Consider the following 115,343-nt stretch of genomic DNA (forward strand, 5'->3'; position numbering starts at 1 on the left):
TCGTGGTTTAAACGTAACGATTCAAAAGTTTGATCCATACATTAACGTAGACCCAGGGACTATGAGCCCATACCAACACGGTGAGGTATTCGTAACAGATGATGGTGCAGAAACTGATTTAGACCTTGGTCACTATGAGCGTTTCATTGACATCAACTTAAACAAATACAGCAACGTAACAACAGGTAAAATTTACTCTTCAGTTCTTCAAAAAGAGCGTCGTGGTGAATACCTAGGAGGAACAGTTCAGGTTATTCCTCACATTACTAACGAAATTAAAGAGCGTGTATACCGTTCTGGTCGCGAAACAAACGCGGACGTTGTTATTACAGAAATTGGTGGAACTGTTGGTGACATCGAGTCTCTACCATTCTTAGAAGCAATCCGTCAAATTAAGAGCGACATCGGTCGTGACAATGTAATGTACATTCACTGTACGTTAATCCCGTACTTAAAAGCAGCGGGTGAAATGAAAACAAAACCAACGCAACATAGCGTTAAAGAGCTTCGCAGCTTAGGTATTCAACCAAATATTATCGTTGTTCGTACAGAATTGCCTGTTTCTCAAGATATGAAAGACAAGCTTGCATTATTCTGTGACATTGATACAAAAGCAGTTATCGAAGCACGCGATGCAGATACTTTATATGCGGTTCCATTATCTCTTCAAGAGCAAAATATGGACCAAATCGTTTGCGATCACTTAAAATTAGACAATCCAGCTGCAGATATGACAGAGTGGACTGCGCTAGTTAATAAAGTACGTAACCTTTCTAAGAAAACAAAAATTGCTCTTGTTGGTAAATACGTAGAGCTTCAAGATGCATATATTTCTGTTGTAGAAGCACTTCGTCATGCGGGTTATTCATTCGACACAGATGTAGAAGTGAAATGGGTAAACGCTGAGCACGTAACACCAGAGAACGTACAAGAATTAGTTGGTGACACAGATGGTATCCTTGTACCTGGTGGATTCGGCGATCGTGGTGTAGAAGGTAAAATCGTTGCAATTCAATATGCTCGTGAAAACAAAGTTCCATTCTTAGGAATTTGCCTAGGTATGCAACTTGCATCAATCGAATTCGCACGTAACGTATTAGGATTAGAAGGAGCTAACTCTTCTGAAATTAATCCTGACACACCTTATGCAATCATTGACTTATTACCAGAACAAAAAGATGTAGAAGACTTAGGTGGCACACTTCGTCTTGGTCTATACCCATGTAAGCTTGCTGAAGAAACAAATGCTTACAATGCTTACAACGAGCCGGTTGTATATGAGCGTCATCGTCATCGTTATGAGTTCAACAATCAATTCCGTCCGGATATGGAAAAAGCAGGATTTGTATTCTCTGGTACAAGCCCAGACGGTCGTCTAGTTGAAATCATTGAATTAAAAGACCACCCTTGGTTCGTGGCAGCACAGTTCCATCCAGAACTTGTATCTCGTCCAAATCGTCCACAACCATTGTTCCATGACTTCGTAAGTGCTTCTATTACGAATAAAGAGAGCAAGTAATAAAAAAAAGCGCCTGAAATAGGGCGCTTTTTTTAATATTCATTTAACATTTCATCGATTGTAAATTTGATCCCATGATATGCAAATAAAGCTATCATTAAACTTGGGAATCCGTAGCGATTGCCTTCATCGTCTGGAATAAGGCCTTTTAACAGCTTAGTATCAATATGTACATCTGTATATTGTTCTAGTGATTCAGTACCTTCTTGAATAGCAGAGATGCCGACAATAGAGTGTCCATCAGCTTGAAGTTTTTTTGCCATTGCTACAACTTCTTCATCTGTTGAAAAACGGCTAATAAGAAGTACACGGTCTGCAGAAGTTACTTCTACTTCTTTACCATTTTCAAATAATCGTTTTGCTTGCTTCATTGGCTCAGCACCGAATAATGCTTCAGCGACAACGCCCTCCATTTCATTTGTACCATGTAAATAAATGAAACCGTCGCCAACTAATGCTTGAGCAAGTAGACGGGCGCTATCTTCTATATTCATTTCTTCTTTTTGAGAAACTCTGGAGAAATAACCACTTAATTGAGTTGAAAAAATTTTTAACATAATGTTACTCCCTTTCGTACGTGTTTACCGGCTTTCATTATAGTTTATTTTTTTAGAAAGGTGAAATCGAAGGGTAGCATAACAAAATAGGAAACGGTAAAATAAGAAAGAATAGGAAGGAATTTGCCAAAGAATAGCGAAAATTAATCGTTAAGATATAAGAAGCTTTAAATCTTGTATTTACACAGAAAGGTTGGGAGTTATGGAAGGTAAAATTTTAATCGTTGATGATCAATATGGCATTCGTGTGCTATTACATGAAGTGTTCCAAAAAGAAGGTTATCAGACATTCCAAGCAGCGAATGGATTTCAAGCTTTAGATATCGTGAAAAAAGATAATCCAGATTTAGTAGTGTTAGATATGAAAATTCCAGGTATGGATGGTATAGAGATTTTAAAACATGTAAAGGAAATTGATGAGAGTATTAAAGTAATTTTAATGACTGCTTATGGAGAGCTTGATATGATCCAAGAAGCGAAAGATTTAGGAGCTTTAATGCACTTTGCTAAACCGTTTGATATTGATGAGATTCGTCAAGCGGTGAGAGAACAGCTTGCTGTAGAGGCGTAAAAAATGAATTTTTTATAAAAAATATGGAAAAAAGCGTTTACATGGACTATTGAGCAGGTGAATACGGTTGAGTTTTTGAGTACAAGTTGTTATCCTATTGAGTGTAGAAAAAAGTCCGGTATGTAAATATACATATTTTACCTTATTCTGGTCATACTACCAGCGATAAGAACTTATCGGATACAAAAAACGTTTTTTAGGAGGATTCACCATGCCTTTAGTTTCTATGAAAGAAATGCTAAACACAGCACTAGAAGGAAAATACGCAGTTGGTCAATTCAACATGAACAACTTAGAGTGGACTCAAGCTATCTTAGCTGCTGCGGAAGAAGAAAAGTCTCCTGTAATCCTAGGTGTATCTGAGGGTGCAGCTCGTCATATGACTGGTTTCAAAACAGTTGTAGCTATGGTTAAAGCTTTAATCGAAGAAATGAACATCACTGTTCCTGTAGCGATTCACCTTGACCATGGTTCAAGCTTCGAAAAATGTAAAGAAGCAATCGATGCAGGTTTCACATCTGTAATGATCGACGCTTCTCACCACCCATTCGAAGAAAACGTTGAAACTACTAAAAAAGTAGTAGAATACGCACACGCTCGTAACGTATCTGTTGAAGCTGAGCTTGGAACAGTTGGCGGACAAGAAGACGACATCATCGCTGAAGGCGTAATTTACGCTGATCCAGCAGAGTGTAAGCACCTTGTTGAAGCAACAGGTATCGATTGCCTAGCTCCAGCTTTAGGTTCTGTACACGGTCCTTACAAAGGTGAGCCTAACTTAGGATTCGCTGAAATGGAACAAGTTCGTGACTTCACTGGCGTACCTTTAGTATTACACGGTGGTACTGGTATCCCAACTGCTGATATCGTAAAAGCTATTTCTTTAGGTACTTCAAAAATTAACGTAAACACTGAGAACCAAATTGAGTTTACAAAAGCTGTTCGTGAAGCATTAAGCAAAGACCAAGAAGTTTACGATCCTCGTAAATATATTGGACCTGGCCGCGACGCTATTAAAGCAACTGTTGCTGGTAAAATGCGTGAATTCGGTTCTAACGGTAAAGCGTAAGAATAAAATTCCGTTTTGGAAACCGTCTAGTCTTTTAGACGGTTTCCTTTCGTTGTATAATGAAAGCGTGAACAAGTCTAAAGATTTTTATCATTTTTTTTTTTGAAATAGAAAATAATGTGCATAGTCCTATTAATAAATGTGATAATGTATCTAAATTGATAAAGTAAATTCGATGAATAGTTAATCTTTATCTATTTGTAATACGGGAGAAATGAAGATAATGGTTTCCTATTTATTGAGTGTTAGGGTGGAAAGAGTGATTGAGATTCTTAAGGGGAGCTTTCTATAAGGATATAGAAAGTAAATACATTCACAAGAAGGGAGCTCAATATGGAAAAATTGCTAATTGAAGGCGGAAGAGCTTTAAATGGAACAATTCGAGTGAGTGGTGCAAAGAACAGCGCCGTTGCACTAATTCCAGCGACAATTTTAGCAGATACTCCAGTAACTATTGGTGGTGTCCCTAATATTTCGGACGTGAAAATGTTAGGAGACTTGCTAGAGGAGATTGGAGGAAGAGTAGCTTATGGACAGGAGGAAGAGATGATAGTTGATCCTTCTAACATGGTTGCAATGCCTTTACCGAATGGAAAAGTGAAAAAATTGCGTGCTTCTTATTATTTAATGGGTGCGATGCTTGGCCGTTTTAAAAAAGCTGTTATTGGGCTTCCAGGTGGATGTCACTTAGGACCGAGGCCTATTGATCAGCATATTAAAGGATTTGAAGCGTTAGGTGCACATGTTACGAATGAACAGGGTGCGATTTATTTAAGAGCAGATGAATTGCGCGGGGCACGCATTTATTTAGATGTTGTTAGTGTAGGAGCTACAATTAATATTATGCTAGCAGCTGTGCGAGCGAAAGGTAGAACTGTTATTGAAAACGCAGCGAAAGAACCAGAGATTATTGATGTAGCTACATTGTTAACAAGCATGGGTGCACGCATTAAAGGTGCGGGCACAGATGTAATCCGAATTGATGGTGTGGATTCGCTGCACGGTTGTCACCATACGATCATTCCGGATCGTATTGAAGCGGGTACGTATATGATTTTAGGAGCTGCATCAGGAGGAGAAATAACGGTTGATAATGTGATTCCTCAGCATTTAGAGTCAGTTACAGCGAAGTTAAGAGAAGCTGGTGTCCAAGTTGAAACGAACGATGACCAAATTACAGTGAACGGTAATAGAAGGTTAAAAGTAGTTGATATAAAAACGCTTGTATATCCAGGATTCCCAACAGATTTACAACAACCATTTACAACGCTTTTAACAAAGGCGCACGGAACGGGTGTTGTAACGGATACGATTTACGGCGCACGCTTTAAACACATTGATGAATTACGTCGTATGAATGCACAAATTAAAGTGGAAGGTCGTTCGGCAATTGTAACTGGTCCTGTTTTATTGCAAGGTGCAAAAGTGAAAGCAAGTGATTTGCGAGCTGGAGCGGCTCTTGTTATTGCAGGGTTAATGGCGGATGGAATTACAGAAGTAACCGGACTTGAGCATATTGATCGAGGTTATGAAAATATAGTAGACAAGCTTAAAGGTCTTGGCGCAAATATTTGGCGAGAACAAATGACAAGCCAAGAAATTGAAGAGATGAAGAACGCATAAGTGATACTTCCGCAAGGGGGAAGCGAAGCATCACTACTTGCGGAAGTATACTTTGTAGAGAAACACGGTTCACAAAATACGGCAGAAATATAAAGACTTAAAGGAGAGGGATTATCGTGGAAAGAAGTTTATCTATGGAGTTAGTACGTGTAACAGAGGCTGCAGCATTATCATCAGCGCGTTGGATGGGGCGCGGGAAAAAGGATGAGGCAGACGGTGCAGCAACATCAGCTATGCGTGATGTATTTGATACAATCCCGATGAAAGGTACAGTTGTAATTGGTGAAGGCGAGATGGACGAAGCACCAATGCTGTATATCGGAGAGAAATTAGGTACAGGATATGGACCACGTGTAGACGTTGCGGTTGATCCTTTAGAAGGGACAAACATCGTAGCAGCTGGTGGATGGAATGCTCTTGCTGTTATTGCAATTGCAGATCATGGTAATTTGTTACATGCTCCTGACATGTACATGGATAAAATCGCGGTTGGCCCAGAAGCGGTTGGGGCGGTCGATATTGATGCGCCTATTATCGATAACTTACGTGCGGTTGCGAAAGCGAAAAATAAAGATATTGAAGATGTTGTAGCGACAGTTTTAAACCGTCCACGTCATCAAGCGATTATCGAAGAAATTCGTAAAGCTGGTGCTCGTATTAAATTAATTAACGATGGCGATGTGGCTGGAGCAATTAACACTGCATTTGATCGCACAGGTGTAGATATTTTATTCGGCTCTGGTGGAGCACCTGAGGGTGTATTAGCAGCAGTTGCATTAAAATGTTTAGGTGGAGAAATCCACGGAAAGCTTCTGCCTCAAAATGAAGCTGAATTAGCTCGTTGTAAAAAAATGGGTATTGAAGATATAAATCGTATCCTTCGCATGGAAGACTTAGTAAAAGGTGACGATGCAATCTTTGCGGCAACAGGCGTAACAGACGGAGAACTATTACGCGGCGTTCAATTTAAAGGTAGCGTAGGAACAACACAATCCCTTGTTATGCGTGCAAAATCAGGCACAGTACGCTTCGTAGACGGACGTCATAGCTTGAATAAAAAACCAAACTTGGTTATTAAATAAAAAGTGGAAGCGGCTCGTTCAGAATCGCAGGGCATTGGAACTCTCGACCTTGAAGCGTTTTTGGCTTCGAGTGAGAGAGTGAAATGACCGGAGATTCTAGCCGCTGGAACTGGATTAAGTAAAAAGTGGAAGCGGCTCGTTCAGAATCGCAGGGCATTGTAGCTCCTGACCATACTAGCTACTGGAACTAGGTTAAATAAAAGCGAAGACAAATTTTCTTGTCTTCGCTTCTTGTATTTGTGTTTCAACGTATTGATTAAAACTAGATAAAAGGGTTACAATAGTGAATATTACCCTACTTGAACTTATTGCCTTTCATTATTAATTATTTGCCTTCCGTATTTTTTCCCTTTACCCATGTGAAAAGAGAATAACGTTAAAGTGTGGTGTCTGAATGAATTTGTCAATTGCAGCATTAGAAAACATGAAATTAAAAGAGTTATACGAGCTTGCGAAAGAATTTAAGATTTCGTATTATAGCAAATTAACGAAAAAAGAGTTAATCTTCGCTATCCTAAAAGCTCGAGCAGAAAAAGAAGGTTTCTTCTTCATGGAAGGCGTATTAGAAATTATTCAATCAGAAGGATTTGGATTCCTACGTCCTATCAACTATTCTCCAAGCTCAGAAGATATTTATATCTCAGCTTCGCAAATTCGTCGTTTCGATTTACGTAATGGAGACAAGGTTTCTGGTAAAGTACGACCTCCGAAAGAAAATGAACGCTATTTTGGATTATTACAAGTTGAAGCTGTAAACGGAGATGATCCAGAGTCAGCAAAAGAGCGTGTGCATTTCCCTGCATTAACACCATTATACCCAGATCGCCAAATGAAATTGGAAACGGAACCGAAAAAGTTACCGACACGCATCATGGATTTAATCGCACCAGTTGGATTTGGACAACGTGGTTTAATTGTCGCGCCTCCAAAGGCTGGTAAAACAAGTCTATTAAAAGAAATCGCACACAGTGTTACAACAAATCACCCGGAAGCTGAATTAATTGTACTTTTAATTGATGAGCGTCCAGAGGAAGTAACAGACATCGAACGTTCTGTTAAAGGAGATGTTGTAAGCTCTACTTTTGATGAAGTGCCAGAAAATCATATTAAAGTAGCAGAACTTGTGTTAGAACGTGCAATGCGTCTTGTAGAGCACAAAAAAGATGTTATCATTTTAATGGATAGTATTACCCGTTTAGCGCGAGCTTACAACCTTGTTATTCCGCCAAGTGGTAGAACATTATCGGGTGGTATCGACCCAGCTGCCTTCCATAGACCGAAGCGTTTCTTTGGAGCTGCACGTAATATTGAAGAAGGCGGTAGCTTAACGATTTTAGCAACAGCGCTTGTTGATACAGGATCTCGTATGGACGATGTAATTTACGAAGAATTTAAAGGAACTGGAAATATGGAACTTCACTTAGATCGTTCATTAGCTGAGCGTCGTATCTTCCCGGCAATTGATATTCGCCGTTCTGGTACACGTAAAGAAGATCTATTAATTCCGAAAGAACATTTAGACAAGCTATGGGGTATTCGTAAAACAATGCGTGATACACCAGACTTTGTCGAAGGTTTCTTACGTAAACTTCGTCAAACAAAGACAAATGAAGAATTTTTACAAAACATTGTTGCAGACTCAAAAAGATATGTAACAACTAAGTAAAGGGAAAAGATTGGGACTCGCTTATTTTGTGGTAAGCGAGTTTTTTTATGTTTTTTAAGGGAATATTAGAGAGAGTAATATATGGGAAAAATTTGGTTTTTTGAGATAAAAATCATATTTGGGTCGAGAGTTTGAAGTGTCCCGGATTTTGAACGAGCCGCTTACGCTTTTAAATATATCCAGCTTCAGCAGCTAGAATGGTCGGTGGCTTCACTTCTTCCTATGAGGCAAAAAGCGCCTCTACGTCAGAAGCTCCATCCCTCTCCCATTCTGAACGAGCCGCTTGCGCTTTTAAATATATCCAGCTCCAGCGGCTAGAATCTCCGGCCATTTCGCTCTCTCGGTCGAAGCAAAAAGCGCTTCTTGGTCGAGAGCTCCAATGTCCTGCGATTCTGAACGAGCCGCTTGCGCTTTTAAATTTTAAAAAGACAAAAACAGGTAGTTGCAAAATGGAGTTAGCCTTGTTATAATTTCATCATATGTGTTTCATCAATATAGTTGTGTAAGCAGCTGAAGATGAAAAACTCTGTTTCGAAAATGATTCAGGGCGGAAGGAGATGAAAAGAATGAAAGCAGGAATCCATCCAAATTACAATAAAGTTGTATTTATGGACACGAACACAGGCTTCAAATTCTTAAGCGGGTCTACTAAAGGCTCTAGCGAAACTGTTGAGTGGGAAGATGGTAACACTTATCCATTACTAAAAATTGAGATCAGTTCTGATTCTCACCCATTCTACACTGGACGTCAGAAGTTTGCTACTGCAGACGGACGTGTTGACCGCTTCAATAAGAAATACGGTATCAAGTAATAAAGAACATAAAACAGGCAAGTGTATGTATTCGCTTGTCTGTTTTTTTTGCAAAAATATTAAACCTTTACCCTACTTTGGATTAGGAAAGTAGATGAAAGGAGAGCTCAATGTACTTAATGAATCAAAATGGTTGGATTGAAGTGATTTGCGGGAGTATGTTTTCTGGAAAATCAGAAGAGCTCATCCGCCGTATACGCCGTACGCAATTTGCGAAACAACATGCGATTGTATTTAAACCATGTATTGATAATCGTTATAGTGAAGAAGATGTTGTATCACATAATGGATTAAAGGTTAAAGCAGTTCCTGTTTCAGCTTCAAAAGATATATTTAACCATGTAGCAGAAGAAATGGATGTTATTGCAATCGATGAGGTACAATTTTTTGATGGGGACATTGTGGAAGTGGTGCAAGTATTGGCAAACCGTGGCTATCGTGTCATTGTAGCTGGATTAGACCAAGATTTCCGTGGTCTACCATTTGGACAAGTTCCTCAGCTGATGGCGATTGCTGAACATGTAACTAAGTTGCAGGCAGTGTGTTCTGCATGCGGATCTCCTGCAAGTCGTACACAACGTTTAATCGATGGAGAACCAGCGGCATTTGATGATCCAATTATTTTAGTTGGGGCTTCAGAATCGTATGAACCACGTTGTCGTCATTGTCATGCAGTACCTACAAAACAAAGATAAATGAAACTCGCTATGTAGAGCGGGTTTTTTTCGAAAATAGATGAAGATTGGTGGCCGGCTCTTCGTACAGCTAAGAACTTTAGGCAGTCAGAGCTGAGCAAGCCGCTTACGCTTTTAAATATTATCTAGCTCCAGCGGCTAGAATCTCCGGCCATTTCACTCTCTCGCTCGAAGCAAAGAGCGCTTCAAGGTCGAGAGTTCCAATGTCCTGCGATTCTGAGCAAGCCGCTTGCGCTTTTAAATATAATTTGCGTTTTTTTGATTAAGTACCATATACTATTTGTATTAGATACTAGGATGTAGAGGTGAATGGTGTGTTAGATCGTTTGCAGGCTGTAGAAGATCGTTATGAGAAGTTAAATGAATTGTTAAGTGATCCAGAGGTTATTAGCGATACGAATAAGCTTCGTGAGTATTCAAAGGAACAATCTGATATGCAGGAAACGGTAGAGGTGTACCGTGAGTATAAAGATGTTCGTGAGCAATTAAGAGATGCAAAAGCAATGTTAGAAGATAAGTTAGACGCTGATATGCGTGACATGGTAAAAGAAGAGGTTTCTGAATTAGAAGGGCAAGATAAAGAATTGTCAGAGCGTCTGAAAATTTTACTTGTTCCAAAAGACCCTAATGATGATAAAAACGTTATCGTTGAGGTTCGTGGTGCTGCTGGTGGTGACGAGGCCGCTTTATTTGCTGGTGATTTATATCGTATGTATAGTCGTTATGCTGAGGTACAAGGTTGGAAAACTGAAATTATCGAAGCGAGCTATACAGAGTTAGGTGGATATAAAGAGATTATCTTTATGATTAACGGTAAAGGTGCGTTCGCGAAGCTGAAATTCGAGAATGGTGCTCACCGTGTACAACGTGTTCCTGAAACGGAATCTGGTGGACGTATTCATACATCTACAGCAACTGTAGCTGTATTACCAGAGGCAGAAGAAGTAGAAATTAGTATTCATGAAAAAGATGTTCGTGTTGATACGTTTGCTTCTAGTGGTCCTGGTGGACAAAGTGTTAATACAACGATGTCAGCGGTACGTTTAACGCATTTACCGACTGGTGTAGTTGTATCGTGTCAGGATGAGAAATCACAAATCAAGAATAAAGAAAAAGCGATGAAAGTATTACGCGCACGTGTTTATGATAAGTTTAGACAAGAAGCGCAAGCTGAGTATGATCAAAACCGTAAACAAGCTGTTGGTACGGGTGATCGTTCAGAGCGTATTCGTACGTATAATTTCCCGCAAAACCGCGTTACAGACCATCGAATCGGTTTAACGATTCAAAAGCTAGATCAAATCTTACAAGGTAAGTTAGATGATTTCATCAATGCCTTAGTGATGGAAGATCAGGCTCAAAAGATGGAGGCAGCTGAGTAATGCGTGTCTATGAAGCCCTGAAATGGGCTTCTTCTTTTTTACAGGAAAATGGACGAGATGAAAATGCGGGAGAACTTGTCCTTTGTCATGTATTAAAGACGAACAGAACCGGAATGCTCATGAATATGCGTGAAGAAATAACTGTGGAACAAGAAACAAGTTTTACGGAGTTTATTCACAAGCATGTAGAAGGTATTCCTATTCAATATATGATTGGTTATGAAATGTTTTATGGACGGTCGTTCTTTGTGAATGAAGAAGTATTAATACCCAGACCGGAAACAGAAGAGCTTATAGTGGGAGTGTTAGAAAGAATCGAGCGTCATTTTGGCGATGAGAAACTACATGTGGCGGACATTGGTACAGGTAGTGGAGCGATTTCTATTACGCTTGCTTTAGAAAATAAAAATCTTCATGTGTATACGGTAGATATTGCACAAGAGTCGATTGAAGTTGCAAAAGAAAATGCAAAAACTTTGGGCGCAGAAGTAACGTTCTATCATGGTGATTTATTGTCACCATTTTATAAAACAGGTCAAAAGTTAGATGTTGTTGTTTCAAACCCTCCATATATACCGGAAGAGGATTGGCGTGGCCTTTCTCCTGTGGTGAAAGAGCATGAGCCAAGGAGAGCACTTGTTGGCGGTGAAGACGGATTAGATTTCTATCGCCGTTTTATGGAAGAGTTGCCGAATGTGTTGCAGAAGAAAGCAATTGTGGCATTTGAAATTGGAGTAGGGCAAGGTGAGGATGTAAAAGGGTTGTTACAACAAGCTTTTCCACATGCTCATGTTGAGGTTGTTTTTGATATTAATGGAAAAGATCGTATGGTATTTGCAGAGATGGAGTAAGGTTCACACCTTACTCTATTTTTTTGTGGAAAAATTTATATAGATTTTGAATTTAATAGTTTAGAAAGATGAAAGTCTGTCCACACTGTTTGTAGAAGGGACGGTGGAGGAAATGAAAAAACAAGTTATTGCTTATCTTCTTCTATTATTAATTGGTGCACAGCTGCTTGTGCAGTTTGGATATATGAAAGCTGATGCGAAAGGGCCTTCAGTTATTCCGAAAGAGGCCGTTCGATTACGGATTTTAGCAAATAGTGATTCAGATAAAGACCAGGCGTTAAAGCGCAAAGTGCGTGATGAAGTAAAAGCACAAATTGATGGATGGGTGGCGGATTTAGCTTCTTTTGAAGAGGCGCGTAAAGTCATTCAAAGTCATATTCCAGAAATCGAAAAAACAGTGGCAAATACGTTGAAAAAAGAAGGAAGTAAAGATTCATTTCAAGTGAAATTTAGTAAGAATGTAAAGTTTCCTACAAAGGTATATGGTAATTTTATTTATCCAGCAGGGGAATATGAGGCGGTATTGATTACAATTGGGGAAGGTGAAGGCGCAAACTGGTGGTGTGTATTATTTCCACCGATGTGTTTCTTAGATTTTTCAAGTGGTACAGCTGTAAGGAAGGAAGAACATGTTGTGAAGGCTGAATCTCCTGAAGAGGGGGAAGTTAAGGAGCAAGATGAGGAAGTAGTGGATGTACCAGAGAAGAAAGAGGATAAGGTGAATGAAAAGAAGGTTGTAAAGCAGGAAGTCGCAAAAAAAGTAACAGCTTCTGAAAAGAAAATAGTAAAAAATGAAACGAAAGTAGAAGAACAACCTGTAAGTAAAGAAGAAACAAAAACTGTGGAAAAAGTGGAGAAACCTGTGGAACAAAAGCAAGAAAAACAAAATGAGTATGTAAAAGTAGAGGAGGAAGAAGAAAAGCCAGAAGTTAAGTTATTTATTGTAGAAGCTTTTACATCTTTATTCTCTAAATAGTACTATTAGTAGGTCCCTTCTCATATATAACAAAGAGGAGGGATTTACTATGAAGAAAGTATATTTTGCTACGAAAGCAGATGTGGAAAGATTGCATTCTTTTTTCGGACAAGCTAATAAAAAAGATGATAAAATAAATGAGTTGTACGCGCAATTTATGATTTTGGAAGAGGCGGAAGAAATACGGGCTGTCATCGGATATGAACAAAGTGAAGAACACGCACTGATTCGTTCTTGTTTATTTACACCTAATGTGGATAAACAGACTTTCTTATATTTTTTTGAAATGTTTTTGCAGTATATGGACGAAAAAAATATTCGACAATTGTACTTACTAACAAATCATCCACAATCTATAACAATCTTTCAGTTTTTTGACTTTGTTACTATAGAGAAAGAAAACGTACCAGAGGGAATTCGACAGTTAGAACACTTTTGTAAAAATATAAAAGAGCCAAATGCAATAATACTAAATTGTCAGCTATTCACAAAGTTATCCACGGATTAATTAGGTTTATCCACATTTTGTGGATAAACCTTGTTTGTCTTTTGGATAAATCTCATAGTAAACTAAAAATAGACAAGTATTTCAGGGTAGAAAAGGACGTGGGAAAAAATGCATACAAATATGTGGGTTGTGGATAATGTTGTGGAAAGAAAAAAATATTATCCACAGTTACAAGAAGCAGCAAAATTATTAAGGGAAAACGAGGCGATTGCCTTCCCTACAGAAACGGTATATGGACTAGGTGCAAACGCGATGAATGATGAAGCAATCGCGAAAATTTTTGAAGCGAAAGGAAGACCGAGTGATAATCCACTTATTGTCCACATCGGTACAAAATCACAGTTAGATGGGATTGTGAAAGAAATCCCGCCAGTTGCAGAGAAGTTAATGGAGCATTTTTGGCCAGGCCCGTTAACAATTATTTTACCTAGAAAAGAAGGGATTTCAGAGAAGGTGACGGCAGGACTTAATACGGTTGGAGTAAGAATGCCTGATCATCCAGTAGCGCTTGCTCTTATTGAAGAGGCGAATGTACCTGTTGCAGCACCGAGTGCGAATCGTTCTGGGCGTCCGAGTCCGACGCTAGCTTCTCATGTATATGAAGATTTAAATGAGAAAATTGCAGGTATTGTAGATGGTGGTGCGACGGGAGTAGGTGTTGAATCGACTGTAATTGATTGTACGAGCGAGGTTCCAACGATATTACGCCCAGGTGGGATTACGAAAGAACAATTGGAAGCGGTGATCGGTACTGTTTCTTTAGATCCGGCTTTAAAGGACGAGAAGGAAAAACCGAAATCACCTGGAATGAAATATACACATTATGCACCGAAAGCGCCGCTTAGTATTGTTGAGGGCTCACGTGAATTTATTCAGCTTATTGTGGATAAGAAAAAGGAAGAAGGATTTAAAGTAGGTGTATTAACGACGGAAGAATATCAGCATGTATATAGCGCGGATGTTGTATTATCTTGTGGTGTTCGAAGTGATTTAGCTAGCGTTGCGACTAAATTATATGATGTACTTAGAACGTTTGATGCAAGTGAAGTGGATGTTATTTTTAGTGAATCATTCCCGAATGAAGGAATAGGGAATGCCATTATGAATCGCTTAACGAAAGCGGCAGGCCATCAGGTTATTACTGAATCGTAAGGTACGATTAGCAAACCGAATATTTCTCCTCGGATAAGCATATTTTGAAGTAGCACGTCCGAGGAGGGACATGAATGACGTTTGAACAGCTAATACCTTTAATAATTATGGCATTCGCTTTAGGGATGGATGCGTTCTCGGTGAGTCTTGGTATGGGGATGATGACCTTAAAGTTAAGACAAATCCTGTATATCGGTATGACTATAGGGATATTTCATATTATCATGCCATTTATAGGGATGGTATTAGGTCGTTTTTTATCAGAACAGTATGGAGACATTGCACATTTTGCAGGTGCTATTTTATTAATTGGACTAGGATTCTATATTGTGTATTCATCTATTTTGGAGAATGAAGAGACTAGAACGGCCCCTATTGGAATTAGTTTATTCGTATTTGCATTTGGCGTTAGTATAGATAGTTTTTCAGTAGGCCTTAGTCTTGGTATTTACGGGGCGCAGACAATTATTACGATATTACTTTTTGGATTTGTTAGTATGTTATTAGCGTGGATTGGTTTATTAATTGGTAGACATGCAAAAGATATGCTCGGCACATATGGCGAGATAGTAGGTGGTATCATTCTCGTTGGATTTGGATTATATCTCCTTTTTCCTATATAATTTTAAATAGGAGGGAGTTATGAATAAATTATTGGAATGGTATATTCGATTTTTAACTTTTTTCCCTAGGTGGTTAAGACGGCTTGTTATTTGGGGTATTATTTTGCAAATTTCAATTTTAGGTTGGATGAAGTTAATTCGCGAATGGTAAGATAGCTCCTTTCTGTGCATAGTTTTATTTATACTATACTGATTGCGCTAAAAAATTATAGATATAGAAAGGATGAGATGAATGACGAGATTGAAGCAAGTTTTTGGTATTATTATTAGTTTTTTTGTTTTTTGGTTTAGTATGCTCGGTGTACAAATGTTTGCTGAGTTTTTAGATATTGAGTCATTGAAGTTTGTTGCGGGAAAAACGGAGGCAGCGCGTGCCTTTTATTCTCCGTATCCGTTTATAATCGTTTTTCTTATTACATTGCTTTCCCTATATTTCTTAGTAATTAAGCTTGGGAAACCGAAAAAAGAGAAAGTATCTACTTTAGAGGAAAAAAAGGAAGAATTACAATGATAAAATCCCTTGCTAAATAGCAGGGGATTTTATGTTTGAGTGATGGAAGTAATTGAGTTACATTCGCTCTCTCGCTCGAAGCAAAAAGCGCTTCAAGGTCGAGAGCTCCAATGCCCTGCGATTCTGAACGAGCCGCCTCCGCTTTTAGATATATCCAGTTCCAACGGCCAGCTCTTCGCATCTAAGAACCTCCCGCACGAAAGGTAAAAAGCACCTTTTGTGCGAGAGAACCTTAGCTGGTCAGAGCTAAGTGGGCCACTTCCACTTTTAGATAGGCCTTACCAATTCAAATTGTTCTCCTAGTTTTGCGTAGTTGTGTCCTGCTAGGCGGCTTATTGGTTTTAGTCCTTCTGCATGAATGCGGCCATTTTCGTATAGGTGTTCTGCGACGTGGAAACGAACGACGCGTCCGATTAGTAGATCGCAAGCTGGTGAGTCTTCTGTTCCGCCAAGAGGGATTGCGCGTTCTAGTACGCACTCCATTCGAATATTTGCTTCTTTTACACCTGGAACGGAGATAACATCACTTTCAATTGGTGTTAGTTTTGCTAGTTCAATTTCGCTTTCATTTGGCGGGAGGTTAGCCGCTGTTTCGTTAATTGCTTCTACGTAAGATTCATCAGAAATATGTACGACAAACTCACCCTTTTCGATTGCGTTTCGAGAAGTATCTTTCGGTGTTCCTGCTTTTCGTTGTACAGAAACTGAGATAAGTGGTGGATTAGCAGCGACAATATTGAAATAGCTATACGGTGCTCCGTTTAATACGCCGTCTTTTGTTACAGAAGTAACGAATGCGACAGGGCGTGGAATGATACTTCCCGTTAATAATTTGTAATTCTCTTTTTCCGTTTGTTCATTTGGATTAATGGATAACATGCGTAAAATCCCCTTTCTAAATATGACGACTTATTGTTTGTTTACAAGATGTTAGTGGAAAACTCCTGCTGAAAATAATATTTTTATTACATAAAAAGAACTTACTTCATTGTGATTGAAGTAAGTTCCGTCTAAATAATCTCGAATTCAAGATAAAAATTATAATAAAACGTATGCCCCAGGTCCGATTAAAGCTACTCCGACAGCAACAGCGATTAACATTAAATTGTATTCATATCCGTTTTGGGTTACCCAGTAACCATTTTTTCCGTGAACAGTGAAGATTGCCATTAACATTGTTCCAACGATAAATAATGAACCAATTGCAGTGAAAATACCTGATGCGAATAAGAAGCCACCTAATAATTCAGTTGCGCCAGCCATAAATGCCATGAATACACCAGGACGTAAACCGATTGACTCCATCCAGCCGCCTGTTCCTTTTAAACCGTAACCGCCGAACCAACCAAATAGTTTTTGAGCACCATGACCCATGAATGTAATACCTATAATAAGACGAATAATAAGAAGACCGATATCCATCATTTCAAAAAACCTCCTAAAAGTTATTAACTTACCTTATGTAAGTAATAATAAAATAGTTACTTACTTTAGTCAAGTGGATTTCGAAAAAGGTTTGAAAATAATTTTACAAATTAGCGACAAAAAGCAAAATGTAGTAAAGACCTCTAGACAAGTTGGGTAAAAAAAGAGAAAATATAAGTAGAAGTTAACTTCTTATTGTTATTCAGACAATCAGAATTGACTGGAATTTTGCAAAGAGCTACAATAAGAGTCTATTAGTAATGACGTAATTTATTTCGAAAGCGTTTTTACAGTATAATATTCGAAGTATGAAGTCTTACATGTATCCCGAGTTTTACTAGGGATTGCCCTATAAACTTTTAGGTAAATTATGAGGAGGACTATCCTATGTTTAAAAAATTATTCGGTTTTGGTTCAAAAACAAATGAAGAAACAATCGTAGCTCCATTAACTGGAGCAGTGAAAAATATTGAAGAAGTACCAGATCCAGTATTCGCTGGTCGTATGATGGGTGAAGGTGTTGCAATCGATCCTACTGAAGGTCTAGTTGTATCTCCAGTTGATGGTGAAATCGTACAATTATTCCACACAAAACATGCTGTAGGAATTAAAGCGAAAAACGGTACAGAAATTTTAATCCACGTTGGATTAGAAACTGTAAAAATGGAAGGCGAAGGTTTCGAAGCTCACGTTTCTGAAGGCCAAGCTGTAAAAGCTGGAGATAAATTAATCTCATTCGACTTAGAATTAATCCGTGAAAAAGCGAAAAGTACAATTACTCCAATCGTTATTACAAACACAGATGCAGCTGAGTCTATTAAAACAACTGTAGGCGTAACAGCTACAAAAGGTTCAACAGAAGTAATGAAAGTTACAATGAAATAATTATTGTATAAGAGGAATCCGTTTCATATGAAATGGATTCCTTCTTTTGTTTTGTAGTACGCTTGCTATGTATGTTAAAATACTCTAGGCACTTGGAAATAGGGTTTCACATATATGTGGATAAGGCGCATTTTTCTTAGAAAAAATATAAGAGAAATGCGCCTTTCGTATATTCACATTTCTTTTGTTCTATTCTTATGTACGTTATGATGAAAGATAGGAAAAAGAAGAAAAGGGGTGGGTTTGGATGGAACGAGTGTTATTTATTTGCACTGGAAATACATGCCGTAGCCCGATGGCTGAGGCGTTACTTCGTCATCATGGAGAAGGGAAGTTTGAAGTGCAATCTGCTGGTGTTTTCGCCTATCCTGGAAGTGATGCGTCGATATATGCAAAGGAAGCTTTAGCTGAAAAGGGAATTACAATCGATCATGCTTCGCAACAGATAAATGAAGCTTTGATTGATTGGGCAGATATTGTAGTAACAATGACGGAAAACCATAAGCAAATTGTACTTGGGCATTATCCGAGTGTTGAAAAGAAAGTGGATACATTATATGGAGTAACTGAGGGGATAAGTAAGGATATTTCAGATCCATTTGGCGGTTCACTTTCTATTTATAAAGAAACGTTAGAAGAGATGGAAAAACTTGTACAAACTTTACTGAAAAAACATTCAGAAGGTTGATGTTTCGTGTATAATACGATATTGGAGATTACTTCGTTCCGTTAAGGTAACGAGTGAGAAATGAAGATAATTGATTGAAACTTTGGAGGGGTAAAAATGAAAGTAGTAGTAGCATCTGATCACGGCGGTATGAATATCCGTAAAGAACTTGTAAGTTTATTAGAAGAGTTAAATATTGAATATATTGATTTAGGTTGTGAATGTGAAGCTGGTTCTGTTGATTACCCTGATTTTGCGTTTCCAGCAGCGGAAATGGTAGCGAATGGCGAGGTAGATCGTGGTATTTTAGTTTGTGGGACAGGCATCGGTATGTCAATTGCAGCAAACAAAGTAAATGGTATTCGTTGTGCATTAGTTCATGATACTTTCAGTGCGAAAGCAACGAGAGAGCATAATGATACGAACATGTTAGCAATGGGCGAGCGTGTAATTGGTGCAGGTCTAGCACGTGACATCGCAAAAATTTGGTTAACAACTGACTATGAAGGTGGTCGTCACGAAAACCGCGTAGGAAAAATTAAAACATACGAAACAAAGTAATAGATTCTAACTAGAAGTAGTATGAAATATAATTTGGTGAACCAACCTGTGAAAGGAAGAGGCGTAATGACAGAAATCGTAAAGGTAAGAGAACAGTTACAAATTTCGCTTGCTGATTTCCAAGAACAAGCTTCATTACAAAGTGGACAAATTTTTGTAGTGGGGTGTAGCACGAGCGAAGTGCTAGGAGAAAGAATTGGGACATCAGGAACGATGGAAGTAGCAGAGGCGATTTTTTCTGAGTTAAAACAATTTCAAGAACAAACAGGTATGGAGTTGGCGTTTCAATGTTGTGAGCATTTAAACCGTGCTTTAGTAGTTGAGAGAGAGTTGGCGATGAAATATCAATTTGAAATTGTAACAGTTACGCCTGTTAGATCAGCAGGTGGTGCATTAGCAACATATGCGTATCACAATTTGAAAGATCCGGTAGTAATTGAGTTTATTAAAGCAGATGCAGGAATGGATATTGGTGATACATTTATCGGTATGCATTTAAAGCATGTAGCTGTTCCGGTTCGTACAGGTGTGAAGGAAATTGGAAGTGCGCATGTAACGATGGCAACGACACGTGGAAAACTAATTGGTGGAGCACGTGCTGTTTATGCGGCGAAGGAAGAGACTATAACTTGCCGTTAGACATGAAAAATTATAAAGTCGCATAATAGCTTTATATCGAAAGATAAAAGGTATGTAGTCTGACTTTATAATAGAAGAAAGAAAAGACCGATTTTCGGTCTTTTTTTTCTTTTATGATATAGAAAGTCATGTTAGAATGTAGTTGAAAACATGAAGGTTCGAAAGAATTACAACCTGAATTTTCGTTTTTTCTGAATAAATGAGAAAAAACTATTGGGAATCGATGTAATTCGTTCAGAAAAGGGGGATTTTGGTGGATCATTTAAAACGTCAAGATGAAAAGGTATTTGCTGCAATTGAGGCAGAACTAGGAAGACAGCGTTCAAAGATTGAGTTAATTGCTTCGGAAAACTTCGTAAGTGAAGCAGTAATGGAGGCGCAAGGTTCTGTTTTAACGAATAAGTATGCTGAGGGATATCCTGGAAAACGTTACTATGGTGGCTGTGAGCACGTAGACGTAGTGGAAGATATCGCACGTGATCGCGCGAAAGAAATTTTTGGCGCAGAGCATGTAAATGTTCAACCGCATTCTGGTGCACAAGCGAACATGGCAGTATACTTCACGATTTTAGAGCAAGGCGATACAGTACTTGGTATGAATTTATCTCATGGTGGTCACTTAACACACGGAAGCCCTGTTAACTTCAGTGGAGTACAATATAATTTCGTAGAATATGGCGTGGATGCTGAATCTCACCGTATTAATTACGATGATGTATTAGCAAAAGCGAAAGAACATAAACCAAAATTAATCGTTGCAGGTGCAAGTGCATATCCTCGTGTTATCGATTTCAAACGATTCCGTGAGATTGCAGATGAAGTGGGTGCATACTTTATGGTTGATATGGCACATATCGCTGGTTTAGTAGCTGCTGGTTTACATCCAAACCCAGTACCACACGCACATTTCGTTACAACGACAACACATAAAACATTACGTGGTCCACGTGGTGGTATGATTTTATGTGAAGAGCAATTTGCAAAACAAATTGATAAATCAATCTTCCCTGGTATTCAAGGTGGTCCACTTATGCACGTAATCGCTGCAAAAGCTGTTGCATTTGGTGAGACACTACAAGATGATTTTAAAACATATGCACAAAATATCATTAATAATGCGAATCGCTTAGCTGAAGGTCTTCAAAAAGAAGGACTTACACTTGTTTCTGGTGGAACAGACAATCATTTAATCCTGATTGATGTTCGTAACTTAGAAATCACAGGTAAAGTAGCAGAGCACGTGTTAGATGAAGTTGGTATTACAGTGAACAAAAATACAATTCCATTTGAAACAGCAAGCCCATTTGTAACAAGCGGTGTACGTATCGGTACGGCAGCTGTAACATCTCGTGGTTTCGGTTTAGAAGAAATGGATGAAATTGCGTCACTTATTGCTTACACATTAAAAAATCATGAAAATGAAGCTGCATTAGAAGAAGCAAGTAAGCGTGTAGAAGCGTTAACGAGCAAATTCCCAATGTACACAGACCTATAATAGATTAAAGAAGACTGCTGAGACGTAATTGTTTTGGCAGTTTTTTTTGGACATATATTGTTCTTTAAGTATGTATACAAATGATGAATAAATTTTGGCGATATAATGAAGGATACAGCTCCCATAATTGGTAAAGATACTAGATAGATTCATCGTAAAATCATGATTTTGCCAAATTTGCCCTTGAATATTAGTAGCGTTTTCTTTACAATCGTAAATAGTGTAAAAAAGCGTGCAAACGCATGAATATCATCTAAAGGAGAGATTCACATGGGAAAACTGTATGTATTTGATCACCCGTTAATTCAACATAAGATTACATATATTCGCGATAAGAATACAGGTACGAAAGATTTTCGTGAATTAGTGGACGAAGTAGCAAGCTTAATGGCTTTCGAAATTACTCGCGACCTTCCACTTGAAGATATTGAAATTGAAACACCTGTAAGCAAAGCGACAACAAAAGTGATCGCTGGTAAAAAGCTTGGTTTAATTCCGATTTTACGTGCAGGTTTAGGAATGGTTGATGGAATTCTGAAATTAATTCCAGCAGCAAAAGTAGGACACGTTGGTTTATACCGTGACCCTAAAACATTACAACCGGTAGAATACTATGTGAAACTTCCAACGGATGTAGAAGAACGTGACTTTATCGTACTAGATCCGATGCTAGCAACAGGTGGTTCTGCAGCTGAAGCAATTAACTCTCTGAAAAAGCGCGGTGCAAAACAAATTAAATTAATGTGTATCGTTGCAGCTCCAGAAGGAGTAAAAGTAGTACAAGAAGAACATCCTGATGTTGATATTTATGTAGCAGCATTAGATGAGAAATTAAATGATCACGGATATGTAGTACCAGGTCTTGGTGATGCTGGTGACCGTTTATTCGGAACGAAGTAAGACAACTGACGAGAGGGGATTCCCCTCTCGTTTTTTTGTACTCTGATGAGGTAGGGGAGGGGGGATAAATATACATAGTATATACAACATAAGTTGAATACACACCACATATAATATAGAAGTCTTACGTCTAAAGAGCACTATATTATGGAAGGAAAGCGTTATATCGTAAAAATATAATAGTGACAAACTTGTGAACATTTCCTTCTATTATAATGAGAAAACTGCTAGAAATTGCATATCTCTAACCAGTATTTAGAAGGGGAACGTTTTCATTTTTGGGAGGAAATGACTAATACTCAAATTTTTTGATTTTTTACGATTTCTCGTTGACACTGTTAATACCCTATTGTATGCTAACAACGGGGATAGATGGTAGGGCTTTCAGTGACAAAAATACATCTATTCCGTGACGAAAATGTAAACTTTTTAATTTGTATAGGATTTATGCAAAAAAATGAGTTATTATTAACACATCGTGAATGAGGGTTACATATTGGAGGGATGAATCCTTGCAAAAAAACGATCGCAGCCATATAAAAGCTTATGCTTTAATGTCAGGTATTCTTGCTCAGTTAGTCGGTTCTATTCTTATTGGAATCTTTGGTGGGCAGTGGATTGATAGTAAGGTTGGAACGTTTCCATTGTTTCTTATTATAGGGTTATTACTCGGATTAGGAACAGGGATATACGCAATGATTCGACTCATTCGACATTACTATTCGGGAGAGCAATGATGATAGACGTACATGGACTTGTCCAAAGACAAAAGAAATATATGTACTACTTGCTTGCGCTTCTAGTGCTAGGATGGGGATTCACCTCTTACAAGGATGTATTTCTTGGGCTGATTATCGGAACGATTTTCAGTTTTCTTAGTTTGCGCATCATTGCACGTAGAACAGACAAGCTGTTGGATCGCGTAACAAATGGAGAAAACGTGAAGTTTAAGGCGACAGCGGTAAGTACATATTCGAGATTCGCCACGATTGGATTATTAATTTTATTTGCAGCCAAATATCAAGAGTTAATCGCGATGTGGGGCCTAGGTGTAGGATTGCTGACAGGATACCTTGTCATGATCATAGATTTTCTTTATTTAGAGTATAAGAGCAGGGAAGAGAGGTGAATTACTAGTGGAACACGGTAAATTAGTTAAATTTCTAGGTTTAACGTTCGATTTGTCATCAGTTATGATGGTTACTGTAGCAGCAGTTATAGTTTTCTTAATCGCTGTTATCGGAACTCGCAGTTTAGCCCTTCGCCCAACCGGGATGCAAAACTTCATGGAATGGGTGTTTGACTTCGTGAAAGGGATTATCAATAGTACGATGGACTGGAAAACAGGTGGACGTTTCTTAACGCTTGGCGTTACGCTTATCATGTTTATCATCGTATCGAACTTCCTTGGTTTACCATTCATGTATTCAACAGTTGAGGCTGGCGAACATATTGCATGGTGGAGATCACCAACGTCTGATCCAGCAGTTACATTAACATTAGCCGTGATGGTAGTTACCCTCACCCATTATTATGGAATTAAGATGAAGGGTACGAAAGAATACGTAAAAGGTTATTTCCAACCTATGAAATTCTTATTCCCATTAAAGGTTATTGAGGAGTTTGCTAACACATTAACGTTAGGTCTTCGTTTATTCGGTAACATTTATGCAGGTGAGATCTTATTAGGATTACTTGCTAAGTTAGGTGGGGCATCATTCCTTGGAGCATTAGGTGCGCTTGTACCAATGTTAGCATGGATGGGATTCAGTGTATTCGTTGGATCAATCCAGTCATTTATTTTCGTTATGTTAACGATGGTTTATATGGCTCATAAAGTAAGCCATGACCATTAATATAATTTAAGTAAGAAAAAATTTATTTTTTTATAATACAAAGGAGGACAAATTAAATGAGTTTAGGTGTAATCGCAGCTGCAATTGCAATTGGTTTATCAGCATTAGGTGCAGGTATTGGTAACGGTCTTATCGTATCACGTACAATCGAAGGTGTTGCTCGTCAACCAGAATTAAAAGGCGCGCTTCAAACAATTATGTTCATCGGGGTTGCTTTAGTTGAGGCACTTCCAATCATCGGTGTAGTTATTGCATTCATCGTAATGAACAAATAAGGGAGACTCCCCTTACATAGATGGCGAAGAGTGTTTTTCCGAACTTTCTTCGCCATTGCTTTATGAACGAAACGTATGTCTTTTTTTTTCATATGATCAATTTAGATATTTTGAAGGGAGTGAATCCTTGTGCCAACTTTATTATTAGGGGCTTCCATTCCATTTGGAACGATTGCTTATACATTGTTCATTTTCTTACTTCTATTAGTAATGCTACGCAAATTCGCGTGGGGCCCTTTAATGGGAATTATGAAAGAACGTGAAGAGCATGTTACTAATGAAATCGACGCTGCAGAAAGAAGTAACGCTGAAGCGAAGAAATTAGTAGAAGAACAACGTGAAATGTTAAAACAATCGCGTGTTGAAGCACAAGAGTTAATCGAAAGAGCGAAAAAACAAGCTGTAGATCAAAAAGATGTTATTGTTGCTGCTGCGAAAGAAGAAGCAGAATCAATTAAAGCATCTGCTGTACAAGAAATTCAACGCGAAAAAGAGCAAGCGATTGCTGCTTTACAAGAACAAGTCGCTTCTTTATCTGTTCAAATTGCTTCTAAAGTAATTGAAAAAGAGTTAAAAGAAGAAGATCAAGTTAAGTTAATTCGCGATTATATTAAAGAAGTAGGAGAAGCGCGATGAGCAATGGGATTGTAGCAAAACGTTATGCTGTCGCTCTTTTTAAAATTGCAAAAGAAAAACACGTATTAGAAATGTTTGAAGAGGAATTACGCCTTGTACACAACGTTTATGTAAAGAACGGAGAACTACATAGCTTTTTAACGCAACCGAACATTTCAAAAGAGCAGAAGAAAACGTTTCTTGCGAACGTATTCGGATCTGTTTCTGAATCTATTTTAAATACGTTATATATTTTAATTGATAACAAACGCATTGATATCTTACCTGAAATTGCAGATGAATATGTTGTTCTTGCTAATGAAGAACGTAACGTAGCCGACGCAACTGTATATTCTACTCGTCTTCTATCAGAAGAAGAGAAGCTTAACATTGCAGAAGCATTTGCAAAGAGAACGGGAAAAGATGCAATTCGCGTAAAAAATGTTGTAGATGAAGATTTACTAGGCGGCATTAAAGTACGTATTGGAAATCGCATTTACGACGGAAGCTTACAAGGAAAATTAGCACGTATTCAGCGTGAATTAATGAAGAATAGATAGGGGTGAAGCACATGAGCATCAGAGCTGAAGAAATTAGCGCACTGATAAAGCAACAAATCGAGAACTATCAGTCTGAAATCGAAGTTAGTGATGTTGGTACAGTTATCCAAGTTGGTGACGGTATTGCGCGTGCTCATGGTCTTGATAACGTTATGGCTGGTGAACTTGTAGAGTTCTCTAACGGCGTTATGGGACTAGCACAAAACTTAGAGGAAAACAACGTAGGTATCATTATTTTAGGACCTTATACAGAAATTCGTGAAGGTGACGAAGTTCGTCGTACTGGTCGCATCATGCAAGTACCAGTAGGAAAAGAACTAATCGGTCGTGTTGTAAATCCATTAGGTCAACCAGTTGATGGTTTAGGCCCAATCAATACAACAAACACTCGTCCAATCGAAAGTCCAGCACCAGGTGTAATGGATCGTAAATCTGTTCATGAGCCACTTCAAACAGGTATTAAAGCGATCGATGCTCTTGTACCAATTGGCCGTGGTCAACGTGAGTTAATCATTGGTGACCGTCAAACAGGTAAAACAGCAGTTGCACTTGATACAATCATTAACCAAAAAGATGAAGATATGATTTGTATCTATGTAGCTATCGGACAAAAAGAATCAACTGTACGTAACGTAGTAGAAACACTACGTAAGCACGGTGCATTAGATTACACAATCGTTGTAACTGCATCAGCTTCTCAACCAGCTCCATTATTATACTTAGCTGCTTATGCTGGTGTAACAATGGGTGAAGAGTTCATGTACAATGGTAAACACGTATTAGTAGTATATGATGACTTATCAAAACAAGCAGCGGCTTACCGTGAGCTTTCATTACTATTACGTCGTCCTCCAGGTCGTGAAGCATATCCAGGGGATGTATTCTACTTACATTCTCGCTTATTAGAGCGTGCAGCAAAATTAAGTGATGCAAGAGGCGGCGGTTCTTTAACTGCACTACCTTTCATCGAAACACAAGCAGGGGACGTATCAGCTTACATCCCAACAAACGTAATTTCTATTACGGATGGACAAATCTTCTTACAATCTGACCTATTCTTCTCTGGCGTACGTCCAGCGATCGATGCGGGTACTTCTGTATCTCGTGTAGGTGGATCTGCTCAGATTAAAGCAATGAGTAAAGTATCAGGTACACTTCGTCTTGACCTTGCATCTTACCGTGAGTTAGAAGCGTTCGCTCAGTTCGGTTCTGACCTTGATAAAGCAACTCAAGCGAAACTAAACCGTGGTGCTCGTACTGTTGAGGTATTAAAACAAGGATTACACAAACCATTACGTGTAGAGAAACAAGTTATCATTCTTTACGCTTTAACACGTGGATTCCTAGATGATATCCCAGTAGTAGATATCACTCGTTTCGAAGAAGAATTCCATGCTTGGTTAGATTCTAATGCGACTGACTTATTAGAAGAAATCCGCACAACTAAGAAACTTGCGGATGACGACAAATTTGCAGCAGCTATTAATGGATTTAAAAAAGTATTCGTAGCTTCTGAGTAATGAATAAAAGCTCCAGAGGCTCGTTCAAGCCACTGGAGCTAGATAATATATAAAAGGCATCTCAAGTTTTGAGATTGCTGACGGTTATGTAAAGGAAAAGAGTAGGTGCACCTATTCTTTTCCTTCAATCATGAGCAAGAATATCTTGCAACGTAGATTAGGAAGAGAATTCTTACTAATCGTGCCAACTTCCGGAAAAAAGGTGGTGAAAACCTGTGGCATCTTTACGCGATATAAAAGCGAAGATTAACTCGACAAAGAAAACGAGTCAAATTACGAAAGCGATGGAGATGGTATCTGCATCTAAGTTAAACCGTGCAGAGCAAAATGCTAAATCTTTCGTTCCGTATATGGAAAAGATTCAAGAAGTAGTAGCGAGCATTGCGCAAGGAAGTAAAGGAATTAATCATCCGATGCTAAATGCGCGTCCTGTAAAGCGTACAGGGTACATCGTTATTACATCTGATCGCGGACTAGCAGGTGGTTATAACAGTAACGTATTACGTACAGTAAGTAACGTAATTCGTGAACGTCATAATATGGATTCAAACCAATATTCAATTATTGTGCTTGGCCGACTAGGACGTGATTATTTAAAACGTCGCGGCTTTAATATCATTGATGAAGTAGTTGGACTATCTGACCACCCATCATTTACTGATATTAAAGATCTTGCTTCTCGAGCAATTGCGATGTTTGCAGATGGTGCTTATGATGAGCTGTATATTTACTACAACCATTACGTAAGTAAAATTTCACAAGAAGTAACGGAAAATAAAATTTTACCGCTTACTGATGTGGCGTCTGACAAACCGACGACAGCTTATGAATTCGAACCTTCTGAAGAAGAAATTTTAAAAGTACTATTGCCACAATACGCAGAAAGCTTAGTGTACGGTGCATTACTAGACGGTAAAGCAAGTGAACACGCAGCGCGTATGACAGCAATGAAGAGTGCTACAGACAACGCAATGGAAGTTATCGATTCACTTACACTTTCATTCAACCGTGCGCGTCAGGCAGCGATTACGCAAGAAATTACGGAAATCGTTGGTGGAGCAGCAGCGTTAGAGTAGTAATAAAAAGCGTAGACGGTTCGTTCAGAATGAGAGGGGGATGGAGCTTTTGACGTAGAGGCGATTTGTGCCTCGCAGGAAAAAGCGAAGCCACCGAACATTCTAACCGCCGGAGCTAAGTGGAAGCGGCTCGTCCAGAACAAGAGGGCATTGGAGCTCCTGACGAAGAGGCGTAGTTTGCCTCGCAGGAAGGCGCGAAATGACCGACTGTTCTAGCTGCTGGAACTAGATTCAATAAAAAGTGGAAGCGGCTCTTTCAAAAGAGTCGCGTAAGCTATAAACCAATAAAAAATTAAAAGCTAACTGCTCGTAGCAAGTTGGCTAATTAAAAGAAAGCTAGGAGGGAACCCGATGAATAAAGGGCGCGTTACGCAAATCATGGGTCCGGTTGTAGACGTTAAGTTTGATGGCGGAAAGCTACCAGAAATCTACAACGCCCTTACGGTAAAACAAAGCAACGAAAACGGAACAAGCATTAACTTAACATTTGAAGTTGCACTTCATTTAGGTGATGATACAGTTCGTACAGTTGCAATGTCTTCCACAGACGGACTTGTTCGTGGTACAGAAGTAGAAGATACTGGTAAAGCAATCTCTGTACCAGTTGGTGATGCAACACTTGGTCGCGTATTTAACGTATTAGGTGATGCAATTGACTTAGATGGTGAGGTTCCTGCCGATGTACGTCGTGATCCAATTCACCGTCAAGCACCTGCATTCGAAGAATTATCTACTAAAGTAGAAATTCTTGAAACTGGTATTAAAGTAGTAGACTTACTTGCTCCTTACATTAAGGGTGGTAAGATCGGTCTATTCGGTGGTGCCGGTGTAGGTAAAACTGTACTAATTCAGGAATTAATTAACAACATCGCACAAGAACACGGTGGTATCTCTGTATTCGCTGGTGTAGGTGAGCGTACTCGTGAGGGTAACGATTTATACCACGAAATGAGCGATTCTGGCGTAATTAAGAAAACTGCGATGGTATTCGGACAAATGAATGAGCCACCTGGAGCACGTCAACGTGTTGCATTAACAGGTTTAACAATGGCTGAACATTTCCGTGATGAGCAAGGACAAGACGTACTATTGTTCATCGATAATATCTTCCGTTTCACGCAAGCAGGTTCTGAAGTATCTGCCCTTCTTGGTCGTATGCCATCTGCGGTAGGTTACCAACCGACACTTGCAACAGAAATGGGTCAATTACAAGAGCGTATTACATCTACAAATAAAGGGTCTATCACGTCTATCCAAGCGGTATATGTACCAGCCGATGACTATACGGATCCAGCACCAGCTACAACGTTCGCTCACTTAGATGCAACAACAAACTTAGAGCGTCGTTTAACACAAATGGGTATTTACCCAGCCGTAGATCCATTAGCATCTACATCTCGTGCACTTTCTCCAGAAATCGTAGGAGAAGAGCATTATGAAGTAGCTCGTCAAGTACAGCAAACTTTACAGCGTTATAAAGAGCTTCAAGATATCATTGCTATCTTAGGTATGGATGAGTTATCTGAAGAAGATAAGTTAGTTGTACATCGTGCTCGTCGTATTCAATTCTTCTTATCTCAAAACTTCCACGTAGCTGAGCAGTTTACAGGTCAAAAAGGTTCTTACGTACCTGTAAAAAATACAGTTAGCGGATTTAAAGAAATTCTAGAAGGAAAATATGATGACCTTCCAGAAGATGCATTCCGTCTTGTAGGTGGTATTGAAGAAGTTATTGAAAACGCGAAGAAAATGATGGCGTAAGGCCTTAGGAGGGACGAATTATGAAGACATTTCCAGTCAGTATTGTAACTCCTGATGGACCGGTTTACGAAAAAGAAGTAGAAATGGTAAGCGTAAAAGCAGAGAGTGGGGAAATGGGGATCTTACCGGGTCACATTCCAACTGTTGCACCATTAAAAATTAGTGCAGTTCGTCTGAAACATGGTGGACACACTGATTATGTAGCAGTAAGCGGTGGCTTTATCGAAGTTCGTCCAGATAAAGTAACTGTATTATCATCATCTGCTGAAGAAGCAAACCATATCGATATCCATCGTGCAAATGAAGCGAAGCGTCGCGCTGAGCAACGTATGCAAGATAAACAAGCACATGTTGACTTTAGACGTGCAGAAATGGCATTACAACGTGCTGTGAACCGTTTAAACGTTTCCGACATGAAATAAAAAATCCGTAAAGGCTTTGCCTTTACGGATTTTTTTTGTAGTTCATGGATAATTTTACAAAAATGGTATAATTATATTGATGCTTGTATAAGTAGAGAATGTACAACAATTTATAAAGGGGATGAATAAATGATCGGTGAAATGAAACGAGAAGCGTTGCACTCTTTAAAGGGAAAATGGGGGCTAGGTGTTGGATCAACGATTTTATATTTTATTTTAAGTTATGTTGTTTCAATGGCTGCAATGCTTATACTTTTAATTCCAGGAGTTATTATATTTTTACTATTTGCTGGTTTAACAGGTTCACTTGAAGAGGAAACAATATCAATTGGAGCAGGTATTACATTTGGTATTTTTTATTGCATCATAATAATTTTGAGTAACGCATCGTATGGAATTACATCATACGGTTATACAAATGTATTTTTACAGATGAGTAAACGAGAAGGTGCTAAAGTAGATCACTTATTCGAAGGGTTTCGTGGCTTTAAAAGAATGATGAAAACGATGTGGGCAATGCTTGCGATTTTGTTATATACAGGTACATGGATTCCAATGTTGCTAGTAGCCTTATTCGCATTTTTCGGTGAAGAAGGAAATACGTCGTTTACTATCGCTTTCTTTGTACTATTAGCTATTTCAATCGTTGTTATGATTGTGATGTATTTTTCTTATGCGATGACGTACTATGTAATGATTGAAAATGCAGAGTATAGTGTGTCACGAGCAATGAAAGAAAGTAAACATCTTATGAAGGGACATAAGTTAGATTTATTTCTTTTATGGCTCAGTTTTATAGGATGGGGTATTTTAGCGATTTTAACACTTGGAATAGGTTTTCTTTGGCTTAGCCCGTATATGAGTACAACGACAGCGCATTTTTATCGCTATCTTTCAAAAGATGAATTGTAGTAGGAACATGCTATACTAATAGAGTTATTACGTATAGGAGGAAGAATATGATTAGTGATTTAAAAGGAGAAGCGCTAGATTCATTAGAAGGGAAATGGGGATTAGCTGTCGGGGCAACATTACTGATTTCGATTCTTATTTCAGTTTTTAGTTTTAGTATTGATTTCATTTTCTTTCAATTTTGGGATTGGAAAGAAGTAAATAACTCACTTTCAGTAGACGTTATTACAATATTGATGGTAGGTCCATTAACGCTAGGTGGTTATCATTTAGCACTACATATCATTCGTGAAAAAGAAGCGAGTATTGGGCATATATTCAGATGGTTTACAGAAGGAAGTAAGTTTATAAAGTCATTTTTATTATATATAGTAGTGAACATTTATATTTTCTTATGGTTTTTATTATTTATTATTCCAGGCATTATTAAATCATTTTCTTATGCGATGACGTACTTTATAATAAATGATCATCCTGAGTATTCCATAAATCAAGCTATTACAGAAAGTCGTCGTATGATGAATGGACATAAGATGGAGTATTTCATTTTATGTTTAAGCTTTATTGGTTGGTTTATATTAAGTTGTATTACGTTAGGGATTGGATTCCTATGGCTAATTCCATATTTTTATACGACGTCAGCAGCTTTTTATGAAGAAATTGCAGAGGAGTATTACGAGAAAACAATTCCGACACTATAAAAACACCCAGTATGAGCTATTGGTTCATACTGGGTGTTTTTTGTAGAAATTTTATAAATTGATGACTAGTAAGTGGTTTACTGAAATAGTAACCTTGCATATATTTACAGTTGTTCTTTTGTAGAAACTTAAGTTGTTTTTCTGTTTCAATTCCTTCAGCAACGACAGAGAGGTTTAAAGTATTTGCAAGGGAAAGGATAGTGGAAACGATAGCTCTTTCCTCAGGCCGATGATCGGCTAGTTGTGTAAATTCTCTCGGTACTTTTAACGTATCGATAGGGAAAATTGATAAATAAGCGAGAGAAGAATAGCCGGTACCGAAGTCATCAATGGACGTTTGAATACCATATTCCTTTAATTGTTTTAGTCTTGATAATGTTTCTTTTTCATCAATCATTGCAATTCGTTCTGTTAGCTCAAGTGTTACATGCTTTGGATCGACTTTAATGTCTGTTAGTATTTGTGAAATGTTGTTGATTAAATTCTCTTGCTGAAACTCTTTTGCGGATAAGTTCACACTTATTTTTAAATCTGTGTAGCCGAAAGTATGCCATATTTTTAACTGGTGACAAGATTCTTTTAATACCCAATGACCGAGCGGAACGACTTGTGGCGTCTCTTCTACAATTGGAATGAACTCACATGGCGGAATGTCACCTAGGAGTGGGTGTTTCCAGCGGAGTAATGCTTCAGCACCAATAATCTTTTTCGTCGTAATATCAATTTGTGGTTGATAGACGAGATAAAACTCTTCGTTTACTAAAGCGAGTGGTAAATCTTTTTCAATTCGAGCTTTTCGTTCCATTTTTTTATACAATTCTTTCGTGTATAGGGAGCTACCATTTTTTCCTTTATTTTTTGCTTCGTACATGGCCATATCAGCATGCTGTAAAATGGATAATGGATCTTCACCTGCTTCAGGATATATTGCAATCCCGATGCTCGGTGAGATTTGTAAATGTTGACTTTCAATTTCAAATGGTTCGTTCATGGCTGCTACAATCGTATCAGCTATTTTTTTCACATCGGGTCTTTTTTTATAATTTTCGATAAGGATTGTGAACTCATCCCCGGCTAGCCGGGCGAGCTTCATATTTGGTGTCGATAGTCTTTCTAGTCTTTTTGCTACGGCAATTAATAGAAGGTCTCCTACCCTATGACCGAGAGTATCATTAATAACCTTAAAGCGGTCTAGGTCGAGAAACATAACAGCAAAAGGCCTTTTTGATATTTCGGATCGAGCAATTGCTTGTTCTACATATTGATGAAATGCACGGCGATTTGCAAGCTCTGTTAAAGTATCATGATATGCTAGAAAATTAATTTGTTCTTGTTGTTGTTTGCTTTCCGTAATATCTTTAATCATTAAATAAACACCAGAAATATGATCCTTTAAAAAGATAGGAACTGCTGTAACATGCAAGTAGTAAATATCCCTATTCTTATGATATGCCCGTACTTCTAAAGAAATAGATTTCCCTTTTTTTACTCGATGAAAGGCATTAATGATTTCTTCCAAATCTTCTTCATACGTAAGTGAATAGTATGGTTGCTTTAATAATTCATTCGTTTGATAACCGAGTAAAGTAGTACCAGCGTTGTTCACGTTGAGAAAATTACCGTACAAGTCTAATGTGAAAATTGGATCTGGATGGTGCTCGTATAAAGATTTAAACATCTGTTGGTTATGATATAGTTCATTTTTTTGTTCTACTAAATCTTCTGTACGTAGTTCAATTTGTTTTTCGAGTTCTGAGTTGAATTGCATTTGAGCTAGTAATAATATTTTATTTTGTTTTCGAACTAAACTATGGCGTATGAGAACGAAGGAGAAAGTTATTATAAGCCCGATTACTACAATAGGTGCAAAAACATATTCAACTAGTATAAAAACAATAAGCATTACTACAGAAATATAAGGTAATGACAATCTGATCGATTCCCCAAGTTTAGGTGTTAATAGTACTTGCTCTTGTCTTTCGGGTTCTTTTGTATGCAGAATACAGGCGATTGCTACTAGTACTAAAGTTACTTGATAGAGAGGAGTAACTGTAAACATAGAATACTCGGGTATGAAGTATTTGATATAAGCATAAATCGCATCTGTAGTAGCATATAAAATTAAAGCACTGCCAAGAAGCGCACCAACTTTTTTGGATAATAAGGATAATGGCTTGAATAACAGATTGATTCCTATGAGAAGAAAGAGCAAATCGGCCATTGGATAGGTAAGTTGAACAAATATGTCGATATAGGATGTTGAAGAAACGTGAATGGTGCGTTCAATAAGTAAGTAGTAACTTAAAGTGAATTGTGCTGTAACAATAATACAAATATCACATATCATAAAAAGCTTTTCTAATAAATCGCGGTTATAGATGATTTCATATAGAAAGGCAAATGCAAAGCTAATTAAAAAAAGTAAGTAAAAAAAATCAGACGGATCAACGAATGTATAGTAGTCCTTTAAAATTAAACGTTGATAGGCAACGACCATATCACCAATGAAATAAGAGAGGGTTCCAACACATAAAATGGTCCAAAATAAACGAGGTAACCCTTCTTTCCTATTTGAAAAATAAAGTATATAACTACAAGCGATAATATCAATGAATAAGGTACTCATTCCAATTAATATTTGAAAAGGAAATGAGTATTCATATAGAAAAGGCATTGCCACGTAATGAATCGCTATAGATAACAATATAATGCTTATAAGAATACTTACATGTGTTTGTTTTTTCATTTATCTCACCCACGGTATATACATATAAATTCCTCTTTTTATTTTTTATTGTTTCTTGAAACATATATATAATTTCTATACTTATTTTACACAGGTATAGCCAGTTATAAAAATAGATTTTAATAATTCTCGTTTCGGTCCCCAATATATCGACATAGGAATTTGAAGTTTGCTATAATGATTAAAATAGTTGCATTATTTAGAAAAATTTAAAAATAATAATTACTGCAGCTAGGACATATTGTTTACTAAGTGAACTTGTTCTTAATTTAGGGGGGAGGGTTTCACAATGGCAAGTGTATATGAAAATAGTTATATGATCGTTTTGATTTTCTTGCTATTAGGTATATTGCTGCCGGTAGTGGCTCTTACATTAGGAAAGATGCTGCGTCCAAACAAACCAAGTGCAGTGAAAGCGACGACGTATGAGAGTGGGATTGAGCCTTTTCATGATGCAAATATTCGGTTTCATGCTCGTTATTATATTTTTGCTTTATTGTTTGTCATCTTTGATGTAGAAACTTTATTTTTATATCCATGGGCTGTTGCATATGACAAGCTCGGTTTATTTGCACTGATTGAAATGCTCATCTTTGTTGTAATGTTGCTAGTTGGATTAGCGTATGCTTGGAAAAAGAAGGTGTTACAATGGTTATAAATTTTGAGGAATTACATCCAAATGAGCGGGCGGAATTAGAACGAAATATCTTTTTTTCTACATTGGAGCAGTTAAAAGGATGGGCACGAAGCAATTCTTTATGGCCGATGACATTCGGACTGGCATGCTGTGCAATTGAAATGATGGGAGTAGGTTCATCACATTACGATTTAGATCGATTTGGGTCATTTTTTCGGACATCGCCAAGGCAATCGGACGTTATGATTGTGTCGGGAACAGTAACGAAGAAGATGGCTCCTATTGTTCGGCGTTTATACGATCAAATGCCCGAACCAAAATGGGTTATTGCAATGGGATCTTGTGCGACAGCAGGTGGCCCATATGTAAATTCGTACGCTGTTGTGAAAGGTGTGGATCAAATTGTACCAGTGGATGTGTATATTCCTGGTTGTCCACCCAATCCTGCTGCTTTAATTTATGGAATTAATAAATTGAAAGAAAAAATTCGTTACGAGGCAAAGACGGGAAAGCAGGTGACGAATAAATGAGTGATACAAATAAAGACCTAGAGGATTTGAAAAGAGAAGCGGCTAGGCATGCGAAAGAAGAGGCGAGAAAGCGTCTCGTTGCGAAACATGATGCGGAAATAAGTAAACTTGAGGAAGAAAATCGAGAAAAAGAGAAAGCGCTACCAAAAAATGATGGTATGACTGTGGAAGAAGTAAAACGACGTGCAGCCGCAGCCGCGAAAGCAAAAGCGGCAGCATTAGCAAAGCAAAAAAGAGAAGGAACCGAAGAAGTAACGGAAGAAGAAAAGGCCAAAGCGAAGGCGAAGGCAGCCGCAGCGGCAAAAGCAAAAGCGGCAGCGTTAGCAAAGCAAAAAAGAGAAGGAACCGAAGAAGTAACGGAAGAAGAAAAGGCCAAAGCGAAGGCGAAGGCAGCCGCAGCGGCAAAAGCAAAAGCGGCGGCATTAGCGAAGCAAAAAAGAGAAGGAACCGAAGAAGTAACGGAAGAGGACAAGGCTAAGGCGAAAGCAAAGGCCGTGGCGGCCGCAAAGGCAAAAGCAGCGGCGTTAGCGAAGCAGAAGGCCTCTCAAGGTGATGGGGATTCGGGAGATGAAAAGGCGAAGGCAAAAGCAGCAGCGAAAGCAAAAGCGGCTGCGGCTGCAAGAGCAAAGACAAAGGGCGCTGAAGGTAAGAAGGAAGAGGAGCTGAAGCCGGAAGAGCCATCCGTGAATCAACCGTATTTAAATCAGTATGTTGAAGTTATTAAGGGGAAAGTAGGAGAGGATACATTAGTAGATTCCTACATTAATAAACTTTCAAAAGATGTGCCAACTCTTGTGGTTGAGACCTCCAAATATTATGAAGTAATGGAGTTACTGCGATTCCATGAGGGACTTGCTTTTGATTATATGTCAGAGTTACATGCGACGGATTTTGTGACGCATATGGAAGTATATGTTCATTTATTTTCATATGGAAAGAAACAGTCAGTAGCGGTGAAGGTGAAGTTGGATAGGGAAGCACCAGAAGTAGAGTCGGTTGCAGCGCTTTGGAAAGGAGCGGACTGGCCAGAGCGAGAAGCGTATGATTTGCTCGGCATTGTATTTAAGGGACATCCGAATTTATCACGTATTTTAATGCCCGATGATTGGATAGGGTATCCGCTTAGGAAAGATTATGAACCGTATGATGTGGAGGTGTAGCTTATGATCCGTACGGAAGAAATGCTTTTGAATGTAGGGCCTCAGCATCCGAGTACGCATGGTGTATTCAGGCTTGTTATTAAGATTGACGGGGAAATTATTAAAGAAGCTACACCAGTTATTGGATATTTGCATCGCGGGACCGAAAAGATTGCCGAGAGCTTACAGTATACGCAAATTATCCCTTATACAGATCGAATGGACTATTTATCGGCCATGACGAATAACTACGTCATTTGCCATGCTGTAGAGACGATGATGGGGCTTGAAATCCCGGAGCGGGCCGAATACTTACGAGTACTTGCAATGGAGCTTGGAAGGATTGCGAGCCACCTCGTTTGGTGGGGGACAAATCTTCTTGATATAGGAGCGGTCAGCCCGTTTTTATACGCGTTTCGTGAACGAGAGATGATTATAAATTTATTAAACGAATTATGCGGTGCCCGTCTTACTTTTAACTATATGAGAGTCGGGGGTGTAAAGTGGGATGCGCCGGACGGTTGGATTGAAAAAGTGGAAGAGTTTGTTCCGTATATGCGAGAGCAATTGGCAGGTTATCATGATCTCGTTAGCGGTAATGAGATTTTCTTAAATCGCGTAAAAGGCGTTGGTATATATAGCGCGGAAGAAGCGATTTCGTATTCTTTAAGCGGAGCGAATTTGCGGTGTACCGGAGTAAACTGGGATCTTCGCAAGGATGAACCGTACTCCATTTATGATCGTTTTGATTTCGATATTCCTGTTGGGAGTGTGGGAGATGCTTGGGATCGTTACGTTTGCCGCATGCAAGAGATTGAGGAGTCATTAAAAATTGTTGAGCAAGCTGTCCAACAGTTCCCGAAAGACGGAGCTGTGCTAGCGAAAGTGCCGAAAATCATTAAGGCGCCTAAAGGGGAAGCGTTCGTCCGTATAGAATCGCCGCGAGGAGAGATTGGTTGCTATATTGCTAGTGATGGAAAGAAAGAGCCGTACCGCTTGAAGTTTCGCAGGCCGTCTTTTTACAATTTGCAAATTTTACCGAAGTTATTGAAAGGTGAAAACATCGCCAATTTAATTACGATTTTAGGTGGAGTTGATATTGTACTTGGGGAGGTTGATGGCTAATGATTGAAACGCTCTTACAATCATCTTCAAGCTGGACGAATTTCTTCATTTTTTTCGGATTAGCGGTGCTTCTATTATTTGCAGTCCTTGGCTTCGTTACATATGGTATTTTGGCAGAACGGAAAGTGATGGGTTTTATGCAAGGGCGGATTGGACCAAACCAAGTTGGGGGCCGATTCGGCTTACTGCAAACGGTAGCTGATGTTTTAAAACTATTACTGAAAGAAGATAGTATTCCGAAAGCGGCAGATAAACCGATGTTTATATTAGCGCCTGTCATTGCATTCGCACCGGCATTTATGGTGCTTGCAGTCATCCCGTTTACTGATGAATTTCAGTTCGCGGATATTGGCGTAGGCTTACTGTATTACATTGCTGTTTCTGGTATTACGACGATTGGTGTCGTAACCGGAGGGTGGGCATCAAATAATAAATATTCCCTTTTAGGAGGGATGCGTGCGGCAGCGCAAATGATTTCTTATGAAATTCCGCTTGTAATGAGTGTAATTGGCGTCGTTTTGTTAGCTGGTAGCCTGAATTTAAATGAAATTGTAGCAGCGCAGGAGAATGTTTGGTACATTTTCGTGCAGCCAATCGGTTTCGTCGTTTTCTTAATCGCAGCGGTAGCAGAGTTAAATAGGACGCCGTTTGATTTACCAGAAGCAGAGTCGGAACTTGTTTCTGGATATCATACGGAATACTCAGGGTTTCGCTGGGCGTTTTTCATGCTTTCAGAGTACGTATATTTCTTCGGAATGGCATCTTTAATTACAGTGCTCTTTTTAGGCGGATGGAATCCAGTTATGTTCCTTGGGTTTATCCCAGGAGCTGTATGGTTTGCTTTGAAATTTAGCAGTGTAGTCTTTCTATTAATTTGGTTCCGCGTTACGTTTCCACGTATAAGAGGTGACCAGTTAATGGAGTTTGGCTGGAAAGTATTATTGCCAATTGCACTTGCGAATATTTTCTTAACGGCATTGATTAAGGAGTTATTCTTCTAATCTATGAGGGGGGTGCCAGTAAGAGATGAAAGGACTATTTAAAGGATTAAAATATACATTAAGCAATTTGAGTAAGAAGAAGGTGACTTACGATTATCCGAATCAACCGTTGCCGTTGCCAGACCGCTTTCGAGGCATTCAAAAGTTTTATCCAGAAAAGTGTATTGTTTGTAACCAATGCTCCAACATTTGTCCGACAGACTGTATTCAGTTAACAGGAAAAAAACATCCGGATCCTACGAAAAAAGGAAAAATTATCGACACGTATGATATTAATTTTGAAATTTGTATTCTGTGTGATTTATGTACAGAAGTTTGTCCGACAGAGGCGATTGTTATGACAAATAACTTTGAGCTCGCGGAATATTCACGTGATGATTTATTTAAAAATTTGCAGTGGCTTGACGAAAACGACGAAAACGTCAGGAAGGAGAATAAAGCATGAATGGCGAGTTTGTAGCATTCTTCATACTATCCTTGTCTGCAATTATCGGCGGTGTTCTTATGTTGAACTTAACGAAAGTCATGCATATGATGCTAGCTCTCGTTCTGACATTTCTTAGTATCGCAGGTTTGTACTTTCTTTTATCGGCCGAATTTATCGGAGTTGCACAAATTTTACTTTACTCCGGTGCGATTACAATTATTATGATTTTTGGCATTATGTTAACGCAACATAACGCAGAAAATGAATCGCGTCTTACTCTTCGAAAATGGATTATCTTCTTTGCGGTTGTAGCATTTGGGGCAGTTATGTATTTCGCTGTTAACAATATTGATTTTGCAAATGAAAGCACACAAGGAAGTTTACCTCTCCATGAAAAAAACACACTTCAAATCGGTACACTTCTCTATTCGAAATATATTATTCCATTTGAGTTAACCTCAGTTATTTTACTTGTAGCACTTGTTGGCGCGATTATACTTGCGAAGAAGGATGAGAAAGAGGAGGATTCCAATGAGTAGCGTTCCAGCTTCTGCATATTTAACGCTTGCGATTATTTTGTTTTGCATTGGTTTGTTTGGAGCTTTAACGAAGCGAAATACAGTGATTGTATTAGTTTGTATTGAATTAATGCTAAACGCGGCCAATTTAAATTTAGTCGCGTTTAGTAAATTAGGTTTGTTCCCAAATTTAACAGGGCAAATTTTCTCTCTGTTTACGATGGCTGTAGCAGCAGCGGAGGCGGCGGTAGGACTCGCCATTTTAATTGCTTTGTATCGTAATCGTACGACGGTTCATGTAGATGAAATGGATACGCTCAAAGGATAACATTGTGACCGAAAAGGGGGAAGGAAACAATGATCGATTATGCATGGCTCATACCGCTTTTCCCGCTTGTTTCGTTTTTTTTATTACTTATATTCGGGAAGAAAATTAGAGAAGGAAGCAGTGTACTTAGTATTTTCCTCGTCTTTCTCTCCTTTATATTTGCGGTACTTGTATTAATAGAACGGTTTTCGAAAGTAGGATTGAAGCATAAGTGGGTATGGCTTAGAACGGGAGATATTGATATATCATTTGGCTTTGAAGTGACTGCATTAGGGGCTTTAATGCTGTTTATCGTTACACTTGTGAGTTTACTTGTACATGTGTATTCGAAAGGTTATATGAAAGGTGATGAAAGATTACCAACCTTCTATGCCTATTTAGGGCTCTTCACATTTGCGATGCTCGGGCTCGTTATATCACCGAATTTATTACAGCTTTATATATTTTGGGAGTTAGTCGGCCTTGGTTCATTTTTACTCATCGGTTTTTATTTCTTTAAAGAAGAAGCGAAGGCTGCTGCGAAAAAGGCTTTTATTATGACTCGTATTGGAGATGTCGGTTTATTTATTGGGATGATCTTACTTTTCTGGCATGCAGGTAGTTTTGAATATGACGCAATATTTAGGGCGATTCATACGGGGGATCTTACCCCTACGATGATTACAATAACAGCGATATTAATTTTTATCGGGGCGATGGGGAAGTCAGGTCAGTTCCCGCTTCATACGTGGTTACCAGATGCAATGGAGGGGCCGACGCCTGTTTCGGCACTTATTCATGCAGCGACGATGGTCGCAGCTGGCGTATATTTAGTGGCGACGATGTTTCCACTATTTTCAGCAAGTGCGGTGGCGATGCAGACGGTGGCAATCGTTGGAGCTTTCACTGCGATCTTTGCGGCTTCTATCGGTCTTGTTCAAACGGATATAAAGAGAGTGCTTGCTTATTCTACAGTTAGCCAGCTAGGTTATATGATGCTCGCATTAGGATCTGCTGGTTATGTAGCTGGTGTTTTCCATTTAACGACACACGCCTTTTTTAAAGCGCTACTATTTTTGGCGGCAGGAAGTGTCATTCATGCAGTGCATACGCAAGACATTAATAAAATGGGCGGTTTACAGAAGAAGATGAAAGTAACGGGTACACTATTTTTAATCGGTACACTTGCAATTAGTGGGGTGCCACTCCTTTCTGGTTTCTTTAGTAAAGATGAAATTTTAGCGGTGACTTGGATGAATGGCAATTACGTTTTATTCATATTAGCAGTAATTGCAGCATTTTTAACAGCATTCTACATGTTCCGGCTCTACTTCCTTGTTTTTACTGGGGAAGCAAAGACAAAGGAAGATGTGCATGAATCGCCCCGCATTATGACGTATCCGATGATCGTCCTTGGCGTTCTCGCCGTAGTGGCGGGTTATATGAATACACCATGGTTTGGGACATTCCTCGGGGATTGGCTTACGAAAGATGTAGCATTTAAAGTGCGAGAGGCACACGGACCAGTTTGGATTATGATCGTAGCGACTATCGTTTCATTTGCAGGAATCGCTCTCGCATATTTCATATATGGTAAGAAATCTATTTCTAGAGATTGGGCTGGTGGCGATGGAACACCTCTTTATAACCTTTTGAAAGAAAAATATTATGTGGATGAACTATACAATATGACGGTGCTCCCTATTACGAAGGGAATCGCCCATGTGCTTCGCTTATTTGAGGTGTATGTAGTCGAAGGAATCGCCATTTTAATAGGGAGTCTAATTAAAGGGATAAGCGGACTCGGTTCTAGACTCCAAAACGGAAATGTACAAGTGTACGGCACTGTAACAGCTGTTTCGCTTGCAGTACTCGTCATTATTTTGCTCTATACGGGAGGGGATTTACGATGAATGATTTGTTATTAACGTTCTTCATTTTTTCCCCGCTTTTAGGAATTCTCTTACTTGTATTAACACCGAAAAAAGAATCGCGTACAGTGCGAGCGCTTGGTTTATTTGGAACGGCGCTTCCATTTGGAATCGCTATCGTTCTCGCTTGTACATACGCTTCTGGAAAGAGTTTGTCGCTATTCGATGAAAAAGTGAAATGGATTAAATTTGGGGATTTTGCAGCGGTGGATAAAGGATGGTTTTCCATTTATTACGAGCTCGGCATTGATGGTTTATCGCTCGTTATGATGGTGCTGACAGCCCTTCTAGCGATGCTCGCAGCAATTGCGGCATTTACTATTAAAAGAAACTTGAAAGCCTTTTATATGCTGCTACTCATGTTAGAAATAGGGATGCTCGGCGTCTTCGCTGCTCAAAATTTAATGTTGTTCTTTATCTTCTTTGAAATTACGTTGCCGCCAATGTTTTTATTAATTGGAAAGTGGGGGAAATTGTCGAGTGAAAAGGCTGCTTATAGTTATTTAATATATAACGGTATTGGCTCCGCTATTTTACTCATCGTTTTCTCAGTTTTATTTGCAAAAACAGGTACAACAAATATTACAGAGCTTAAAGAAATATTAACGAGTGTAGGTGCTGGGGGAGGAATGGCTGTCTCAAGCAGCTTACAGTTCGGTTTGTTTCTTGCCATAATGATTGCCTTTGCGATTAAACTGCCTGTTTTCCCGCTACATCGCTGGATGGTCAATGTGCATGTTGAAGCGCATCCGGCTGTAGTTATGCTTCATGCGGGCGTTTTACTGAAGATTGGGGCATACGGTATGATTCGTTTCGGAAAGGGGCTATTCCCGGAATACTTTCGCGAGTTTGCAACGCTTATTGCGATTTTAGGAGTCATCAATTTATTGTACGGAGCCTTCTTAGCGCTCATCCAAACGGACTTCCGGAAGGTACTTGCTTACTCTAGTATTTCGCATATGGGCATCGTATTAATGGGCCTTGCGGCGTTAAATGCACCAGGTACACAAGGGGCACTATTCCAAGTTGTGTCTCACGGTTTAATTGCAGCCTTACTCTTTTTCTTACTTGGCGTTATAGAACAGCGCTTTGGAACTTCGGACATTACAGCGCTTGGCGGACTCGCAAAAAGTGTCCCGGTACTTAGCGGCTTCTTCTTAGCGGGAGGAATGGCATCGCTTGGATTGCCAGGAATGTCTGGATTTGTTAGCGAGTTTCTTGCCTTTCTCGGTTTATTCCAAGGAGAGCCAGTCATTACTGCAGTCGGTGTACTTGGCATCATTTTAACCGCTGTATACGTATTGAGAGCGACACTTCAAGTAACATTTGGTAAGAAAGAGTGGGAGGCGAAAGCTGATATACACGGTTGGGAGTATGTGCCTATATTGCTACTTATCTTCTGCATTATTGCAATTGGAGTAATGCCAGAAATACTAGGGGATCCGCTTCAAAATACATTGAAAACATTGGGGGTGAAGTAGGATGGATATGAATACGTTACTTAGCTTATCATGGCATCTCATGGTGCCAGAATTCATTATTCTCGGAGCTGCCATCCTTCTTTCCATATGTGATTTGTTTTTTAAGTTGAATCATAGATATGTAGCGCTTAGTGCAATCGCAGCCGTCATATTAGCAATCGTGTCGTTAATCACGCTATACGATGAACCGACAGGAGATATTCTAAATGGATCGTTTGTGTTAGATGGGTTTTCAAAAGGATTTAAAACGTTGTTATTAGGCGGAGCGGCCCTCATCTTATGCACCGCAATGAGCGATGATAAGAAGAATCCAATTGAAGATAAGGGAGAATATTATTACTTATTTTTAATGGCACTTCTTGGGGCTATGTTTATGGCTTCTAGTGTTGACTTCATTACACTTTTCGTCGGTTTAGAATTGCTTTCACTTTCTTCATATATTTTAGTAGGAATACGAAAAAGGAACCGTGCGTCAAACGAGGCGGCCGTGAAATATGTCATTAATGGAGGTATTGGCACGGCAATTACGCTCTTTGGAATGAGTTATTTATACGGTATTACAGGATCAACTAATATCGTGGACATGCAAAAAGTATTCGCAGGGGAGCTTGCTGGTGGTATTCAGTTATTGTTAGCTCTCGCATTTCTACTATTACTCGTTGGACTCTCATTTAAAATTGCGACAGTGCCGTTTCATATGTGGGCACCAGATGTGTATGAGGGAGCGGCTACGCCTGTTACTGCTTTTCTCGGGACGATTTCTAAAATTGCTGGATTCTTACTCATTATTCGTCTGTTTCTCATGGTTTTTGCAAGTGTATCGGTGCAAGGAGACATGCAATCTTTATACGGACGTATGAGCATATACATTGCAGTACTAGCGAGTATTACGATGATTATTGGAAACGTAGTAGCGTTAAAGCAATATAACGTAAAACGCCTATTTGCCTATTCGGGAATCGCACATGCGGGGTATTTACTCGTTCCGCTTGTAGCATTATCACCATTTACGATGGATAGCATGTGGTTTTACATGCTTGCGTATATGCTTATGAATATAGGCGCATTTGCAATTATCCACAGCTTAATCTTACAAAGCGACAAAGAAAACATTACCATTTTCACTGGATTATATAAAAGGTCGCCATTTACAGCGATAGTGATGACGATTTTTATTTTATCGTTGGCCGGGATACCAGGAACAGCTGGTTTCATCGGGAAAATTAACATCTTTTTAGGTGCATTGCATGTAGAGCCAGCTCGTTACGTACTAGCTTCTATTATGATGGGGACGACAGTCATCTCATTCGTATATTATTTCCGTATTCTACAGCAAATGTTTTTCCGGACGGGAGAAGTGGAAGAGAAAATTCGTTTGCCGTTGAATATAAAGGTTGTTATGAGCCTTTGTGCAATCTCGATTGTAATACTGGGGATTATGCCGATGATTGGATACAATTTCTTTTATGAATATTTTCCATTAATGAAGGATTTCTTCTTCTTAGGGAACGTGGTACAATAGTGAAAATAAAAGGTGTGGAGTTGTTACTCTGCGCTTTTTATTTTGTGTGAATTACAATTGAAAATGCATGTAGGTATATGTTTTTTGAGAGCAAATTACGATGTGAAATGTAAGATGTTTATTTGTATTTGAAAAAGTGTGGCTCCTACTTATCATGGTATCGTTTTTATAGTATTTCGTAAGTAGTAGCTGGGTAAAAAGGGGTCGATTTTTTGGCACATCTTTTAGGGCAACAAGCACTGATTGCCATTGTTTCGCATTTATTGTTTATTACCATTACGTGGTGGGCCTTACAAGGTGTTCACATTGAGCGTTTAATGAAGTCTGGAAAGGTGATGCAGACGCGAGTGTTACTCATCCTAATTACAATTGCAATTGGGACATCTGTAAGTAACTTTTTCCTTGATTATTTAGGCTATTCAAAGAGTTTAACGTATTTAGTAAAGTAAGTGTATAGAACCTCATATCTCCGTTAACAATGGGGGTAGGAGGGGATGAAATTGAAGCTTAAAGCCATTCTTATTGTTGTGATAAGTGTTGTTTTATTTTTGGTTGGATATAGAGAGATGAAACCGATCAGCGATGAACAGAAAATGGAGAGCATGATTGCAACTTTAGAGAAAAATGATGCTAAAGTAGAGAAGTGGTCATGGTTAGCGCGAGAAACAAAAACAATTTCTAATATACATACGTTTCAAAAGTTGTTAAACGATGTGAAGGACAAGGGGAATATTCAAAAGTGGGAATTAGAGCAATCTCCAGATGGATATAAAGCTACATCCTATAAAAAGTTTTCTTCTTATGAAGAACGAGTAGTAGTAACATGGAGTAAGGAAAATACTAAAGAAAACACTTTCATTATTTTTGAAGTAAGCGGGGCGAAATGGGACCCGAAGTACATTCAGAAAACAAATAAAATTTTTAGTGAAAAACCTATAATTTACACTTGTGTTCAAGGTGTACTGAATGATAAGATTGAAGGTGTTTTGCAAAATAAAACCAATCAGTTTTTGAAAGATCTTTCAGCAAGAGCGATCGAACAGATAGAAGAAAGAGCATTTGTGTCAGTCTCCGCATACAATAAAAAGTGGGATGACGCTCTTTCAACAAATAGAGAGAAAATAAATGTGCAAATAGCAATACGTTCTACAGACAACAAAGATACAATTGTGGTTGGCACACCGATCATAACTTCTGAGTATTGAGTGAATAGATACTGAAAAAAGGACACGGAGGGGAATAATTTGGAAAAGATCATCGTCCGTGGCGGAAAGCGGTTAAACGGCACAGTGCGTGTTGAGGGCGCAAAAAATGCTGTATTACCTATAATCGCTGCAGCCCTATTAGCGAGTGATGGAAAGAATGTACTATCTGAAGTACCAGTTTTGTCTGATGTATACACAATTAATGAGGTATTACGTCATTTAAATGCTGAAGTCGTATTTGAAAATAACCAAGTAACAATCGATGCTTCTAAAGAACTAAACATTGAAGCACCATTTGAATATGTACGTAAAATGCGTGCATCTGTTCAAGTAATGGGACCATTACTTGCACGTAACGGCCGTGCTCGTATTGCACTTCCTGGTGGATGTGCAATTGGTTCACGTCCAATTGACCAACATTTAAAAGGCTTCGAAGCAATGGGAGCAAAAGTACAGGTTGGTAATGGTTTTGTTGAGGCATACGTTGAGGGAGAACTAAAAGGAGCTAAAATTTATTTAGACTTCCCAAGCGTGGGCGCGACAGAAAACATTATGTCTGCAGCTACATTAGCAAAAGGGACAACAATCCTTGAAAACGCAGCGAAAGAACCAGAAATCGTTGACTTAGCTAACTTCTTAAATGCGATGGGAGCGAAAGTACGCGGAGCTGGAACTGGAACGATTCGTATCGAAGGCGTTGATAAATTATATGGTGGAAACCACTCTATTATTCCTGACCGTATTGAAGCGGGAACATTCATGGTTGCAGCGGCAATTACTGGTGGAGACATCTTAATTGAAAATGCTGTACCTGAACATTTACGCTCAATTACAGCGAAAATGGAAGAAATGGGTGTTAAAGTTATTGAGGAAAATGAAGGTGTACGTGTTATCGGCCCAGATAAGTTAAAAGCGGTTGATATTAAAACTATGCCTCACCCAGGTTTCCCAACAGACATGCAATCACAAATGATGGCATTATTACTACAAGCTGATGGAACAAGTATGATTACAGAAACGGTATTCGAAAACCGCTTTATGCACGTTGAAGAATTCCGTCGTATGAATGCTGATATTAAAATCGAAGGTCGTTCTGTTATTATGAACGGTCCAAACAGCTTACAAGGTGCTGAAGTAGGCGCAACTGACTTACGTGCTGCTGCTGCATTAATCTTAGCTGGTTTAGTATCTGAAGGTTACACTCGTGTAACTGAGTTAAAGCATCTTGACCGTGGTTATGTAGATTTCCATAAGAAATTAGCTGCATTAGGTGCAACTATTGAACGTGTAAACGAAAAAGTAGAAGAAGTGAAAGAACAAGAAGTTTCTGATCTTCACGCTTAATTGAAATAGTCTCTACGTCTTTTGACGTAGGGACTATTTTTTTGGGTTATTACTGTTATAGTCAATAAATTCTATACTTATGCACGTACCAGTAAAAAATATTTAGAAAATTTTCATTTTAGCTAGTTCCCCTTAAGTATGTTCTAAAAAAAAGAGTTGTTCCATAAGAATGAATGGAGTAAAGCTTTTGGATATTGGGGGAAATAAGATGAAATTTTCAAAGCCACTTTTTATCACAGTAGCGCTTCTCATAGCGCTCGTTATCATTGTACCTGCTGCTCTTGTTATTCCGTTTGCGAAAGCAAAAGTAGGGAAAGAAGCAGCTTCTAAAACTCCTCCAGCGATAGAAAGTATACCAGCTCCAGGGAAAGTGGATACAGCGGTTCAAGTTGCTGTATATCGTGATCGGCAAAAGAAGGTAGAAACATTACCTATGGAGCAGTATGTGACCGGTGTAGTAGCTTCTGAGATGAATGCCAGTTTTGAAATAGAGGCGCTAAAGGCGCAGGCATTAGCAGCGAGAACATTTGTGGTACAGCGTATGCTAAGCGGAGGTAAGAAAAACAATGCGGACGTGACCGATACGGTGAAAGATCAAGTGTACAAAAGTAAAGAAGAATTGAAGAAACAATGGGGCAATAACTACGAAAATAATTTGAAGAAAATCGAAGAAGCCGTTTCGAAAACCGCAGGACAAGTTTTAACGTATGATGGAAAACCAATCTCAGCATCCTTCTTCTCAACGAGTAATGGCCGGACAGAAAATGCAGCTGATTATTGGGGAAATGATTATCCGTACTTAAAGAGCGTAGATAGTCCGTGGGATCAAGCCTCTCCAAAATTTACGAGCGAGCAAACCTTTACAGTAGCTGACTTTCAAAAACGTCTCGGTGTGAAGGTGTTGGCAGACGGGAAGGTTGGAAATATTAAAGATCTTACGGAAGGAAAGCGAGTAAAAGATGTAGCATTTCAAGGGAAAACATTAACAGGAAAGCAAGTTCGTGAAAAGTTAGATTTACGCTCTTCTGACTTCACATGGAAACAAGAAGGGGATAAAATCGTCGTTACAACGAAGGGATTCGGTCACGGCGTTGGCATGAGCCAATACGGAGCAAATGGCATGGCGGCGGAAGGTAAGAAATATACAGATATCGTTGCTCATTATTATAAGGGTGTCGAAATAAAGTCGATGAATGATTATGAAGGAAAGTTGATGGTGAAGAAGTAGGGGGAAAAGAGACCGTTCCAAGAGCTATGTTGGGACGGTTTTCTTTTGTTAGTGGATAGGTTAATAGATATATTAAAAAAATCGTCAATGTTCAGTGGTGACAGAACTCTGTTTAAGGGGCCCATGGATCGCTGGAAGCTATTATAAGGATGAACGTACAGAAGAATCAATGAAAGACGGTTGGCTCTATACAGGAGACATTGTCACGGTTGATTCGGAAGGATGTATTAAGATTGCTGATCGTACGAAAGACTGAATTAAAAGTGGAGGCGAATGGATTTCTTCCATAGATTTAGAAAATGCTTTAGTGTCGCACGATAAAGTGTTAGAAGCATCTGTTGTGGCGGTGCCGCATGAAAAACGTCCCGTTTACTTGCGTTGTACTAAAAGAGGGACAAGCAGTAGAAAGAGAAGATCTGTATGCTTTACTAAAAGCAGAATTTCCGAAAACATCTGTGGGGAAATTCTTGAAGAGAGCGCTGCGTGATCAGCTCAAGACTTATATGGTAGGACAAAACTAGAGAAGAAGGCTATCCTTTTATTTGGATATCCTTCTTTTTATAGTGCTTCATAAAATATCAAAAATTTCCATTAATTGTTTGGTATAATGTGATAAAAAGCATTCGGGGGAGACGAAATGGCACTACTGGAGTTAAAACAGTTAGGAAAGACGAATCAGTTACCGGCAGTTGAACTGAAGGTTGAGAAGGGACAATGTGTTGTTTTGCAATGTAATAACCACACAGCTAAAGTGTTGCATCGTATTATTATTGGTGAGGAAGAAGCTTCAACTGGCAACGTGCTATTTGAAGGTAAAGCGATTGGAAAGAAAAATTATTCCCGCATCGGTTTTTGTTTTTTGAAAGATGAAGCATATGATCGTTTGAAGGTGAAGGAATACTTTAAGTTTTTAATAGGACTTTATGAATCAAATATGAGCACGGAAGAAGTTGTACAATATGTCGGCCTCTTAGATAAGTTAAACGTTAAAATAGAAAAACTATCATTTTCAGAGAAACGCCGTCTTCATATCGGGCGAGTTATGGTTCATAATCCGGATTTAGTTATTCTAGAAGAGCCAGAGCAAAATGTAGATACAGAGAGCACGATTATTATTCGAAAAGCGATTATGGCAATGAAGGAGAAAGGAAAGGCGATTTTTATAACGTCATCCTTTCTATCGGACGCCCTTTCGTTAACAGAAGATGTATACATATTAAACAATGATGGTGTGAAGAAAATAGAAATCGAACAAGAAGAAATTGAAGAGGTGGATGAAGAAAAGGTTGTTCAAATGATTCCGCAAATGAAACTTGAAAGAATTCCAGCGAAAGTGAACGATAAAATCATTTTACTTGATCCGATGGAAATTCATTTTATTGAAACGCAAAACGGAGTGACACATATCCATGTGCGCGAAGGTGATTTCGTATGTGCATTAACATTAAGTGAACTAGAAGCGAGATTAACAGGGTTCGGGTTTTTTAGATGTCATCGCTCGTACCTTGTGAATTTACAAAGAGTACGAGAAGTCATTACGTGGACTCGTAATAGCTTTAGTTTAATTTTGGATGACGAAAGAAAAAGTTCAATCCCGCTTTCAAAAGGACGAATGGATGAATTAAAAGGTGTGATTGGGCTATAAAAATTGCTCCAGTAAGCTTAAAATACAATTCATTCACCGGTAAAAATACTCCTTTTACCGGTATTTTACTGCGTAACCCTTTTGTTTTTCATATGATTGAGTCAAGAAAAGCGAAACAAACAAACGAAAAGCGCTAAAGCGACTTTCATCTATAAAAGAAAAAACAAAGGGGATGACGAGATGACATTGGCAATTGAAATGAAAGATGTAATGAAAAGTTTCAACGAAAAAACGGCACTTCGAAATGTAAATATTGAGGTGAAGCAAGGAGAAATTTTTGGATTCCTCGGGCCGAGTGGATCTGGAAAAACAACAACAGTAAAGATTTTAACTTCTCAATTGCTGCATAGCGTTGGAACAGTGAGGGTACTAGGTAAAGATATTACCGGACCAAGCAGCATCGATTATAAACGAATTGGTATTTTAACAGACAACAGCGGTTTATATGAAAGACTTAACATTTATGATAACTTACTATTATTTTGTGACTTATACGATTGTAAAAAAGAACGAATCGATGAAGTACTAGCGCAAGTGAATCTATTAGATGATAAAAAAACACCAGTAAAGAAACTATCAAAAGGAATGAAGCAGCGCGTTACACTAGCTAGAGCAATCCTTCATAAACCAGATATCCTCTTCTTAGACGAACCAACATCTGCACTTGATCCAGTAAACGTACAAAACATTCATAAAATCTTAAAAGACTTAAATAAAGAAGGAACGACGATTTTCTTAACGACTCATAATATGGACGAAGCAGAAACACTTTGTAACCGCATCGCCTTTCTATGCGGCGGAGAAGTTGTGGCGCTTGATACACCAGAAAACCTTCGCTTGCAATACGCGAAAAATCAAATACAAGTCGTATTAAAAGATAAGCAAAAAGAAGTCGTTCAAAAAGACGAATTAGGTGCAAAACGTATTTCAGAATGGATGAAACAAGGTGAATTACTATCCATTCATTCATACGAACCAACGTTAGGCGATATCTTTATTGAAGTTACTGGGAGGGGATTATAATGACATTTTCAATGAGACGTGTATCAGCTATTTTTAGAAAAGAAGTACAAGATTTTAAGACGAATTCACAAGTGTTGTTAATGGCATCTTTACCAATTATATTTGCATTTATATTTAGCAGATTTGGAGAAGGGCGCATGGGGGTTGGCATTATTACTTTAATGTCCTTTCTATTTGTAGCAGGGTTTGTTCAATCAATGGTAATTGCAGAAGAGAAAGAAAAACATACGTTACGTGTGTTAATGCTATCACCAGCTTCTTCTGTTGAAGTTCTTCTTGGGAAAAGTATATTAACAGCATGTTTAACGTTGGGCATTTCCATTGTAAACTTATTCATTTTAGATCAATTAAGTGGCAATCTCTTATTGCTAGCATTTATTTTCTTATGTGGAACAATTCTATTCATTTTAATTGGAACAGTGATTGGATTATTAGCTGAGTCTGTCCCGCAAACATCACTAATTGGAATGCCAATATTAATGACGATGTATTTAGCTGTACAATTTGAGCCAATGGTTGAAAATAAAGTAATTAAGACGATGATTAGTTATCTTCCAACATCTCATCTTGAAAAAGCGATTAAAAGCTTAGTGGAGGGTGCTGGGTTTAGTAGTATTAGTGGGCATATGCTAAATGTTGGAGTGTGGCTCGTTATTTCACTTATTGCATGTTTAATCGTATATAAAAAGAAACAATTGGACTAAAAACTGAGCCGAAAGTGCTCAGTTTTTTATTTTTTCTATCATTTCCTCGGAAATTTTACAATTATCATACATATTTTTACAGATTTTGTCGAAAAGTAATTAGTTATAGGTTGTATAGGATACGTGAATATTGTTCAAAATGATTGCTGAGGTGATGATGGAATGCGAGGAAGAAATAATAAAAAGTCGCAAAAGGTAGTACATTTATTTCAAAAAAGATGGGTGTTTCCGGCACTATACATTGCTTGTGCAGCGGTAATTTTAATGGTTGCGCTATGGTTCCAAGGAGCTAATCCGAAGAAGACTCCGAACCAAGATCAAGCAACACCGTATACACAATCGGAAGATCCAGCAGTACCAGTAACGAAATCTTCAGAAGTAGTGAAAATGCCAGCTGCCGCTAATGCGGAAGTAGTCGTACAGAAGAAATTCTATGAAGATGCAGCAACTGAGGCGGAACAAGAAAAAGCACTTGTCTTTTATAACAACACATATTCCCCAAATAAAGGAATCGACATTGCTGCGAAGAATGGAAAAGAATTCGATGTAGCTGCTGCTTTAAGTGGTACAGTAACGAAAGCTGAAAAAGATTCACTTCTTGGTTATGTTGTAACAGTTGATAGCGGAAATGGTGTAGCAGTTTCTTATCAAAGCTTAGGCAGTGTGAAAGTAGAAAAAGGTGCACGAGTTGCACAAGGTGAAGTATTAGGAAAATCCGGTCTAAGTGCAATGAATAAAGAAGCAGGTTCTCACGTTCACTTTGAAGTACGTAAAGACAACGTGGCTGTGAATCCTGAGCGCTACTTAAATAAGTCAGTAGCAGAAATTAAAGTTGAAGCAGGCGCTGCAAAGGCAACGAATGCTTCTGGTAAAAAAGCTGAAGACAAGTCTCAAAAAGAAGAGAAGTCGACGAGCACGAAACCAGAAAATAAAACAGAAGACAAGTCTCAAAAAGAAGAGAAATCAACAAGCGGTTCGACTAGTGACAAAAAAGAAGAACCGAAGAAAGAAGAAAAATCAACAAATGGTTCTACAGAATCATCTAACAGTTCTTCTTCACAAGAATAAGAAAGTGAAAAAATCAGTTCTCACTAGGAGAGCTGATTTTTTTATTTTTATATAAAAATACTCAGTTTCGAGAAAAAAGTTGCAATAACAAGGAAAAATGACGAGATTCTCGAATATATATTACAAAAGGGAGGGGATACTGTGTCATTTTTGTTTGTTCTGTCGACTGCTATTATTTTATTGTTTGTTTTATTCACTTTATATTATTACATCGCTGGTAAGAAAGAGGTTCCCCACCATCAGTTATTAGAAGAAGAGTTGGAACGAGAAGAATGACGCCTTGTATATAAGGGGTCATTTTTTTTCGTCAAAATAGTCACTGTTAACGTATTTCTCACAAAAAAACGTAATTTTTCTTAACTTAGTCCGCAAAAATAGTGAACATGTAGCATATATCAGTAGTGCGGGCAATACAATGGTATAAACCAAAGCAAAGAGAGTGTTTGAGGTGAGAAATCGTGAATCATTTCATTATAAACCCAAGAATGTTTAACGCTTACAAACAGCACTCACACTTACTTCTTAGTGGTATGCAGCGAAGCTCATTTCACACTTCTCACATCCAATTTAGGGAGGCGAGTGGTGTGCACGATTACATCAAAGAGAGAACTATCAAGATTGGTAAGTATATCGTGGAGACAAGAAAGACAGTGCGTGTCATTGCAAAGGAATTTGGGGTATCAAAGAGTACAGTCCATAAAGATTTAACGGAACGTCTACCAGAAATTAATCCAGAGCTCGCAAATGAAGTGAAAGAAATTCTTGATTATCATAAGTCTATTCGTCATTTAAGAGGCGGAGAAGCAACAAAACAAAAGTATAGAAAAGAAGATGTAGAAAAGCCGGTCCGTCAATAAATATGCGATCGCAAACATTCCGTTTCAATTCGGTAATATTTTTCAGAAGAATTCTTTTTGCGAATATTACGTTTCTGTTAAATTTATGATAAAATCAGAAATTAGGTGTAAAAGAATTCGGGTGTAACCTGATTTTGAATATCGAGGAGGAAATGACGGGAATGTTTGCGCGAGATATCGGAATTGACCTAGGTACGGCTAATGTATTAATTCATGTTAAAGGCAAAGGTATTGTATTAAATGAGCCATCTGTTGTGGCAATTGATCGTAATAGTGGGAAAGTATTAGCAGTAGGTGAAGAAGCAAGAAGTATGGTGGGACGTACACCTGGTAATATTGTAGCAATTCGTCCGCTTAAAGATGGTGTAATCGCAGATTTCGAAATTACAGAAGCAATGTTAAAGTATTTCATTAACAAATTGGACGTGAAGAGCTTCTTTTCAAAACCTCGCATTTTAATTTGCTGTCCAACAAATATCACATCTGTAGAACAAAAAGCAATTCGTGAGGCTGCTGAACGTTCAGGTGGTAAAACAGTATTTTTAGAAGAAGAACCAAAAGTAGCCGCAGTTGGTGCTGGTATGGAAATCTTCCAACCAAGCGGTAACATGGTTGTTGATATTGGTGGAGGTACAACAGATATCGCTGTACTATCTATGGGTGATATTGTTACCTCTTCCTCTATCAAAATGGCTGGCGATAAGTTTGATATGGAGATCTTAAACTACGTTAAACGTAAGTATAAGCTATTAATTGGAGAACGTACTTCAGAAAATATTAAAATTAAAGTTGGTACAGTATTCCCAGGTGCACGTAGCGAAGAGCTTGAAATTCGCGGACGTGACATGGTAACGGGCTTACCACGTACAATTACAGTATGCTCTGAAGAAATTACAGAAGCACTAAAAGAAGACGCGGCTATCATTGTACAAGCTGCAAAAGGCGTACTAGAGCGCACGCCACCAGAACTATCTGCGGACATTATCGACCGCGGTGTTATTCTAACAGGCGGTGGAGCTTTACTACACGGTATCGACATGCTTCTAGCAGAAGAACTAAAAGTACCAGTATTAATTGCTGAAAACCCAATGCAATGTGTTGCGGTTGGTACAGGTATTATGTTAGAGAATATCGATAAATTACCAAAGCGTGCTTTACGATAAAGTGAAACTTTAATAAGTGGGGGCATCCCCCGCTTATTATTAGCTCGCAAAAGGCGGGGAAGATGAGAAGAACTAAGGTGTTAACCGTAGTTCTTTTTTGTTTTTTTATTCTTTTATTTTTTTATTTTATTTTGATTTATTGAGAAAATAGAAGAAAAATAAAGAAAAACGAAGGAAATAGGTAAAATATTCATATATATGGTTAAATTTAATATTTCCTTATTTGAAAACGTTTATAATATAATGAGTCGAATACGACATTAAGGCAAATCATGTTCAAATACATATTGCCTTTCCCTAATTTGGGCATACACTCTTTTCTACCTCCGTGTCAGTTGCTGGAATATGCAACTATTTTAAGAGAATAGAGTGTGTGCATTTTTTTATATATAAAGCTGAAAAGATATTAAAGTTTCACTTTATAATGACAAACAATAAACAAAATGGGATAATAAACAATATGTCCAAGTGGTAAGACCAATATTACAAAAGGGGCGATTGTTATATGCTAAATATAGAACAAATTAAAGAAATCATTCCTCACCGCTATCCATTTTTACTTGTTGATAAAATATTAGAAGTAGATGAAGGAAAAAGAGCGGTTGGAATTAAAAATGTATCCGCAAACGAAGAATTCTTTAACGGGCACTTTCCTGACTATGCAGTTATGCCCGGTGTACTTATTGTAGAAGCATTAGCACAAGTCGGCGCAGTTGCGGTATTAAAGAAAGAAGAAAACCGCGGAAGACTTGCTTTCTTCGCAGGTATCGACAATTGTCGTTTCAAAAAACAAGTACGTCCAGGTGATCAACTTCGTCTGGAAGTAGAAATGACACGTGTACGTGGTCCAATCGGAAAAGGAAAAGCAATCGCAACAGTAGATGGTGAAGTTGCATGTGAAGCTGAAATTACATTTGCGATTGGTGATAAAAAAGAATAACAGAAATAAAAAAATCTTCTTGTGAAAATACAAGGAGATTTTTTATTTCCAATATATATTGGTGTAATTGTTAAAATGCAAACTAGTCAGAAGATTACTTGTGTATAGAAAATAATTACCATATAATTACTTTATTGTTCATTTGAAAAATAGGATAAATGATAAGAATAGAAAAGAAGGAAAGTCATTGTCATATTGTAAAGGCGTTCATATAAGACAAAGTAGAATGATATTGATTAAGATGAGATGTAGGGAAATCAGTGATACAAAATATTAATTAGACGTATGAAATCGAGCATAGAGAGAGAAAAAGGAGAAATGTCGCATTTCACAAAAGGAGACTATTAATATGTTCGGAAGAAAGAAAAGAAAACCATTACGACAATTAATTACGCATAAAGAGCCTAAATCACGTGTTGCAGAACAATATCGTAACATTCGTACAAACATTGAATTTACATCTGTAGATAGTCATGTTCGTTCTATTATTGTTACCTCGGCAGATCCAGGCGACGGAAAAACAACGACAATCGCAAACTTAGCAGTTGTTTTCGGACAACAAGGAAAGAAAGTCTTATTAATCGGAGCTGACTTGCGTAAGCCAACGATTCAAAACTTATTTGCCATTCACAATTCAAATGGATTAACGAACTTATTATCAGGACAAGCGAAACTGATGCAATGTATTCAAAAAACAGATATAGAGAATGTATACTTAATGGCGGCAGGTCCAATCCCGCCAAACCCAGCTGAACTATTAGGTAGCCGGATAATGGACGAGACATTACTAGAAGCATATAACATGTTTGATATTATTCTAATCGACACACCACCGGTTCTTGCGGTTACCGATGCACAAATACTAGCGAACAAATGCGATGGAATCGTACTTGTCGTACGCAGTGAAAAAACAGAAAAAGATAAAATTGTAAAAGCGAAGCAAATATTAGACAAAGCGTCCGGTAAATTACTTGGTGTCGTCTTAAACGATAAAAGAGAAGAAAAAGAACAATATGGATATTATTAGAAAATAATGTGTAGAATAGTAAATAAGAAAGCTGATAAATATTTTTATCAGCTTTTTTTTGAATTTTTATAAAATTCCTTATTGTATTATACGAAAAAAATGATACAATAGAAATTTTGGAAATTCGTTGGAATGTGTTGTCATATTTAAGATTATTTTGTAAGATTATATTTGCTTGATGTCAATAAATGTAGAACTAAAATATTCAAAATAAAAAATGTAAGATTTATATGTTATAATTTTTCTTATGTGCAAATTTTAGAAAGTTGGAGGAACTTATGGAAGAAACAATTAGTTTGAAAGAGTTATTTCATATTTTAAAAAAACGTTTAGCGATGATCCTCGTAATCGCCTTTGGTGCCGCTATAGTAAGTGCTATCATTAGCTTCTTCTTCATGACACCAATCTATCAGTCTTCTACGCAAATTCTTGTTAATCAGAAGAAGCAAGAGGGAGCAGCAATTCAGTTTAATGAGGTGCAAACAAATATTCAATTGACCAATACATATAAGGTTATTATTAAGAGTCCTGTTATTTTAGATCAAGTAAAAGAGAAGTTAGGTTTAAATATAACGACGCAAGAATTAAATAAACAAATTGAAGTGACGAATGAAAAAGATTCCCAGGTTGTATCAGTAACTACACAAGATAAAGATCCAAAGTTAGCTCGTGATATTGCAAATACAACAGCAGAAGTCTTTAAAAGTGAAGTTGCGAAAATTATGAGTGTGGATAATGTAACAGTATTATCAAAAGCAGAAATTGTGGAGAAACAATCACCAATTAAACCGAATCCAATATTAAATGTAATAATTGCTTTTACTTTTGGTTTAATGGCTTCGATTGGCCTTGCATTCCTAATAGAGTACTTAGATAACACAGTGAAAAAAGAAGAAGATGTAGAGAATTTACTTGGTTTACCGGTGTTAGGCATTGTAGCTCGTATGGATGAAGAAACAATGAACGTGAAATCACACGCTCCATCATCAAGAAAAGTGAGGGGACAAACAATTGGCTCTTAATTTATTTAAAAAGAAAAAGAATCATCGTCAACGTCGTCAATTAATTGCTCATCAACAACCGAAATCACCAATTTCAGAACAATATCGTAATATTCGAACGAATATCGAATTTGCAGCTGTTGATACGAATTTACATTCATTAATGGTAACGTCTGCGAACCCAAGTGAAGGGAAAACAACGACAACAGCGAATATGTCAGTCGTGTTTGCTCAGCAAGGAAAGAAAGTATTATTAATTGATGCAGATATGCGTAAACCAGCGATGCATCAAATGTTTCAAGTCGATAATATTTTCGGATTAACGAACGTATTAACACATAGTGAACGTTTAGAAAAATGTGTACAAACGACAGCTGTAGATAATTTACACTTTTTAGCGTGTGGTCCAATCCCACCAAATCCAGCAGAATTGTTAGGATCAAAATCAATGCAAGAACTTCTTGCACAAGCATACAGTATGTACGATTTGGTCATTTTTGATTTACCACCAATTTTAGCTGTAACTGATGCGCAAATTATGGCGAATGTATGTGATGCTTCTATTCTTGTCGTTCGTAGTGAATCGACAGAAAAAGAAGCAGCAGTAAAAGCAAAAGGTTTATTAGAATCAGCGAAAGGTAAACTGTTAGGCGTTGTTCTGAATGATCGTGAACGTGAACAAAGCTTATATTATTACTACGGTGCAAATTAATTGAAAGAGTGAGATATGAGAAGAACATATCTCCTTTTTTCCCTTGAATATGAGATGTCTCATATTCAAGGGAAAAAAGATTTATATGTGAAAGGGAGGATGAAACAAATGATAGATTTACATTGTCACATTTTACCTGGTATCGATGACGGTGCACAGACAGTAACAGATAGTTTAGTGATGGCGCAAAAGGCAATAGAGGAAGGTATTCATACAATTGTTGCAACACCACATCATCAAAATGGAAAATATGTAAATGAGCGTACTTCTATTATTCATCAAGTGAAGCAATTAAATGATGAATTGCAACAAAATGAGATCCCACTGAAAGTTTTACCGGGGCAAGAGGTCAGGCTATATGGTGACATATTAGAAGACTATGAAGCTGGTAAAATCGTTACTTTAAATGAAACAAACAAATACATATTCATTGAATTTCCATCTAATCATGTACCTCGTTATGCAGAACAACTATTTTATGAACTACGTGTAAAAGGAATGATTCCAATTATCGTTCATCCCGAACGTAATGCCGAGTTAATCGAGAGGCCAGATAAGTTATATAACCTTGTAAATAAAGGTGCATTAACACAAGTGACGGCAGGTAGTTTACTAGGTAAGTTTGGTAAAAAAATTAAAAAATTTTCGCTACAGCTTGTGGAACATAATTTAACCCATATGATCGCATCAGATGCCCATAACACAATATCAAGAGGATTTCATTTAGCAGAAAGCTATGAATTAATTGAGAAAGAATTCGGCGCAAGTGTTATGAATGATTTAAGAGAGAATCCGTATTTAATAATTAGTGGGAAAGCAATTTATAAAGAAGATCCAGAACAAATTCGTCGTAAAAAGTTGTTTGGCATCTTTTAAATAAAGAACTGGTGATGTCTCCTAACCGTTATCAACGGAGGCACTCGGTCGTGCTGTGGGTAGAAATTTTTATTTCGAACCTACCTTAGACGCTTGTCGTCGGGAGTATGGCGTGAGGATGGGTTAGATGCCCATAATTTATTTGTAATAGAAACTCTATCTATGGAGTTATAAACATGACTCTATAGATAGGGTTTTTGTTATTGTTACATACAAATAATTAGATATGGGGGGCTATAATTGAAAAAAGTAAAAAAGGCAATTATTCCAGCTGCTGGTCTGGGAACGAGATTTTTACCAGCAACGAAAGCGATGCCGAAAGAAATGTTACCAATCGTCGATAAACCGACAATTCAATACATAGTAGAAGAAGCAATAGAATCCGGAATTGAAGATATTATTATTGTTACTGGAAAAGGAAAACGCGCGATTGAAGATCATTTTGATCATTCCTTTGAATTAGAACAAAACCTTTTAGAAAAAGGAAAGCATGAAATACTTGAAAAAGTACAAGCTTCTTCAAAGATTAATATTCATTACATAAGACAAAAAGAGCCGAAAGGACTTGGACACGCAGTATGGTGTGCGCGTAAGTTTATTGGAAATGAACCATTTGCAGTATTACTTGGTGATGATATTGTACAAGCAGAAACACCATGTTTACGTCAATTAATGGATGAATACGAAGAAACACAATCGTCAGTTATCGGTGTACAAACAGTGCCAGAAAACGAAACACATCGTTACGGTATTATCGATCCAATTGAACAAAATGATCGTCGTTATCAAGTGCGCCAGTTTGTTGAAAAGCCAGCAGAAGGTACAGCACCATCAAATTTAGCGATTATGGGTCGTTATGTATTAACGCCAGAAATCTTTATGTTCCTTGAAAATCAACAAACAGGTGCTGGTGGGGAAATTCAATTAACAGATGCGATTCAACGATTAAATGAAATTCAACGTGTATTTGCATATGACTTCGAAGGGATTCGTTATGATGTTGGGGAGAAGTTTGGCTTTATTAAGACAACGATTGAAATTGCACTTCAGAATGAAGATTTGAAAGATGAATTAATGAAATATATGAGTGGGCTTGTTGAAAAAGAAAATATAAATATATAAAAGTGGGGTGGAAGAATTTTGACCTTGGTAAAATTATCTGATGGGGATGTCACAAAGGTAAATGAGAAAAAAATAGATTGGGAAGCGGTAAATGCTCGTAAAGGGTATTTGTTTGCTAAACGTTGCATGGATTTTGTGGGGGCATTATGTGGTTTGATTATATTATCACCACTCTTTTTAATTATAGCGTTAATCATTAAATATGAGGATCCAAATGGAACAGTACTTTTTAAGCAAATTCGTGTAGGTAAAGATGGAAAAGAGTTTCATATGTATAAATTTCGCTCTATGGTTGCCGATGCGGAAGAAAGGCTTAAAGATTTACTGCAATATAATGAAGTGAACGGTGCTATGTTTAAAATGAAAGAGGATCCAAGGATAACAAAAATTGGAAAATTCATTAGGAAAACAAGTCTAGATGAACTACCTCAGCTAATTAATGTTTTAAAAGGTGAAATGAGTCTTGTAGGTCCAAGACCGCCTTTACCACGAGAGGTAAGGGAATATACAACATATGATAAACAAAGATTGCTAGTAATTCCAGGATGTACGGGACTATGGCAAGTGAGTGGTAGAAATAACCTTGGATTTAAAGAGATGGTTCAATTAGATTTACAATATATAAAAAAAAGGTCGATTCTATTTGATATTATTATTATTTTTAAGACAGTGAAAGAAGTATTTTGTAGTAAGGAAGCATATTAAGATTCTTAGTTCTCTTTATTTTAGAAAAGAGCGTGAATATATAAATTTAAAGATAGAAAATCTTTATGCGTGTATAAATAATGAAAGCTAGTGAAAAAAGATAGTCTAGAAATCAGAGCATAATTTAGGGGTGTAAAATGATAGATGTAATTATACCTGTTTATAATGGGTACGAAGAAACAAGAGAGTGCATTGAATCGTTATTAAAATCTAAAAATTTAGTAGAGCATCATTTTATTTTTATAAATGATAAGTCACCAAATGAGCATATTTTTGAATTGTTAAATAGTATTGATGATAGACGTGTTACGATTTTAAATAATGAGAATAATTTAGGTTTTGTTAAGACTGTCAATAGAGGAATGAAATTATCTGAGAATGATGTGATTTTATTAAATTCTGATACTGTTGTTACAGAAAATTGGATTGATAAAATGTATAATGCTGCATATTCAAATGAAAAAGTTGGTACAGTAACAGCGTTAACTAATAATGGTACGATTGCTTCGGTTCCGTATTTTAACCAAGATAATAAATTACCTGAAGGGTATACAATTGAAGAATTTGCTAATTTAGTGGAGAGAGTCTCAGAAAGGGTTTATCCAACTCTACCTACAGCTGTAGGACATGCAATGTATATTAAAAGAAGTATAATTAATGAGGTTGGTTTCTTTGATGATGATTCTTTTGGAATGGGGTATGGAGAAGAAGAAGATTTTTCATGTCGAGTAATCAAGAGTGGTTATAAAAATGTTTTAGCGGATGATACATTTATTTTTCATTATGGTAGTACATCTTTTAAGGGCGAAAAAGCAAACCTAATTGCTCAAAATAAGAAAAAGCTTTATAAGAAGCACTGGATTCACCCTTTTAATGTGAAGAGGTTTTTATTATTTGATAAAAATGTGAAGAATATATGTAGTAAAATTCAGGACGAAATGAATAATTAATTTTGAAAGGTTTGGAGAATGAAAAAAGTAGATCAGTTCATCATTTTCATACTTCTTATAGGAGTATTCTTTTTAAGGTATATTAAGGTCTTCTACGAACAATGGTATATATTAGATATATTTCTGTTGATATATGTTTTTGTTAATCTTGTACAAATTAGTAAGAAAAGTTTAGGGATGTACCTTTGGTATTTTATATCAGTGTGTATGTTTATTTTCTGTGTGTCTTTAAATGTGATGGAATATGGAGCGGGTAAAGTCTTTTCTGATAATATGATGATGGCCCTTATGCCAATCACATTAATAATATATTTTTCATATTTAAATCAGAAATATTCTTTTGATATTCTTTTACAAACATCCAGAAAAGTGATACAATTTTTGAATGTCTATTTTTGGATAAACACTCCTATTATAGTGATACAATTTTTAACTGAAAACTTTATGATGGGGCGTTTCCTATCATGGGGAATGTACAATTTTGATCATATGACAGGATTTATGGGACCATTTGGAACAGGGATTTTAAATGTTTTTTGGGTAAGCTTATTAATAGGTAACTTATTATTCTACTTGATAACTCGGAATAAAAAATGGTTTTTTATGTTTGTACTAGAGATTCCGATTATGTTACTTTTATCATATTTTAATGAAAATAAGGCGTTTATCCCAACTGCAATTTTATTTATAGCAGTAATTTTAGGATATGTATTTTTATGCAATAAAATCACTGTCAGGGCTGTTGTTAAATTACTTTTTCTAGGTGGCATAGGCGTTATAATTGGGTTTATAATGTATGAGTATATAGAAATAGTAAAGGAGCAGGTAGATAGTTTAATTGAAGTAGCTTTAGATTTTGATACAAATGCTGCTCTAAATACCCATAATGAACGTGCCTATTTGAATTATCTAGCATTTAAATACTATCATGCGGATGGCCTAGGATTGGGGATAAATAATATTGATTTTAAAACCCAAATGATTCATAAAAATTTAGGCATAAATAGTTTTTCGTTAATGTTAATTCAAGGTGGTATTTGGTATTATTTAGTTAATTTGAATTTGTATGCCTTAGTTGCAGTTGGAGCTTTAAAGCGGAAATTTGATATTCAAGCAGTTAGCTTATATATAACTTTCATCGTTATATTTGCTTTTCTATCTTTCGTAACGCAACCATTTAGAGATCATTACACAATGTTTATGGTAGCGATTTTAATTTTATTTGTAGCACTTTTTGTGAAAAACAATAGTACAACAGAAACTGAAAATACTAAGAGTGATTAAAAAATTATAATTTTTGACTGAAAAGAATCTGTCTATAAATAAAAAGCCCCTTTAATTTTAGGGACTTTTTATTTATGTGGGCCATTTATCAAGTTGAAAATAGTAAAAATTTTTAGAGGGGGGAATTTAAATTTGAGTAAGGTTTCAATTATAATTCCTGCTTATAATTCAGAAAATACAATAAAAAGTACTATTTATTCTTGCCTGAATCAGACATATAAGGATATAGAAATAATTGTTGTAGATGATGGCTCAATTGATAACACAGGGAATATTGTAAGATCAATTGAAGATTCTAGAATTAAATATAACTTTTATGAAAATCAAGGTAGATCTATAGCAAGAAATACAGGATTAAAATTAGCTAAAGGAAAGTATATCCAATTCTTGGATTCAGACGATACAATAGATCCGAAAAAAATTGAAAAAGCAATACATTTATTGGAAGGGAATTCCGCAATTGATGCGGTACAATGCGGAACTAATTACTGGAAGAGAAATCAATTGATAACGAAAATGCAAGCTAAATCTCTTTCTAGAAAAAAAATGGACAAGTTATTATTAAGGAAAAATTTATTTCCAATTCACTCAGTTATTTTTAAAAAAGAATTAGCAGGCCAGTATCCTGAAAAGTTATCTTATTGTGAAGATTGGTATTTCTGGGTGAAAACATTATTAAAGGTAAATATATTTTCACAGACAGATTATTATGGGGCTGATGTATTTGTTCATGAAAATAATACAATGACAGATTACCGTAATATGTTATTAGGGGAGTTTTACATATTATTAAGGATTAAAAAGGAAGTTGATTCTAAATCTTTAATTAGGGATTTGAAGATAATGAAGCAATTTGTGAATTATTGTTTAAAATATGATGCTGATGATATAGATAATTTGGATATCTCAGTTTTTAAAATTGCTCCGTATTTAAAATATGTTAATTATATAATTAATTCCCCTAAAGGAAAAAGCCTATTGAAAAAAGTAGTGATATTAAAAAATAAAATCCTTAAGAAGAAGCAAGTTTATTAGAGCAAGATATAAAGGAAGTGTGAATAGAGTGAGAGTAGCAGTAGATGCATATTTCAATAATAATTTAGGGGATGATTTATTCCTCGATATTTTAGTAGATAGATATAAAAATGTTACTTTTGATTTTATGCTATGTGATGAAACGGCATGTAAGGCTTTTACTAATCATCCTCGTGTAAATTATAAAAGCCGCAAGGAAGTTTTGCGGAATATTATAAAATATGATGCTTATATATTTATTGGGGGTTCAATGTTTCAAGAACCTAAAGACTGGATGAAAGCATGGAGGAAATTTGATTTAACAGTTTCCATATTTAAATTATTTAGAAAATCTACATTTGTATTAGGATGTAATTTTGGTCCATATAAAACGGTAGAATATAAAGAAAAGTATTTGAGAACCTTTAAGAAACTCACACATATGACGGTTAGGGATCAATATTCTTTCGACTTAATAAAAGATAAAGGCATTAATATTACCGTGCATCCGGACATTGTCTTGTCAAAGAAATGTTATGAAAGAGAGAGTGAAAAATCTAATATTCTAGGAATTTCAATAATTAATTGGCCTAAAAATAATAATGAAAAAGGGTATATTGACTTTAATGTAAATTTGATTAAAGAGTTAGTAGATGAAAATAAAAAAATAAGAATTTTTGCATTTCAAAATACTAGTGAAATTAGTGATTATAAAATTATAAATAAAGTAATTAAGAAATTGGACAATAATGTTCAAAAAGAAGTAGAGGTTATTTCTTATGATGGAAATATAAAATCTTTTTTAGAAAAATACTCTCAATGTGACTCGATGATTACAGCTAGATTCCATTCACTGATTATATCTTTAATTAATGGTCAAACTATTTATCCTGTGATATATAGTGAAAAAACATTAAATACAATGAAATTTTTAGGGATAGATTTAGAGTATATGAGGCTTGAAGAGATATCAATAGGTAATGTTGCAGAGATAAAAAAGAACCTTATTGAAGGTGAAGAAGCATATAGAAAAGATGAAATTGTTCAATTGGCAAAGAAGGCACAAGGACATTTTTTACATTTAGATAATTTATTGAGAAAATGAGTGGAACATTTATGAAGTTGGTTAAATCTTTTTCAGTATTAGCGCTTATAACAATAATAACGCAGCTTTTAATGATGGTTAGAAATATGCTAATGGCAAATCATTTTGGTGTTAGCGCTGAAATGGATTCTTATAATTTAGCCAATGTACTTACTGTTAGTACTATGGGAATTGTTTCAGCAGCTGTTACGACTATTTTGATACCGTTATTGTCAAATTTAGATGATTCTAAAGAAAAAAGAGAATCCATTAATACATTTATAACAGTACTAGGGCTATTTAGCTTGTCCCTAATCTTAATCTTTTTTATACTTGGTTATCCGCTAATTAGTTTGTTTACATCTGGACAAGCTAGAGAAATACAAGTATTAACATTTCAATTAACTTTAATTTTAGCTATCTCACAATTGTTTAAGGTGTATACAGGAATTTCTACAGCATTTTTACAGACAAATGAGGACTTTATTAATCCTAAAATTGCAACCTTATTAGCTGGTATGGTGAGTGTGAGTTATTTTGTTTTCTCAGCAAATCCTAATATGCATGCTATAACAATTGTATTAGGTGTTTCATTTATTGTAGAAGCAATTTATGTTGCAACAAAGCAAAGAAAGATAGCATTTGAATTGAAATTATGCTTACAGCTCTCAAATCCTACTTTTAAATTGTTAATGAAAAACACTTTACCCATTATATTAAGTTCGGCAGCATTTCAAGTTTCTTTAGTGTTTTCTAATTTTATTGCTAGTTATTTTGGAACTGGATATGTATCAATCTTTGGATATGGAAATCAAGTTGTGAATATATTCCATAGCTTAATAATCTTAAATATCATCATGATCCTATATCCTAATTTGGCAAGAAAATTTGATGAGAGTATTGATAATGCCAAGAGATCTTTGATTACGTATATAAGCTTGACAAATTTATTAGTCATCCCAATTGTATTTGGGTTTATTGCTGTAGGCGATATCATTATAGAAATCCTTTTCGAGCGGGGGAATTTTAGTTCGGAAAATACAAAACAAGTATATTTAATGAGTGCAATTTTATTTCTATCTTTTCCCATTAACACTGTTAGAGACTATATATATAGGAGTTTCTATTGTCTAAATGATACGCGGACTCCATCACGTAATTCATTATTTGTAGTAGTGATTAATATTATTTTAATTATTCTCTTAATTCCTTTCGTTAAAGTTTATGCTATAGCCATAGGACCAGTCCTTTCATCAATTATATCATTAGTACTATCCTATAATAAGCTAAAGGGGAAAATTGGCCCATTAGATAGTGGGAAGCAGATGTTAAAAAATCATTGTATTCTTACACTTAATGGTTTTGTGATGTGTTTGTTAGTACTTGGATCGAAAGAGGTTTTAATGAAATTAGATTTATATCCTATAGTTGAATTGTTTATTCTTGTAATTATAGGTGGAGTAGTGTTTATTTCAATGTCCTACTTTACGCAGAAAAAATTAATTTTGGGAGCGTTAAAAATTAAAAATAATTCTCAGTGATTTTGAAGTTTTAATATATTGTAAAAACTAGAATAGGAGCTGTAAAGAATGAAAGGCATTATTTTAGCAGGTGGAAGTGGAACGAGATTATATCCATTAACAATGGTAACAAGTAAACAATTGTTACCTATATACGATAAACCAATGATTTATTACCCACTATCTACACTGATGTTAGCGGGAATTCGTGAAATTTTAATTATTTCAACACCAGAGGATACACCACGTTTTGAATCTTTGTTAGGAGATGGATCTCAATTTGGTATTTCTCTTCAATATAAAGTACAACCAAGTCCAGATGGATTAGCACAAGCATTTATTATTGGTGAAGAATTTATTGGTGATGATTCTGTAGCGATGGTGCTAGGGGACAACATTTATTATGGTAGCGGAATGCGTAAAATGTTACAGCGTGCAGCTCAGAAAGAAAGTGGAGCTACAGTGTTTGGTTATCATGTACATGATCCAGAGCGTTTTGGTGTAGTTGAATTCGATGAGAACGGGAAAGTATTGAGTGTAGAAGAAAAACCGAAAGAGCCAAAATCAAATTACGCAATTACTGGTTTATATTTCTATGATAATCGTGTAGTTGAAATTGCGAAAAATGTTAAACCATCGGCACGTGGAGAATTAGAAATTACATCTATAAATGAAGCATATTTAAATAATGGTGAGTTAGAAGTTGAATTATTAGGCCGTGGTTACACATGGTTAGATACAGGTACACATCAAAGTCTTGTGGATGCAACAAACTTTGTCAAAACAGTTGAAGACCATCAAGGAATTAAAATCGCAGCACTTGAAGAAATTGGCTTTATTAATGGTTGGATTAATAAAGAAACTTTAATTGAATCCGGTGATCAGTGCTCTAAAAATGGCTATGGTCAATATTTATTAAAAGTAGCAAACGGTAGTATTAAATACTAATTTGGAGTGAACGTAATGAAAGTTTTAGATACAAATTTGTTAGGTGTAAAAATAATTGAGCCAAAAGTATTTGGAGATCATCGTGGTTGGTTTATGGAAACTTATAGCGATAAGGCAATGAAAGAAGCTGGAATTGATCTGCAATTTGTACAAGACAATCAGTCCTTTTCTGCAACAAAAGGAACACTTCGTGGTTTACACTATCAGTTAAATCCTAAAGCACAAACTAAGCTTGTACGTTGTACACGTGGATCAATCTTTGATGTAGCGGTCGACATTCGTAAGGGAAGTCCTACATACGGTCAATGGTTCGGTATTGAGCTAAGTGCAGAAAATAAAAAACAGCTATTAGTTCCAAAAGGATTTGCACATGGATTTATGACATTAACGGATGATGTTGAGGTTCAGTATAAAGTTGATGAATTATATGCTCCGGAATGTGATAGAGGCATTGTTTGGAACGACGCTGAAATTGGTGTTGAGTGGCCAATGGAAATTCAACCAGTGTTATCTGAAAAAGATGAAAAAGCACCTTCATTAAAAGAAGCAGAAACTAACTTTGTATACGGGGAGTAAAAAAATGAAAATTTTAGTAACCGGTTATAATGGTCAGCTTGGATATGACGTAGTAAAACGTGGAGAGAAGCAAGGACTAGAAATGCAAGGTATTGGAATAGAAGATTTAGATATTACAAACGAAGCTGCGGTTTATGAATTTGTAGATAAAGTAAAACCAGATGCAATTATTCATTGTGCAGCATATACGGCTGTTGATAGGTCTGAAGATGATAAAGAACTTTGTTGGAATGTGAATGTAGAAGGTACAAAATACCTTGCTACAGCAGCAAAAAAATTAAATGCTAAATTTATTTATATTAGTACGGATTATGTATTTGATGGAGAAGGAACGCATGCATTTGTAGAAACTGACGCACCTAATCCGGTTGGATACTATGGTTTAACAAAGTATGAGGGAGAAAAAGTAGTTAGAAGCCTAATAGATAACAACTTTATTGTGCGTATTTCATGGGTATTCGGTATTAATGGAAATAACTTCATTAAAACAATGCTTCGTTTAGGCGAAACACGTAATGAACTGAACGTTGTGGGAGATCAAATAGGGTCACCAACTTACACATATGACTTAGCTCGTTTATTAGTTGATATGGTTGTAACAGAGAAATATGGTACATATCATGCTACAAATGAAGGTTTCTGCAGTTGGGCTGAATTTGCACAAGAAATTTTTGAGATTGCAGGACAAGATGTAAAAGTAAATAGTATTACAACAGAAGAGTATCCTACTCGCGCAGTACGTCCTAAAAATTCACGTATGTCGAAGCAGAAATTAATTGATAGTGGATTTGAGCCATTACAAGATTGGAAGAAAGCAACAAAACATTATATTACACAATTACAACAAGAGGTGAAATAAGTTGGAAAAAAAGAAAGTATTAGTTACAGGTGGCGCAGGCTTTATTGGGGGTAATTTTGTTCAGTATATGGTAAATAAATATCCTCAATATCATATCATTAATTTAGATGTACTTACATATGCTGGAGATTTAACAAAGCATAAAGATATTGAGGGTAAAGATAACTATTCATTTGCTAAAGTTGATATCGTAGACCGTCAAGCGGTAAACCAACTATTTGAACAAGAAAAATTCGATTATGTTGTTCATTTTGCTGCAGAGAGCCATGTTGATCGTTCAATTACTGAACCTGAAGTATTTATTAGCACAAATGTATTAGGGACACAAGTGTTATTAGATGCAGCAAAAGCATATGGTATTACTAAATTCGTTCACGTATCAACAGACGAAGTATACGGTGAATTAGATTTTGATCCAACTACATTCTTCACAGAAAATACACCTTTACAACCAAATAGCCCATATAGTGCAAGTAAGGCTTCTTCTGACCTATTAGTTCGAGCATATCATGAGACATTCGGTTTACCAATTAACATTACACGTTGCTCAAACAATTATGGACCATTCCATTTCCCAGAAAAATTAATTCCATTAACAATTTCACGTGTATTAAATGATGAAAAGGTTCCTGTATATGGGGACGGTAAAAATATTCGCGACTGGTTACACGTTATTGATCATTGTGCTGCAATTGATTTAGTTATGCATGAGGGTGCAAATGGAGAGGTTTATAATGTTGGTGGGCATAATGAGCGTACAAATTTAGAAGTAGTAAAAACTATTATTAGTACACTTGGCAAATCGGAAGAACTAATCGAGTTTGTTCAAGATCGACTAGGTCACGATAAGCGCTACGCAATTGACCCAACAAAACTAGAGAAATTAGGTTGGAAACCAACTTACACATTTGAAACGGGAATTGCTCAAACAATCCAGTGGTATTTAGATAATGAAGAATGGTGGAAAGCAATTGTATCGGGTGAATACAAGAGCTATTTTGCGAAACAATATACAAATCTATAAGCAATAGAGGCTATTAATATTAAGTATCATTTAATAGAATGATTTTGAGGTGAAGGTGATAGATTTTATTACCTTCATTTTTTTTGTAAATAATAACATGGAAAATTTATAATCCCATGGTGAAACTAAGGAGAGAACAAATTGAAAATATTGCATATTTCACTGGGATTACCCCCGTATCGCACAGGTGGGTTAACAAAATACTCAGTAGATTTAATGCATTCACAAGGACAAGAGCATCAAGTATTTCTTTTGTATCCGGGAAAATTCACTTTTTCGAAAAGGACAGCTATTAAGAAAAATAAACCATATGGAAGTATATCGGTATATGAATTAGTTAACCCTTTACCGATTCCTTTATTAAATGGAATTAATCAGCCTGAACATTTTATGAAGGAAATAGATCATAAGGTATATGAGGAATTTTTAATAGAATTAAAACCAGAGGTAATTCATGTACATACCTTGATGGGGATACACAAAGAATTTTTTGAAACGGCAAAGAAATTAGATATAAAAATTGTATTTACTACACATGATTATTTTGGTCTTTGTCCAAAAGTAAATTTGATGGACTCAAAAGGTAACATTTGTAATGATTTTGATAATGGGAAAAGCTGTATAGAATGTAATGTGAATGCATTAAGTCTTCCGATGGTTCATGTGATGCAATCGTATCCATATCGTTATTTAAAAGATAGTAGTATCGTAAAATCACTTAGAAAAATTAAAAAGAATCAGACTAAAAATAATACTGTAGCTACTAGGGTAGAACGAGAGATTGAAGAAATAGATGTGAATTTAGCGACGTATTATATAGAATTACGCGATTATTATTTAACAATATTCAAATTGATAGATTACTTCCATTTCAATAGTTCTATAGCAAAAGAGCAATTCGAAAAATATCTTGATGTGAATGGGAAGATAGTCTCTATTAGTCATCAAGATATTTCTGATTATCGTCAAGAGCGTAAAGTTAAACAAAGAGGAAATGAAGTAGTTAGATTAGGATATTTAGGACCCATAGATACCTATAAAGGATTTTATTCTTTAAAAAATCAATTGGATTCTTTAAAGGAAAAGGGATATACTAATTGGCATTTAGGAGTTTATGGTGATTTTGTAAATGATCCAGACACATATAATCCTGAATATTATACCTTTTATGGCCGATATAATTATAGTCAATTAAAAGATATTTTTAGTGAAGTTGATTTACTAATTATTCCTAGTGTTTGTAAGGAAACCTTTGGATTTATTGGGTTAGAAGCACAATCGTATGGCGTTCCAGTCATGGTCTCTGAATATGTTGGTTTCAAGGACTTAGTACAAGATGGAGAAACTGGCTTTATATATAAAGTAAATAAGCATGATTTTATTGATAAATTATCAATGATTCTTGACGACACTTCATTGTTAGATTATATAAATGAAAATCTATTGAAATTGGATTTTCCTCATTTAATGGAGCAACATACTAAAGAAATAATAAACCTGTATCAAGAGGTAAGAGCGGGAGAAGAATAGATGAAACACGTATTTATTATTGGATCGAAAGGAATTCCAGCAAAGTATGGGGGATTTGAAACATTTGTAGAGTATTTAACAGAACGTAAGAAAAGTGAAGATATTCAGTATCATGTATCTTGCTTAGCGGATAACAATGAAGAATTTCAGCATAATAAGGCGAGATGCTTCAATGTGAAGACCCCTGAAATTGGGAGTGCGAAAGCTGTAGCGTATGATATATTGAGTTTAAGAGAGTGTATTAGTTATATTAAAAAAAATAATCTTAAAAACTGTATTGTATATATACTCGCATGTCGTATTGGTCCATTTTTCTCTTTCTATAAAAGGAAGTTAGAAAAAATGGGTGTTCAAGTCTTTGTAAATCCAGATGGTCACGAATGGAAAAGAAGTAAATGGAGTCCAGCTATTAGAAGTTATTGGAAAATATCTGAAAATCTAATGGTAAAGCATGCTGATTTACTGGTATGTGATTCTAAGGGTATTGAATCTTATATCCAAAAGGATTATAAAAAGCATGAACCAAAGACAACATTTATTGCCTATGGTGCGGATGTTACAACTTCTTCTTTAAAAGAAGATGACAGCACATTAATTGAATGGTATAAGAAACATGATGTAGCTGTGAATGAATATTATTTAGTAGTTGGTCGTTTTGTTCCAGAGAATAATTATGAATTAATGGTTCGTGAATTTATGAAATCCAATTCTAAAAAGGATTTTGTTATTATTTCTAATGTTGAAGAAAATCAATTTTATCAAGAATTATTAGCAAAAACGAAGTTTAATAAGGATCCACGTATTAAATTCGTTGGTACTGTATATGACCAAGATTTGTTAAGGAAAATTCGTGAAGATGCATTTGCTTATTTCCATGGACATGAAGTGGGTGGGACAAACCCATCATTATTAGAGGCGTTAGCGTCTACGAAGTTGAATCTGCTTTTGGATGTAGTATTCAATAAAGAGGTTGGCGAAGAAGGTGCGGTTTATTTCTCTAAAGAAGAAGGTGCTTTAGCTAATTTAATTCAAGAAGTAGAGGTTTATTCTGAAGATGAAATTGATAAGTTAAGTAACAAAGCTAAAGATCGAATTATTCATGAATATTCGTGGGAGAAAATAGTGAATGATTATGAGGATTTGTTTTTAAATTCTTGATATATAAACATGTATGCCCTCTATTAATGAAATATTAGAGTAGCATTTAGTTTACAAGTCATTTACAAGTTATGTGTATATCCGTATAGTATTATATGGAATGAAATTTATAATGTTAAAATTGTTACCCGAAAGAAGGAAAAACGATGAAGAAAAAGATTCTATTTTGGATTCTAGGTATCATTGGTGTTCTTGTTATTGCTGGTGGTGTATATGCATATACTGTATATTCTAATGTGTCTAATGCGTTAAATACAGTGCATAAGCCTTTGGATCGTGATAAGTCCGATAAGCGAGATAAGAAAGTAGAGATTGCAGATAATAAACCTATATCTATTTTATTAATGGGTGTAGACCAAGAAGATAATGGAACAGGTAGATCAGATTCACTTATGTTATTTACTTTAAATCCAAAAACAAAATCTATGAAAATTACAAGTATTCCACGTGATTCTTATACAGAAATTGTTGGTAAAGGTAAAAAAGATAAAATCAACCACGCCTATGCTTTCGGTGGCATTGATATGTCTGTAAAAACAGTAGAGAATTTTCTTAATGTACCAGTTGATCATTACATCGAAGTAAACATGGCTGGGTTCAAAGATATTGTAGATGCTGTTGGCGGTGTTGATGTTAATAACGATTTGGAGTTTACATCGAGAAATCAGCATTTTGCTAAAGGTAATATCCATTTAAATGGTGAAACAGCATTAAAGTATACTCGCATGCGTTATGAAGATCCACGCGGTGACTTCGGTCGTCAAATGCGCCAACGCCAAGTCATTCAAGCTGTAATTAAAAAAGGTGCAAGTGTATCTTCTTTAGCAAATTATGGTGATGTATTAAAAGCAATTGAGAAAAATGTTAAAACAAGTTTAACGCAAGATCAAATGTTTGATATTCAAAAGAACTATAAAGATTGCATGGAGAATAGTGAAGAAATCCAAATCCCAGGTGACGGCCACAAAGCTGCTGATGGTATTTGGTACTACTACGTTCCAGATGCAGCGAAACAAGATATTACGAATAAGTTAAGAGCGCATCTTGAAGTGACTAAGTAATATGTAATAACCCAACTCCTTTGGTAGGAGTTGGGTTTATTTTTGCATGGATTTATATTAATATTATATATTGTGAGATTAATAGATGAGGTGAATCGATGAATAAGAAAGCAGTACTTGTCCTAGTTATTTTTGTATTGTTTGTCGCTTCGGTTGTGAGCGGTAAATTGTACTGGAATAAGAAGATTGCGAATGCGACGGGACAGACGAGTGAAGTAACGAAAACGAAGTCTGAAGTGAAAGATAGCGGAGCGAAGAAAGCAGAGAAAAAACAAGATGCGAAGTCATCTTTTAATGAAGCATATGCGAAGAATTTACCAGATGAAGTGAAAGAGAAGTTAAAGAAAGCTGCTGAGGATAAAAAGGTGGTAAACCTTGTTATTGTTGGTGATGAAGCTTCTTCATCTGAAAAAGATGCTTGGGCAGCTAAGTTAACGGCTAATTTAGAAACTGCTTACGGTAAAGAGTTATGGAATGTGACAGTCAAGGAATATAAGGGTGAAAGTACAGACGAGTTAATCACAAATAAACGTGATAAAGAGATTGCGAAAGAAAATCCAGATGTGATTTTATTCGAGCCACCGTTTATTACTGACAATGGTAAAACTGGTAATGGAAACTCTGTTGCGAGTACACAGAAGTTTGTGCAAGCACTTTCTACTAGTGCAAAGGGTGCTACGATTATGATTCAACCACCAAACCCAGTGTATGGTGCGAAGAATTATCCGAAGGCGATTGAGGCGTTAAAGCAATTTGCGACGCAAAATGGTTATACATATGTGGATCATTGGGGAGCATGGCCTGATGCAGCAACGAAAGCTATTTTACCTTATTTAACAGAAGAGTTCGGTTTCCCAAGTGCTAAAGGGCATGAAGTTTGGGCACAATATGTAACGGATTATTTCGTTGCTAAGTAATAAAGGTACACAAAAGGTATACGAGCAATCGTATACCTTTTATAATAAGTAAGTGAATAAGAAATCCTAATATATGTAGGAGGAAAACAATGAATTCAATTCTAATCTGCGGCGGAGCTGGTTATATCGGTTCTCACGCTGTGAAAAAATTAGTAGACGAAGGTTTATCTGTAGTAGTAGTAGATAACTTACAAACTGGTCATGAGGATGCAATTACGGAAGGTGCGAAGTTTTATAATGGCGACCTTCGTGATAAAGCATTTTTAAGAGATGTTTTTAAACAAGAAAATATTGAGGCGGTTATGCATTTCGCAGCTGATTCTTTAGTTGGAGTTAGTATGGAGAAGCCTCTTCAATATTATAATAACAATGTGTATGGTGCACTTTGCTTATTAGAGGTAATGGATGAGTTTAAGGTAGATAAGTTTATTTTCTCTTCTACTGCGGCGACGTATGGTGAGGTAGATGTAGACCTTATTACTGAGGAAACGATGACAAATCCAACGAATACGTATGGAGAGACGAAGTTAGCAATCGAGAAGATGCTTCATTGGTATAGCCAAGCTTCTAATTTACGTTATAAGATTTTCAGATACTTTAACGTGGCTGGTGCAACTCCAAATGGTATTATTGGGGAAGATCACCGCCCAGAGACTCATTTAATTCCTCTTGTACTGCAAGTGGCGTTAGGTCAACGTGAGAAGATTATGATGTTTGGTGAGGATTATAATACACCAGATGGTACTTGTATCCGTGATTATATTCATGTTGAAGATTTAGTGGCAGCTCACTTCTTAGGGCTTAAAGACCTACAGAACGGCGGAGAGAGTGATTTCTATAACTTAGGAAATGGTAATGGTTTCAGTGTGAAAGAAATCGTTGATGCAGTTCGTGAAGTTACAAATCATGAAATTCCTGCTGAAGTAGCGCCACGTCGTGCGGGAGATCCAGCACGTTTAGTTGCTTCTTCTCAGAAAGCGAAAGAGAAGTTAGGATGGGATCCTAAGTATGTAAATGTGAAAACAATCATTGAGCATGCTTGGAATTGGCATCAGAAGCAACCTAATGGGTATGCTAAATAAAATATAATAAGTGAAAGAGAGGGTATTGTCGTTCAACATATGTTCGACAATACCCTCTCTTTTTTTATAAGATTTTTGCTATACTAAACTGTACTATAATACGGGATGGAAGGAGGAGAATAATGAAAATACTTGTAGTTGATGATGAATCGAGTATTCGTAATTTGATTCGGATGCAGTTGGAGATGGAAGGGTATGAAGTGTTCACGGCGGCTGATGGAAGAGAAGCTTTAGAGAAATGGAATGAAGGACCGGATGTATTAATTTTGGATGTTATGCTTCCAGATACAGATGGGTACGAGTTGCTTCGATTGTTCCGTGAGAAGAATAGGGATATTCCAGTGCTCATGTTAACTGCAAAGAGTCAGATGAATGATAAATTGCTTGGTCTGCAGCTTGGTGCGGATGATTATGTGACGAAGCCATTTAATTATGCGGAGCTTATTCTTCGGATTAAGAATATGACGCGGCGTGTGAAGAAGGCAGAGGTAACGGTAAGTCATGAAGTAATTGGGGCAGGAGAGATAACGATTTGTCCTAAGGAAAGAAAGGTACATGTTAGTGGACAAGAAATTCAGTTAACGTACAGAGAGTTTAATTTATGTCAGTTGTTTGTTTCCAATCCGCAGCGTGTATTTATGAGAGATGAGTTACTTGAGAAAGTATGGGGGTTTGAGTATATCGGAAATACGAGAGCGGTTGATATTATGGTGCAAAGACTGCGGAAGAAGCTAGGGAATAGCGGGGAATATATTAAGACAATTTATGGCGTTGGCTATAAACTAGATTGTTAAGTGGTGATGGTATGTCTTTAAAAAGAAATATGGTGTTTGGAATAGTGGGACTGTTAATCCCGATTTTTGTTCTTTTGTACGCAGTTGTTTATATTACGTTAGAAAAGAATATGTATCATAACGCGGCAAATTCTTTAGAGAAGTTAAGTGTAGAAGCACAAATTTATACGATGAATTATTTAGAGAAGGAAGCAGAGGTCGAGACGCTCGGCCCGAATTCACTTTTAATTGCTTCGTATTTAGCAAAGCGCATGGATGTACGTGTACAGATGATTGGGAAGAATGGAGATGTTGTTGCGGATACGCAAAAAGGAGCGCTTCTTCATCGGAACATTGATATTGAAAGTTCTTTGAAGGGGAAGAAGTCTTATGTTTTTGAAGAGGGAGATCCAGCTCCAATTCTTTTGTTTTCAAGCCCAGTTTATTATGGAAACGATGTCATCGGAAGTGTTCGTTTTATAAATGAGTTAACGGGTGAGAAGGAAGTTTTAACAAATGTTGGCTGGACGTTCTTAATGACGTCTCTTTGTCTCGTAGCTGCAGGTATTTTCTTTGCAATTCGTTTGGCAAAATCTCTTCATAAGCCGATTGATCAGTTAAGACAAATGGCAAAGCGGCTTGCGAATGGGGATTATAAAAGCAAGATTGAGCTAAATGAATATGTGGAAATTGCTCAGCTTTCAGCATCTTTTAATGCGATGGCCGATGGAATTGAGCTGCATATCAAGCAATTGAAAGAGGAGAAAGAGAAGCAGAAAGATTTCTTAGACCGCATTACGCATGAGCTAAAAACACCGTTAACGGCGATTATTGGCTATGTGGATTTAATTCCGAAGTTAAAGGCGAAGGAAGATGTACAAGAGAGCCTGCGATATGTGGCTGTAGAGAGTGAGCGTTTATTATCACTTGTAGAGGAATTGCTTAAGTCTTCAAAGTACGGGAAGAGTACGTTTGAAGTGTCACCTACAGTTGTGAATGTAAAGGAATTAGCCGAAGAAGCAGTTTCAATTGTGAAACCTCGTCTGCAGAAATTTGAGATTGAAGTGATAAATGAGTTAACAGATGTACATGTTGTTGCGGATTTCGATAAGACGAAACAGATTTTCTTAAACGTGCTTGATAATGCGATAAAATATAGCGATGCTACGCAAATTCGTATGAATGTAATTGTAAATGAACGTGAGGCAAAGGTTTTTATTCATGATGATGGCATTGGTATAGATGAAGGTGTGCTTGCAGAGTGGAATGAATCGCCAGAAGGGAAGGTACTGCCTTCTAGTTACGGGAATGGTTACGGTTTGTATATTTGTCAGGAGATTATGAATAAGCAGGGCGGAAGTATGCGAATTGAGAGTAGTGAAGAGATTGGTACTACAATATTTATTACATTTTTGCTTCCGAGACGGATGGAAGACATAAAAAACTTGAAAGCGGTTAAATGATACATTTATGAAACAATTATGCGGTATTTTCGAAACAACGTTTTTTTATCTTGGAGGTAGGCAGAAATGAAAAGGCTATCATTTCAAATTCTTATGTTTGTTCTTTGTATAATTGTTTCTCTTATTTTGTTTTATGTGATGGAGAAGCAAATATACAATCGAATCACAATAGTGAATGACAAACAAACTGTTTTACAAAGAGTGAATGAATCCCTGCCTACCGAAATGAAGGTTAGGCATGAAAAGTGGGGAGAAATTGTTATAACGGATGAAGTTCGTTTGCATACGATTGTTTCATTCTTTGACCGAATTCAAATAGAACCGAGAGAAGCTAAGAATCAAGAACAAGTATTTACTGGAGAAGTAACGTACTTGAATGGACATAAACGTACTTTTGCAGTAGGTGACTTGTTCCAGTACGGGGCTGATGTGTACGGAAAGAATGGTACGGACCCAATGATTTCAGCATTTCAAACGTATTTGTTAAGCCTGTATTACACACCAGAACGTATTAGTGATTTTTTTGCGTCAGCGCAGGATGTCATAGTACGCCAAGGTGATGTAGAACGTGCGATGAATCTTACGCACATACTTGATTCGATTCGGTACGCAAAGCAAATTACAGATTACGGAGAAATACAGAAATTATTACAATCACAGAATGAACCGATTGCTTATATTACCGCTTATAAAACAGGGAAGCGTATAAAGAATGAGCGAGAAGACATTCTTACTATTTCTGTGTATCCATCGTACTTTGTTGTGCAATATCTCGGCGATAATAACGGGAATGTTATGTATATGAAAAGCTCCCTCGCAAATTTATTTGTAAAGGAGAATGTGTCATGAGAAAGATAGCCTTTTTCTTTTTTTTGCTAGTAATTGGAGGAGCGATGTCTAGTTGCTCTCGAGATACAACCTCTATTAAATATAATAAAAGTGGTCTCCCTATTTTGGATGATCGTCATCTTGTTGCGTATGTAGCAGCTCGTGAGGAAGTTGGTGAAGCTTTGCTTTCATCATTTTGTAAACCACGCGGCTGTACGTATGAATTTATTCGTCTTTCGACAGAAGAGCTTCTTCGGAGGGTAGAAGAGGAAGCTGGAAATCCGAAAGCGGATATTATTATTGGCGGTACGGTAGATGCGCATCAAATGATGAAGCAAAAAAATCTATCTATTCCTGTTACGAGTCAGCATGCGAACCGTATTTCAAAAACTGTTAAAGATAAAGACGGTTATTGGTACGGTTATGAAGTGGAGAAGCTGGCAATTGCGATCAATAAAGAGCGGTGGAATGAAGAAATAGCATCGCTCGGACTTCCTTATCCATCAAGGTGGCAAGATTTATTAAATCCAGTATATAAGGGAAAAATTGTGATGCCAGATCCAAATGTCTCAGGAACAGCATATACGTTTTTTCAATCACGTATTGATACTTTAGGTGAAGTGGAAGCGAAGGAATATGTGAAGAACCTTGCAGGACAAGTTGGTGAAGTAACGGTGAATGGTTACATACCAGTGGAACTTGTTGCGAGCGGTGAGTATATGATAGGCATCAATTTCATGGGAGATCAGAGAATGCTTCAAAAACGAGGCTTTCCAATTGTAAGTATTGTACCTGAGCAAACAGGGTTATCTGTTAATGCGATTTCGAAACTAAAACGTGCACCGAATGGTATTATTGCGGATTTATTTATTGATTATTGTTTATCAGAAGAAGCGGGTCACATTTTAGAAAAAGTTTCGTTTGGCGTACCAACGATGTTTGCGAAGAACGAGAAAGAAATAGAAGGAAAGCCGGTTAGAAGAACAAACCAAAATATATCAAATAGCGGAATAATCGAGATATGGAATAGACAGCGTCTCTCTCAGAAGTGAGAAAAGGAGACGGAAATATATGTTTAAATGGCTCAAGCCAGCACCTGCAATTGAAAGATTGCCAGCGGATATGATTGACCGTGTATATCGATTACTACGTATTCGTGTATTGATGGGAATTTCAGTTGGGTATGCTGCTTATTATTTAGTTCGTAGTAACTTTACGTTATCAAGTACGTATTTAGTACAAGAATATGGATTTAGTACAGCTGAAATTGGACTACTAGGTTCAATCATGGCAATTGTTTATGGATTTAGTAAGTTCTTTATGGGTAATTTGTCAGATAAAGCTTTCGCCCAGCGCTTTATCGCAGTCGGTTTATTCTTATCAGGGCTTGTAAATATTTGTTTCGGTTTTGCATCGTCATTTGGAATGATTGTTACACTACTTGTTCTAAATGGTATTGTACAAGGTATGGGAGCACCACCTTGTAGTATCGTTATGACGAAATGGTTCTCGAAGAAAGAACGCGGTACGAAAACAGGTATTTGGAATATTTCACATAACGTTGGCGGAATGCTCGTACCACCACTTGTCGGAATTGGTGTAGCTATTTTTGGTGAAAATCATTGGCAAGGCGGCGTGTTTATTTTCCCAGCGATTATCGCAATGGTAATCTCAGTTCTTGTTTGGATTAATGCGAAGGATACACCAGAATCAGAAGGTCTTCCTCCAATTGATGAATATCGTAATGACTATGAAAATCTTGAAAAAGCAGATAATGCTAACAAGATGTCACCAAAAGAAATTTTAATGAAATATGTAGTGAAAAATAAATTTGTATGGTTCTTATGTATTGCGAATGCATTTGTTTATTTAATTCGCTTCGGTGTTATTAACTGGGTTCCACTTTATTTAACGACAGTTAAAGGTTTCTCAAAAAATGAAGCACACGCAGCGTACGCAATCTTTGAAGGTATGGCAATTCCAAGTTCATTAATCGTTGGTCTTTTAAGTGATAAATTATTTAAAGGAAAACGTATGCCATTATGTATCATTAGTATGGTCGGAGTTGTTATTGGTACGTTTGTATATTGGCAAGCAACTAGCATACTTGTTGTAAGTATTGCAGTTTCTATTATCGGTTGCTTAATTTATGTGCCACAGTTCTTAATCGGTTTAAGTGCGATGGAATTAGTACCGAAATTTGCAGTAGGTACGACAGTTGGTATGTGTGGTCTGTTCGGTTATGTAGGCGGAAGTCTTGTAGCAAACGCAGCAATCGGTGTTATTGTTGATCGTTCTGGCTGGGACGGTTGCTTCATCTTACTATTAACAGGTGCCATTTTATCAACAGTCTTCTTGTTCATCGTTCAACGTGGACATGAGAGAAAAGCTCCTAACGCGGCGTAATATTTTGTTCGAAAAGCTATCCAATTATCATTTTGGATGGCTTTTCTTATATTAATATAATCTTTCCTTAAATCTATCTTAAAAGATAATATGTCATATTCCTAATCATTGGAATTTTTGTTACAATATAAATGGATGTGTAAAACTTTGTAAAAAGAATGTAATAATATGTAATTATTTTTCAGAAAGTTTTATACAATTTTTATATTAAACTATTAAGTTATAAAAGGAGAGAGAATATGGTACCAAATACGGTTCGTACTCCAAACAAGAAGAAGAAATGGATTATTATCGGGGTTATTGCACTAATTGTTATTGTAGCAGCAGTTAATATTTTTGTAATGCAAGGGAAGAAGAAGGGCGCAACAACAGCTGATGCTGTAAGCTTTGAGAAGGTAACGGAGCGAAAGCTTAATAATACGAAGTTAATTTCTGGTCAGGTGAAACCAGGGAATATTGAAAGTTTCTATGCAGATCCGACTAAAGGAAAAGTGAAAGATATTGCAGTGAAAGAAGGACAAGAGGTAGAGAAAGGTACGAAGTTATTCTCTTATGATAATGAAGAGATTAACTTGCAAATGAAGCAAGCTGAGCTTGATCAGAAGATGGCAGATATGCGTTATGATCAAGGGAAAAAGAAAATTGATTCGTTGAAGAAAGAAATTAAGAAGGCAAAGGATAGCGGAGCTGGGAAAGAAGTAACGGATCCGATGGACGAGCAAGTAAGTGAGTTAGAGATGGCGCAAAAGACAACTGATCTTGAGAAAGAAAAAGGGAAGTTGCAAAAAGAAGAGTTAAGTAAAAAGCAGAAAGAGCTTACGATTTATAGTAATTTTACTGGTGTCGTTCAAAAGTTAGATAAAGATGCGGCGCAAAGTTCATCTCAAGCGTTAGGTGGTCAAGGGAAAGCATTTTTACAAGTGGCGTCTAAAGATCCATTCCAAGTTCAAGGGACGTTAACTGAGCTTCAAAAGTCACAAATTCAACCAGATCAAACATTTACTGTCACTGCGAAAGCAAATAGTAAGAAGAAGTGGACAGGTAAAATTACAGAGGTAAGTGAATTCCCAACGAGTGCAGAGATGGCTCAAGCTGGTGGTATGGGTGAAGCGACTCAAAATATGTCCCAATATACATATAAAGCAAGTCTTGATAGTCAAGATGGTTTATCTCCAGGTTATCACGTTTCTCTGCAAGTAAGTTTAGAGAATAAGACGATGATTGCTGTTCCAACTAAGAGCATTGTAGAAAAAGGCGATGATGCATTTGTTTATATTGAAGAGAAAGGGAAGCTTCGTAAACAAAATGTGAAAAAAGGTTCTACTGATGGAGATTGGACAGAGATTGTTGAAGGCACAAAAGTGGGGCAAAAGGTGGTTAAAAATCCTTCCGACGACGTGTATGACGGAATGGAAGTGAAAGAGAAATGATTACGTTAAATAATATTGCTAAAACGTATTATCAAGGAAAATTGGCAGTGCCGATTTTGCACGGTATTAGTTTAATGATTCAAAGCGGTGAGTTCGTTTCGATTATGGGACCGTCTGGTTCTGGTAAATCAACGCTTATGAATATTATCGGTTGTTTAGATCGTCCAACAGAAGGCGAATATATGCTGAATGATGTGAATATCTTAACAGCAGACGAGTCAAAGCTTGCTTTAATTCGTAATGAATATATTGGCTTTGTGTTCCAGCATTTTAATTTGCTGCCACGTCTTTCGGCAGTCGAAAATGTTGAACTTCCGCTCGTGTACGGTGGTGTGAAGAAAGCAGAGCGTCGTCAAAGGGCTCTGGAAGCGCTTGGTAAAGTCGGTTTGTCAGATAGGGTTCATCATTTGCCGAATGAATTATCAGGTGGACAGAAGCAGCGTGTAGCGATTGCAAGGTCGATTGCGAATAATCCAACGTTCATTATGGCTGATGAGCCTACTGGTGCGCTTGATACGAAGTCTGGTGAGCAAGTTATGGATATTTTCACAAAGCTTAATGCAGAAGGTACAACGATTGTTATGGTTACGCATGAAGAGGAAGTAGCAGCGTATTCTTCCCGCCGCATTGTACTGCGAGACGGGAAAATTACAGAAGATAGAAGGTGTGCGGTATGAGTTTACTAGATAGTATAAAAATTGCCCTATCTTCTATTTTAGCTCATAAACTGCGTTCAGCTCTTACGATGCTCGGTATTATTATCGGCGTTGGTTCTATTATTACTGTCGTTGCAATTGGGCAAGGCGGGGAAGCGATGCTGAAGTCGAAATTCGCAGGTTCTGGTGGTAATAACCTTATGCCAATTCAATTTAAACCAGATATGAATGATGAGTTTGCTATAGGCGGATTTGAAATACCAAAGTTAACAGAAGAGGATATTATGGAAGTAAAACAAGTGAAAGATGTTTCACATGTTATTACGACAAATTCGACAACAGAGATATTGGATGTAAATGATAAAAAAGCAAATCTGAATGTTATTGGTCTTGATAATGAATATTTTGCGGTTAATAAAGTAAAGGTCGTAAAGGGACGTACTTTAGGTGAATCAGATATTTCTCATGCAAATAACGTTGTGATGATTAGTACAAAAACAGAAGAGACGTTATTTAAGGACGTAAACCCAGTTGGACAAATTATTGAGATGAAGGGGCAGCCAATGCAAATTGTTGGTGTGTATACATCTGATAATGAGTTTATGGGATTTGAAATGGAAGAAGCGTTAATCCCCCTTACATTATGGCCTGTTTTATTCGGAACAGATGATATTCAAAATATCGCAATTCAAGCTAAAAATGTAGACGATTTAGAAGCAGCTGGGAAACAAGCTGTTGATGTATTAAATAGTCGTAAGCCAAGTGAGATTCCAGGTAAATATGAACTGGTGAATTTAAAAGAATTACAAGAAAATGTTTCTAAAGTCACTAGCATCATGACGATGATCATCGGCGGTATCGCTGGTATTTCATTAGTCGTTGGCGGTATCGGTGTTATGAACATTATGCTTGTATCTGTAACGGAGCGTACGCGCGAAATTGGGATACGTAAAGCGCTTGGGGCAACACGTAGTAAAATTTTATTACAATTTTTAATTGAAGCAGTCATGTTAACGCTTCTAGGTGGTTTAATCGGAATTGGTCTTGGATATGGCGGGGCATATATTGTTTCCTCATTTGCAAAATGGCCACCACTCGTTTCATGGGAGGTTGTTGTTGGAGGCGTACTGTTCTCTATGACACTTGGTATTATCTTTGGATTAATTCCAGCGAATAAAGCTGCGAAGTTAGATCCAATTGAAGCATTACGTTATGAATAAGTTAGTAGTGTAGTAGAGAGGGGCTCTCTACTACACATTACCGTTCTAGTGGGCGGTTCGTAGCCTCTATGTTGAGGAAGTGAACCGCCCGTTAGAACGGGTTATATAAATAGAAGGAGGCGTTATAATGGAAGCAAATTTGAATACGCAAAAAGCTGGCGGAGAGAAGCCAGCATTGTTCGGAATGATCACTTCTCCTGGCTTACAGTTTGAAAGAATGAAGACGACTGAGAAAGTTTGGGGCATGTTCTTCATAGTGGCACTATTACAAGGACTTGTAGGTGGTTTAAATTCGTATATTACGTATAAATCACCTGAGATGATTGAAATGCAAAAGAAATTAGGTGGTGCACTTGCAGAACAGGGCTCGCTTGTATCAAATGTAGTTTCTAGTACGATATGGGGAACAGTAGGTGTTATGATCGCAACATTCGTTGTTGCAGCTATTTATAAAGTGTTTATGATGTTTTACGGGAATGATACTTCTTATAAAAAAATAGTAATGATTATTGTATACGCGGATATTATTGTTATTATTGGTGGTCTCATTAATGGTATTATAGCTTTAATTTTAGGTGCTGCACCAACTGCGTATACAAGTTTAGGTCCGTTATTTGAGAAAGGTTCACTTGTATACGGAATCGGTAATTCAATCGAAGTGTTCTCTTTATGGAATTTAGTTTTAATTTGGTTAGGATTACAAGTTACAGCAGGATTAAGTAAAGTGAAAGCAGCTATTCCAATTATCATTTTATTCCTTATTAAGGCAGTATTCTTAGCTGCGATTGTTGTATTGATGGCAAAGTTTTTACCTGGTTTACCGGTATAATATGATTGGACTAAAAGGTGACTCTCCCAAGAGTCACCTTTTTTATTTCTACCCTTATTTCAAATACGACCAGCAGAATTTCAAATTCTACTTCGTGTAATTTAAAATTTCGGCGGTCGTATTTGAAATTACTCACAGTGAAATCGCTTCTTTATTTTTATATTGTGGAGGTACCGGCGGAATAACAAAGAGGTATACCTTTTAGAAGTGGGTACTGTGTGAAACCAGCAACTTTTAAAGAGGCAGTTGTGTTGTATGAAGGAATGATTGTAAATCAAATCAAGAAGTTAGGTATTTATCAAGATCATGAAGAGTATTATCAATGTGGTTTAATTGGACTTTGGCATGCGTATGAAAGGTATGATGCGGAGAAAGGAAGTTTTCCTGCATATGCAGTTATAACTGTGCGTGGTTATATATTAGAAAGATTGAAGAAAGAGTTTGCAGTGCAAGAAAAGTGTGTATGTGTAGGAGAATATGAGGATATCTTCCATTTTGAAGATATTGAAATGAGAGCAAAGGATTTTATGAGTGTATTAGATGAGAAGGAGAAGTATATTATTTTCGAACGTTTTTTTACAGGGAAGACGATGGGGGAGATTGCTAACGAGATGGAAATGACCTATTATCAAGTGAGGTGGGTGTATCGGCAAGCACTTGAGAAAATGCGAAATAGTTTAAGAGAATAAATATGATTATAAGAATGGAAGGCAATGGATATTGCTTTCCATTCTACTTATTCTGTTAAGGTAGTAAATGTAATAAGAGGTTTTTAAATTGTAGTGAATCTTGCATGTTCATACGTGATAATACGTATCCAGCTTTTAATAATTGCTGTTTTAACTTATGGGGACTGATATGTATTGTTGTAGTAGTGCCATTTGAAAAATGAATGTTAGCTTTTTTACTCTTTTTGAAAAATTCTATGTCATCTATATGGTTATAAAATAACCATATACAGTTTGGAGAAGAAGGAGATTCTGTCGGGAAAGCACAAATATATTCTCGATGATTAATTGGAATTGGGACATTTTGTTTAAATTTAAAGTTTGTTTGGACTGCATTACGTCTACCTTGATAAGTAGAGTGAACATTGGTTAGACAAGATTGCTTGATGAGTTGGAGAGCAGTTTGACAGGAGTAAAGATGGTTTCCGCTACTTTCGATAATTTTTGTTTGATAATAAGGGTGCTTGTAAGGTTCCAGCATCATTGTAGAATTAGAAATAATAATATCATTTTCTTCATTCATAAATTTGATTCCTCCCTTATAAATGATAGTAATACCAAATATAATTATATACGAATTAAGTAAATTAATTGTTAATATTCCGTTTCATATTGTAAATTTTGACTATTCGTTTACAATCAATAGATGTTAGTCTTTCTAATTTGCATCGCTTGTACATATATATGAAAATAGAAAAGAGTAGGCGGTGAGATAGTATGAAGAAAAAGTATATTATTATGGCTCTAGTTGTCGTGCTTCTAGTATATTTAGCAAATAGTAATCCGAGTAAAGGTGAATATACGGATTGGGCAGCGAAGCAGTTTATGAAACGTAATGATGTAAGTAAGAAGCTAGACGAAGTTCAAAAGGAAAGTGAAGAGGGTCTCCTTGGCGATTTAGCATCGGCTGGTAAGAAGTTGGCGAAAAAATATGTTGAGCCACAAGTTGGATTATTAATCGAGAATTATACAAAGCGAAATGATTATATTTTCTTCTCAACATATACGACCGAGTTTGATATAGGCGGAGAACACTATAAATATGTATGCGTCGGTTTTTCAAAAATCTTTATTCCGATTGAAATGCCGAAGAAAAAAGACGAATCTGCAAAATGATGCAGATTCGTCTTTTTGTTTATAAGTTAATTGGAACTTCAGATACGTTCTTTTCTACGAGACGGGCTCCTTTTTTTCTGGTATTTTCATTCATTGATGAAAATACAGATGAGGCAAGGATGGTATCCATTACTTGATTTACGACTTGTGCATCGACGGGTGTGATAGGTTTTTCGATAGAAAAAACAACTGTTTTTCCATCTTCTTTCGCGAAAATTAATTCTAGTACTTGCATACTTTATTTCCTCCTTTTTATTTATCGTGTTATATGCGGGGAGGGCGATCGGTGTAATCAGCGGGGGATGCCCGCCACTGATTAAAGTTCCACCTTATAGGGTAGAAAGATCTGATGTGCTAACAAGTTGTATAGCGTGAAGCGGTGATGCTTGTAAAGAAGCAAGAGCACGTGCTACGTTTTGTACTTGCTCTAAGTTTGCATTTGTTTTAACACGCTTAAATTGTTTTTGCTTAAAAGCTGTTTTTCCGTTCTTATCTAATCCATTGTTTAAGACAAGACGTAAAGTTAAGTCCATTACGATTGTTTCGACTGCCATGTTTATCACCCCCTTTCACTTTATAAATAGGGTGCAAATGTCATGTTTTGGCGTGAAATTTATTCTTTTTTTTGGTACTCTTAAAAGATTAAGAGAGGGGCTTCGGAAGAATGAAACGTAAATGGTTATTTTGGATTCCTGTTTTACTATGGATGGGGTTGATTTTCTATTCCTCGGCACAACCATATAAAAAGCAGGATATGCGCTCGGATATTGAACAATATGTAAATGTTGAGTTTGTGAAAGAGCATTTTTCATGGGTATCTATCGATTACGGCGGTGGTACACCTGTTAGCATTGCAAATAAAGGTGTAGGCGGATTTATTGAGTTTTTCCTTCGTAAAGGCGCTCATTTTATGGTGTTCTTTATGCTTGGTTCATTGACGTATTATGCTTTTCATCGATTGGGTTATTCGAGAAAAAGGTGTTTTATATACGCTCTCCTTTTCGTTGCAGGATATGCAACATTTGATGAAATTCATCAATGGACTACGGGAGATCGTACACCGATGTGGCAAGATTCATTACTGGATACATGCGGCGGATTAACAGGAATTATAATAAGTAATTGGTTTTGGAATAGAAAAAGGAGCTAATCTTTTGAGATTAGCTCCTTTTGTTTATACACCAAGTAATTCTTTTAGTTCATCTGTAGATAGTTCGGTCATCCAACTATCGGTTGTAATGACGGCGTTGTTTAAGGATTGTTTTCTCTCTAACATTTCATCAATTTTCTCTTCGAGTGTCCCCGTTGTAATAAGTTTATGAACGTGAACGAAGCGTTTTTGACCAATACGATATGCGCGGTCTGTTGCTTGGTTTTCTACAGCTGGATTCCACCAACGGTCGTAGTGAATAACATGGTTGGCAGCGGTTAAGTTTAAGCCAGTTCCACCTGCTTTTAACGATAAGATGAAAATGTCATACGTTCCGTTTTGGAACTGCTCGATCATTTTGTCACGTTCCTTCTTCGGTACACTACCGTTTAAGAAGAGGACGCGCTGACCGAAATGTTCTTCTAACACATTTTTTAGCATGTTCCCCATACCGATGTATTGTGTGAAGATTAAACAACTTTCATTTTGATCTTTTATATTTTCAATTAGTTCCATTAGCGTGCTCGTTTTCATGGAACGTTCGATGATGTCTTTTGGTTCTGTTTCTTTTAAATAAAGAGCAGGATGGTTACAAATTTGTTTAAGTTTGTTCAGCATGAGTAATATAAATCCGCGTCTTTCAATCCCGCTTAATCCTTCTACATTTTGCAATGTATCTTGAACAAGTTGCTCATATAAGGAAGCTTGTTCACCAGTAAGTGGACAGTACGCTTTCTGTTCTTGTTTATCTGGTAAGTTTAATGCGACTGTTTGATCTTTTTTCGTACGACGCAGTAAAAATGGTGAGATAAATCGTTGAACTTGTTGGATTTTTCCTTCGTCACGATCTTTTTCAATCGGTGAGACGAAGCGGCGCTGGAATTGTCCTAAGCTGCCAAGATATCCGTGATTAATGAAGTCAAAAATAGACCAAAGCTCGGAAAGTCGGTTTTCCATCGGTGTACCGGTTAAAGCGATTTTGTGAGTTGCTTGCAAGTTTCGTACTGCTTTCGACTGCTTCGTATGTGGGTTTTTAATATTTTGTGCTTCATCCAAAATAACAGCATCCCAGCATAACGTACTAAGTTCTTCTTCATCAAGTTGAGCTAATGCATAAGATGTTAATACAATATCTGCTGATTGAAGGAAGTCTTTAAATGATTCACCTTTCGCTCGGTTACTTCCATAATGTAACTGAACACGTAAATTTGGTGCGAAACGCTCAAATTCTTTTTGCCAATTTCCAAGAACAGATGTCGGTGCTACGATTAAAGCAGGGCCTGTTTGGAGATTGTTCTCTTTTATATATAGTAAGTAAGTGATCGTTTGAATACTTTTTCCAAGTCCCATGTCGTCAGCTAATAATGCTCCGAATCCAAGCGTTCTTAAATATAATAACCACTCAATGCCATGTTGTTGATACGGACGGAGTGTTGCGTTTAGTGCAGAAGGGACATCTACTTTTGGAATATCTCCAATGTGCAGTAGTTTTTGGAATAGTTCTTCATAATATCCATCTAGCTCAATTTCAATATCGGTAAATGGACTATCTTCTTCTACAATTTCTGTTTCAGCAGTGTTTGATAAATGTTGCTGAAGGACATCTTTCATTTCGAGTCCATATTTATCGGCACGGTTCATAAGCTTTCGTACTTCTTCAATAAAGGCTGGGTCCAGTCTCATCCATTGACCATTTATATTGAATAATCGTTTGTTTTGTTCAACGAGTTCGAAAAATTCGTTTTCTGATAAATCAATGCCGTTCGTTGAAATTCGCCAGTCAAAATTAACGAGTGTATTCATGCCAAAGAAAGATTGCGTTTGCGTGGCATTTTGCTTCAGCTGCACACGTAATTTTGGTTTTGTCGCTTTTAAATTTTGCCACCAGGATGGCAGTAAAATCGTAATACCTGCAGCGAGTAATTCGTTACTTGCTTCTGTTAAGAAGTTCCACGCTTCTGTTTCAAAGAGCTCACTTCGGAATGTATCGCCTTCTTTTAACCACGGTACGAGCTTACTGAATCCTTCTTGTGTTTCAAGAATACGTTCTTCATAATCGTGCCATCGTTTTGGCAAAGAATCGATACTTTCATATACATATATGCGATGTGCCCCGCGCTTTGGTGTAACAATTGTCTCAAGCTTCCACATTTCAAATTCTTCTTGCGGCTCTTGTAGCCGTAGTCCAATTGTAAAGGGAAGGTCATCTTCAATGTAACCAATTTTTCGAAGCCAATCTTCTTCATGTAGTGCTGCATCCAATTGTCTTTTCGTAAAGTCATAATGTTCATAAAGTCTCTTTGCATCTTCCCATCCGTCGTTCGAACGGTTATCTTGTAATATGCTTTCATTTACCGCGGCCGAGAAAAGAGATGCTAATGTGTCATCTTCGATTGGGGTATTTTGCAATTTCCAAGATGGTTGTTTGGGCCAACGCTCCATATCAGGTACGAAGCTACCGCTTGTGAAGGCATCCCATAATTCGTTCGCATCTTTCGTAAGTGCTGTAATAGGACCGTTCATTTGAATATGGGCAAAGGAGTTCATCGGTTTATTCGCGATGTATTCAAATGCTTGTGCGTTTGTTAGTATAACACCTTGTTTTCCTTCAAAGGTTGCTTCTTTTAGAAATGTACCGTAGAAGGAAGTAGAGTGCCATGTAAATGCATTTCGTTTCCAGCTTGTTACGGATAATGGAGTACCGCTGTCATCTTCTCCCCAAAGGAACCAACCTTGACTAACGTGCTGGAGCCTAATTGTTACTTCAGTTTGATTGATCATCGATTAATTTTCCTTTCCGTAATTCCTCTTGTAGTGCACGTAGACGTGAATGTAAGTTTGCGATGTGAATAATGAAAGCATCCCATTCATCGGTGCGCTTTAATCGTTTATATAATGTACGTAATTTCTTTAAGTAACGAACTGCACGTCTATATGATTTGCGATTTCGCTCTTCAATGGCCTCAGTAGCAGCAAGGTGATAAAGAGGGAGTGCCGCTTCTGGCGCTTCCTTTTCAATATCTTTCAGCGGCTCTTTCAAAATTTCAATTGCTTCAAACCCATGTAAGAGATGGAGTTCTGCCCATGTACGATACTGTTTTTTCGCGAGTACGTATTGTTCATAGTTTGCGAAACTATACGGTAATAGCTCTTGCAATATCATTTCGAATCCGGCTTGTTCGTTTGTATGGGTTGCATATGTTTCATACATGTTTACAAATAAGCGAACGATATCTTTGATAAAAACAGTATTTTCGTACTCATGTATCGTTTTCTTTACTTGTTTATACGTAAAGGAAAGCCAGTTTTTCGCACGATCCCATTGCATTGTATTTAATAGCTCTTCTAACCAATAGAAGTACAAACTTACAACAGAAGCAGGCTGTTTCTTTAGTAAGTCCATAGCTAATAGGTCTTCGTCATTTAAAAAGAGTAGATGAGAAGATGCTAATGCTTTGGAAAGTGGATTGATTTTCGTATCGATTCGCTTTTCTTCTTCTTGCAGTTTCTCTTTATTGTGTAAGAGTTCACTCCATATGTGACGATAAATAAAAAATCTTTCTTGCGTATAGGCGTCAGTGGAGAAGAATACTTCGTGAACGAGACGAGCTGTTTCTTGCAAAATTCCTTCAGACTCTGAAGGAATCGCTTCTGTTTGTAAGTCCCGAACGATGGATTCCACTTTATCTACAAATAAGCGAACGACGTTAACAGGCTGGTGATAAGAATACGTTTTATTTGCTTCGAAGTCCTGAATTTCTTCTAATAATTTTTGAAAGCAATAAAGCGCTGCGTGTAGCCTGAACAACTCATGTATCGCAACGATACGCGGAGCTTTCCGCTCGAGTTTCGTATAGAAGTCTGTAAAAATACTCATAAGAAAATACATTTGTTTATAAGTAAGCCGAGCTTGTTCTTTTTTAAATGTTTCATATTCGTTGTCAAAATACGATTTCCAACTTTTATAATCCGTTTCTTCAAACGCTGATGATTGCAATACTTGTCTTGCAGTTCGAATAGGAGGAAGGGAAGGTTTCGTATTATTTTTAAATAAAGTTAATACATCTCCTACTTGCCCGAAACTAGATGCTGCAGATAGTAAAACAGCGAGCATATGCTCACATTGCGTTGGTGCAAAGCAATCGCAATAGCTTTCAGCGACGTTACGAATCGGGATATGGACGCTATATACGCTGCCTGCAGCATCTACAGTTCCTGATAGCGTATAACCATCAAAGTCAACGTTGTAGACAACACCACTACGATATAGGTGCCGAGCTGTAGCGACATGTTCCTGATCAGCTGTTTGCTGTGGATCTAGTCCTTGAACGAACTCATTCGCAATCATCATAATTTCATCTTTCGTAATTGAGTGTTGCAGCATAATATTCCTCCGTACACATATTTCTTTCCTTTACCATTATAAACAAAAAATGCTCAAAACAGAAAAAATGAAATTTGGATTACATAAATTGAAAATCATGGTAATATATATAGTGTTAATTTTGTATATTACTATATATGTATAGGGGGAGAAATGGTTTGTCAGATTTACAGACGAAGTTAGGCAGTGGAATGAATAAGTTACAAGAAGGAATTGAGCAAGGGAAGATGAAGTTACAAGTTGCGCAAGAAATCGCTCAACTGAAAAAAGAAATGCAAGTGCAAATGCAGAAAAAGGCAGAGGTTCTATTAGAGATTGGACAACGAGTCTACGTTCAATTAAGAGGAAACGGAGTAGATGAAGCGAGCCTACAAGAAAGGATTGCTCCAGTTCAAGAATTTGATGTAGCTATTTATCAAGCAAGAAAACGCATTGTTGAACTGCAAAAGCAACAAGGCGAGAAAGCTACATGTGAATGTGGTGGACCTTTATCAATAAATGATAAGTTTTGTGGTTCGTGTGGAAAGCCTAATCCAATGTTAGCGATAGAACATGAAGGTGAAACGACAAATTGTATTTCATGTAATGAACATATCGATCAAAACTCTACTTACTGTCCGGTTTGTGGGATTAAGCAAAGTGGGGAGTGAATTAGATGTATTGTCGCACATGTGGAAATCAACATGGTGAAGAGGTAAACTATTGCCCTAACGAAGGAAGTATGGAGATTGCAGGAGCTATAGAGGCAGTAACGTTAGAACAAGATACTGCAAAATACTGCAAAGGTTGTGGCAGTGAAAATGCTCAGCAAAATTTATATTGCCAAAAGTGTGGGCATTCTTTATTTATTGTGAAGAAAAAGGAACAATCTATCAAATTGCCTACAATGGATGGTACGCCTGAAGTTAAATTTACAGCAGATAAAGCTGTTTTAAAAACAGGTTTTATTGGTGGGGCTGTTGCAAGTATTCTCATGTTAATTGCTGGTTGGATTGGTAGTGTATTATTTGCTTCTATATTAAGTGAGATGTTTAGTAAATTTGTGAAAGAATTAGAAATGTTGCCAAGCTTTTATTCGAGTGCAACTTCTACGATGTTAAATTATCATTTACTTAGTTTTACAGCTAGCGACGATAGCGGATTGATATTTTCTTTATCATGGCATACTCCATTTACATTACTATTAATCATTCCATTTATGATTTTCGCTGGTACAGGAATTTGGTTAGGAAAGCAGCGTGTTGCAAAAACGATTAAGGATCAAATCTTTATAGCAGCAACAGTTGGTATTATTTATGGTGTCTTTTTATTCATTATAAGTTTTATAGCATCACAATCTTTCGTAATTCCATTTTCAGAAGCAGGTAAGATTACGGTTGGCTATTCAGCGATTAAGAGTTTACTGAGTGGTTTTGTATGTGGGACATTATTTACCTTAATAGGATTTATTGCTCATACAAGCAAAAATAATATGGCAGCAGCATTTCAAGAGTTAATGCCATATGGAGCGTCTGTTTATTACGGTATTTCAGCCATGATAAAAGGACTTTTAGTAACAGCAGTAGTAGTTTGTATTATGGCGTTAGTAAATAAGGAAGACAGTATTGAACCATTAAAAGAAATAACAACTTTAAAATCTGAAAGTACATTATTAGCATTAGAGTTAACACCTCAATTATGGAGTATGGCTCATTTTGCTCCGTTAGAAGTATCAAGTCCAGCACTTAGTAAGGAGTTTACTGGAATTGGTAAGAAATCAAAATCATCTGAGAGCACATTATCGTTTTCATTTATATCAGGCATCTCTGTAAATGGCGTAGTGGTTAGAGATATAATGATTTCAAAAGGAGCAAGTCAGGAAAGCCTTGCTGAATTTGATGAAGTGAATAATGTATTCCATTACGGTTTATTACTGCTTATTATTCCATTGTTTCTTATGTTTAGAGCGGGAAGAAAGTTAGCTGAATTATCGACTGCCAATATGTATATTACATTAGCAGTATGCAGTGGCTCTTACACAATTATGATGATTGTAATGAATATGATTTCTAAGTTCCAAATTGATGTTTCAGGGACTGTAACAAGTTTGTTTGGAACAAGTGGAACGGTATTATCTATGCAAAATTCATTTGTATATTTAACTTTGTGTAGTTTTATTGTGACATATGTAGCAGCATTTGTTGGAATGAAGTTAGCTAAAAAATAGGAGGAGAGCACGTTGAAGTTTTGTGGAACATGTAAAAAGAACGTTGCAGACCATTTGAACTTTTGTCCTGAGTGTGGGAGTAAAGTAGAAGTAATCGTCGATAACACTGCCGCTTCATATACAGAAGTACAAAGCGAGACACAACCAGTGAAAAGTAAGAAAAATTTATTTTCAATTATTGGTTTTGCCATTATTATTATTTTATTATTTGGGGCATATAAATTTGGAGCATATAAGTTTTCAAAAGAAAAGCAAATAAATGTAATGATTGAAGCATTCCAAAAGAAAGATATTAATGCAATTGATGAGTTTGTGAAAGCAAATGATTCAAGCTTAAAGATTAAGACAGAGGATATTAAAGCGTACATGCGTTACTTAAAAGAGAACCCTTCTTACAATAAACAATTATTGTCTTATTTACAGAAAGAGACAGTAGATCAAAAGTTAACAAAGGATAAAAATTCGTTTAAAGATGGGGAAATTGTAGCAGAGGGAAAAGAGTGGTTCTTATATCCAAAGTATAAGTTTAGCATGAAATCTTATTATATGAGTGTTAGTACAACTGCAAAGAATGCGGAAATATATGTGAATGATAAAAAAGAAACAGAACTTTCTAGTGATAAAACTTCGAAAGAGTTAGGGCCATACTTCCCAGGTACGTATGTTGTCAAGGCAACAGCGAAGACAGAACTTACTGAATTAGAAACGGAGAAAGAAGTAGATTTAGCAGATGAACAGAGCGAGAAAGTGAGTGTAGATTTATCGCTTGAAGGAAAGTATGTAAGCATTTCTTCTGATGAAAATGATGCAACCGTATTTGTAAATGGTAAAAAACGTGGAAAATTAAGTTATGGTAATTATAAACTGGGTCCTGTATCCACAGATGAAACAGTAGAAGTACATTTAGAGAAAACTACTGATTTTGGTGTAATAAAATCTGAAAGTATTAAAATTGGAGACCAAAGCACGTATTACTTAAAATTCCCGAAAGAAACATCAAGCTCAGCAGTTGGTGATTTTGTACGAAATCACATTTATAATAACGTACGTGCGATTTCGTTAAATGATTTTAGTTTAATTGAAAATGATTATGATAAGAGCGGGAAATCGTACAAGGAAGACCGTGATTACATACAGTATCTACACAAAAAAGGAATTACAGAAGACTTATTAACGATGGATGTTCGTAATGTAGAACGTCAAAGTGCTACGAAATATAAAGTAACGACATATGAAGAGTACCATATTCGTTACGGTGATGGGTCTGTAAAGTTCAAAAGCTTTAATAATGACCATATCGTTACTGTTAATGGAAATGGAAAGGTGCTATATCATTCTCTGGGTGCCAATAATACGTTGAAATCAGAGGAAGTATCTGGTCCGAACCGTTAATAAAAAGACTATCTCATATAATTGAGATAGTCTTTTTTCGATTATGAGCGCGTTTCCTTTAATATCGCTTGCACATATGGATCATGTAATATTTGTTCTATAATTGGTAACATGTTTTGTTTGAATGGAATATCGATAGGAAATGGCTTTTGTGAGCCGGGTTTGATTCCATATTGGACAATTTTGTAATGTGTATTTTCTTCAGAGCTGAGCACAACTAATTTATATCGATTGTCATTGCCAGCGAGTGAAAAGTCGATGGAAGTAGCGTCGTATGTTACTTCATCTTTATATATATACGGTTTTGGTGTACCGATCCAGTCTATTTTTGCTTGTACATTCATGAACATAACCTCCTTATAGTTATTATAAAAAAATAAAAGCCAGCTCTCAACAAAGAGAACCGGCTTTAGCAGTCATTGGTTATTTTAAAATTTTCACTTTAACAGTTTTGCGTCCCCATTTTTGAGCAGCGCTATCTGATCCAAGTAGGATGTCGATACGGTTACCTTTAATTGCACCGCCAGTATCTCCAGCGATAGCTTCTCCGTAACCTTCTACCCATACTTTAGATCCTAATGGGATTACTTTCGGGTCAACAGCGATCATTTTCATGTTTGGGTTCGCTGTTAAGTCATGACCCATTGCAGTTAATACACGGCCACCGTATGTGCCACCGTTTTCGCTCGGATGAGCTGTATATGCTGTAGCTACAACTGTTAACTCACGACCACCAGAAGGTGTGCTAGTTTCAGCAGCTTTCACAGCAGGCTTAGCAGCTGGTTTTGCTTGTGCTGCAGGTGCTTGTGCTTTAGCTGGTGCTACAGTTTTAGCAGGAGCAGGTTGTTCTTGTTTCTCGATAACAGGCGCTGTGCCTGTTAAGAAAGGAACGTGAACATAAGCTGTTTTCCCGTTATATTCAAATTGTAACCACTCATTTTTTACTTGGTTCGTTGTTTCGATCATATCGTCTTTCTTCAACGTTCCAAGAATTTCTGAGTTTGTGTTCGCTTCAGCACGTACGTTTAATACGTTAGCTGTTACGTAGTAGATGCTTTTTGTGAACTCTGCACTTACGAATGCGTCTTTACCATCTAAAGTGATTTTTGACCATCCGTTCTCTGTATTTTGAACATCTATTTTATTACCGTTTAGTAATTTACCGACAACTTTTGATTCAGTAGTAGGGTTTTCACGTACATTTAGTACGTCTGTTGTTACAACAGTTTCTGCATTAGCAGATGATGTGAAAATCCCAAGACCAAAAACTGCTGCTGTTGCTATTCCAATTAATTTTTTCATGATAGCCTCCATTGCGTTTGTTTTCGTGTCCTCATTATAGCAACAGATTTTTTCGGATTTCGGGAAAACACACAATTACAAACCATTCGTAATCAGTCGTTAACATCCTGTAATATAACAAAAAATATAGGAAAGCGTTTTTCATTCTATGTGATTAGTAGGTTTCTACTTATATTCAAAATATTTAATACAACATATATTTTTCGGCGTAAATAAAAATATTACAGAAGTGTTACATGATGTTTACTAAACGGTTACATTCCTTGAGTATTTTGCCGTTTTATGGGTAATATAGTTATATAAACATAAACATTTCGTTTGTGAAACTATAAACACGTGCTATATACTAGCAAAAAAACCGCATAATTGTTACAAAAAGAAAGGGTTGCAAGGAAGAAAAATGCCCTTTTTTACATCTGTAACACATCCTTTTTTGGGAAAATACATTCCCATCCGCATTTTTCTCACACAATTTGACAGCAGTATTTCGATCTTGTAGCTCTTGCAGAGTGAAAAGGTTATACGGAAGGTAAGGCTGTCCATAAGAATTCGAATTGGTGAAGGTGAAAGTAAGAAAATCACCGTAAAATTATAGTTTTCTATCCGATTTTACATATCGGAATTTATGTTATTTACAAAAGTGAAACCTACGAAGGGGGATTTGATGAGGAAACTGACAAAAACATTCATCGTATCATTAACATTATGTATTGCATTTACAATTTGGGGGATTATTCCCGAATCTATTATTGGAAAAGGTAGCTTAGGAAATGTAACAACCGCAATTCAAACTGCATTAGTTAGTAAGTTTGGATGGTTCTATATTATTTCTGTTTCTATTATATTAAGTGTGTCTATCTTTTTAATTGTTTCGAAATACGGTTCTATTCGTTTAGGTAAAGATGATGATGAACCTGATTATAGTTATATGACATGGTTTGCTATGCTATTTAGCGCTGGTATGGGTATCGGTTTAGTTTTCTGGGGCGTTGCCGAACCATTAAACCATTTGTACGCACCTCCGTTTGGAGAAGGTGCAACTGAGGAAAGTGCGCGTCTTGCACTACGTTTTTCATTTTTCCATTGGGGATTACATCCGTGGGGACTATATGCATTTGTAGCGCTGTGTATTGCTTACTTTACTTTTAGAAAAGGAAAAGCAAGTACGATTAGTGCGACAGTAGGTCCGTTATTTAAAGGCGGGGAGCATGGACGTATTGCTCATTCATTTGATGTGTTAGCTGTTTTCGCAACTGTGTTTGGTGTTGCAACATCATTAGGTCTTGGTGCGAAACAAATTGCTGGTGGTGTTAGTTATTTAACATCTATCCCGAATTCATTGCCGACACAGTTAGTTATTATTGCAATCGTAACCGTTCTTTTCATGTTATCTGCGCAAACAGGTCTTGATAAAGGAATTAAATATTTAAGTAATGCGAATATTATTTTGGCGTTTGCACTTATGATTATTGTATTATTTGCAGGTCCAACAAACTTTATTATGAATTACTTCACTTCAACAATCGGTTCTTATATTCAGGAATTGCCAAGCATGAGCTTCCGTTTAAGTCCATTAGATGAAGGCGGAAATCAATGGATTCAGTCATGGACAATTTTCTATTGGGCATGGTGGATTGCATGGTCACCATTCGTAGGTACGTTTATTGCACGTGTTTCACGAGGACGTACGATTCGTGAGTTTGTTATCGGTGTGTTACTCGTACCGACCGTAATTGGTGCACTTTGGTTCTCTGTTTTTGGCGGGACTGGTATTCATATGGAGCTGTTTGGTGATGCTCATATCTTCGACAAAGTGAAAGAGATGGGAACAGAAGTAGGGTTATTCGCTATGTTTGATCAGATGGGAAGCTTTGGATCAGCTTTATCGGTATTAGGTATTCTGCTTATTGCAACATTCTTTATTACATCTGCAGACTCTGCGACATTCGTTTTAGGGATGTTAACGACACATGGTAGTTTAAATCCACCAAACCGCATTAAAATGGTTTGGGGTATCGTTTTAGCATCGATAGCTTCTACCTTATTATATGTTGGTGGATTAGAAGCACTGCAAACGGCAGCTATTATTGCGGCATTCCCATTCGTCTTCGTTATTTTCTTTATGATGGCAGCATTATTTAAAGAGTTACAAAAAGAAGGACGTATGAAGCGTCATTAATAATAGAAGGAAAAAGGGCTGATTATGTATCAGCTCTTTTTTATATAGAAGGAATTTTAACTGCAAGTCAGGGAAATAAAATACTTTACTATGTAAGTAGTATGCCTTTTATGTGAAGATAAATCGATGAATTTCGACAATGTTCGATATCTTGCGGATTCTATTTGTATTTTTGACAAAAAATTGTCGGAAATGTGTTGTCACGTTTATGTATATGTGCTATATTATTTCCTGTAAGCGATTTCAAATAGTTTTAAAGCGCATTCAAGGGGGACATCTAGAATAATGAAACGTTACGAAAGAAAGTGGAAGCATATTTGTTTGAAACGTGTGGCACATCGTAGTGTCCAAGAAAGCACGGAACCTAAGACTGAAACGCGCAAAGAACAGCAAGAGAAGCAATTGGTTCTACAAAAATAGCAATCACTTTTTCGTATATAAATGAAGGTCAATCGTTCGTTGGGGGATGGACGTGAAATTACTTTCAGCTAAGGGGTATTGTCTGATATATAATTTATACGGCAATAAATCAGCACAGAGCATACGGCGCTCTGTGCTGATTTTTATTTACAAAATAAAAATCAGTGGGAGAACTCCCACTGATTAAAGTTTTACTTTTCTTTTTTGAATCGAACTGTTTTATCCCAGCCAATGACTTGTTTCTTGCTCTTTGCACGTAAGTATAAAATTAAGCTGCGAATGAATAAGTACGTAAAGAGCTGTGCGTACGTAAAGTACATGATAACACTAATAAAAATATTAGTTGGTGTAAAGGTTCGTTCCACACTCTGGGCACTAAATAATTGAGAAACATATGTAATATATGCGACATACCACATAAATAGTAGCGGAATGCTATATTGAATTTGGAATATCCCGAGTAACCCAATTACAAACCAAACGTTCGAGATGATTAAGAATAGCCAAAATACAACATACACTAAAACTTGTTGTAAGGAATGGACGAGAAGTTTTCCTTTAAAGAAACTTAAGGAAGAAAACATTTTTTCTAAAATGTACAAGTTCCCTTGGAGCCAACGTGTACGCTGCTTAATAAGGATTTTTAAATGCTCAGGTTCTTGTTCCCATGTAATCGATTCTGGAACGATCGGTAAGAGATAGCCTTTTTGTGTAATTCGTAATGTTAATTCAGCGTCTTCTGCAATTGCATACGGGTCATAGCCGCCAAGTTCTTCTAATGCAGAGCGACGAAGAAGCATATTTGTTCCTGTTAGTGAACCTGTTTGGAATAGTAACCAGCGTCCTGATTGCATAAGGAGCTGGAAGATTTGAAATTCTAATGAAATCATTCGTGTTAGCCAGTTTCTGTTTTCATTTACAGTACGAACGTGACCAACAGCTCCAACAGCATCCACGGTTGTTTCAGCGTGTTCTACAAGCATTCGCAGTGCATGTGGTTCAGGCTGGTTATCTGCATCATACACACAGAAGTATTCACCATCTGAAATACTAAGACCATAGTTTAATACACGCGATTTCCCTTTTGGTTCACCCGCCGGAACACGAATGTGACGAATATGAGCATAAGCTTTGTCAAAATCGTCACCAATTTCAGGTGTCTCATCTTGAGAGTTATCGTTTAATAAATAAACAGTTAGTCTGCCCGGATATTCAATCTTCGCCATCGCCTCTAAAGTATCTTTAATAACGACCCCTTCATTGTGGGCAGGTATTAAAATATCGACGCTTGGATAATGTTCTAGCGTACGATCTTTTCGTTTACTATTTCGGTGAACTAAACCTGCGAGTGTTAAGAAAGAATAGTAAACAAGTAAGGCAGAGAATAGAAAGGCTGTAAAAATAAGTATATACTTAATCGAAAATGTGATGCTAATCCAAAACACGAGTACGCAAAATAGAAGGAATAAAAGAAGTATAACGAGTGTCATCATAATAACGTCTGTCCTTTGTTCCCAATTTGCTCGCGTGAAATTGGGATATCTTGAATCGCTTCAGCAGCAAGCCATTGCTCCATTTTTGGCTTTAGGCGATTCATTACAATGTCAGCACCGGCTTCATTTGTGTTTTGTAATAAAATAACTAGCGTATTATTATCGTATTCAGCAGCAAGGTCAAAGTCAGCTCTTATCGTTTCAACTAATAATGAAGCTACACGGTCCATAACACTTTCCTTCGTATATTTACTAAAGGAAGTGAAGTCAAAATAAATAATAACGCCTGTTTCATTACGACGATTCATTGCATTTATTAATAATGCTTGTCGTCTTTCGAATTCTTGTCTTGTTAATAATTTTGATTCTCCAATGTATTGTTCTAACGTTCTCACACGTTCGGTTAATTCTTTATTTTCATGAATAACCTTCTTTAATAAATGAGTAGAGATGTATACGATGAAGAAGTTTGCTGCCATTAGGAAGTGAGTAATAATGTATTCCCATTGTTCTGATGTACTCCATAAGTAAAGCCATGCTTGGTAGAACAGGTAGAATACCGAAATAATGGTTCCTAATATAAAGAGAACAAATGCGGTTTTATCAGTCAATAATAGAAATAGTACATTAACAATTACATATATAATTGTAAAAATGAGAGCATGCTCATATTGCGTTACATGTACAGTTGTAAAATAAAATAAAATTTGTAAAATCCACATAGAGAGGACTTTATAGAAGTTATCTTTCACAAAACTTTCCTCCTTAAAGGTAATTCATGCAAGGATACTTGTAGTATGCGCAATTATTAAGAAATAGACCGGATGACTAGGTTATTTTGGAGAGCAACAACAAGTAGTATCTCTCTTTTCCAAGAAAAAATAAACAGACTTACTAATTATTGTATCATAATGTTCTTATATTTAAGCATAAAGTATTTAATATATACCAAAAAATATACAACATATAATAAAAAGCCCCCTCTTTAGAAAGAGGAGACTTTGCACCATTTTATAGGAACATCATACCTGCAACTGCTGCATTTAAGAAGTTTGCTAATGTACCAGCGATAACTGCTTTAATCCCTAACTGTGCAATTTGCTTACGGCGAGTAGGAGCTAACGTTCCTGTTACACCTAATTGAATTGCGATAGAAGAGAAGTTTGCGAATCCACAGATTGCGAATGTTAAAATTAAGTTTGTTTTTGCAGAGAACTCTGCCATGTGTGGTCCTAAGTTTGCGTATGCAACGAATTCGTTGATTGCAAGTTTTTGACCGATAAAGCTTGCTGCTTGTACAGCTTCACCAGGAGAAACCCCGATTAAGATTGCAAATGGTGATAGTAAGTAACCGAAGATTAAATCAAGGCTAAGTTTAATATGGAACAGAGAGCCAATTAATCCTAATAGACCATTTAATAAAGCGATTAATGCGATGAAAGCCATTAACATTGCTGCTACGTTAATAACAAGTTGCATACCTTCAGATGCACCACGTGCCGCTGCGTCAATAACGTTTGCATCTTCACGTTCTGTAGAAAGTTCAACGTTATTATCTACTTTTTCTGTTTCTGGCATAATTAGTTTCGCAATTAATAGACTTGATGGAGCTGCCATAATTGCTGCTGCTAATAAGTGTTCTAACGGAATACCCATTGCTGCATAGCCGACAAGAACTGATCCGGCAACAGCTGTCATACCGCTTACCATAATAGTGAAGAATTCACTATTTGTTAAACGTGCTAAGTAAGGTTTGATTAAGATTGGAGCTTCAGTTTGTCCTAAAAATACAGTTGTTACTGAGTTTAAACTTTCAGCTTTAGAAGTTCCAAGAAGTTTACTTAATGCACCACCAACGACACTAACAAATTTCTGCATAATACCGAAATGATATAAGATTGCAACTAATGAACTAATAAATACGATTGGAAGTAGTGCTTGAATGAAGAAAACAAATCCCCAAGGGCCTTTTGCGTTGACTAAATCCCCAGCAACGAACTTAATTCCCTCGTAAGAAAAATTAATTAATCCTTGAACGCCATCTGCAGCGTATTTTAAACCTGCTTTTCCGGCATCCCATCGTAATACGATAAATGAAAATGACATTTGTAATGCTAGCGCGATTAAAATTGTGCGCCAATTAATAGCTTTGCGGTTGGAAGATAGTAAGAAAGCAATTGCTAATACTCCAATCACGCCGCCAATTCCCCATAAAAGATTCATGCAGTGTATGCTCCTTCCTCATAGTAAAAAAAGTGTATAAACCAGTTGTCTATACGTTTACGAATATAACATCTTAAGTAACTTATCATAATGGACATCGGAGGTCAAACGTCTAACGAAAAGTTTAAATAAAAAGAAAATTCTTTAAAAAAACACATATAAAATGATTAGACATGAAATAGGTTATGTTTTTTATGTAAAAATATACATTATGATAACGTTATGGAGTGTTTTTGTAGAATATAGTGTATGAAATAGGGAAATAGATACATTATTTTTTCGGGGATATAGGTGACATATATTAAAAAGAGCCTTCTAGTAATCTAGAAGGCTCTAAAAATATAACTTAAGGTGCTTTTGTGTATCCTAAGAAATGACTCTTCCAATAAGAGTTACTTAATGAAGCGATTGCTACACCTTTATCTCCGGCTTGGATAAATGATCCGCCCCCAAGATAAATGCCCATGTGAGAAGGGCCCGATTTATAAGTATTTTTGAAATAAATTAAGTCACCTGGTTGTGGATTTGAAGTTTGTGGTAGGCTACCCCAATATCCTGCAACACTTTGACGACTAATGTTATGACCAAATTTCTTAAATACGTGGTAGATGTAACCACTGCAGTCAACACCAGTAGCAGAAGTACCGCCCCAAACGTACGGTACACCTTGCATTCCTTTTGCATATGCAAGTATGGAAGAACTATCACCACTATTATTGCCTGTATTATTGTTGTTATTGTTTTGATTGTTATTTTGGTTGTTGTTAGGCTTATTATCTACTGCCCCACCAACTGGTGTTTTAGAAAGGTAACGTGTTCCGATGTAACCAGTTTGACCGTTGTAGTTAATTTTGCTCCATCCAGAGTTTTCAGAGATTACTTGAACCTTCTGTCCTTGTGGAAGTGCCCCTATGATTCTATAATTTGTACCTTCGCCGCTACGTACGTTTAGTGCAGAAGCATTAATGTAGTAGTCACCAATTGCACCTTGATTAGGTTGTTTCGGTTGTTCAGGAGTAGCAGTGCCACCTTTAACGAATTTTACAAACTCGCTACTAACAAAGCCTGTTTTTCCTTGATAGTTTACTTTAAACCAACCGTTTTCAGATCCAACTACGTTTAATGTAGTACCATTTAACACGCCACCAATTACACTATGGTAAGCAGCAGGGCCTGTACGAACGCGTAGAGATGTTGCGTTAACAACGTAAGTACCGCCAGTTTGAACAGTTACATTATTGTTTTGTTCTTGTTTGTTATCTTGGTTGTTTCCTTGTGTAACGTTGTCGTTAGAACCGCCTTTTGTTACGTAGTCTTTGCTTACGTAAGCAGTTTGTCCTGCATAATTGATTTTGAACCAATCTTGAACTTCTCCAACAACTTGCACAACTTGTCCTTTTGTAACAGAAGCTACAGTTGTATGAGAAGTGCTAGGACCTGTACGAACACGAAGGGAAGATACATTTACTGTATAGTTTCCGCTTGCTGGTTTTACAGATTCTTGGTTGTTATTATTTGTATTGTTGTTTGAAGAACCTGCATTAGAAGAAACGCCAGATACGAATTCGCCACTTACATAACCTACTTGTCCATTATGGTTGATTTTCACCCAACCATTTTCTTGGCCGACAACGTTTAACGTTTGTCCTGCATATACACGCCCAGAAACAGAACTAGAAGTGTTAGGAGCTGTACGCACACGTAATACATCGGCAGTAACTTTATTGTTCCCACCTGTTGTACTTACATTAGAATTGCTTGCTCCATTTTTTGATACAAATTCGCCACTAACAAATCCTGTTTTTCCATTAATGTTAATTTTGAACCAACCATTTTCTTCGCCAATCACATTTAATGATTGACCGTTATAAACACGCGAGATGATGTCGTGAGAAGTACTTGATCCTGCACGAACATGTAATACGCTAGTGTTTACCGTATAAGATGAGCTGTTTGATGCGGAAGCTTGGACAGTTTGTGTAGCAGCTTTTTGTGTATTTTGTTCAGGGGCAGCTTGAACACTATCAAGTGTAGGTGCTGCTCCTCCTGCTACAGACACTGCCGCAAGACCGGCAAGGTATTTTTTCATAATTTGTCGATTCCTTTCTGTCTGTAATGTAGTGAAGAAATATTTACCAACTGTTAAAAATTCTAAAGAGCATGTCGATTACTGTCAAGACTTATGCGGGAATCTGAATATGACAAAAAGATTACAAGAAAAAATCAAGGCATAAATTACACCTTGATTTCCATTTAAATACATATATTGAATGTAGAAAGGTTAGAAATTATTCGCGTTTAAGAAGATGACATATTGGATTGTAACAAGCTTTGAGAAAAGGATCTTTGCAACATTTTTGTGATAGGGCCAACTTGACCATCTTGGATGGCAGTTCCATCAAGGTGAGTCATCGGCAAAATTTCAATCGTCGTTCCTGTAAAGAAACATTCATCCGCTTGATAAACATCGCGAATGCTAAACAGTTCTTCTTTTACTGGAATGCGAAGGGTTTTCGCTAAAGAAAGGACATACTGACGAATGATGCCATTTAAAATAAGGTGATTGGCTGGATGTGTGTAGAGAGTTCCGTTTTTTATGAGAAAGAAATTAGAACAGCTTCCCTCAGTTACAGTACCATTTCGTACGAAAAGAGCCTCTTTACAACCTTTACGTTCAGCTTTCGTAGCAGCTAATACATTGGGTAATAAATTTAATGATTTGATATCACAGCGTAGCCAGCGGGTATCTGGTTCTGATATAGCACGTACACCATATTCAATCCATAACGCGGGTCTTTCTTTCTTCGTAATATAGGCATAGATTGTCGGCGGGACGTCATATGAGAATGTGTGGGTACGAGCTTGTACACCACGAGATACTTGTAAATAAATCGTTCCATCTTCGTAGAAATTATTATTTTCAATTAGTTTGTAAAGTAGGATAATAAGTTCTGCTTTTGAGAAAGGGAGTGATAATTCTATTTCTTCCATGGAGCGATATAATCTTGTGATATGCGGATCTAATAAGTGAAAGTTCCCTTTATATAGGCGAATAACTTCGTAGACACCATCTCCAAACTGCAAGCCTCTTTCTTCAAGTTCTATGTCCGCGCGATGTTTTGTTGTATCAATTACTGCATCATTCCATAGTACAAATTTTTCGTATGCCAATTTCTGTCCCATCCTTTCGTAAGTGCATAAGTAAAGTGAAGCTTTCATTCATTTGGAATAAAAACCACTATAGTAATTTTTATGTGAGTACTTCTTTACATATGACGTATATGTATTTGTAAATGGTAGAGAAGTAGTAGTGATTTACAGTATTTTGTATATACAAATTCGAAAATGAGAAATAAGAATCCTGCTTTTGAATAAAAAAAAGCAACATTCTTATGGAATGTTGCACAAGGAGGGTAGCTATCTTTCATAGGGACATCGTCTTATTGAATGTTTTGTGTATGGAAACAAAACATATTGAAAGACAATTATAAGAAAGTAGAAATAAAAGATTCATATATTTCTTTAAGGGATCTTATTACAGATGAGAGATAAGAAATATATAGAACCTTGCTTACATATTTTATTATAGAGATGTTTCGTTAATCCTATGTGAATATTTGGTAAAGGTTATGTAATGTTAAAGTTAATGAATATAAGTGATTGTATGGAGAAATATAAAAAAAGAGGCTGAGATTACTCAGCGCTCTTCTTTTCTTCTTTAATAGCTGTCTTTACTTCACCAGTTTTGGTCTTATTACTTTCAGAGAAGCGAAGTAAGTCACCTTCAATGATTTTGTCAGACATGTTCAATTCATTTTGGGCACGATCAATGAGTGGTTGAGATTCTTCTTTTGGTAATTGTACAACTTCGCTAGTAGTACGGTCGTAGAATGTACTGTTCGTGTACATGTACTTATCTGTAACGAAGCTACCGTCACGAAGAACAACGAATCCTTTATTATCAGGTGAGAATACATCATGACCGAATTGAACTTGATTCGTAGAATCTACACCAAGTAAGTTTAGAATTGTTGGTTTAATGTCAATTTCACCAGTTGGTTTTGAAATTGTTTTACCTTCTTTTTGACCTGGAACGTGAATAAACATCGGTGTTTTTTGTAAGTTCATATGGTCAAATGCAGTGATTTCTTCTTTTCCTAAGAACTGTGCCATTGCACGGTTATGGTTTTCAGAAATACCGTAGTGATCACCGTAGAATACGATAACTGAGTTGTCGTAAATGCCTTCTGCTTTTAGACGCTCAATAAAGTGTTTCATTGCTTCGTCTAAATAACGAGCAGTTACCATGTAACGGTCAAATACGCCATCACCAGAATTGTATTCATCGATTAATTTCGTGCTGTCATCATAAGTGAATGGGTAATGGTTTGTTAAAGTAAGGAAGCGAGTATAGAACGGTTGCTTCACTTCTTTTAACATATCGATAGATTGATCGAAGTATTCGATATCTTTTAATCCCCAATTTAATTTCGTTTCTGGCGTAATCTTGTAGTCAAGCTCGTTGTAGTAACGATCATAACCAAGTGCCGGATACATAATGTTACGGTTCCAGAATGTTGCGTTGTTCGCGTGGAATACTGATGTATGGTATCCTTGCTCACGTAAAATTTCTGGAGTTGCTGTATATTCGTTATTACCGTGTGTGAAGAATACAGCACCACGGTCTAATGGATACATTGAAGTATCTACTAAGAATTCAGCATCAGATGTTTTTCCTTGCCCAGTTTGGTGGAAGAAGTTATCAAAGTAATAACTTTCTTTCGTAAATTGGTTTAAGAATGGTGTAACTTCTTGTCCGTTAACTGTTGCACCAATTAAGAATGTTTGTAATGACTCAAGAGAGACAACAATTACGTTTTTCCCTTTTGCCGTACCAAACATATTTGGATCTGGTTTGCTTTGCGTTGTTTTTACGTAGTTCTCTGTTTCCTGTAATTTACTACCGTCAGCAAAAGCTTTTTGTGAACTTGATTTTGCTTGTAAGCCAAGATCATACACTTGGTGTACATATAAACCTAAGTTTTTAACAAGCATAACGCGGTCGAATGAACGTGTTAATAGTTCAGGACGCTCAGCTTCTGCAAGTCCTAAGTTTGCGAAGAAAATAGCAACTGTTGACACGAAGTATAGGGAACGCATTGGGCGTGCTACACGTTCTGTCGGTGCAAAATTCTTCATCTTCTTCAATAAAATGAAGAATACAATAATATCAGCAAATGCAAGGATAATTTTGTAGTTAAACAATTCTTTCACACTAGAACCTAAACTTCCAAAGTTAGATGTTTGTCCTAGTACTGGTAAAGTAACGAAGTCATTGTAGAATCCGTAGAACATTACGTTACCAACAAGAACGATTGTTAAAACAAAATTAATTCCAAGTGCTATATAGTTACGTTTTTTCCCTTTTGCAAATAATGCAAGACCAACAAGCAGTAATGATGCTGCTAATGGGCTAAGGAATAAAATGAATTCTTGCATGAAAGATTCAAGTTTTAAATCAAAGCTTGTGCGTGTAATAAGGTACGTCTTCAGCCATAAAGCTAAAGCTACGAATACAGTGAAACGCACATTTTGAAATTGTGATTTCAAGGTTTCTTTCATTCATTTCCACCCTTTCTCTATCAGGCTTGGTCGATTTTGGAGCGAAAAATGCTAAAATAAAAAATACATAGTTTTCTTGGCCATAATTAGAGGTTCTATATTCACCCATATACGACTATAACTATGCATACCCTTTTGGTTTCTTGTGCTGCTCATAAGCATAACGTCATTTCTGTATTATACAACAAAATTCATTTCTGAGAAACACTATAACATTTTACATTTTTTGTATGAGATTTGTCACTACCAGAGAAAACTTTAACATTCGTTTATATGTCCGTCAACTAGAAAATATAACAAAGGTAGAGCAGAATGTTCAGTGAAAGTGAAAATTTTCTTGTTGAGAAATAAGAAATGACAATGGGTGAGTGGTTATCTAGAAACCTATTATATGAAGGGAAGTATGTAAAAATTAACGAACACTTGTTCTTTTTTAGTTTGTTTGTTACAATGAAAGTTCATTGATAGATTATGTGTAATTTTGATGAACTTTTACTGATAACATATTGTAGCTTATTTCTTTAAAAAAATAGGGAGGCTTTTACATGGAACAAAAATTTTCAGTTGAAGCGTTTTGGAAGAAAGCAAAACATGTTGCAAAGCAAGCAGGGCAGTCGGTCATTTATGCAAGTTTATTATTGTTTTACGTTTTGCAAAGACCTGATGTTCCAAAGCGAGTGAAAATTATTGTGATTGGAGCACTTGCTTATTTTATTGCACCAATTGATGCCATCCCAGATTTCATTGCTGGAGTTGGTTATACAGATGATTTAGGGGCGTTAATGGCTGCTCTATTACAAGCGTCGTTATACGTCAATGAAGAGGTGAAAGATAAGGCACGAGTGAAGTTGGCAGAATGGTTTGGTTCGGATATAGACACATCCTTTATCGATCAGAAATTAGATCAGTAGGTGAGAACTGTCATATGGTGACAGGGCGAACGTAAGCGAGGAAGTGCATTATGCCATCAGGAAGAACGCATACGAAAATAAACTTAATATCCCTTCCGGTTGTTTTGTTTATGCTCTTTTCGTATGGATTAACAAACTTGGATTTTTTATTAACTTTTGCAATTGGCTTTTTAGTAGGTACTTCATTTTTAACGCCGGATTTAGATACATATAGTAATGCGTATAATAAATGGGGGTTCCTACGTATATTTTGGTATCCGTATAAGAAGGTCATGCCGCATCGATCCTTCTTTACACATACAATTATACTTGGTGATGTGATTCGTATTGCATACATGTTAATTGTGTTTTCTCCGTTTTTATTCCTATTAAATGTAATCGCGCTTGATGGGAATTTAATAGAAATTGCGAAGGAACATGAGGTTGAAATTGTAACGTTCGTAATGGGAATTATTGTAGCAAGTACGCTTCACATTATAGCGGATAAAGTGAATACGCGCCGCAAAAAAATGATGAGAAAAAAGAAGAAACGCAGAAGATAAAAAAACCGTCCCAAAAGGTATCTTGGGACGGTTTTTTTCTTATTAAAAGATTTTCGTATCGCCGATAAAATTTCATTTATTATGATGCGTACTGTTTTAATCAAACGTTTGTTTAAACTTAAGCTTTCAGCACTTTAATACCTTTTACGATGTTCCAAATGAAGTAGTATAAGCTAATAATGCCACAAATACATAAGACAATCATTGCTCCAATGCCAAGTGTTACGTCTGGTTGATTCGATCCGATACCCATAATTCCTAGAATAATAAATCCAATAAATGACGCGATGCTTGGAATGATGTGTGTCCATAGAGCGCGTTTTGCGTGCGGTTTCGTTTCAGAATCGCCCACAATCCACACAATGATAGGGAATAAGATAGGGGCAAATAATACACTAAAGTATGATAAAGCTGCTAATATTTTGTTTCCGTTCATATATATCACCTCATAAATAATATCCGTTTTTATACCTTTATTATGCAGGAAATGTAGCAAGCTTCCTATCGATGAACATTACAAGAACGTGACGTTTTTGTAAGATTCTCATGATAAATAATAAAATTTTCAAAAAAATCTTTTTTAATGGAAATTGTTGTGATAAAATTAATGAAAACGTTTTCTTTGACGTTTTTTTATTTTGGGTTTAAAGGTATGATGACCTGATAGTCTATTGATGAGGTTATTCTATTTAAAAGGGGATTCTTTAGGGGGAGAGAACAATGAACACATGGACACAAGTTTATGATCCGTTCGGAAACATTTGGATTTCGGCAGCGGTCGCACTTATTCCGATTATCTTTTTTTTCTTAGCTTTAGCAGTTTTCCGCATGAAGGGGTATGTGGCAGGATTAATTACAGTCGTACTTACAATTTTAGTTGCGTTATTCGCTTATAAGATGCCGTTCACGATGGCGATGGCAGCGACGGGATATGGTTTCTTATACGGACTATGGCCAATTGCTTGGATTATCATTATGTCGGTATTTTTATATAAAATATCTGTGAAAACAGGTCAATTCGATGTGATTCGTGCATCTGTATTATCCATTACGAATGACCATCGTTTACTCGTTATTTTAATCGGTTTTTCATTTGGAGCATTTTTGGAAGGGGCAGCAGGATTTGGTGCACCAGTAGCGATTACCGCAGCGCTTCTTGCAGGTCTTGGGTTAAATCCTTTATATGCAGCGGGTCTGTGTTTAATCGCAAATACGGCACCAGTAGCGTTCGGAGCGATGGGAATTCCGATTACAGTTGCTGGACAAGTAACAGGTATTGATCCGCATAAAATTGGACAAATGGCTGGGCATCAATTACCGTTCTTATCATTATTTGTTCCGTTCTTTATCGTATTTTTAATGGATGGATTTAAAGGAGTAAGACAAACATGGCCGGCTCTATTTGTAGCAGGTAGCTCATTTGCAATTACGCAGTTCATTACAGCGACGTTCTTAGGGCCAGAACTTCCGGATATTACGTCAGCACTTGTAAGTTTAGTGAGTTTATCTCTATTCTTAAAAGTTTGGCAGCCGAAAGAAATCTATCAGTCTAAAGAAGCAAATAGTGAAGTAGCAGCAACGGCGATATCTCTGCCGAAACTAACGGTAGGAAAAGTAGTAAAAGCATGGTCTCCATTCATTATTTTAACTGTGATGGTAGTCATTTGGAGCCAAAGTTTCTTTAAAGCGTTATTTGCTCCAGGCGGTGCTTTGGAAAGCCTTGTGTTTAAGTTTGAAGTTCCAGGCTTACACAATTTAGTAATGAAAGCAGAGCCAATTGTAAATAAACCGACGCCTTATGAAGCAATCTTGAAATTAGATATTTTATCAGCGACGGGAACAGCAATTTTAATTGCTTGTATCATTTCTATCTTTATTTTGAAAATGAGTGCAAAAGATGCAGTAGTAACATTTAAAGAAACGTTAAATGAGCTTAAGATGCCAATTCTATCTATCGGATTCGTATTAGGATTCGCGTTTATCGCAAACTATTCTGGTCTATCTTCTACATTAGCATTAGCACTTGCAGGAACTGGCGGACTATTCCCGTTCTTCTCACCATTCCTAGGCTGGATCGGTGTATTTTTAACAGGATCCGATACGTCAGCGAATGCACTGTTCTCGAATTTACAAGCGATTACAGCGCAGCAAGTCGGTGTATCTGAAGTACTTCTCGTTGCAGCAAATACAACGGGCGGTGTAACAGGAAAAATGATTTCTCCGCAATCGATTGCAATTGCTTGTGCGGCAGTTGGACTTGCTGGAAAAGAATCAGATTTATTCCGCTTTACAGTGAAGCATAGTTTATTCTTCGTAATTATTGTTGGTATTATGACGTATGTACAGGCATATTATTTAACGTGGATGATTCCATAAACAACAAAAGAAATAAACTTTGCATTTTTCAGATTATCGTGTATGATGGGAAAGTATTGAAAATTAAATCAGTGATAAACTAGGGGTGCCTAACGTATGCGTAGGCTGAGAGAGAAGCGTGTGAACTTCTTAACCCTTTGGACCTGATCTGGCTCGTACCAGCGTAGGGAAGTTAACGGCTTTACATAATGATGTCTTTATGAGCCAGGTCCTTATTTTTTTATGGACCTGGCTCTTTTTATTTTGGCATACGCTGGCCATATCTTGTCCTTGTCACGTACAGGGGGGCAACAAAGGTTATGAAACAGTCTGTTTCAGCTGAGCAAATTGAATTGAAATCGAGTTTACCAGGAAGTAAGAAAGTGTATGTGGATGGACCACGCGCGGGTATGAAAGTGCCGATGCGCGAGATTGAACAAAGCGAAACGAACGGTATTCCGAACCCGCCAATTCGTGTATATGATACGAGCGGTCCTTATACGGATCCCGCGTATAAAGTGGAGCTGGAAAAGGGGATTCCAATGCCGCGCCATTCTTGGATCCTGGAGCGCGGAGATGTAGAAGCATACGAAGGGCGCGAAGTGAAACCAGAGGACGACGGTGTGAAAGTGGCTTCGAAACATACACCTGTTTTCCCGCAAATGGGTCGCAAACCGCTTAGAGCGAAGCAAGGTGCAAATGTTACGCAAATGCATTATGCACGTAATGGCATCATTACGTCTGAGATGGAATATGTTGCGATTCGTGAAGGAGTAGAGCCAGAGTTTGTTCGTAAGGAAATTGCGGAAGGTCGCGCTATTTTACCAGCGAATATTAACCATCCTGAAGCAGAGCCG

The 115,343-nt window shown here is 36.9% G+C and carries 116 protein-coding genes, 1 pseudogene and 1 riboswitch (2 of these 118 running past the window's edge); of the genes and pseudogenes, 99 read left to right on the top strand and 18 right to left on the bottom strand.

The window, feature by feature from the left end:
* Positions 1-1,519, top strand: the 3' portion of a protein-coding gene (pyrG, locus tag QCI46_RS00770; RefSeq protein WP_000170450.1) for a CTP synthase. It extends 89 nt beyond the left edge of the window; 1,519 of the gene's 1,608 nt are visible here — the last part of the coding sequence; its start codon lies off the left edge, out of view; the stop codon is at positions 1,517-1,519.
* Between the two features lie 32 nt (positions 1,520-1,551).
* On the opposite strand, the gene QCI46_RS00775 is transcribed toward pyrG, so the two are convergent.
* Positions 1,552-2,076 carry a DUF2529 domain-containing protein gene (locus QCI46_RS00775; RefSeq protein WP_000912405.1) on the bottom strand — a complete coding sequence of 175 codons (525 nt, stop codon included), beginning with the start codon at positions 2,074-2,076 and terminating at the stop codon, positions 1,552-1,554.
* 202 nt (positions 2,077-2,278) lie between these two features.
* Here QCI46_RS00775 and spo0F point away from each other — a divergent pair, with 202 nt between their 5' ends.
* From spo0F to QCI46_RS00850, 15 genes are all read left to right on the top strand, one after another.
* Positions 2,279-2,647: a sporulation initiation phosphotransferase Spo0F gene (gene spo0F, locus QCI46_RS00780; RefSeq protein ID WP_000398593.1), complete on the top strand. Its 369-nt coding sequence runs from the start codon at positions 2,279-2,281 to the stop codon at positions 2,645-2,647.
* A gap of 211 nt (positions 2,648-2,858) precedes the next feature.
* Complete coding sequence (locus QCI46_RS00785) at positions 2,859-3,716, top strand: class II fructose-bisphosphate aldolase (RefSeq protein WP_001131858.1); 858 nt, start codon at positions 2,859-2,861, stop codon at positions 3,714-3,716.
* A gap of 333 nt (positions 3,717-4,049) precedes the next feature.
* Entirely contained in the window at positions 4,050-5,339 is a 1,290-nt protein-coding gene (gene murA, locus QCI46_RS00790; protein ID WP_000413258.1) for a UDP-N-acetylglucosamine 1-carboxyvinyltransferase, read from the top strand.
* A gap of 116 nt (positions 5,340-5,455) precedes the next feature.
* Positions 5,456-6,421, top strand: a complete 966-nt coding sequence (gene glpX, locus QCI46_RS00795; RefSeq protein ID WP_000442336.1) for a class II fructose-bisphosphatase — start codon at positions 5,456-5,458, stop codon at positions 6,419-6,421.
* Positions 6,422-6,815: 394 nt separating this feature from the next.
* Complete coding sequence (gene rho, locus QCI46_RS00800; RefSeq protein WP_001053898.1) at positions 6,816-8,087, top strand: transcription termination factor Rho; 1,272 nt, start codon at positions 6,816-6,818, stop codon at positions 8,085-8,087.
* A 566-nt stretch (positions 8,088-8,653) separates the two neighbouring features.
* Positions 8,654-8,899 (top strand): type B 50S ribosomal protein L31, encoded by a 246-nt coding sequence (locus tag QCI46_RS00805; protein ID WP_000643447.1) that lies wholly within the window; start codon positions 8,654-8,656, stop codon positions 8,897-8,899.
* A 110-nt stretch (positions 8,900-9,009) separates the two neighbouring features.
* Entirely contained in the window at positions 9,010-9,594 is a 585-nt protein-coding gene (locus tag QCI46_RS00810; RefSeq protein WP_000281084.1) for a thymidine kinase, read from the top strand.
* A gap of 314 nt (positions 9,595-9,908) precedes the next feature.
* Entirely contained in the window at positions 9,909-10,976 is a 1,068-nt protein-coding gene (prfA, locus tag QCI46_RS00815) for a peptide chain release factor 1 (protein WP_002096180.1), read from the top strand.
* Positions 10,976-11,827 carry a peptide chain release factor N(5)-glutamine methyltransferase gene (gene prmC / locus QCI46_RS00820; protein ID WP_149212938.1) on the top strand — a complete coding sequence of 284 codons (852 nt, stop codon included), beginning with the start codon at positions 10,976-10,978 and terminating at the stop codon, positions 11,825-11,827. Before prfA ends, prmC begins: the two co-directional genes overlap by 1 nt.
* Positions 11,828-11,939: 112 nt before the next feature.
* Entirely contained in the window at positions 11,940-12,803 is an 864-nt protein-coding gene (gene spoIIR, locus QCI46_RS00825; RefSeq protein ID WP_353839393.1) for a stage II sporulation protein R, read from the top strand.
* Between the two features lie 49 nt (positions 12,804-12,852).
* Complete coding sequence (locus QCI46_RS00830; protein WP_353839394.1) at positions 12,853-13,311, top strand: GNAT family N-acetyltransferase; 459 nt, start codon at positions 12,853-12,855, stop codon at positions 13,309-13,311.
* A gap of 108 nt (positions 13,312-13,419) precedes the next feature.
* A complete protein-coding gene (locus QCI46_RS00835) occupies positions 13,420-14,463 on the top strand; it encodes an L-threonylcarbamoyladenylate synthase (protein ID WP_048560279.1) in 1,044 nt (347 codons plus the stop codon).
* A gap of 74 nt (positions 14,464-14,537) precedes the next feature.
* Positions 14,538-15,086, top strand: a complete 549-nt coding sequence (locus QCI46_RS00840; protein WP_048542694.1) for a manganese efflux pump MntP — start codon at positions 14,538-14,540, stop codon at positions 15,084-15,086.
* Positions 15,087-15,105: 19 nt separating this feature from the next.
* The gene (locus QCI46_RS00845) at positions 15,106-15,237 is read left to right on the top strand and encodes a hypothetical protein (RefSeq protein ID WP_001037624.1); all 132 of its coding nucleotides are present in this window, start codon (positions 15,106-15,108) and stop codon (positions 15,235-15,237) included.
* 81 nt (positions 15,238-15,318) lie between these two features.
* On the top strand, positions 15,319-15,597 hold the full coding sequence (locus tag QCI46_RS00850; protein ID WP_048542692.1) for a DUF3935 domain-containing protein: 279 nt from the start codon (positions 15,319-15,321) through the stop codon (positions 15,595-15,597).
* Between the two features lie 267 nt (positions 15,598-15,864).
* On the opposite strand, the gene QCI46_RS00855 is transcribed toward QCI46_RS00850, so the two are convergent.
* The gene (locus QCI46_RS00855; protein ID WP_353839395.1) at positions 15,865-16,476 is read right to left on the bottom strand and encodes a flavin reductase family protein; all 612 of its coding nucleotides are present in this window, start codon (positions 16,474-16,476) and stop codon (positions 15,865-15,867) included.
* Positions 16,477-16,635: 159 nt separating this feature from the next.
* Positions 16,636-17,022, bottom strand: a complete 387-nt coding sequence (locus QCI46_RS00860; protein ID WP_087985979.1) for a DoxX family protein — start codon at positions 17,020-17,022, stop codon at positions 16,636-16,638.
* Between the two features lie 387 nt (positions 17,023-17,409).
* On the opposite strand from QCI46_RS00860, the gene QCI46_RS00865 reads away from it, so the two are divergent.
* The 19 genes from QCI46_RS00865 to QCI46_RS00955 all read left to right on the top strand — a co-directional run bounded on the left by QCI46_RS00865 (position 17,410) and on the right by QCI46_RS00955 (position 31,867).
* Positions 17,410-17,907 (top strand): PTS sugar transporter subunit IIA, encoded by a 498-nt coding sequence (locus QCI46_RS00865; protein ID WP_087985978.1) that lies wholly within the window; start codon positions 17,410-17,412, stop codon positions 17,905-17,907.
* Between the two features lie 247 nt (positions 17,908-18,154).
* Positions 18,155-18,595: a low molecular weight protein arginine phosphatase gene (locus QCI46_RS00870; protein WP_048542685.1), complete on the top strand. Its 441-nt coding sequence runs from the start codon at positions 18,155-18,157 to the stop codon at positions 18,593-18,595.
* Positions 18,596-18,691: 96 nt separating this feature from the next.
* Positions 18,692-19,135, top strand: coding sequence for a ribose 5-phosphate isomerase B (rpiB, locus tag QCI46_RS00875; RefSeq protein WP_000869917.1), 444 nt, complete (start codon positions 18,692-18,694; stop codon positions 19,133-19,135).
* 21 nt (positions 19,136-19,156) lie between these two features.
* Positions 19,157-19,774 (top strand): TIGR01440 family protein, encoded by a 618-nt coding sequence (locus tag QCI46_RS00880; RefSeq protein ID WP_353839396.1) that lies wholly within the window; start codon positions 19,157-19,159, stop codon positions 19,772-19,774.
* 253 nt (positions 19,775-20,027) lie between these two features.
* Entirely contained in the window at positions 20,028-21,269 is a 1,242-nt protein-coding gene (glyA, locus tag QCI46_RS00885; RefSeq protein ID WP_000349796.1) for a serine hydroxymethyltransferase, read from the top strand.
* Between the two features lie 270 nt (positions 21,270-21,539).
* Positions 21,540-22,169 carry a uracil phosphoribosyltransferase gene (gene upp, locus QCI46_RS00890; RefSeq protein WP_000517533.1) on the top strand — a complete coding sequence of 210 codons (630 nt, stop codon included), beginning with the start codon at positions 21,540-21,542 and terminating at the stop codon, positions 22,167-22,169.
* A gap of 372 nt (positions 22,170-22,541) precedes the next feature.
* A complete protein-coding gene (locus QCI46_RS00895; protein ID WP_048542683.1) occupies positions 22,542-22,655 on the top strand; it encodes a DUF4024 domain-containing protein in 114 nt (37 codons plus the stop codon).
* A gap of 26 nt (positions 22,656-22,681) precedes the next feature.
* The gene (locus QCI46_RS00900) at positions 22,682-22,906 is read left to right on the top strand and encodes an AtpZ/AtpI family protein (protein WP_001171220.1); all 225 of its coding nucleotides are present in this window, start codon (positions 22,682-22,684) and stop codon (positions 22,904-22,906) included.
* On the top strand, positions 22,906-23,298 hold the full coding sequence (locus QCI46_RS00905) for an ATP synthase subunit I (RefSeq protein WP_000567600.1): 393 nt from the start codon (positions 22,906-22,908) through the stop codon (positions 23,296-23,298). The genes QCI46_RS00900 and QCI46_RS00905 overlap by 1 nt, the downstream gene beginning before the upstream one ends.
* 7 nt (positions 23,299-23,305) lie before the next feature.
* Positions 23,306-24,025, top strand: a complete 720-nt coding sequence (gene atpB, locus QCI46_RS00910) for a F0F1 ATP synthase subunit A (RefSeq protein WP_048542682.1) — start codon at positions 23,306-23,308, stop codon at positions 24,023-24,025.
* 56 nt (positions 24,026-24,081) lie between these two features.
* Entirely contained in the window at positions 24,082-24,300 is a 219-nt protein-coding gene (gene atpE / locus QCI46_RS00915) for a F0F1 ATP synthase subunit C (protein WP_000052064.1), read from the top strand.
* 129 nt (positions 24,301-24,429) lie between these two features.
* A complete protein-coding gene (atpF, locus tag QCI46_RS00920; protein WP_001142625.1) occupies positions 24,430-24,936 on the top strand; it encodes a F0F1 ATP synthase subunit B in 507 nt (168 codons plus the stop codon).
* Positions 24,933-25,475, top strand: a complete 543-nt coding sequence (atpH, locus tag QCI46_RS00925) for a F0F1 ATP synthase subunit delta (protein WP_353839397.1) — start codon at positions 24,933-24,935, stop codon at positions 25,473-25,475. The genes atpF and atpH overlap by 4 nt, the downstream gene beginning before the upstream one ends.
* Before the next feature lie 11 nt (positions 25,476-25,486).
* Complete coding sequence (atpA, locus tag QCI46_RS00930; protein WP_000027511.1) at positions 25,487-26,995, top strand: F0F1 ATP synthase subunit alpha; 1,509 nt, start codon at positions 25,487-25,489, stop codon at positions 26,993-26,995.
* Positions 26,996-27,210: 215 nt separating this feature from the next.
* Positions 27,211-28,071, top strand: coding sequence for a F0F1 ATP synthase subunit gamma (atpG, locus tag QCI46_RS00935; RefSeq protein WP_000157696.1), 861 nt, complete (start codon positions 27,211-27,213; stop codon positions 28,069-28,071).
* 351 nt (positions 28,072-28,422) lie between these two features.
* Positions 28,423-29,832: a F0F1 ATP synthase subunit beta gene (gene atpD / locus QCI46_RS00940; RefSeq protein WP_001032603.1), complete on the top strand. Its 1,410-nt coding sequence runs from the start codon at positions 28,423-28,425 to the stop codon at positions 29,830-29,832.
* A 20-nt stretch (positions 29,833-29,852) separates the two neighbouring features.
* A complete protein-coding gene (gene atpC, locus QCI46_RS00945) occupies positions 29,853-30,254 on the top strand; it encodes a F0F1 ATP synthase subunit epsilon (RefSeq protein WP_000847206.1) in 402 nt (133 codons plus the stop codon).
* Between the two features lie 129 nt (positions 30,255-30,383).
* Positions 30,384-31,166, top strand: coding sequence for a DUF975 family protein (locus tag QCI46_RS00950; protein ID WP_097907155.1), 783 nt, complete (start codon positions 30,384-30,386; stop codon positions 31,164-31,166).
* Positions 31,167-31,213: 47 nt separating this feature from the next.
* Positions 31,214-31,867, top strand: a complete 654-nt coding sequence (locus QCI46_RS00955) for a DUF975 family protein (protein WP_098948935.1) — start codon at positions 31,214-31,216, stop codon at positions 31,865-31,867.
* A gap of 16 nt (positions 31,868-31,883) precedes the next feature.
* Here the strand turns inward: QCI46_RS00955 and QCI46_RS00960 are convergent, their stop codons facing one another.
* Positions 31,884-34,613 (bottom strand): putative bifunctional diguanylate cyclase/phosphodiesterase, encoded by a 2,730-nt coding sequence (locus QCI46_RS00960; protein ID WP_353839398.1) that lies wholly within the window; start codon positions 34,611-34,613, stop codon positions 31,884-31,886.
* Positions 34,614-34,902: 289 nt separating this feature from the next.
* On the opposite strand from QCI46_RS00960, the gene nuoA reads away from it, so the two are divergent.
* The 54 genes and pseudogenes from nuoA (at position 34,903) to QCI46_RS01230 (ending at position 87,152) form a co-directional block, all read left to right on the top strand.
* Positions 34,903-35,271 (top strand): NADH-quinone oxidoreductase subunit NuoA, encoded by a 369-nt coding sequence (gene nuoA / locus QCI46_RS00965; RefSeq protein ID WP_353839399.1) that lies wholly within the window; start codon positions 34,903-34,905, stop codon positions 35,269-35,271.
* On the top strand, positions 35,262-35,780 hold the full coding sequence (gene nuoB, locus QCI46_RS00970) for an NADH-quinone oxidoreductase subunit NuoB (RefSeq protein ID WP_000236331.1): 519 nt from the start codon (positions 35,262-35,264) through the stop codon (positions 35,778-35,780). The genes nuoA and nuoB overlap by 10 nt, the downstream gene beginning before the upstream one ends.
* Entirely contained in the window at positions 35,777-36,940 is a 1,164-nt protein-coding gene (locus QCI46_RS00975; RefSeq protein ID WP_353839400.1) for an NADH-quinone oxidoreductase subunit C, read from the top strand. The genes nuoB and QCI46_RS00975 overlap by 4 nt, the downstream gene beginning before the upstream one ends.
* 3 nt (positions 36,941-36,943) lie before the next feature.
* Positions 36,944-38,044, top strand: coding sequence for an NADH-quinone oxidoreductase subunit NuoD (gene nuoD, locus QCI46_RS00980; RefSeq protein ID WP_000621434.1), 1,101 nt, complete (start codon positions 36,944-36,946; stop codon positions 38,042-38,044).
* The gene (nuoH, locus tag QCI46_RS00985) at positions 38,044-39,045 is read left to right on the top strand and encodes an NADH-quinone oxidoreductase subunit NuoH (protein WP_353839401.1); all 1,002 of its coding nucleotides are present in this window, start codon (positions 38,044-38,046) and stop codon (positions 39,043-39,045) included. Before nuoD ends, nuoH begins: the two co-directional genes overlap by 1 nt.
* A 25-nt stretch (positions 39,046-39,070) precedes the next feature.
* Complete coding sequence (nuoI, locus tag QCI46_RS00990) at positions 39,071-39,490, top strand: NADH-quinone oxidoreductase subunit NuoI (protein ID WP_000677191.1); 420 nt, start codon at positions 39,071-39,073, stop codon at positions 39,488-39,490.
* The gene (locus QCI46_RS00995; RefSeq protein ID WP_001012824.1) at positions 39,487-40,011 is read left to right on the top strand and encodes an NADH-quinone oxidoreductase subunit J; all 525 of its coding nucleotides are present in this window, start codon (positions 39,487-39,489) and stop codon (positions 40,009-40,011) included. Before nuoI ends, QCI46_RS00995 begins: the two co-directional genes overlap by 4 nt.
* Positions 40,004-40,318: an NADH-quinone oxidoreductase subunit NuoK gene (nuoK, locus tag QCI46_RS01000; protein ID WP_000100078.1), complete on the top strand. Its 315-nt coding sequence runs from the start codon at positions 40,004-40,006 to the stop codon at positions 40,316-40,318. Before QCI46_RS00995 ends, nuoK begins: the two co-directional genes overlap by 8 nt.
* 29 nt (positions 40,319-40,347) lie before the next feature.
* A complete protein-coding gene (gene nuoL / locus QCI46_RS01005) occupies positions 40,348-42,210 on the top strand; it encodes an NADH-quinone oxidoreductase subunit L (RefSeq protein WP_353839402.1) in 1,863 nt (620 codons plus the stop codon).
* Positions 42,207-43,709, top strand: a complete 1,503-nt coding sequence (locus tag QCI46_RS01010) for an NADH-quinone oxidoreductase subunit M (protein WP_353839403.1) — start codon at positions 42,207-42,209, stop codon at positions 43,707-43,709. The genes nuoL and QCI46_RS01010 overlap by 4 nt, the downstream gene beginning before the upstream one ends.
* A gap of 7 nt (positions 43,710-43,716) precedes the next feature.
* On the top strand, positions 43,717-45,231 hold the full coding sequence (gene nuoN / locus QCI46_RS01015) for an NADH-quinone oxidoreductase subunit NuoN (RefSeq protein WP_353841816.1): 1,515 nt from the start codon (positions 43,717-43,719) through the stop codon (positions 45,229-45,231).
* A gap of 212 nt (positions 45,232-45,443) precedes the next feature.
* On the top strand, positions 45,444-45,680 hold the full coding sequence (locus tag QCI46_RS01020; protein ID WP_000940744.1) for a DUF1146 family protein: 237 nt from the start codon (positions 45,444-45,446) through the stop codon (positions 45,678-45,680).
* A 51-nt stretch (positions 45,681-45,731) separates the two neighbouring features.
* On the top strand, positions 45,732-46,436 hold the full coding sequence (locus QCI46_RS01025; RefSeq protein ID WP_483299026.1) for a YwmB family TATA-box binding protein: 705 nt from the start codon (positions 45,732-45,734) through the stop codon (positions 46,434-46,436).
* Positions 46,437-46,475: 39 nt separating this feature from the next.
* Entirely contained in the window at positions 46,476-47,780 is a 1,305-nt protein-coding gene (gene murA, locus QCI46_RS01030; protein WP_000411269.1) for a UDP-N-acetylglucosamine 1-carboxyvinyltransferase, read from the top strand.
* Positions 47,781-47,988: 208 nt separating this feature from the next.
* The gene (spoIID, locus tag QCI46_RS01035) at positions 47,989-49,008 is read left to right on the top strand and encodes a stage II sporulation protein D (protein WP_353839405.1); all 1,020 of its coding nucleotides are present in this window, start codon (positions 47,989-47,991) and stop codon (positions 49,006-49,008) included.
* 103 nt (positions 49,009-49,111) lie between these two features.
* A pseudogene (locus QCI46_RS01040) lies at positions 49,112-49,529 on the top strand (AMP-binding enzyme); the annotation flags it as partial.
* 116 nt (positions 49,530-49,645) lie between these two features.
* Positions 49,646-50,653 carry a LytTR family transcriptional regulator DNA-binding domain-containing protein gene (locus QCI46_RS01045; RefSeq protein ID WP_353839406.1) on the top strand — a complete coding sequence of 336 codons (1,008 nt, stop codon included), beginning with the start codon at positions 49,646-49,648 and terminating at the stop codon, positions 50,651-50,653.
* Positions 50,654-50,833: 180 nt separating this feature from the next.
* The gene (locus QCI46_RS01050) at positions 50,834-51,676 is read left to right on the top strand and encodes an ABC transporter ATP-binding protein (protein WP_353839407.1); all 843 of its coding nucleotides are present in this window, start codon (positions 50,834-50,836) and stop codon (positions 51,674-51,676) included.
* The gene (locus QCI46_RS01055) at positions 51,676-52,380 is read left to right on the top strand and encodes an ABC transporter permease (protein WP_061673576.1); all 705 of its coding nucleotides are present in this window, start codon (positions 51,676-51,678) and stop codon (positions 52,378-52,380) included. Before QCI46_RS01050 ends, QCI46_RS01055 begins: the two co-directional genes overlap by 1 nt.
* Before the next feature lie 162 nt (positions 52,381-52,542).
* Positions 52,543-53,448: a stage II sporulation protein SpoIIQ gene (gene spoIIQ / locus QCI46_RS01060; protein ID WP_353839408.1), complete on the top strand. Its 906-nt coding sequence runs from the start codon at positions 52,543-52,545 to the stop codon at positions 53,446-53,448.
* Positions 53,449-53,589: 141 nt separating this feature from the next.
* Complete coding sequence (locus tag QCI46_RS01065; protein ID WP_000008903.1) at positions 53,590-53,724, top strand: hypothetical protein; 135 nt, start codon at positions 53,590-53,592, stop codon at positions 53,722-53,724.
* Between the two features lie 308 nt (positions 53,725-54,032).
* Entirely contained in the window at positions 54,033-54,305 is a 273-nt protein-coding gene (spoIIID, locus tag QCI46_RS01070; protein WP_000544012.1) for a sporulation transcriptional regulator SpoIIID, read from the top strand.
* Positions 54,306-54,466: 161 nt separating this feature from the next.
* A complete protein-coding gene (mreB, locus tag QCI46_RS01075; RefSeq protein WP_076541461.1) occupies positions 54,467-55,468 on the top strand; it encodes a rod shape-determining protein in 1,002 nt (333 codons plus the stop codon).
* 505 nt (positions 55,469-55,973) lie between these two features.
* Positions 55,974-56,408, top strand: coding sequence for a 3-hydroxyacyl-ACP dehydratase FabZ (gene fabZ, locus QCI46_RS01080; protein ID WP_000931959.1), 435 nt, complete (start codon positions 55,974-55,976; stop codon positions 56,406-56,408).
* A gap of 349 nt (positions 56,409-56,757) precedes the next feature.
* The gene (locus QCI46_RS01085; RefSeq protein WP_087983278.1) at positions 56,758-57,435 is read left to right on the top strand and encodes a CpsD/CapB family tyrosine-protein kinase; all 678 of its coding nucleotides are present in this window, start codon (positions 56,758-56,760) and stop codon (positions 57,433-57,435) included.
* A gap of 278 nt (positions 57,436-57,713) precedes the next feature.
* The gene (locus tag QCI46_RS01090; protein WP_353839409.1) at positions 57,714-58,457 is read left to right on the top strand and encodes a YveK family protein; all 744 of its coding nucleotides are present in this window, start codon (positions 57,714-57,716) and stop codon (positions 58,455-58,457) included.
* Positions 58,447-59,148 carry a CpsD/CapB family tyrosine-protein kinase gene (locus QCI46_RS01095; RefSeq protein WP_131931195.1) on the top strand — a complete coding sequence of 234 codons (702 nt, stop codon included), beginning with the start codon at positions 58,447-58,449 and terminating at the stop codon, positions 59,146-59,148. The genes QCI46_RS01090 and QCI46_RS01095 overlap by 11 nt, the downstream gene beginning before the upstream one ends.
* 108 nt (positions 59,149-59,256) lie before the next feature.
* Positions 59,257-60,024, top strand: coding sequence for a tyrosine-protein phosphatase (locus tag QCI46_RS01100; RefSeq protein WP_131931197.1), 768 nt, complete (start codon positions 59,257-59,259; stop codon positions 60,022-60,024).
* A 240-nt stretch (positions 60,025-60,264) separates the two neighbouring features.
* Complete coding sequence (gene bpsC, locus QCI46_RS01105) at positions 60,265-61,146, top strand: UTP--glucose-1-phosphate uridylyltransferase BpsC (RefSeq protein ID WP_131931199.1); 882 nt, start codon at positions 60,265-60,267, stop codon at positions 61,144-61,146.
* 18 nt (positions 61,147-61,164) lie between these two features.
* Positions 61,165-61,851 carry a sugar transferase gene (locus QCI46_RS01110; protein WP_353839410.1) on the top strand — a complete coding sequence of 229 codons (687 nt, stop codon included), beginning with the start codon at positions 61,165-61,167 and terminating at the stop codon, positions 61,849-61,851.
* A 137-nt stretch (positions 61,852-61,988) separates the two neighbouring features.
* Positions 61,989-62,801 (top strand): glycosyltransferase family 2 protein, encoded by an 813-nt coding sequence (locus tag QCI46_RS01115; RefSeq protein WP_137053290.1) that lies wholly within the window; start codon positions 61,989-61,991, stop codon positions 62,799-62,801.
* An 18-nt stretch (positions 62,802-62,819) separates the two neighbouring features.
* Complete coding sequence (locus QCI46_RS01120; protein ID WP_353839411.1) at positions 62,820-64,085, top strand: hypothetical protein; 1,266 nt, start codon at positions 62,820-62,822, stop codon at positions 64,083-64,085.
* Positions 64,086-64,217: 132 nt separating this feature from the next.
* Positions 64,218-65,120, top strand: a complete 903-nt coding sequence (locus tag QCI46_RS01125; RefSeq protein ID WP_353839412.1) for a glycosyltransferase family 2 protein — start codon at positions 64,218-64,220, stop codon at positions 65,118-65,120.
* A gap of 28 nt (positions 65,121-65,148) precedes the next feature.
* Positions 65,149-66,204, top strand: a complete 1,056-nt coding sequence (locus QCI46_RS01130; protein WP_353839413.1) for a polysaccharide pyruvyl transferase family protein — start codon at positions 65,149-65,151, stop codon at positions 66,202-66,204.
* A gap of 11 nt (positions 66,205-66,215) precedes the next feature.
* On the top strand, positions 66,216-67,724 hold the full coding sequence (murJ, locus tag QCI46_RS01135) for a murein biosynthesis integral membrane protein MurJ (protein ID WP_131931209.1): 1,509 nt from the start codon (positions 66,216-66,218) through the stop codon (positions 67,722-67,724).
* Positions 67,725-67,772: 48 nt separating this feature from the next.
* Positions 67,773-68,651 (top strand): glucose-1-phosphate thymidylyltransferase RfbA, encoded by an 879-nt coding sequence (gene rfbA, locus QCI46_RS01140; RefSeq protein WP_061131850.1) that lies wholly within the window; start codon positions 67,773-67,775, stop codon positions 68,649-68,651.
* 15 nt (positions 68,652-68,666) lie between these two features.
* Entirely contained in the window at positions 68,667-69,227 is a 561-nt protein-coding gene (rfbC, locus tag QCI46_RS01145; protein ID WP_353839414.1) for a dTDP-4-dehydrorhamnose 3,5-epimerase, read from the top strand.
* Positions 69,228-69,231: 4 nt separating this feature from the next.
* The gene (gene rfbD / locus QCI46_RS01150; protein ID WP_353839415.1) at positions 69,232-70,086 is read left to right on the top strand and encodes a dTDP-4-dehydrorhamnose reductase; all 855 of its coding nucleotides are present in this window, start codon (positions 69,232-69,234) and stop codon (positions 70,084-70,086) included.
* A gap of 1 nt (position 70,087) precedes the next feature.
* Entirely contained in the window at positions 70,088-71,110 is a 1,023-nt protein-coding gene (rfbB, locus tag QCI46_RS01155; protein WP_353839416.1) for a dTDP-glucose 4,6-dehydratase, read from the top strand.
* A 141-nt stretch (positions 71,111-71,251) separates the two neighbouring features.
* Entirely contained in the window at positions 71,252-72,640 is a 1,389-nt protein-coding gene (locus QCI46_RS01160; protein WP_353839417.1) for a glycosyltransferase, read from the top strand.
* Entirely contained in the window at positions 72,641-73,798 is a 1,158-nt protein-coding gene (gene cps2T, locus QCI46_RS01165; protein ID WP_353839418.1) for a beta 1-4 rhamnosyltransferase Cps2T, read from the top strand.
* A 146-nt stretch (positions 73,799-73,944) separates the two neighbouring features.
* Positions 73,945-74,859 (top strand): polyisoprenyl-teichoic acid--peptidoglycan teichoic acid transferase TagU, encoded by a 915-nt coding sequence (gene tagU / locus QCI46_RS01170; RefSeq protein WP_087985949.1) that lies wholly within the window; start codon positions 73,945-73,947, stop codon positions 74,857-74,859.
* Between the two features lie 98 nt (positions 74,860-74,957).
* Positions 74,958-75,776 (top strand): SGNH/GDSL hydrolase family protein, encoded by an 819-nt coding sequence (locus QCI46_RS01175; protein WP_353839419.1) that lies wholly within the window; start codon positions 74,958-74,960, stop codon positions 75,774-75,776.
* Between the two features lie 89 nt (positions 75,777-75,865).
* Positions 75,866-76,858 carry a UDP-glucose 4-epimerase GalE gene (gene galE, locus QCI46_RS01180; protein ID WP_001084638.1) on the top strand — a complete coding sequence of 331 codons (993 nt, stop codon included), beginning with the start codon at positions 75,866-75,868 and terminating at the stop codon, positions 76,856-76,858.
* A 122-nt stretch (positions 76,859-76,980) separates the two neighbouring features.
* Positions 76,981-77,652 (top strand): response regulator transcription factor, encoded by a 672-nt coding sequence (locus QCI46_RS01185; RefSeq protein WP_137053281.1) that lies wholly within the window; start codon positions 76,981-76,983, stop codon positions 77,650-77,652.
* An 11-nt stretch (positions 77,653-77,663) separates the two neighbouring features.
* Positions 77,664-79,094: a HAMP domain-containing sensor histidine kinase gene (locus QCI46_RS01190; RefSeq protein WP_353839420.1), complete on the top strand. Its 1,431-nt coding sequence runs from the start codon at positions 77,664-77,666 to the stop codon at positions 79,092-79,094.
* 66 nt (positions 79,095-79,160) lie between these two features.
* Positions 79,161-79,943, top strand: a complete 783-nt coding sequence (locus tag QCI46_RS01195; RefSeq protein ID WP_048542611.1) for a DUF3919 family protein — start codon at positions 79,161-79,163, stop codon at positions 79,941-79,943.
* On the top strand, positions 79,940-80,974 hold the full coding sequence (locus QCI46_RS01200; protein WP_353839421.1) for an ABC transporter substrate-binding protein: 1,035 nt from the start codon (positions 79,940-79,942) through the stop codon (positions 80,972-80,974). Before QCI46_RS01195 ends, QCI46_RS01200 begins: the two co-directional genes overlap by 4 nt.
* Before the next feature lie 19 nt (positions 80,975-80,993).
* The gene (gene pgtP, locus QCI46_RS01205; RefSeq protein ID WP_353839422.1) at positions 80,994-82,328 is read left to right on the top strand and encodes an MFS transporter; all 1,335 of its coding nucleotides are present in this window, start codon (positions 80,994-80,996) and stop codon (positions 82,326-82,328) included.
* A 239-nt stretch (positions 82,329-82,567) separates the two neighbouring features.
* Positions 82,568-83,758: an efflux RND transporter periplasmic adaptor subunit gene (locus tag QCI46_RS01210; protein ID WP_353839423.1), complete on the top strand. Its 1,191-nt coding sequence runs from the start codon at positions 82,568-82,570 to the stop codon at positions 83,756-83,758.
* Positions 83,755-84,435, top strand: a complete 681-nt coding sequence (locus tag QCI46_RS01215) for an ABC transporter ATP-binding protein (protein ID WP_353839424.1) — start codon at positions 83,755-83,757, stop codon at positions 84,433-84,435. Before QCI46_RS01210 ends, QCI46_RS01215 begins: the two co-directional genes overlap by 4 nt.
* On the top strand, positions 84,432-85,634 hold the full coding sequence (locus QCI46_RS01220; RefSeq protein WP_353839425.1) for an ABC transporter permease: 1,203 nt from the start codon (positions 84,432-84,434) through the stop codon (positions 85,632-85,634). Before QCI46_RS01215 ends, QCI46_RS01220 begins: the two co-directional genes overlap by 4 nt.
* A 127-nt stretch (positions 85,635-85,761) precedes the next feature.
* Positions 85,762-86,463: a YknW family membrane protein gene (gene yknW / locus QCI46_RS01225; RefSeq protein ID WP_353839426.1), complete on the top strand. Its 702-nt coding sequence runs from the start codon at positions 85,762-85,764 to the stop codon at positions 86,461-86,463.
* Between the two features lie 218 nt (positions 86,464-86,681).
* Positions 86,682-87,152, top strand: coding sequence for a sigma-70 family RNA polymerase sigma factor (locus QCI46_RS01230; protein ID WP_353839427.1), 471 nt, complete (start codon positions 86,682-86,684; stop codon positions 87,150-87,152).
* A gap of 55 nt (positions 87,153-87,207) precedes the next feature.
* Here the strand turns inward: QCI46_RS01230 and QCI46_RS01235 are convergent, their stop codons facing one another.
* A complete protein-coding gene (locus QCI46_RS01235) occupies positions 87,208-87,714 on the bottom strand; it encodes a competence protein ComK (RefSeq protein ID WP_001001399.1) in 507 nt (168 codons plus the stop codon).
* A 194-nt stretch (positions 87,715-87,908) separates the two neighbouring features.
* On the opposite strand from QCI46_RS01235, the gene QCI46_RS01240 reads away from it, so the two are divergent.
* A complete protein-coding gene (locus QCI46_RS01240) occupies positions 87,909-88,307 on the top strand; it encodes a DUF4359 domain-containing protein (RefSeq protein WP_353839428.1) in 399 nt (132 codons plus the stop codon).
* Positions 88,308-88,326: 19 nt separating this feature from the next.
* Here QCI46_RS01240 and QCI46_RS01245 read toward each other — a convergent pair whose 3' ends face one another.
* Complete coding sequence (locus QCI46_RS01245) at positions 88,327-88,542, bottom strand: DUF2922 domain-containing protein (protein WP_353839429.1); 216 nt, start codon at positions 88,540-88,542, stop codon at positions 88,327-88,329.
* A gap of 94 nt (positions 88,543-88,636) precedes the next feature.
* Positions 88,637-88,861: a DUF1659 domain-containing protein gene (locus QCI46_RS01250; protein ID WP_353839430.1), complete on the bottom strand. Its 225-nt coding sequence runs from the start codon at positions 88,859-88,861 to the stop codon at positions 88,637-88,639.
* A gap of 110 nt (positions 88,862-88,971) precedes the next feature.
* On the opposite strand from QCI46_RS01250, the gene QCI46_RS01255 reads away from it, so the two are divergent.
* On the top strand, positions 88,972-89,457 hold the full coding sequence (locus QCI46_RS01255) for a VanZ family protein (protein WP_088064833.1): 486 nt from the start codon (positions 88,972-88,974) through the stop codon (positions 89,455-89,457).
* A gap of 24 nt (positions 89,458-89,481) precedes the next feature.
* Here QCI46_RS01255 and QCI46_RS01260 read toward each other — a convergent pair whose 3' ends face one another.
* Both QCI46_RS01260 and QCI46_RS01265 read right to left on the bottom strand, forming a co-directional pair.
* On the bottom strand, positions 89,482-92,238 hold the full coding sequence (locus QCI46_RS01260) for a DEAD/DEAH box helicase (protein ID WP_353839431.1): 2,757 nt from the start codon (positions 92,236-92,238) through the stop codon (positions 89,482-89,484).
* Positions 92,222-93,841, bottom strand: coding sequence for an SWIM zinc finger family protein (locus tag QCI46_RS01265; RefSeq protein ID WP_353839432.1), 1,620 nt, complete (start codon positions 93,839-93,841; stop codon positions 92,222-92,224). The genes QCI46_RS01260 and QCI46_RS01265 overlap by 17 nt, the downstream gene beginning before the upstream one ends.
* A gap of 158 nt (positions 93,842-93,999) precedes the next feature.
* Between QCI46_RS01265 and QCI46_RS01270 the strand changes: the two genes are divergently transcribed.
* Genes QCI46_RS01270 through QCI46_RS01280 form a run of 3 tightly spaced genes read left to right on the top strand, consistent with a single transcriptional unit; the run spans position 94,000 to position 97,439 of the window.
* Positions 94,000-94,491, top strand: a complete 492-nt coding sequence (locus QCI46_RS01270) for a zinc ribbon domain-containing protein (RefSeq protein WP_327959616.1) — start codon at positions 94,000-94,002, stop codon at positions 94,489-94,491.
* Between the two features lie 5 nt (positions 94,492-94,496).
* Positions 94,497-96,047 (top strand): zinc ribbon domain-containing protein, encoded by a 1,551-nt coding sequence (locus QCI46_RS01275; protein ID WP_327959615.1) that lies wholly within the window; start codon positions 94,497-94,499, stop codon positions 96,045-96,047.
* Between the two features lie 12 nt (positions 96,048-96,059).
* The gene (locus tag QCI46_RS01280; protein ID WP_353839433.1) at positions 96,060-97,439 is read left to right on the top strand and encodes a zinc ribbon domain-containing protein; all 1,380 of its coding nucleotides are present in this window, start codon (positions 96,060-96,062) and stop codon (positions 97,437-97,439) included.
* A gap of 41 nt (positions 97,440-97,480) precedes the next feature.
* Here QCI46_RS01280 and QCI46_RS01285 read toward each other — a convergent pair whose 3' ends face one another.
* Both QCI46_RS01285 and QCI46_RS01290 read right to left on the bottom strand, forming a co-directional pair.
* Complete coding sequence (locus tag QCI46_RS01285) at positions 97,481-97,783, bottom strand: DUF3910 family protein (RefSeq protein ID WP_327959613.1); 303 nt, start codon at positions 97,781-97,783, stop codon at positions 97,481-97,483.
* 79 nt (positions 97,784-97,862) lie between these two features.
* Positions 97,863-98,741 (bottom strand): cell wall-binding protein EntA, encoded by an 879-nt coding sequence (locus QCI46_RS01290; RefSeq protein WP_353839434.1) that lies wholly within the window; start codon positions 98,739-98,741, stop codon positions 97,863-97,865.
* Positions 98,742-99,405: 664 nt separating this feature from the next.
* Here QCI46_RS01290 and opuD point away from each other — a divergent pair.
* Positions 99,406-100,920 (top strand): glycine betaine transporter OpuD, encoded by a 1,515-nt coding sequence (opuD, locus tag QCI46_RS01295; protein WP_353839435.1) that lies wholly within the window; start codon positions 99,406-99,408, stop codon positions 100,918-100,920.
* A gap of 611 nt (positions 100,921-101,531) precedes the next feature.
* Here the strand turns inward: opuD and QCI46_RS01300 are convergent.
* The 6 genes from QCI46_RS01300 to QCI46_RS01325 all read right to left on the bottom strand — a co-directional run bounded on the left by QCI46_RS01300 (position 101,532) and on the right by QCI46_RS01325 (position 110,678).
* Positions 101,532-102,833, bottom strand: a complete 1,302-nt coding sequence (locus QCI46_RS01300; protein ID WP_353839436.1) for a glycosyltransferase family 2 protein — start codon at positions 102,831-102,833, stop codon at positions 101,532-101,534.
* The gene (locus QCI46_RS01305) at positions 102,830-103,585 is read right to left on the bottom strand and encodes a GGDEF domain-containing protein (protein ID WP_087985930.1); all 756 of its coding nucleotides are present in this window, start codon (positions 103,583-103,585) and stop codon (positions 102,830-102,832) included. The genes QCI46_RS01300 and QCI46_RS01305 overlap by 4 nt, the downstream gene beginning before the upstream one ends.
* 259 nt (positions 103,586-103,844) lie before the next feature.
* Positions 103,845-105,056: a NupC/NupG family nucleoside CNT transporter gene (locus QCI46_RS01310; protein ID WP_064476164.1), complete on the bottom strand. Its 1,212-nt coding sequence runs from the start codon at positions 105,054-105,056 to the stop codon at positions 103,845-103,847.
* 346 nt (positions 105,057-105,402) lie between these two features.
* Entirely contained in the window at positions 105,403-107,145 is a 1,743-nt protein-coding gene (locus tag QCI46_RS01315) for a C40 family peptidase (RefSeq protein WP_353839437.1), read from the bottom strand.
* Between the two features lie 209 nt (positions 107,146-107,354).
* The gene (locus QCI46_RS01320; protein ID WP_087985995.1) at positions 107,355-108,239 is read right to left on the bottom strand and encodes a D-amino-acid transaminase; all 885 of its coding nucleotides are present in this window, start codon (positions 108,237-108,239) and stop codon (positions 107,355-107,357) included.
* 510 nt (positions 108,240-108,749) lie between these two features.
* Positions 108,750-110,678 carry an LTA synthase family protein gene (locus tag QCI46_RS01325; protein WP_060488013.1) on the bottom strand — a complete coding sequence of 643 codons (1,929 nt, stop codon included), beginning with the start codon at positions 110,676-110,678 and terminating at the stop codon, positions 108,750-108,752.
* 545 nt (positions 110,679-111,223) lie between these two features.
* On the opposite strand from QCI46_RS01325, the gene QCI46_RS01330 reads away from it, so the two are divergent.
* Positions 111,224-111,589 (top strand): YkvA family protein, encoded by a 366-nt coding sequence (locus QCI46_RS01330; RefSeq protein ID WP_000435500.1) that lies wholly within the window; start codon positions 111,224-111,226, stop codon positions 111,587-111,589.
* Positions 111,590-111,639: 50 nt separating this feature from the next.
* Positions 111,640-112,131, top strand: a complete 492-nt coding sequence (locus QCI46_RS01335) for a metal-binding protein (protein ID WP_088608286.1) — start codon at positions 111,640-111,642, stop codon at positions 112,129-112,131.
* 118 nt (positions 112,132-112,249) lie between these two features.
* On the opposite strand, the gene QCI46_RS01340 is transcribed toward QCI46_RS01335, so the two are convergent.
* On the bottom strand, positions 112,250-112,567 hold the full coding sequence (locus QCI46_RS01340; RefSeq protein ID WP_087983179.1) for a magnetosome magnetite crystal formation protein family: 318 nt from the start codon (positions 112,565-112,567) through the stop codon (positions 112,250-112,252).
* A 284-nt stretch (positions 112,568-112,851) separates the two neighbouring features.
* Here QCI46_RS01340 and lldP point away from each other — a divergent pair, with 284 nt between their 5' ends.
* Together lldP and thiC are read left to right on the top strand one after the other, a co-directional pair.
* Positions 112,852-114,507: an L-lactate permease gene (gene lldP, locus QCI46_RS01345; RefSeq protein ID WP_353839438.1), complete on the top strand. Its 1,656-nt coding sequence runs from the start codon at positions 112,852-112,854 to the stop codon at positions 114,505-114,507.
* A gap of 71 nt (positions 114,508-114,578) precedes the next feature.
* Positions 114,579-114,694, top strand: a riboswitch (TPP riboswitch).
* A gap of 112 nt (positions 114,695-114,806) precedes the next feature.
* Positions 114,807-115,343, top strand: the 5' end (the start) of a protein-coding gene (gene thiC, locus QCI46_RS01350) for a phosphomethylpyrimidine synthase ThiC (RefSeq protein ID WP_353839439.1). 1,224 nt of this gene lie beyond the right edge of the window; the window shows 537 of its 1,761 coding nt (coding positions 1-537); it begins with the start codon at positions 114,807-114,809; its stop codon lies off the right edge, out of view.

The organism is Bacillus cereus group sp. RP32, from assembly GCF_040459735.1.
In the GTDB taxonomy this organism is placed as follows: domain Bacteria; phylum Bacillota; class Bacilli; order Bacillales; family Bacillaceae_G; genus Bacillus_A; species Bacillus_A wiedmannii.

Bases quoted from the DNA above. Each gene is read 5' to 3' on its own strand.
- QCI46_RS00775 (WP_000912405.1), bottom strand. From the start codon at position 2,076: ATGTTAAAAATTTTTTCAACTCAATTAAGTGGTTATTTCTCCAGAGTT.
- spo0F (WP_000398593.1), top strand. From the start codon at position 2,279: ATGGAAGGTAAAATTTTAATCGTTGATGATCAATATGGCATTCGTGTG.
- QCI46_RS00785 (WP_001131858.1), top strand. From the start codon at position 2,859: ATGCCTTTAGTTTCTATGAAAGAAATGCTAAACACAGCACTAGAAGGA.
- murA (WP_000413258.1), top strand. From the start codon at position 4,050: ATGGAAAAATTGCTAATTGAAGGCGGAAGAGCTTTAAATGGAACAATT.
- rho (WP_001053898.1), top strand. From the start codon at position 6,816: ATGAATTTGTCAATTGCAGCATTAGAAAACATGAAATTAAAAGAGTTA.
- QCI46_RS00805 (WP_000643447.1), top strand. From the start codon at position 8,654: ATGAAAGCAGGAATCCATCCAAATTACAATAAAGTTGTATTTATGGAC.
- QCI46_RS00810 (WP_000281084.1), top strand. From the start codon at position 9,010: ATGTACTTAATGAATCAAAATGGTTGGATTGAAGTGATTTGCGGGAGT.
- prmC (WP_149212938.1), top strand. From the start codon at position 10,976: ATGCGTGTCTATGAAGCCCTGAAATGGGCTTCTTCTTTTTTACAGGAA.
- spoIIR (WP_353839393.1), top strand. From the start codon at position 11,940: ATGAAAAAACAAGTTATTGCTTATCTTCTTCTATTATTAATTGGTGCA.
- QCI46_RS00830 (WP_353839394.1), top strand. From the start codon at position 12,853: ATGAAGAAAGTATATTTTGCTACGAAAGCAGATGTGGAAAGATTGCAT.
- QCI46_RS00835 (WP_048560279.1), top strand. From the start codon at position 13,420: ATGCATACAAATATGTGGGTTGTGGATAATGTTGTGGAAAGAAAAAAA.
- QCI46_RS00840 (WP_048542694.1), top strand. From the start codon at position 14,538: ATGACGTTTGAACAGCTAATACCTTTAATAATTATGGCATTCGCTTTA.
- QCI46_RS00845 (WP_001037624.1), top strand. From the start codon at position 15,106: ATGAATAAATTATTGGAATGGTATATTCGATTTTTAACTTTTTTCCCT.
- QCI46_RS00850 (WP_048542692.1), top strand. From the start codon at position 15,319: ATGACGAGATTGAAGCAAGTTTTTGGTATTATTATTAGTTTTTTTGTT.
- QCI46_RS00855 (WP_353839395.1), bottom strand. From the start codon at position 16,476: ATGTTATCCATTAATCCAAATGAACAAACGGAAAAAGAGAATTACAAA.
- QCI46_RS00860 (WP_087985979.1), bottom strand. From the start codon at position 17,022: ATGATGGATATCGGTCTTCTTATTATTCGTCTTATTATAGGTATTACA.
- QCI46_RS00865 (WP_087985978.1), top strand. From the start codon at position 17,410: ATGTTTAAAAAATTATTCGGTTTTGGTTCAAAAACAAATGAAGAAACA.
- QCI46_RS00870 (WP_048542685.1), top strand. From the start codon at position 18,155: ATGGAACGAGTGTTATTTATTTGCACTGGAAATACATGCCGTAGCCCG.
- rpiB (WP_000869917.1), top strand. From the start codon at position 18,692: ATGAAAGTAGTAGTAGCATCTGATCACGGCGGTATGAATATCCGTAAA.
- QCI46_RS00880 (WP_353839396.1), top strand. From the start codon at position 19,157: ATGAAATATAATTTGGTGAACCAACCTGTGAAAGGAAGAGGCGTAATG.
- upp (WP_000517533.1), top strand. From the start codon at position 21,540: ATGGGAAAACTGTATGTATTTGATCACCCGTTAATTCAACATAAGATT.
- QCI46_RS00895 (WP_048542683.1), top strand. From the start codon at position 22,542: ATGGTAGGGCTTTCAGTGACAAAAATACATCTATTCCGTGACGAAAAT.
- QCI46_RS00905 (WP_000567600.1), top strand. From the start codon at position 22,906: ATGATAGACGTACATGGACTTGTCCAAAGACAAAAGAAATATATGTAC.
- atpE (WP_000052064.1), top strand. From the start codon at position 24,082: ATGAGTTTAGGTGTAATCGCAGCTGCAATTGCAATTGGTTTATCAGCA.
- atpH (WP_353839397.1), top strand. From the start codon at position 24,933: ATGAGCAATGGGATTGTAGCAAAACGTTATGCTGTCGCTCTTTTTAAA.
- atpA (WP_000027511.1), top strand. From the start codon at position 25,487: ATGAGCATCAGAGCTGAAGAAATTAGCGCACTGATAAAGCAACAAATC.
- atpD (WP_001032603.1), top strand. From the start codon at position 28,423: ATGAATAAAGGGCGCGTTACGCAAATCATGGGTCCGGTTGTAGACGTT.
- atpC (WP_000847206.1), top strand. From the start codon at position 29,853: ATGAAGACATTTCCAGTCAGTATTGTAACTCCTGATGGACCGGTTTAC.
- QCI46_RS00950 (WP_097907155.1), top strand. From the start codon at position 30,384: ATGATCGGTGAAATGAAACGAGAAGCGTTGCACTCTTTAAAGGGAAAA.
- QCI46_RS00955 (WP_098948935.1), top strand. From the start codon at position 31,214: ATGATTAGTGATTTAAAAGGAGAAGCGCTAGATTCATTAGAAGGGAAA.
- QCI46_RS00960 (WP_353839398.1), bottom strand. From the start codon at position 34,613: ATGAAAAAACAAACACATGTAAGTATTCTTATAAGCATTATATTGTTA.
- nuoA (WP_353839399.1), top strand. From the start codon at position 34,903: ATGGCAAGTGTATATGAAAATAGTTATATGATCGTTTTGATTTTCTTG.
- nuoB (WP_000236331.1), top strand. From the start codon at position 35,262: ATGGTTATAAATTTTGAGGAATTACATCCAAATGAGCGGGCGGAATTA.
- QCI46_RS00975 (WP_353839400.1), top strand. From the start codon at position 35,777: ATGAGTGATACAAATAAAGACCTAGAGGATTTGAAAAGAGAAGCGGCT.
- nuoD (WP_000621434.1), top strand. From the start codon at position 36,944: ATGATCCGTACGGAAGAAATGCTTTTGAATGTAGGGCCTCAGCATCCG.
- nuoH (WP_353839401.1), top strand. From the start codon at position 38,044: ATGATTGAAACGCTCTTACAATCATCTTCAAGCTGGACGAATTTCTTC.
- nuoI (WP_000677191.1), top strand. From the start codon at position 39,071: ATGAAAGGACTATTTAAAGGATTAAAATATACATTAAGCAATTTGAGT.
- QCI46_RS00995 (WP_001012824.1), top strand. From the start codon at position 39,487: ATGAATGGCGAGTTTGTAGCATTCTTCATACTATCCTTGTCTGCAATT.
- nuoK (WP_000100078.1), top strand. From the start codon at position 40,004: ATGAGTAGCGTTCCAGCTTCTGCATATTTAACGCTTGCGATTATTTTG.
- nuoL (WP_353839402.1), top strand. From the start codon at position 40,348: ATGATCGATTATGCATGGCTCATACCGCTTTTCCCGCTTGTTTCGTTT.
- QCI46_RS01010 (WP_353839403.1), top strand. From the start codon at position 42,207: ATGAATGATTTGTTATTAACGTTCTTCATTTTTTCCCCGCTTTTAGGA.
- nuoN (WP_353841816.1), top strand. From the start codon at position 43,717: ATGAATACGTTACTTAGCTTATCATGGCATCTCATGGTGCCAGAATTC.
- spoIID (WP_353839405.1), top strand. From the start codon at position 47,989: ATGAAATTTTCAAAGCCACTTTTTATCACAGTAGCGCTTCTCATAGCG.
- QCI46_RS01045 (WP_353839406.1), top strand. From the start codon at position 49,646: ATGGCACTACTGGAGTTAAAACAGTTAGGAAAGACGAATCAGTTACCG.
- QCI46_RS01050 (WP_353839407.1), top strand. From the start codon at position 50,834: ATGACATTGGCAATTGAAATGAAAGATGTAATGAAAAGTTTCAACGAA.
- QCI46_RS01055 (WP_061673576.1), top strand. From the start codon at position 51,676: ATGACATTTTCAATGAGACGTGTATCAGCTATTTTTAGAAAAGAAGTA.
- spoIIQ (WP_353839408.1), top strand. From the start codon at position 52,543: ATGCGAGGAAGAAATAATAAAAAGTCGCAAAAGGTAGTACATTTATTT.
- mreB (WP_076541461.1), top strand. From the start codon at position 54,467: ATGTTTGCGCGAGATATCGGAATTGACCTAGGTACGGCTAATGTATTA.
- fabZ (WP_000931959.1), top strand. From the start codon at position 55,974: ATGCTAAATATAGAACAAATTAAAGAAATCATTCCTCACCGCTATCCA.
- QCI46_RS01085 (WP_087983278.1), top strand. From the start codon at position 56,758: ATGTTCGGAAGAAAGAAAAGAAAACCATTACGACAATTAATTACGCAT.
- QCI46_RS01090 (WP_353839409.1), top strand. From the start codon at position 57,714: ATGGAAGAAACAATTAGTTTGAAAGAGTTATTTCATATTTTAAAAAAA.
- QCI46_RS01100 (WP_131931197.1), top strand. From the start codon at position 59,257: ATGATAGATTTACATTGTCACATTTTACCTGGTATCGATGACGGTGCA.
- QCI46_RS01115 (WP_137053290.1), top strand. From the start codon at position 61,989: ATGATAGATGTAATTATACCTGTTTATAATGGGTACGAAGAAACAAGA.
- QCI46_RS01120 (WP_353839411.1), top strand. From the start codon at position 62,820: ATGAAAAAAGTAGATCAGTTCATCATTTTCATACTTCTTATAGGAGTA.
- murJ (WP_131931209.1), top strand. From the start codon at position 66,216: ATGAAGTTGGTTAAATCTTTTTCAGTATTAGCGCTTATAACAATAATA.
- rfbA (WP_061131850.1), top strand. From the start codon at position 67,773: ATGAAAGGCATTATTTTAGCAGGTGGAAGTGGAACGAGATTATATCCA.
- rfbC (WP_353839414.1), top strand. From the start codon at position 68,667: ATGAAAGTTTTAGATACAAATTTGTTAGGTGTAAAAATAATTGAGCCA.
- rfbD (WP_353839415.1), top strand. From the start codon at position 69,232: ATGAAAATTTTAGTAACCGGTTATAATGGTCAGCTTGGATATGACGTA.
- cps2T (WP_353839418.1), top strand. From the start codon at position 72,641: ATGAAACACGTATTTATTATTGGATCGAAAGGAATTCCAGCAAAGTAT.
- tagU (WP_087985949.1), top strand. From the start codon at position 73,945: ATGAAGAAAAAGATTCTATTTTGGATTCTAGGTATCATTGGTGTTCTT.
- QCI46_RS01175 (WP_353839419.1), top strand. From the start codon at position 74,958: ATGAATAAGAAAGCAGTACTTGTCCTAGTTATTTTTGTATTGTTTGTC.
- galE (WP_001084638.1), top strand. From the start codon at position 75,866: ATGAATTCAATTCTAATCTGCGGCGGAGCTGGTTATATCGGTTCTCAC.
- QCI46_RS01185 (WP_137053281.1), top strand. From the start codon at position 76,981: ATGAAAATACTTGTAGTTGATGATGAATCGAGTATTCGTAATTTGATT.
- QCI46_RS01190 (WP_353839420.1), top strand. From the start codon at position 77,664: ATGTCTTTAAAAAGAAATATGGTGTTTGGAATAGTGGGACTGTTAATC.
- QCI46_RS01195 (WP_048542611.1), top strand. From the start codon at position 79,161: ATGAAAAGGCTATCATTTCAAATTCTTATGTTTGTTCTTTGTATAATT.
- QCI46_RS01200 (WP_353839421.1), top strand. From the start codon at position 79,940: ATGAGAAAGATAGCCTTTTTCTTTTTTTTGCTAGTAATTGGAGGAGCG.
- pgtP (WP_353839422.1), top strand. From the start codon at position 80,994: ATGTTTAAATGGCTCAAGCCAGCACCTGCAATTGAAAGATTGCCAGCG.
- QCI46_RS01210 (WP_353839423.1), top strand. From the start codon at position 82,568: ATGGTACCAAATACGGTTCGTACTCCAAACAAGAAGAAGAAATGGATT.
- QCI46_RS01215 (WP_353839424.1), top strand. From the start codon at position 83,755: ATGATTACGTTAAATAATATTGCTAAAACGTATTATCAAGGAAAATTG.
- QCI46_RS01220 (WP_353839425.1), top strand. From the start codon at position 84,432: ATGAGTTTACTAGATAGTATAAAAATTGCCCTATCTTCTATTTTAGCT.
- yknW (WP_353839426.1), top strand. From the start codon at position 85,762: ATGGAAGCAAATTTGAATACGCAAAAAGCTGGCGGAGAGAAGCCAGCA.
- QCI46_RS01235 (WP_001001399.1), bottom strand. From the start codon at position 87,714: ATGAATGAAGAAAATGATATTATTATTTCTAATTCTACAATGATGCTG.
- QCI46_RS01240 (WP_353839428.1), top strand. From the start codon at position 87,909: ATGAAGAAAAAGTATATTATTATGGCTCTAGTTGTCGTGCTTCTAGTA.
- QCI46_RS01245 (WP_353839429.1), bottom strand. From the start codon at position 88,542: ATGCAAGTACTAGAATTAATTTTCGCGAAAGAAGATGGAAAAACAGTT.
- QCI46_RS01250 (WP_353839430.1), bottom strand. From the start codon at position 88,861: ATGGCAGTCGAAACAATCGTAATGGACTTAACTTTACGTCTTGTCTTA.
- QCI46_RS01255 (WP_088064833.1), top strand. From the start codon at position 88,972: ATGAAACGTAAATGGTTATTTTGGATTCCTGTTTTACTATGGATGGGG.
- QCI46_RS01260 (WP_353839431.1), bottom strand. From the start codon at position 92,238: ATGATCAATCAAACTGAAGTAACAATTAGGCTCCAGCACGTTAGTCAA.
- QCI46_RS01265 (WP_353839432.1), bottom strand. From the start codon at position 93,841: ATGCTGCAACACTCAATTACGAAAGATGAAATTATGATGATTGCGAAT.
- QCI46_RS01275 (WP_327959615.1), top strand. From the start codon at position 94,497: ATGTATTGTCGCACATGTGGAAATCAACATGGTGAAGAGGTAAACTAT.
- QCI46_RS01285 (WP_327959613.1), bottom strand. From the start codon at position 97,783: ATGAATGTACAAGCAAAAATAGACTGGATCGGTACACCAAAACCGTAT.
- QCI46_RS01290 (WP_353839434.1), bottom strand. From the start codon at position 98,741: ATGAAAAAATTAATTGGAATAGCAACAGCAGCAGTTTTTGGTCTTGGG.
- opuD (WP_353839435.1), top strand. From the start codon at position 99,406: ATGAGGAAACTGACAAAAACATTCATCGTATCATTAACATTATGTATT.
- QCI46_RS01300 (WP_353839436.1), bottom strand. From the start codon at position 102,833: ATGATGACACTCGTTATACTTCTTTTATTCCTTCTATTTTGCGTACTC.
- QCI46_RS01310 (WP_064476164.1), bottom strand. From the start codon at position 105,056: ATGAATCTTTTATGGGGAATTGGCGGCGTGATTGGAGTATTAGCAATT.
- QCI46_RS01315 (WP_353839437.1), bottom strand. From the start codon at position 107,145: ATGAAAAAATACCTTGCCGGTCTTGCGGCAGTGTCTGTAGCAGGAGGA.
- QCI46_RS01320 (WP_087985995.1), bottom strand. From the start codon at position 108,239: ATGGGACAGAAATTGGCATACGAAAAATTTGTACTATGGAATGATGCA.
- QCI46_RS01325 (WP_060488013.1), bottom strand. From the start codon at position 110,678: ATGAAAGAAACCTTGAAATCACAATTTCAAAATGTGCGTTTCACTGTA.
- QCI46_RS01330 (WP_000435500.1), top strand. From the start codon at position 111,224: ATGGAACAAAAATTTTCAGTTGAAGCGTTTTGGAAGAAAGCAAAACAT.
- QCI46_RS01335 (WP_088608286.1), top strand. From the start codon at position 111,640: ATGCCATCAGGAAGAACGCATACGAAAATAAACTTAATATCCCTTCCG.
- QCI46_RS01340 (WP_087983179.1), bottom strand. From the start codon at position 112,567: ATGAACGGAAACAAAATATTAGCAGCTTTATCATACTTTAGTGTATTA.
- lldP (WP_353839438.1), top strand. From the start codon at position 112,852: ATGAACACATGGACACAAGTTTATGATCCGTTCGGAAACATTTGGATT.